The organism is Terrabacter sp. 05T424 (assembly GCF_056396225.1).
In genome coordinates this window covers 906720-1021138 of record NZ_JBFTLB010000001.1, presented here as the reverse complement: position 1 = coordinate 1021138, position 114419 = coordinate 906720, and the positions used below count along the sequence as shown (strand labels likewise).

The following is a 114419-nucleotide window of genomic DNA, read 5'->3' as shown; positions in this document are numbered from 1 at the left end:
CCTCGACGTCGTCGGCGAGGACCGGCTGCTCGACGAGCTCGACCCCGAGGTCGGCCACCTCGAGCGCTCGGATGACCTGCACGGCCTGCTCACGTGTCCAGCCCTGGTTGGCGTCGAGGCGGATGGCCACGCCCGGCCCGACGGCGTCACGCACCGACGCCACCCGCTGGACGTCGGTGCTCGCGTCGGTGCCGACCTTCATCTTGAGCGTGCGGAAGCCTTCGGAGACCCGCTCACGGGCGGTGTCGGCGAGGGCGTCGGCAGCACCGGCAGAGAGGGTGACGTCGGTCGTCAGCACATCGCGTATGCCGTCGGTCCCGGACCCGAGCAGGGCGGCCACGGAGGTGCCCTCCGCCTGGGCGACGAGGTCGTGGAGCGCGGCGTCGACGGCGGCCTTGGCGCCGAAGTTGCGGGCCACGGCACGCTGGACCACGGCGGCGGCGGCGGCCAGGTCGTCGCGGTCGACGAGGCGCCGTCCGGTGACCACGGGCGCGAGCATCTGCTCGATGCAGGCCGTGGCGCCGGCCAACGACTCACCCGTCACCTGCCACACCTGCGGCGCCTCGCCCCAGCCTGTGCGGCCGTCGCTGTCGGTGACCGTCACGATGACCGTGTCGGTGGTCTCGGTGCGACGCAGGGCCGTGACGAACGGCGTGTGGAGCGGCACCGACGAGACGGTGGTGACGACGCGCTCGATCGTGGTCATCGTGCGGGCACCGCGCTGCCGGCCCCGCCCGTGGCACCCGGCCCGGCGGCATACGCCACCGGTGCGGTGACACCGGGCTCGGCGTGCTCGGCCAGCCACACGTCGCGCGCGATCCCGGCGACGAAAGTGGCGGCCTCCGACTCGTCGAGCGCGATCGTGGTGCACACGGCCAGCACGAAGGGCGGCTCACCCGGTGGGCGCACGAGAGCGACGTCGTGCGAGACGCCCGGGATCCAGCCCGACTTGCTCGCCGTCGGCGTGCCCTCGGGCAGGCCCGCAGGGACCTGGTCGACGTGCACCTGCCGGGAGAGCAGCTCCTCCACGGGGCCGAGCACCGTTTCGCCGCCCAGCGCGGGCTCGCGTCGGGCGACGGCTGCCATGAGCAGGCCGAGGTCGGCCGCCGTGACCGTGTTGGTGATGCCGGCCTCGCGGGCGCGGGCGTCCTCGATGCCGCGTGCGACCACCGTTTCCGGGGAGCAACCGGTCAGGCGCAGCACGTCGGCGACCTCGGCGAGCCCGACGACGTCGACGAGCAGGTTGGTCGCGATGTTGCTCGATCTCGTGATGGCGCGGTCGGCCAGCTCGCCCACCGTGCAGGTGCCGCCGATCGCCGCCCAGGTCTCAGAGTCTTGGTCGTCCTCGGCGTCGAGAGCGAACGGCGACCCGTCGAACACCGACGCGAACGTGGCGGTGACGGGCACCGCCTGGGCGAGGTCCAGCTCCCCCCGCACGGCTCGTCGAAAGGCGGCGACGACCAGCGGAAGCTTCATCGTCGACGCGGCGTAGTGGGGCGCGTGCGCATCGTGCGCCCAGCGGCAGCGCCCGTCGGTGCTGCCGAGCCACACCGACACCGAGGCATCCCCTGACGAGGTCACGTGGTCGAGACGGGCATCGATCTCCGAGAAGGGCGTGGGCACCTTCGAAACGGTAGACGATCAGGCAGCGGAGGCCGACACCACGTCCGAGGGGACGGGCAGCGCCACGGTGGGCGCGAGGCCCTCGCTCTCGGCCATGCGGTTGGAGACGTCGATCAGGACCCGCGAGAGCGGCAGGTCGAGGGCACCGCAGATCGAGGCGAGCAGCTCGGAGCTGGCCTCCTTCTCACCGCGCTCGACCTCACTGAGGTAGCCGAGCGACACCGAGGCGGTGGCCGAGACCTCGCGGAGGGTGCGGCCCTGGGCGCGCCGGCGCTCGCGGAGGACGTCACCGAGCTCGCGTCGCAAGAGTGTCGTCATGCCGTCCTCCTTCAGCTCGCTGGTGCGGGGTCGTGCGGTGCCGGTGGGCCGGGCTGTTGACCCGACACGCCTACCGTACCCCGAGGCTCCCCCGGTGGTGCCAGAGTTCCGCGCGTGGCACCGGTCTCCTCGGCTGCGAGGTGGAGCACCGCGGCGACGCTGGCGGCCCGGATCTGGGCCCTGGTCCCGTTCAACTCCAGCGCGCGCGTCACTGTTCCCGACGGACCGGCGACGGCGACGTGGACGGTGCCGGCCGGCTTGCCCTCCGACGGTCCCGGGCCCGCGACACCGGTGGTGGACAGGCCCCACGTGGACCCCAACCGCCGGCGTACGCCCTCGGCCATGGCAACGGCCACCGCGGGGTCGACGGTGCCCACCCGGGCGACGAGCTGCGCCGGGACGTCGAGCAGGGCCGTCTTGACCTCGGCGGCATACGCGACGATGCCGCCGAGCAGCACCGCGGACGCTCCGGGAGTGTCGGCGACGGTGGCCGCCACGAGCCCGGCGGTCAGCGACTCGGCGCACGCCAGCGTCTCGTGGCGCTCGGTCAGTCGCGCGACGAGGCGCGCCCCGGGAGCAGACCCGGGGCTCCCCTCATCGGTGTCCGTGTCCGGGCCTGCGGGTCTGCTGGTGTCGGCGGGCTCCACGTCAGTCGCGGTTCGAGGTCTTCTCGGGTGGAACGGGCCCGACACCGGTGCTCGACGTCGGAGCGTCGTCGGGGCCCCGGGAGCTCTCGTCACTGCCTGCGTGGGTGGTCCAGTGGGCACGCTGTGCAGCACGCGCCTCGCGCTCGGTGGCGCGCGCAGCCCTCCTGAGCCGGGTGCGCTCGCTGGTCTCGCGCAGCCGGGCGGCCTTGAAGACGTAGTCGACGCCACTGAGCACCGTCATGACCAGGGCGGCACCGAGCAGGACGTACGCGATCGTCGTGAGGACCCCGCCCAGCGGCCACACCCAGAGGGGCAGCGTCAGCGAGCCCAGCGACAGGGTCTGGAGCATCGTCTTGAGCTTGCCGCCGCGGCCGGCCGGCATGACACCGTGCCGGATGACGACGAAGCGAAGCACGGTGATGCCGATCTCGCGCACGAGGATGACGACCGTCACCCACCACCAGACGACGCCGAGCAGCGACAGACCGATGAAGGCCGTGCCGGTGAGCGCCTTGTCGGCGATCGGGTCGGCCACCTTGCCGAAGTTCGTGATCTCGCCGCGGCGGCGGGCCAGCTTGCCGTCGACGCCGTCGGTGACCGCCGCCACGGCGAAGACCACCCACGCCCAGAAGCGCCACCACGGCTCGTGACCGCCGTCCTGGAAGAGGAGCACGGCGTAGACGGGGACGAGCAGGAAGCGCAGGACCGTCAGCGCGTTGGGCAGGTTCCAGTCGGTGGGCCGGGGCGCGGGCCCCTCCCCCCGATGGAAGGTCTGCGGGGTCATCGCGGCTCCGCGACGAGGTCGATCCCCTCGGTGGCCACGACGACGGCCTCGACGAGGTCGCCCACCTGCGGGGTCGGGGCGCCCTTGGGGACGTGGACGACGGTCACGCCGTCGACGTCGGGGCCCTGGAAGTCGGCGCGGCCGATCGCCGAGCCGTCCTCGTCGTCGATCTCCTCGACGAGGACGACGACGTGCTCGCCGATGCGCTCCTCGGCCCGCTGCGCGTTGAGCTCCTCGACGAGGCGGGTGAAGCGGTCGAGGCGCTCGGCGACGACCTCGGGTGCGAGGTGCCCGGTGTAGCCCTCGGCCTCGGTGCCGTCCTCGTCGGAGTAGCCGAAGACGCCGACGACGTCGAGGCGTGCCTCGGTGAGGAAGGCCTCGAGCTCGTCGAGGTCTGCCTCGGTCTCGCCCGGGAAGCCGACGATGACGTTGCATCGCACACCCGCGTGCGGGGCGTCGGCGCGCACTCGGGCGAGCAGGTCGAGGAACGCCTCACGCGAGCCGAACCGGCGCATCGAGCGCAGCAGCGGCTCGGACGCGTGCTGGAACGAGATGTCGTAGTAGGGCACGACACCCGGCGTGTCGGCCATCGCCCGGAGCAGGCCGGGCCGGATCTCGGCGGGCTGGAGGTAGGAGACACGGACGCGGTCGATGCCCTCGATGGCGGTCAGCTCGGGAAGGAGCTTCTCGAGCAGGCCGAGGTCGCCGAGGTCCTTGCCGTAGGAGGTCGAGTTCTCGGAGACGAGGAAGAGCTCCTTGACGCCCTGCTCGGCGAGCCAGCGGCCCTCGGCGACGATGTTGGCGGGGCGGCGCGACACGAAGGCGCCGCGGAACATCGGGATGGCGCAGAACGAGCAGCGCCGGTCGCAGCCGGAGGCGATCTTGAGCGGCGCCCAGGGGCGGCCGTCGAGGCGGGCCCGGATGACGCGCGGGCCGGTGGCGGGCACGGGGACGCCGTCGAGCGTGTCGACGCCCGTCTCGATCGCGTCGCCGTCGCCGTGCCCCGGCAGGGCCACGCCGGCCGCACCGGCCTGGCGCTCGACCGGCGTGAGCGGCAGCAGCGTGCGGCGGTCGCCGGGCGTGTGGCTCTCGACGTGTCCGCCGGCGAGGATCGTCTGCAGGTGGCTGCTCATGTCGCGGTAGGAGTCGAAGCCGAGCACGGCGTCGGCCTCGGGCAGCTGGTCTGCGAGCTCCTTGCCGTAGCGCTCGGCGAGGCAGCCGACGGCCACGACCTTCTGGGTGCGCCCGCCGTCGCCCTTGAGGTCGGAGGCCTCGAGGAGGGCGTCGATGGAGTCCTTCTTGGCCTGCTCGACGAAGCCGCACGTGTTGACGACGGCGACGTCGGCCTCGGACGCGTCGTCGACGAGACGCCACCCCTCGGCGAGCAGGCGGCCCGCCAGCTCCTCGGAGTCGACCTCGTTGCGGGTGCACCCGAGGGTGACGAGGGCGACGCTCCTGTCAGCGCTCGGGTGGGGAGGGGTCATGCGTCCACTCTAGATGGACGGGTGTTCAATGGCCGACATGCTCGGAACCACCCAGCCCGGCTCCCCCGAACCCGGCGGGTCCGCCGCGCACTCGCCCGCCGACTCCGCTTCCGGCGCGGCCGAGGCCATCGGCCGGGCCCGTGCGCTGCTCGCCCGTCACCCCCTCGTCGACGGACACAACGACCTGCCGTGGGAGGCGCGCGAGCAGACCCGCTACGACTTCGACGCCCTCGACATCGGGGGCCGGGTCGCCACGACCCAGACCGACCTGCCGCGGCTCGCCGACGGCGGTGTCGGTGGCCAGTTCTGGTCGGTCTTCGTGCCGAGCACCCTCCAGGGCGACTCGGCCGTCACGGCAACCCTCGAGCAGGTCGACGCCGTGCACCGGATGATCGGGACGTATGCCGACCGGCTGGCCCTGGCACGCACGGCGGAGGAGGTCGACCGCGCCACCTCGACCGGCCGCATCGCGTCGCTGCTCGGCGCCGAGGGCGGTCACTCGATCGGCTGCTCGCTCGGCACGCTGCGCCTGCTGCACGTGCTCGGGGTGCGCTACATGACGCTGACGCACAACGACAACACGCCCTGGGCCGACTCGGCGACCGACGCGCCCGTCGTGGGCGGCCTCAGCGAGTTCGGGCGCGAGGTCGTGCGCGAGATGAACCGTCTCGGCATGATGGTCGACCTCAGCCACGTCGCGGCCACCACGATGCGTGCCGGGCTGGAGACGGCGGCCGCGCCGGTCATCTTCAGCCACTCGTCCGCGCTCGCGCTCTGCGACACCCCGCGCAACGTGCCCGACGACGTGCTCGCGGCGCTGCCGGCCAACGGGGGCACCTGCATGGTGACGTTCGTCCCGGAGTTCATCTCCCGCGACACCGCCGCGTGGCGGGTCGAGGCCGCGGCGGCCGCGGCCGAGGTCGGCGTCAATGCCAAGGACTGGGAGGCCTTCGGCCGCTTCACGGCCGGCTGGCAGCAGCAGCACCCCAAGCCCGACGCGACGATCGAGCAGGTCGTCGCCCACGTCGAGCACGTGCGCGAGGTCGCCGGCATCGACCACGTCGGCATCGGCGGCGACTACGACGGCACCGACACCTTCCCGGTCGGGCTCGAGGACGTCAGCGGCTACCCACGGCTCGTCGCCGCGCTGCTCGAACGCTCGTGGTCAGAGGAGGACGTCGCGAAGCTCGTGCGCGGCAACACGCTGCGGGTCATGCGCGACGTCGAGGCCGTGGCCCGCGACCTCCAGGCGACGCGCGGCCCGAGTCTGCGCACGTTCGCGGAGCTCGACGGCACCGCCACAGGCTGAGCGCCGGCCCGCCCCACGGCATACGGCACCGGGTGCCTACTGGCGGAACCGGGCGATGGTGAGGCCGACCAGGCGGGCGACGACGAGCGCGACGTAGAGCATGCCGGTGATCTGCTGGAGCAGCACGAACGCCCGCGCATGCGGCTCGACCGCGTAGATGTCCGACAGGCCCGTCGAGGTCATCGTCGTGATCGAGAGGTAGAGCAGCTCGAACCAGCTCCGGTCGCCGGGCTGCCCTGCTTCGCCGTAGATGGTGAACGAGTGCGGCCAGACGATCTGGACGGCGAGGTAGATGTAGGCGAAGCCCCACGCGACGACGGTGAAGGTCGCACCCGTCGCGTAGAGCTCGTCACGAGTGACCCAGTTGTCGGCGAACATGTACCGCAGCAGGCCATAGCCCGTGTAGATGTAGAAGAGGGCGTGCAGCACCGAGCTCCAGAAGGTCAGCGTCGTGTTGTCGCTCCAGATCGCCTCGGCGATGGTGAGCACGACGACCGGACCGCCGAGGAGGACCGCGACCCACGTCAGCGCCGGCGTCGCGCGGACGGCTCGGACGGCGAGGAAGAGCACGAGCAGGCCGATGAGGCCGAAGACCGCTCGCGCCGTCTCCTGGACGTCTCCCGTGCGGGTCTCGATGAAGGGGTACGCGAGCAGCGCCGCGAGCTGGGCGAAGAGCAACAGGGCGCAGGGCAGGTCCGACACCTGTCGACGGAAGCGGTCCAGCCGCGAGGGCGGTCCGGTCCGACGCGGCGATGACGGCCAGAGCTCCAGCGACGCACTCACGTCTCGGACTCTAGCGGCGGCCCCGTCAAGAACACGTCAAGAGCCGTCAGCAGCGGGTCAACGGCGCCGGGCGGCCCCCTCACCGGCCGTACGAAGGAGGCATGTTCACCACCCTCCTGTTGCTCGTGGTCGGGGTCGCCGTCCTCGCGTACCTCGTGCACGTCCTCCTGCACCCGGACCGCTTCTGATGGGCGACACCGCCAGCGGGCTGATCACCATCGCCGTCCTCGTCGCTGCCCTCGCCGCCGCCCACGCGCCCCTCGGCGCGTGGATGGCTCGCGTCTTCACCGACGAGCGCCACTGGCGCGTCGAGCGGCTCGCCTACCGCCTCTGCCGCGTCGACCCCACCTCAGAGCAACGGTGGACCACGTATGCCGTCGCCGTCCTCGGCTTCTCGGCCGTCGGCATCGTGCTCCTCCTCGCCCTCGTCGTCACGCAGGGCTCGCTGCCACTGGCGCGCGGCGCCTCGATGGGCTGGGACACCGCCCTCAACTCGAGGCCCTCTGCCGCGAGCCCGGTCACCTCGTCTCGCAGCAGGACCTGCTCCGAGCCGTGTGGGGTCCGTCCTACGGCCGGGAGTCGAACTACCTTCGCGTCTACGCCAACCAGCTGCGCCGCAAGCTCGAGCCCGACCCCGCCAACCCCTGCCACCTGATCACCGAACCGGGCCGCGGCTACCGCTTCACCCCTAGAGGGTCAGTAGCGCTCGCGGCCGCCGCGGTCAGTGAGGTTCCAGGCGTCCTCGGACTCCTCGTCGTCCTCGTCGACGGTGCGCGTCATGTCGCCGGGCGTCCACCTCGCGGCGGGCATCGCCTGCGTGCTGTCGCCGCCGTAGTCGTCACCCGACTCGCGTCGCTCCCCGCGCTCGGCGACGAGCGCCGCGGTGCGCTGCGGCGTCACCGAGCCGTCACGGTCGCCGTCGTCCGAGTCGTCGGCCCCGTCCTCGTCGTCGTATGCCGTGCGGGCGCCGCCACCATCGGCGGCCTCGGCGACGACGTCGACGGGCGATGCGGCATACGGCCCCTCGTCGGTCGGCGTCACGTCGGCGACGGGTTGCGGCACCTCGTCACCGCGCAGCAGGGCCAGCGTCTGCGGCAGGTCGTCGGGCCGGACGAGCACGTCACGCGCCTTCGACCCCTCGCTCGGGCCGACGACGCCGCGCGACTCGAGCAGGTCCATGAGGCGACCGGCCTTGGCGAACCCGACGCGCAGCTTGCGCTGGAGCATCGATGTGGAGCCGAACTGGGTTGTGACGACGAGTTCGGTGGCCTGGAGCAGCACGTCGAGGTCGTCGCCGATGTCGTCGTCGATCTGCTTCTTCGGCGCCGCGACCGTGACGTTCTCGACGTAGTTCGGCTTGAGCTGGGTCGTGACGAACTTGACGACCTCGTGGATCTCGGACTCGTTGACCCAGGCCCCCTGCACGCGCATCGGCTTGCTCGCACCCATCGGGAGGAAGAGCGCGTCACCCTGCCCGATGAGCTTCTCGGCGCCGGGCTGGTCGAGCACGACGCGGCTGTCGGCGAGAGAGCTGGTGGCGAACGCCATGCGCGAGGGCACGTTGGCCTTGATGAGGCCGGTGACGACGTCGACCGACGGACGCTGCGTCGCGAGCACGAGGTGGATGCCGGCGGCGCGTGCCAGCTGGGTGATGCGCACGACCGACTCCTCGACGTCGCGCGGGGCGACCATCATGAGGTCGGCGAGCTCGTCGACGACGACGAGCAGGTAGGGGTAGGTCGTGATCTGCCGCTCGGAGCCCGGAAGCGGCTTGACCTTGCCGGCGCGCACCGCCTTGTTGAAGTCGTCGACGTGCTTGAAGCCGAACGCCGCGAGGTCGTCGTACCGCTGGTCCATCTCCTTGACGACCCACGCGAGGGCCTCGGCGGCCTTCTTCGGGTTGGTGATGATCGGCGTGATGAGGTGCGGGATGCCTTCGTAGGCCGTGAGCTCGACGCGCTTCGGGTCCACGAGGATCATCCGCACCTCCTCGGGCGTCGAGCGCATGAGGATCGAGGTGATCATCGAGTTGACGAAGCTCGACTTGCCCGAACCGGTGGCACCGGCGACGAGCAGGTGCGGCATCTTCGCGAGGTTGGCGATGACGTACGCGCCCTCGACGTCCTTGCCGACACCCATGACCATCGGGTGCTCGTTGCCGCGGGCCGTGTGGCTGCGCAGTACGTCGCCCAGCGAGACGTTCTCGCGGTCGAGGTTCGGGATCTCGATGCCGATGGCCGACTTGCCGGGGATGGGGCTGAGGATGCGCACGTCGGCCGAGGCGACGGCATACGCGATGTTCTTGGAGAGGGCGGTGACGCGCTCGACCTTGGTGCCCGAGCCGAGCTCGACCTCGTAGCGCGTGACGGTCGGCCCGCGGGTGAACCCGGTGACGGCGGCGTCGATGTCGAACTGGTCGAAGACGTTGGTCAGCGACTCGACGACCCGGTCGTTGGTCTCGCTGCGGGTCTTGTGCGGCGGGCCCGGAGTCAGCATCGCGTGGTCGGGCAGCTGGTAGGTGATGTCGCCGCCGAGACTCAGCTGCTCGACGCGAGCGGGCAGGTCGGACATGGGCGGTGGGATCAGCTCGGCCTTGGGGCCGACCTTGCTCGTGTCGGGGGCCCCGAGCGTCTTCGGGTCGGTCGCGTCGATGACCTTCTCGCCGGAGGGGCGCGGCGCCAGCACGCCGGGCGCGGTCGGGCGCTTCTCGCCGGGGCGCAGGCGCGTCGTCGGCTCGTCGTCGGCGCCCTTCTGCGCGGCCTGGCGGAAGGCCTCGTCGCCGTCGCGGTCGGACAGGTCGACGGCCTTGCGCCGGGCCCGCTTGACCGCGGCCGCGGGCGCGTCGTCACCGGCGTCGGGCTCGGCGTCGTGGTGGCCCCGGTCGATGACGAGGGCCTTGAGCTGCCGCAGGCGCGTCGGGATCAGGTTGACGGGTGTCGCCGTGATGACGAGCAGGCCGAAGATGCCGAGCAGGACGAGCAGCACGACTGCGCCGTAGGGCGACACGGCGGCCGCGAGGGGGCTCGAGGCGAGGAAGCCGAGGATGCCGCCGGCCGCACGCATGCCGTCGGCGCCGTCGGGCGGGTTGGGGATGCCGTCGGCGAGATGGGCCAGACCGCAGGCGGCGAAGGTCAGCGCGATGGTGCCGACGACGATCCGGTTGGTCGTCGCCTCGTCCTGGGGGGCGCGGAGCATGCGGAGGCCGAGGGCCAGCAGGACGAGCGGGACGGCGTAGGCGACCCTGCCGAAGGTGCCCGCGAAGATCGCGTGGACGACCTGCCCGAACGTGCCGGCGACGCCCCACCACTCACGGGCGGCCACGACGACCGCGAGGGCGAGCAGCGCGAAGCCGATGCCGTCACGGCGGTGCTCGGGCTCGAGGTCGGCGGCGCTGTGACCGACGCGTCGCACCGCTCCCCCGGCCATGTGCGAGACGCCCATCCAGGTGCTGCGCATGGCGCTGAACGGGAAGGGCAGCCCGCCGTCACGGGTCTTGGAGGCGGCCTTCGCCGGCGGCTTGCGCGCAGCGGGCTTGCGCTGCGCGGGCCTGGTCGAGCGCGCAGCGGGAGGGCGTGACGAGGTGCTGCCGGTCACCCCCTTGGCGCGTGTGGCCGCGGCGGTGCTCGAGCGCTGGCTGCTGGACGGACGTGACCCCATGGTCGCACCGTACGTCAAGGCACCTCTGAACTCACGCGTCACACGCGCAACAGGGCACATCGGCGCGAGCGCGCTGGTCGGCGTCGGGCGCCCTGTCCTGACCCTCCGTCTCAGATGCCGACATCCGGGGATCGGAGGGTGGACAGGGCTGCGAGCGCCCGCCTATCTTCGATGCCAGGTCATGAGTGCCAGTGACAAGCCCCGGCTCGCTGGCCAGCAACCCTCCTCCGCGGTGGGGTGCTCCGGGTGACGACCAGGTCGACCCCCGATCAGCTCGAGTGATCCGGGTCGGCAAGCGCGGACCTGCATCCGGTGGGTCCCTCAGCCCCTGGAGCACTCCTATGTCGGTTCTTCCCAGCACCTCACTCTGTGGTGGCACGCCCGCCCCGGTCGTCCGCACCCGCACGCTGCACGTCGTTCCCGAGGCTGCCTCCCTGCCGGCGGTCGTCGGCGCGGGACTGCGCGTGCCGACGCTGCGCGGCGAGACGGCATACGCGAACCTCGACCACGCCGCCTCGACTCCCGCCCTCGAGACCGTCAAGGCAGCCGTCGACCGGGCCCTCGAGACGTACTCCTCGGTGCACCGGGGGGCGGGCTTCGCCTCACGTCTGAGCAGCGCCTGGTACGAGCAGGCCCGCGCCGAGGTGGCCGCCTTCGTCGGCGCGCGTGACGACGACTCCGTCATCTTCACGCGCACGACGACGGACTCCTGGGCACTGCTGAGCAAGGCGCTGCCGAGCCGTACGACGGTCTTCGTCTTCGGCACCGAGCACCACTCGACCCTGCTGCCCTGGGGGCGCTTCCGCACCGTGCGCCTGCCCGTGCCGCAGACGGTCGAGGACGCCCACGCCCTGCTCGAGGAGGCCCTCGACGACCACCCGTCGCGCCACCGCCTCGTCGTGCTCACGGCGGCCTCGAACGTCACCGGCGAGGTGTGGCCCGTAGAGCGCTTCGCGGCGCTTGCCCACGCCCACGGCGCCCGCATCGCCGTCGACGCGGCCCAGCTCTCTGCCCACCGCACCATCGACCTCGCGGGCTGGGACGCCGACTACGTCGCCTTCTCCGGCCACAAGACGTACGCCCCTTACGGCGCAGGCGTGCTCGCCGGACGCTCGGACTGGCTCGACGCCGGCAACCCCTACCTGCTCGGCGGCGGCGCGACGCGCTCGGTCACCGAGGAGGGCACGACGTGGGCCACCGGCCCCGCCCGCCACGAGGGCGGCAGCCCGAACGTGATCGGCGCGATCGCCCTCGCCGCAGCGTGCGCGACGATCAGCCGCCACCGCGAGGCCATCGAGGCGCACGAGACGCAGCTGCTCGAGCGCCTGACCGCCGGCCTCGACGAGGTGCCCGGCGTCGAGGTGCTCTCCATCTTCGGCGAGGGCCACGACCGGGTCGGCGTCGTCGCCTTCACCATCGACGGCTGGGACTCCTCGCTCGTCTCGCAGGTGCTCTCGGTGGAGCACGGCATAGGCGTCCGCGACGGCAAGTTCTGCGCCCACCTGCTCGTCGACGAGCTGCTCGATGACCCGTGGGGCGAGCGGTCGGGCACCGCCGTCCGCGCGAGCATCGGTCTCGGTTCGACGCTCGAGAGCGTCGACCGTCTCGTCTCGGCCGTCGCGGGGCTCGTCGAGCACGGCCCGTCGGCCGACTGGACGCTGACCGACTCGGGCTGGGCCGTCGACGGCACCGACCCGCGCGACGTCGAGGTCGAGCGCCCCTGGTGACCTCGGTCGGCCGGCAACCAGCGTGGATGCCGGGCGCGACCGAGGACCGGCTGATGGTCTGCGGTTCGGTGGGGTGATCACCCCAGCAGACGGCGGACCATTCGAGGGACAGCTGGGCCTACCGCCCCGTCACCGCGCTGACGGCGGCCTCGGTGCGTTCAGGGGCGCTCAGCGCTTCGGCAGGGCGTAGCTGGCCCAGACCGCGGCGTGGTCGGCGCGGTTGATCGCGACCTGTCCCGCGGAGACGACCGTCAGGCCGCGGCTCAGCAGGTGGTCGAGCTGCACGAAGGCCGGGAGGCGGTTGCCAGCAAAGGGCCAGGTGCGCACCCAGCCCTGGCCGTCGGTGCGTTGGGCGTCGTCGAGCCCCTCGGCGAGGTCTCGCAGACCCGGGTGCCCGTAGTCCGCGTTGAAGTCACCGGCCATCACGAGGAGCTCGTCGCCGTCGAGGCGCTCCTTCCAGGTCTGCAGCGCCCTCAGCCCGGCGCGCCACTCGACGGTGTCACCGCGCAGGGGTGCCGTCGGGTGTGCGACCTTGAGGCGCACGGTCCCGTTGGGAGCCGTGACGTCGAGCTCTGGCTGAGCGCTCCGGGTGTCCTCGACCGCAGGATCGGTGCCGGCGTTGCGCACCGAGAGCGGAAAGCGCGAGAGGACCACCGTGCCGGTGAAGGTGCCCGGACGCGCCACCCCCTGGCGCTGGGTGAAGTAGTCGCCCGCCCCCTCGGCGTCGAGCCGCTGCACCAGGGCGGGGGTCGCCTCGACGAGCACGAGCACGTCGACGGCGTGGAAACGCACGGCGTCCATGAGCTGGTTCGCGTTGGCCGAGCCGATCCAGACGTTGGCCGACATCACGGTGAGGTCAGTGTCGGCCTTGGGCGTGGACGTGGCCCGGAACGAGGGAGCTGCGACCACCATCGCGACGGCCAGCGCCACGGCGACCGGGAGCACCATCGCCCACCGGCGCAGTACGAGGGCAGTGATGGTGAGCAGCGCCAGACCGATGAGCACGAAGGGACCGGCGGTCTGCAGCACGACGACGAGGTATGCCGTCGAGTCGAGCCAGCGCAACGCGCCCACCGCAGCCAGGACGAGCAGGACGACGGCGATCGTGACGTCGAGCCATCGCCGTCGGTCCCTTCGCCACCGCTGCCCTGGGTCGGTGGGCGCCAGCGGGTCGGCTGGGTCGCTGCCGCCCGCCGAGCTCGCGCCGTCGACCTGCTGAATCGTCACCTCAGGCCTGCAGCACGACCGGGATGATCATCGGGCGACGACGGATCTTGCCACCGACCCACGAGCCGACAGCTCGGCGGATGACCTGCTGGAGCTGCTGGTCGTCGCGCACGCCGTTGGCCACGGCCTCCTCGATGGCCCGCTCCACCTTCGGGATGACCTGCTGGAAGATCTCCTCGTCCTCGACGAAGCCACGGGCCGTGATCTCGGGACCGCTCGCGATCTTGCCGGTCGCCGCGTCGAGCACCACGATGCAGGTGATGAAGCCCTCGTCGCGCAGGATGCGGCGGTCCTTCAGCAGTGCCTCGTCGGCGCCCCCGACGCTGCTGCCGTCGACGTAGACGTAGCCGCACTCGACGACGCCGGCGACCGAGGCCTGGCCGTCGACGAGGTCGACGACGACGCCGTCCTCGGCGAGCACGACGTTGTCGGGGTGGACGCCCGACTGGATCGCGAGCTGCGCGTTGGCGTACATGTGACGCCACTCGCCGTGGACCGGCAGGACGTTGCGCGGCTTGACGATGTTGTAGCAGTAGAGGAGCTCACCGGCGCTGGCGTGGCCGGAGACGTGCACCTTCGCGTTGCCCTTGTGCACGACGTTGGCGCCGAGTCGCATCAGGCCGTTGATGATGCGGTAGACGGCGTTCTCGTTGCCCGGGATGAGGCTGCTCGCGAGCAGCACCGTGTCGCCGGGGCCCACGTCGATGCGGTGGTCACGGTTGGCCATCCGCGACAGCGCCGCCATCGGCTCACCCTGCGAACCGGTGCAGATGAGGACGAGCTCGTCGTCGCGCAGGCTCTCGATCTTCTTGATGTCGATGAGGATGCCGTCGGGCACCTTGAGGTAGCCGAGCTCGGACGCGATTCCCATGTTGCGCACCATGGAGCGGCCGACCATGGCCACCTTGCGGCCGGCCTTCTCGGCGGCGTCCAGCACCTGCTGCACGCGGTGCACGTGGCTGCTGAAGCAGGCGACGATGATGCGGCGCTCGGCGTGACGGAAGACCTTGTCGATGGCCGGCGCGATCTCGAGCTCGGGCGTCGTGAAGCCGGGCACGTCGGCGTTGGTCGAGTCGGTGAGGAAGAGGTCGACGCCCTCCTCGCCGAGGCGGGCGAAGGCGCGCAGGTCGGTGAGGCGGCCGTCGAGCGGCAGCTGGTCCATCTTGAAGTCGCCGGTGTGCAGCAGCGTGCCAGCCTCGGTGCGCACGAACACGGCCAGGGCGTCGGGGATCGAGTGGTTGACCGCGACGAACTCGAGGTCGAAGACGCCGAGGCGTTCGCGCTGCCCCTCCTTGACCGCCATGGAGTACGGCCGGATGCGGTGTTCCTTGAGCTTGGCCTCGACGAGGGCGAGGGTCAGCGTCGAGCCGATCAGCGGGATGTCGCGCTTGAGCTTGAGCAGGTACGGGACCGCGCCGATGTGGTCCTCGTGACCGTGCGTGAGGACGATCGCCTCGATGTCGCCGAGGCGGTCCTCGATGTAGCTGAAGTCCGGGAGGATGAGGTCGACGCCCGGGTGGTGGTCCTCGGGGAAGAGGACGCCGCAGTCGATGACGAGGAGCTTGCCCTTGGTCTCGACGACGGCCATGTTGCGTCCGACCTCGCCGAGCCCACCGAGTGCGACGACCCGCAGGCCGTTGTCGGGGAGGGCGGGTGGCGTGGTCAGCTCGGGGTGGGGATGGCTCACAGGTGTCCTGTCGTTGGGTGGTGCGCCCAGGCCGGCGTGGGCACCGGGCAGAGGTCAGGCGGCGGTCATCCGACCGCCGAGATGGCGTCACGCACGAGCGCGGTCTGGGGGTCGTCGGCCTCGACGAGCGGCAGCCGGACGACCGGTGAGGCGATGACGCCTTGGAGGGCGAGACCGGCCTTGGCCATGATCGCGCCCTGGGTGACGTTCATGACGGCATTGACGAGGGGCGTGAGCCGCCGGTGCACCGCGCGGGCGTCGTCCCAGCGGCCCTCGACGACGGCATCGGCCATCTCGCGGTATGCGGTGGGCGCCACCTGCGACGTGACGCCGACGAAACCGACGGCCCCGTTGGCGAAGTGGCCGAGGTTCATCGCGTCGTCGCCGGAGTACCAGTCGAGCCCGGTCTCCTGCATCATCTCGCTGGCGAACCAGAGGTCGCCGCGGGCGTCCTTGACCGCCGCGATGCGCTCGTGCTCGGCGATGCGCAGGTAGGTCTCGCGGGCGATGGCGATGCCGGAGCGCCCCGGGATGTCGTAGACCATGACCGGCAGGTCGCTCGCGTCGGCGATCGCCGTGAAGTGCGCGACCAGGCCCGCCTGGGGCGGCTTGTTGTAGTAGGGCGTCACGGCGAGCACCGCGTCGGCGCCGGCCTTCTGCGCCATCCGCACGGACTCCAGGCTCTTGGCGGTGTCGTTGCTCCCGGCCCCGGCGATGATGACGCAGCGGTCGCCCACTGCTTCGACGACCGCCCGGAGCAGCTCGTCCTTCTCGCCCGCCGAGGTCGTCGGCGACTCGCCGGTCGTGCCGGAGACGACGAGGCCGTCGTGCCCGGCGTCGACGAGGTGCGTCGCGAGGCGCTGCGCCGCGTCGAGGTCGAGCGAGCCGTCGGGCCGCATGGGTGTGACGATCGCCGAGAGAACACGTCCGAGGGCGGGTGCGTCAGCCATGCGCCCAAGGTTAGCGCCCGTGCTCGACGCCTACGCGCGCGCCCACGTGCGCGCGTCAGGCGGCATACGCGGGCTGTCGAGGGATGCCCGCGGGCGAGCGCAAAGGCGAGGCACTACTCGCTCGGGGGTCCGAGTAGTGCCTCGCCACCCCCTACATCGACGCTGCGCCGGAGCCGTTACAGCTGCGCCGAACTTTTTTCAGGGGGTGCCGGACCTGCCGGAAGAACGTTCGTAGGTCACCCACGCGAAGCCCGTCCTTGCGTCGCGGGCCGTCTCGACCCAGACCTCGGGGTCGATCTGCGGGAAGGTGACCGAGCCCTCGGGTGACTGGTCGATCTCGGTGACGAGCAGGCGGGCGGCATACGGCATGGCGAGGCGGTAGACCTCTCCCCCGCCGACGACGAAGACCTCGCTCTCGCCGGCGACGCGGTCGAGCGCATCCTCGAGCGAGTGGGCGACCTCGACTCCGTCGTGGCTCCAGTCGGGGCTGCGCGTGACCACGATGCTGCGCCGGCCCGGCAGCACGCCCATCGAGTCAAAGGTGCGCCGTCCCATCACCATCGGGTGGCCCATGGTCGTGCGCTTGAAGAACTTCAGGTCCTCCGAGAGGTGCCACGGCATGGTCAGTCCGTCACCGATCACGCCGTTGCGCCCGACGGCGGCGATCATCGTGACGTTGGGCAGCACGGTGGACATGGCGCCAAGGCTCCCAGACGGCCGCGGGTCAGACGGCGATGGGGGCCTTGATGCCCGGGTCGGCGACGTAGTCGACCAGCTCGAAGTCGTCGAGGTCGAAGTCGTCGATGTTCGTCTTGCCGGGTGTGATGCGCATCGTGGGGAGGGCGTGGGGCGCGCGGCTCAGCTGCAGGCGTGCCTGCTCGAGGTGGTTGAGGTAGAGGTGCGCGTCGCCCAGGGTGTGCACGAACTCGCCGGGCTCGAGGTCGGTCAGCTGCGCGACCATCTGCGTGAGCAGCGCGTAGCTGGCGATGTTGAACGGGACGCCGAGGAAGATGTCGGCGCTGCGCTGGTAGAGCTGGCACGAGAGCCGTCGTCGACCGTCGGCGCCGGGCGGCGAGACGTAGAACTGGAACATCGTGTGGCACGGCGGCAGGGCCATGTCGTCGACGTCGGCGACGTTCCACGCCGAGACGATGAGCCGGCGGCTGTCGGGGTTGGTGCGGATCTGCTCGATGACCTTGGCGATCTGGTCGACGCGGCGGCCGTCGGGGGTAGGCCAGGACCGCCACTGGTAGCCGTAGATCGGGCCGAGGTCGCCCGTGGCAGGGTCGGCCCACTCGTCCCAGATGGAGATGCCGCGCTCCTGGAGCCAACGCACGTTGGTGTCGCCGCGCAGGAACCACAGCAGCTCGCCGATGATCGAGCGCAGGTGCAGCTTCTTCGTCGTCATGGCCGGGAAGCCGTCGGCGAGGTCGAAGCGCATCTGGTGCCCGAAGACGCTGAGCGTGCCGGTGCCCGTCCGGTCGGACTTCTCCTGACCGTGGGTCAGGACGTGGTCGAGGAGGTCGAGGTACTGCCGCACGTCCGGAAGCGTAACCCGCCCCACCGACTCCCCATCGGATCGATGTATCAGCGCGTCGTATGTGACCGGGTGATACATCGAACCCTGTGGCCAGTCAGGCGGTGCGGGCCTGCTCGGGATGCTGAGCCGCCAGCTGGTCGAGGACGGCGCGGGCCGCAGCCCGCCCGGCCCGGTTGGCGCCGATCGTCGAGGCCGATGGACCGTAGCCGACGAGGTGGATGCGGGGGTCGGCGGTCGAGGTCGTGAAGGTGTGTGGGTCGTAGGGCGCCCGGAGCCGTATGCCGCCGTGCGGGCTCCGAAGGTGAAGCGGGGCGAGGTGCCCGACGGTCGGGCGGAACCCGGTCGCCCAGAGGATCACGTCGGCGGGTTCGAACGACCCGTCGGCCCACCGCACCCCGTCGGGCTCGATGCGCTCGAACATCGAGCGACGGTCGTACGCCCCGAGTTCGGCCGCACGCGACTCCTGCGGACGCAGGAGCAGTCCCGTCACGCTGACGACGCTCTGCGGGGCCAGTCCACGCGCCACTCGCTCCTCGACCAGGGCCACGGCCTGGCGCCCGGCCTCTTCGGTGAACGGTCCTGTGCGCCAGACCGGCTCGCGTCGGGTCACCCAGATCGTGCGTGCCACCGGGGCGAGCTCGCCGAGGATCTGCACGGCGGAGGCGCCGCCACCGACGACCACCACCCGGAGGCCGGAGAGCTCCTCGGGTCCGGCGTAGTCGGCAGTGTGCAGCTGGCGCCCACGGAAGGTCTCGATGCCCGGGTAGTACGGGCGGAAAGGGGTCTCCCACGTGCCGGTCGCGTTGACGACCGAGCGTGCCAGCCACCTGCCCAGGCTGCTCTCCACCCGCAGGAGTCCGTCGTCGTCGACTGACTCGACGCCCCGCACGCCGACTGGTCGCTCCACCGGAAGGTCGAAGTGTCGCTCGTAGGCCGCAAAGTAGGCCGGCACCACGACGTTGGCCCGGGCGCTGTCGTCCACCTCGCCCAACGGCATACCGGGTAGGTCTGCGACTCCGTGGACGTCGCGCATGGTGAGGCTGTCCCAGCGGTGCTGCCACGCGCCACCCGGGGCGTCGTTGGCGTCGAGGACCACGAAGGGGCCGACGCCGAGCCTCTGCAGGTGGTACGCCGCCGACAGGCCGGCCTGACCTGCACCGATGACGACGACCTCCACGCGCTCCACGACTGGTTGAACGCGCAACGACCGCGCGCTCTTCCCGTCAGGCGTCGTAGTCGAGCGAGACCTCGTCGGTGACCGGGTGGCTCTGGCAGGCGAGGACGATGCCGGCGGCGACCTCCTCGGGCTCGAGCGCGTAGTTGCGGTCCATCCGGACCTCGCCGGAGACGAGGCGCGCGCGACAGGTGCCACAGACACCGTTGGTGCACGAGAACGGCGCGTCGGGGCGGGCCCGGAGCGTGGCGTCGAGAACCGTCTCCTCGCGGCTCGGCATCGGGATGACCGTCGTGCGACCGTCGAGGTTCACGGTGACCGTCGCCTCGGGCGGCGCGGAGTCGTCGACGACGACCTTGCGGCGGGGCTCGGTGCCGTCGTCGACGTGGAAGATCTCGTGGTGGATGTGGTGCCCGTCGACACCGCGTTCCTTGAGCAGTGCCTCGGCCCCGGTGACGAGGCCGAACGGTCCGCAGAGGTACCACTCGTCGACCGAGTCGACGGGCAGCAGCGACGAGAAGATCGCGGACAGGCGCTCGGGGTCGAGTCGCCCCGAGAAGAGCTCGACGTCCTGCGCCTCGCGCGAGAGCACGTTGACGAGGTGGAAGCGCCCCGGGAAGCGGTTCTTGAGGTCCTCGAGCTCCTCGAGGAACATGATCGTGCTCGTGCGCCGGTTGCCGAAGAGCAGGGTCGCGCGTGACCCGGGCTCCTCCTCGAGCGCGCTGGTCAGCAGCGACAGCACGGGCGTGATGCCCGAGCCCGCCGCTATCGCGACGTGATGGCGTATGCCGTCGGGCCGGGTTGGGCAGGTGAACGAGCCGGCGGGGGTCATGACCTCGACGACGTCGCCGGGCGAGACCCCGCCGTTGAGCCAGGTGGACATGCGCCCCTCAGGCACCTGTGCGGCGGCGACCCGGAGCCGGCGGCCGGCCGGATCGGCGCGACGCGACTGGCAGATCGAGTAGGACTGGCGCACGTCCTCGCCCGCGATCGTCGCGCGCAGCGTCAGGTGCTGGCCCGGCTCGAACACGAACTCGTCGACGAGGTGCTCGGGCACCTCGAAGGTGACCGCGACGGCCTCTTCGGTGAGCCGCTCGACCTTCGCGACGGTGAGCGGGTGGAACCGGGCGCGGTGGCGCACGGCGGCAGTGCCGGCCGGGGCACCCTGGCCGGCGGCGGACTGGGTGGAGACGTCGGTCATCAGATGGCCTTGAACTCGTCGAAGGGCTCGAGGCACGCGTTGCAGCGGCGCAGGGCCTTGCACGCGGTCGAGCCGAAGTGGGCGATCTCGGTCGTGTCGTCGGAGCCGCACCGTGGACAGGCGACGACGTGACGCGAGAGGGTCAACGCCACCGGGCCACGCGTCTCCCCCGCCTCGACCGGCCCGGGCGGTGCGATGCCGAAGCGCTGCAGAGCGGCCTTGCCCTCATCGGTCATCCAGTCGGTGGTCCACGGTGGCGACAGCAGCGTGCGCACGTCGGCGGCATACCCGTGGGTGTCTGCCTCGAAGACGATGCGTGACGCGATCGCCTCCATCGCCGGGCACCCGCTGTAGGTCGGCGTGATGGTGACGACGACCGAGCGTGACGCCTCGTCGATCTCGACCGACCGCAGGATGCCGAGGTCGGCGATGCTGATGACAGGCACCTCTGGATCAGGGATGCGTGAGATCGCCTCTGCGACAGCGGAGTCCACTGCCACGACTGTCACCACGTCGCCCCGGGGTGCGACCGGGCGATGTGCTGCATCTCGGCGAGGAGGTAGCCCATGGGCCGGGAGTGCACACCCGACCGGCCACCGCGCGAACGCCAGGGCGACCCGTCGGGCAGCGTCAGCGTCGCCTCTGACACGACGGCCGTCACGCGCGCGACGACGGGGTCGTGCAGGGCAGAAGGCAGCACGCCAGCGCCGAGCCCGGCCGCCTGCACCGAGGCCTCGTCGTCGTCGAACAGCTCTGCGAGATAGGGCAGCACGCGCTCGAGGGCAGCCTGCATGCGCCGCTTCGACTCGTCGGTGCCGTCGCCGAGCCGGACGACCCACAACGACGCGTGGTCGAGGTGGTAGCGCACCTCCTTGAGGGCCTTGCCAGCCACCCCGGCCACGACGTCGTCGGTGGAGCCGGTGAGGGCCGTGTGCAGCTCGACCTGGTAGGCGGAGAACCACAGCAGGCGCGCCATCTCGTCGGCGAAGTCACCACGCTCCTGCTCGACGAGGTGGACGTTGCGCCACTCGCGCTCGTCGCGCACCATCGCGAAGTCGTCCTCACCGCGGCCGGTGCCGTCGATGGACCCGATGTACGGATAGAGCCCGCGCGCCTGGCCGAGCAGGTCGAGGGCGATGTTGCCGAGCGCCATGTCCTCCTCGATCTGGGGGGCGTTGGTCATCCACTCCCCCAGCCGCTGGGCGTAGACCATCGCGTCGTCGGCCAGACCGAGCAGGTAGGCGGCATAGGGCTGGGGACCCGGCGAGTTCTCGGCAGCGCCTGGCAGCGCGGTGTCGTCAGTCGCGCCGGCCGGGGTGCTCGGCTGGGGTCCCCGCGACGTATCGGAGCGAAGCGGAGAGCTGTGCGGGGTGGTCATAGGTACTCGACATCCTCGGGCACGTCGTAGAACGTCGGGTGCCGGTAGATCTTGTCGGCGGCCGGGTCGAAGAAGGAGTCCTTCTCGGTCGGGCTGCTCGCCGTCACGTCGTCGGCGAGCACGACCCAGATCGAGACGCCCTCCTGCCTGCGGGTGTAGACGTCGCGCGCGTTGCGCAGCGCGAACGTCGCGTCGGGTGCGTGGAGCGAGCCGACGTGGACGTGGGAGAGCCCTCGCTTGCCACGGACGAACACCTCCCAGAGCGGCCAGCTCCTCTCGGACGCCCTCTCGGGTGCTTCGGTCACGCGGCACTCTCCTTCTGCTTGTCTCGGGTCGCCTGCTTGGCGGCATACGCGTTGGCTGCCTCACGCACCCAGGCGCCCTCCTCGTGGGCGCTGCGGCGGTGCGTGATGCGCTCGGCGTTGCAGGGGCCGTCGCCGCGCAGGACCTGCCAGAACTCGTCCCAGTCGATCTCGCCGAAGTCGTAGTGGCCGCGCTCGCCGTTCCAGCGCAGCTCGGGGTCGGGCAGCACGATGCCGAGCTTCTCGGCCTGCGGCACCATCATGTCGACGAACTTCTGGCGCAGGTCGTCGTTGGCGAACCGCTTGATGCCCCAGGCCATCGACTGCTCGGTGTGGCCGCCGCCCTTGGCCGCGTCACCGGTGTCGGGCGGGCCGAACATCGCGAGCGCCGGCCACCACCAACGGTTCGCGGCGTCCTGGGCCATCGCCTGCTGCGCCCCGGTGCCGCGCATGAGGTTCCAGAGGATCTCGAAGCCCTGCCGCTGGTGGAAGCTCTCCTCCTTGCACACGCGGATCATCGCGCGGGCGTAGGGGCCGTAGGAGCAGCGGCAGAGCGGCACCTGGTTCATGATCGCCGCACCGTCGACGAGCCAGCCGATGGCGCCGCAGTCGGCCCAGGTCAGCGTCGGGTAGTTGAAGATCGAGGAGTACTTCTGGCGGCCGTCGTGGAGGCGCTCGAGCAGTTCCTGCCGGTCGATGCCGAGGGTCTCGGCCGCGCTGTAGAGGTAGAGGCCGTGGCCCGCCTCGTCCTGCACCTTCGCGATGAGGATGGCCTTGCGACGCAGGCTGGGCGCGCGGGTGATCCAGTTGCCCTCGGGCTGCATGCCGATGATCTCGGAGTGCGCGTGCTGCGCGATCTGCCGGATGAGGGTCTCGCGGTACTTCTCCGGCATCGCGTCGCGCGGCTCGATGCGCTGGTCGGCCGCGATGAGGGCGTCGAAGTCGTCACCGACGGCATCGGACCCGTCGCGCTGGTCGTCGTGCGCCGCCGCCGCGTCGTACGCGTCGGTCTCGGCCGCGTTCAGCGGCTCGTTCGGGTCGATGACGTCGTTGCCATACATGAGTCCAGTATGCGAGATGGGCGGCGACGCTGCCAAAGCCGGGTGCGCCGTGGGCACGGCTCGGGCCCTCCCGCCCGAACTGAGAGGATGCCGGGGTGGCACACGATCACGAGCACGCCCATCCGCACGAGCACGCGCATGACCACGCACCCGCCCACGACCCCGAGCGGGGCCCCGTCGCCGACGCGAGCGTCCGGGTGGCCCGGGCGTCGGACGCACCGGCCGTGGGCCTCGTGCAGGCCGTCGTCTTCCGTGAGGCGTATGCCGGCGTGCTCGCTCCCGAGATCGTCGCCGCGTTCGAGCCGCGGCCCTTCGCCAACGCCTGGCGGGCGACCCTCGAGGGTGAGCAGTCGGGCGACGGCGTGCTGCTCGTGGCCTGTGCTGGTGAGCAGGTCGTCGGCTTCGCCGCGGTGGGGGCATCGGACGACGCCGATGCCGGTCCCGGCACGGCCGAGCTGCTCGTGCTCGGTGTGCACCCCGACGCCCGCCGCCAGGGCCACGGATCTCGCCTGCTGCACGCCGTCGTCGACACGGCCCGGGCCCGCGGCCGCGACGAGCTCGCAGCCTGGCTGCTGGCGGGCGACGACAGCACTCGCGCCTTTCTCACCGATGCGGGAATGGTGGTTGACGGGGCGCACCGCGAGCGCGTGGTCGGCGAGGACGGCGCGACAGCCCGGGAGCTGAGGCTGAGCGCCTCCGTGGCATCGGAGTGAGCCACCAGGTCGACGACGAGCGACTCGAGGACCTCGAGCCGGGTCAGCGCCGGCTCGTCATCCGCGAGGCGCTGTCGGTCGGCGTCGCGACCGGCGCCTACGGCTTCAGCTTCGGTGCCCTCGCCGTCACCGCCGGGCTCGACGTCTGGCAGGCCGTGGCGCTGTCGCTGCTGATGTTCACGGGCGGCTCGCAGTTCGCCTTCATCGGCATCGTCGCGGGGGGTCTGCAGGCCGCCCCCGCAGCCATCGCGGCGTCGTCCCTGCTCGGCGTGCGCAACGGCCTCTATGCCCTCGAGCTCACCCAGCTGCTCGGGGTCCGGGGCGTGCGGCGCCTCGGCGCGGCCCACCTGACCATCGACGAGTCGACGGCGGTGGCGGTCTCACAGGACGCCGTGCGCGCTTCCCGGCTCGGCTTCTGGCTCACTGGCGCGTCGGTGTTCGTCCTCTGGAACCTCACGACACTCGGCGGCGCGCTGCTCGGCAACCGGCTCGGCGACCCGCGCGCCTACGGCCTGGACGCCGCGGCCTGCGCAGCCTTCACCGCCCTGCTCTGGCCGCGGCTGCGCAGTCGCGACGCGGTGGGCGTCGCCGCGATCGCCGCTGTCGTCGCCGTCGTCCTCTCGCCGAGCCTGCCGGCCGGCGTCCCCGTGCTGGCAGCGGCGTTCGCGGCACTCCTCGTCCTGCGAGCACCCCGCGGCGGATCGCCGGCGGACGGCTCGCAGACGCCGGAGGTCCGCATGTCACGGGACGGCGGTGACGCGTGACGATGTGGGTGGCGGTCCTCGTGGCCGCCGTGATCGCCTTCGGGCTCAAGCTCGCCGGCTACCTCGTGCCGGCGAGCATCCTCGACGACCCCAGGGTCAAGCGGGTCACCGCGGCGCTGCCGATCGCCCTTCTCGCGGCGCTCATCGCGACGCAGACGCTGACGCAGAGGGACGGGTCGCTGACGGTCGACGCGCGCCTCGCCGCGGTCGGGGTCGCCGTCGTGGCCCTGTTGCTGCGAGCGCCGTTCATCGTCGTCGTCGTGCTCGGCGCCGGCACGGCAGCACTCCTTCGCCACCTCGGTTGGGGCTGAGCGGTGGCCGTCGCCGACGACGTCCGTCGCCTGGCCCTGGCGCTCCCGGCGGTCCAGGAGATCCCGAGCGACGGCTTCGACTTCCGGGTCGGCGGGCACGGCTTCGTCTGGTCCTACCCCGAGCGCCGACCCGGGCAGCGCCGCCTCATTCGCACCGACGTCGCGGTTCTCTACGTCGGTGACGAGGCGGAGAAGCAGGCTCTCGTGCTCGGCGAGCCGCACCTCTTCTTCACCACGCCGGCCTACGACGGCTCGCCGCTCGTCATGGTGTGGCTCGAGCGGGTCGACACGGACCGCCTCGAGGAGCTCGTCACCGACGCCTGGCGGATGCGGGCACCCGACGATGTGCGCGCCCGGCTCGATCACCCCGACGGCTGACCTCGGGCCACGCCGACACACCAAGTACGCGAACGGCGGCGTTCGCACGCTGGCCGGTCCCACGACGGGGCGAGTTCATATGTCGCGGCGGACCGGGTGACGTCGGCGGCCGAGGCCGGGGTCGGCGCTCAGGCGTGGGCGTCGCAGACGGGCCGGAGCGGCCTCCCGGGCAGGTCCTCACGGTTGGCGACCCGGCTCGTCGGCTCACCACACACCGAGCAGGCCGCGAGGTCGACGGCCGCGTCGGAGAACGGGACCGTCATGCGCTCGTCGAACACGTAGAGGTGGCCCTCCCACAGCCCACGGTCGCCACGCTGCTCGCCGTAGCGCACGATGCCGCCATCGAGCTGGTAGACCTCGTCGAAGCCGCGTGAGCGCATGAGGCTGGTCAACACCTCGCAGCGGATGCCGCCCGTGCAGTAGGTGACGACAGGACGTCCCTTGAGGTCGTCCCACTGCCCGGAGTCGAGCTCACGGACGAAGTCGGCCGTGTTCCGGACGTCGGGCACGACGGCGCCACGGAAACGCCCCACCTCCGCCTCGACGGCGTTGCGGCCGTCCAGCAGCACCACCTCGTCGCCCCGCTGAGCGACGAGCGCGTCGAGCTCGTCGGGGCTCAGGCGCCTGCCGCCGCCGACGACGCCGTTCTCGTCGACGACGACCTCGTCGGGCACGCCGAACGACACGATTTCGTCGCGCGCCTTGACGACGAGCCGCGGGAAGTCGAGGCTCCGACCTTGCGCGTCGAGCCCGGTCCCGTCACTCCACCGCACGTCGATGTCGTGGAACGGTGCGTACTCCCGGGTCTTGCGGACGTACGTCTTGAGCACCGTCACGTCGCCGCCGACGGTGGCGTTGATCCCGTGACGGGACAGTAGGATCCGCCCACGGAGGCCCAGACCCTCGCAGAGGTCGCGCTGCCACAGGCGCAGCGCCTCAGGGTCGGCGATCGGCCGGAACGCGTAGAACAGGACGACTTTCGGGATGGCCACGCGGTCGCCCCGTCAGGCGAGGCCGATGTAGTGCTCGAGACCGACCGTGAGCCCCGGGTGGTCACCGACGGCGCGCACTGCCGCGACGACCCCCGGCATGAAGCTGCTGCGGTCGAACGAGTCGTGCCGGAGCGTCAGCATCTCGCCCACGTTGCCGAGCAGCACCTCCTGGTGGGCGGTGAGGCCACGCAGCCGAACGGAGTGCACGGGTATGCCGTCGACCGTGGCCCCACGGGCGCCGTCGGGGTCGTGGGTGGTCGCGTCGGGTACGGGCGGGCAGCCGGCCTGGGACCGTGCCTGTCCGACCATCGCCGCCGTGCGGGCTGCGGTGCCGGACGGCGCGTCGACCTTGGCCGGGTGGTGCAGCTCGATGACCTCGACCGACTCGAAGAAGGGGGCGGCCTTGGCGGCGAAGGACATCAGCAGCAGCGCCCCGATCGCGAAGTTGGGCGCGATGAGCACACCCACGCCTGCGCCGGTGCCGGCGGGGGGCGCATCGGCGAGCTGGCGACGCAGCACGTCGAGCCGCCCCTCGTCCCAGCCGGTCGTGCCGACGACGACGTGGATGCCGCGGTCGACGCAGTGGGCCACGTTCGCCGGTGAGGCATCGGGGACGGTGAGCTCGACCGCCACATCCGCTCCGCCGACGTCGCCGAGATCGTCCTTCGAGCCGTAGGCACCGACGAGGCTGAGCCCGTCAGCCGCCTCGACGGCACGCACGGCCTCGGCGCCCATCCGGCCTCTCGCGCCGATGACGGCGACCTTGAGCTGGCGCTGCGGCTGTCGTGTCGTATCGGTCGCGTCGGTCACCGGGCCAGCCTAACGAGCACCCCGTCCCACGCCGGCACCCTGTCCGACGGCATCCGGACTGCTCGGTCACAGGACTCCCCCGGCGTGACGCAGCAGGCGCACACTGGAAGGACGGAGGAAGTGGTCCGCATGCTCGAATCGTCAAGCCACCCATGGATCTCGCCCCGGCTTCGACGCCTGGCCCTCATCCCGCTCGCGGCCATCGGCGTGGTGCTCGGACTCCTCGTCGCGCCGGGTGCACCAGGCACTCCGAGCGCATCGGCCGCAGTGCTGCTCGGGCAGGACATCTCGTGGCCCCAGTGCCCCTCGACGTTCCCGCCGGCCTCGACCCAGTTCGTCGTCATCGGCCTGACCAACGGGCTCCCCTTCACCGAGAACCCCTGTGTCGCAACCCAGGCGGGTTGGGCGCAAGGACTGGCCAAGCCCACGCACGCGTACACGATGGCGGGCTTCCCGACGGCAGCCCAGCTCACCGCGTACGCCTCGAGCGGCCCCTGGTCGGCAAGCACCCGGGCAGGCCGGCTGTCGAACGTCGGCTACGCCGAGGCGACGTATGCCGCCGCGACCATCCGTCGCGTCGCCGGCTGGCAGCCCCGGATGGTGTGGATCGACGTCGAGCCGCGCGACACCGCCCCGCGAAGGCAGCCCTGGCCGTCGAGCACGACCGCCCAGCGGGTCGAGAACCGCTACGTCATCGAGGGCATCATGCGTGGACTGCGTGACTCCGGGCTCTCCTACGGCCTGTACGCCAACACGACCGGCTGGCAGTCGATCACCGGGTCGTGGTGGCTGCCGGGCGTCCCGGTCTGGGCCACGGCCGGCACGCTGGACTACCCCACCGAGGCGCTCGACCGGTGCACCCAGGCGAGCTTCTCGGGGGGTCAGGTGTACCTCGCCCAGTGGTGGGACGCCGTGTCCGACTTCGACCGCACGTGTGGCACCTACGACGTCGCCTCGCTGCCCCTGCCTGCCTCTACCCTCACCGCCTCCACCGGTGACTTCAACGGGGACTGGCGCGGCGACGTGATCGCGCGATGGACGTCCGGAGCCCTGAAGCTCTACGCCGGCGACGGCAGAGGGAGCCACTCGGCCGGCGTCACCATCGGGTCGAACTGGAGCGCCTACAGCGCGCTCGAGACGGTCGGAGACCTCAGCGGCGACGGCAGCCCGGACGTCGTCGTGCGACAGCGCACGAACGGCTACCTGTGGATGTTCCGGGGCACCGGGAAGGGCGCGTTCATCGCTCCCGCGGTCCTGCTCGGCACCGGCTGGAACGTCATGAACGCCATCGTCGGGCCGGGCGACCTCAACGGTGACCAGCGGGTCGACCTGCTGGCCCGCCAGGCCTCCACCGGCGACCTCTTCCTCTACCCCGGCAACGGTCGCGGCGGGCTGGGCGCCAGGGTCCGCCTCGCGACCGGCTGGAACCGCTACGACCTCCTCGTCCCGGTCGGCGACGTCAGCACCGACGGCAGGCCGGACCTCATGGCGCGGGAGCGGTCTACCGGGTTCCTGTGGCTGCTCGTCGGCACCGGAACAGGCGGCTTCGGCGCGCCCGTGCGGGTCGGCGCGGGGTGGAACCAGTTCACCGCCCTCATGTCTCCGGGTGACTTCACCGGTGACCGGGTCGGCGACGTCCTGGCCCGCAACGGCGCCGGCCAGCTGTTCCTCTACCCCCGGACGGCGACGAACGGGTGGTCGCCGCCGCGGCTCGTCAGCACGGGATGGAACATCGCGAACGCGATCTTCTGACGCCGGACGACGGAGCGGCCCGCCACCCCCGCAGGGGTGACGGGCCGCTCTGGATCCGTTGGGACCGGTGAGATCAGACCTCGGCTGGAGCGTCGGCGTCGACGGGCGCGGCGTCGCCGGCCTTGTCGCCTTCACCCTCAGGGAGGACCGCGGCGAGGCTGAGCTTGCCGCGCGGGTCGATCTCCTTGAGCTCGACCTGGATCTTCTGGCCGATCTTGACGACATCGTCGACGTTGTCGATCCGCTTGCCGCCGACCAGCTTGCGCACCTCGGAGATGTGCAGCAGGCCGTCCTTGCCGGGCAGCAGCGAGACGAACGCGCCGAACGTCGTCGTCTTGACGACGGTGCCGAGGAAGCGCTCGCCGACCTCGGGCATCTGCGGGTTCGCGATGGCGTTGACCGCCGCGCGAGCCGCCTCGGCCGACGGGCCGTCGACCGCACCGATGTAGACCGTGCCGTCGTCCTCGATCGAGATGTCGGCGCCCGTGTCGTCCTGGATCTGGTTGATCATCTTGCCCTTCGGGCCGATGACCTCACCGATCTTGTCGACGGGGACCTTCACCGTGATGATGCGCGGGGCGTACGGGCTCATCTCGTCGGGCACGTCGATGGCCTCGGCCATCACGTCGAGGATGTGCAGTCGCGCGTCGCGGGCCTGGGTCAGCGCGCCGGCCAGCACGGTGGCCGGGATGCCGTCGAGCTTCGTGTCGAGCTGGATGGCCGTGACGAACTCCTTGGTGCCGGCGACCTTGAAGTCCATGTCGCCGAAGGCGTCCTCGGCACCGAGGATGTCGGTGAGCGCGGCGTACTGCGTCTCACCGTCGACGGTGTCGGACACGAGGCCCATCGCGATGCCGGCGACCGGGGCGCGCAGCGGCACACCGGCGTTGAGCAGCGAGAGGGTCGAGGCACAGACCGAACCCATTGAGGTGGAGCCGTTGGAGCTGAGCGCCTCGGACACCTGACGGATGGCGTACGGGAACTCCTCGCGCGTCGGCAGGACCGGCATGAGCGCACGCTCGGCCAGGGCGCCGTGACCGATCTCGCGGCGCTTCGGCGAACCGACGCGGCCGGTCTCACCGGTGCTGTAGGGCGGGAAGTTGTAGTTGTGCATGTAGCGACGGCGCGTGACGGGCGACAGGGTGTCGACCATCTGCTCCATCTTCAGCATGTTGAGCGTCGTGACACCCATGATCTGGGTCTCGCCACGCTCGAAGATGGCCGAGCCGTGCACGCGCGGCAGGACCTCGACCTCGGCGCCGAGGGCGCGGATGTCGGCGAGGCCACGGCCGTCGATGCGGACCTTGTCGCGCAGGATGCGCTGGCGGATGAGCTTCTTCTGCACGGAGCGGAAGGCGGCCGAGACCTCCTTCTCACGCCCCTCGAACTGCCCGGCGAGCTGCGCCTTGACGGCGTTCTTGATCTCGTCGAGGCGCTCCTCGCGCTCCTGCTTGCCGGCGATCGTCAGGGCAGTGGTCGTGTCGGCCTCGACGGCGGACTCGACGGCGGCGTAGACGTCGTCCTCGTAGTCGAGGAAGACCGGGAACTCCTGGACCGGCTTGGCGGCCTCGGCCGCGAGCTGGGCCTGGGCGTCGCAGAGCGCCTTGATGAACTTCTTGGAGGCCTCGAGGCCCTCGGCCACGACCTCCTCGGTCGGCGCCTGCTTGCCCTCGTTCTTGACGAGGTCCCAGGTCGACTCGGTGGACTCGGCCTCGACCATCATGATGGCGACGTCGTCACCATTCGAACCCGGCACGACACGACCGGCGACGACCATGTCGAAGACCGAGCGCTCGATGTCGGAGAAGTTCGGGAAGGCGACCCACTGGCCGTCGATGAGCGAGACGCGCACGCCACCGATCGGACCCGAGAACGGGAGGCCGGAGATCTGCGTCGAGGCGCTCGCGGCGTTGATCGCGAGCACGTCGTACTGGTGGTCGGGGTTCAGCGAGAACACCGAGATGATGACCTGGACCTCGTTGCGCAGACCCTTCTTGAAGGTCGGGCGCAGCGGGCGGTCGATCAGGCGGCAGGTGAGGATCGCCTCGGTCGAGGGACGGCCCTCGCGGCGGAAGAAGCTGCCGGGGATCTTGCCGATGGCGTACATGCGCTCTTCGACGTCGACCGTCAGCGGGAAGAAGTCGAACTGGTCCTTCGGCTGCTTGCCGGCGGACGTGGTCGACAGGAGCATCGTGTCGTCGTCGAGGTACGCCGTGACGGCGCCGCCGGCCTGCTTGGCCAGGCGTCCGGTCTCGAAGCGGACCGTGCGGGTGCCGAAGCTGCCGTTGTCGATGACGGCTTCGGCGAAGGTGATGTCTGGACCCTCCATGTGGGCCCTCGCTTTCTTTTTCTCAAGTGCCCGTGCACATCGTCGTTGTGTGCCCGGTTTGTGTGCTGTTCCTTCTTCGGGCCGGTTGGCCCTGGTGCCTCGAGCGACGGTCGCCGCCCGAGGGCACCTACGACGAAAGGCGGTCACCGCGTTGACGCGGGACCGCCTTTCGTCACGAACTCATCGACGCAGGCCGAGTCGCTTGATCAGCGAACGGTAGCGCTCGATGTCGGTCGCCTCGAGGTAGCGCAGCATGCGCTTGCGGCGGCCGACCAGCAGGAGGAGACCACGACGGCTGTGGTGGTCGTGCTTGTGGGCCCGAGCGTGCTCGGTGAGGTCCTTGATGCGCTGCGTCAGCATCGCGATCTGGACTTCGGGAGAGCCGGTGTCGCCCTCGACCGTGGCGTACTCGGTCATGATCTGCTTCTTCACGTCAGCGTCCAAAGGCATGGATGAACCGACTCCTTCTCATCTCGTTGCGCGGTGCTCCAGGGCATGTCCACCTGGGCGCTATCGATCCGCGGCCGGACTACGGCGTCTCCAAGGGTAACAGCGCTCGAGGTGGCCCCCTAATCGACCCGGCGCCCGTGGCGTAACCGTTTCGTGACCGACCCCGCGTGGGTCCCATGGGCCGGCCGGGTACGAACCCAGTGCTCGGGGACAACATCTGAAGGAGTCACGCGACACCATGATCATTCTTGGACTCATCCTGCTGCTCATCGGCATCCTGGTGAAGATCAGCATCCTCACCACGATCGGCATCATCCTGATCGTCGTCGGTGCCGTCCTGTTCCTGCTCGGTGCGACGGGTCGCGCCATCGGTGGCCGAAAGCACTGGTACTGATCGGGCCGCACGAGCCGCGCACACGAGGACGCCCCCGCGAGATTCGCGGGGGCGTCTCTTCTGTTCCGGCATTCGCCGCGGCGTATGCCGTATGCCGTATGCCGTGCCGTATGCCCGGGCGGAAGAGGGGTGCCGGCCCCGCGTCAGCCCACGCGAAGCCGTTGGGCCGCCAGCCCGAGGGCGCGCCGCTCGGAGTCGGTCGACCAGGCGGCGCCGTCGACCATCAGCCACAGCACGTCGGCGCCCCCGGAGACGAGCACCCCGCGCCCCTTGTCGTTGCCAGAGCCGAAGATGCTCATCTGGGTCGCGACGAGTCCCCTGACCCCGCCGAGCGTGCCGGGTCGGCCACCGCCGCAGCGTCGGACGAGGTCGGCGAGCAGCTCGCCGGTCGCGCCCCGCGCCGGATCACCGGGGTCGAACCTCAGCAGGACGTACTCGAGCGCGACGTTGCCCTTCGAGAGGTCGGATTCGGTCGCGAGCCGCGCGGCGGCAATGCCGGAGACCACCGAGCGGGCTCCGGTCCACGAGTAGATCTCACGCTCCTGGGCGAACACCCAGGGGAAGGTGACGCCGTCGCAGGTGGTCGGTGGCGTGGCGGTCGGGTGACAGCCGGGGGCGTCGTGCCTCGTGATGCGCGAGGCTGCCGCGCGCACCTCCGCCGCGCCCGGCCAGATCTCCGCCGGCTGCACCGGCGGGCCTGTCGACAGATCCTTCTCGACGAAGCAGGTCACCTGCTCGGGAACCGCCGTCATCCCCGTGACGAGGGATGCGCCGCCCGTCGGGTCGCTCGGGCCGGGCTGCGGCACAGGGGTTTGCGTCGTGCACCCCCCCAAGCGCCACGGCCAGCAGGATAGACGCGAGGGCACCCCCGCACAGCGGGAGCGCCCTCGTTAGCCGACCGGACGGCATACGCCCTCGTCGCCTTCACCGTGACTCAGAAGTTGATCATGTGGCCCGCGATGCCGTGGACGGCCTCCTTGACGGCCTCGCCGAGGGTCGGGTGCGCGAACACGGTGCGCGAGACCTCGTCGGCGGTGAGGTCCCACGTCTGCGCGAGGTTGAGCACCGGGAGCAGCTCGGTGACGTCGGGGCCGATGAGGGCGGCGCCGAGGATCTCGTTGTGCTCGGCGTCGGCGATGACCTTGACGAAGCCGACGGACTCGCCGAGGCCCATGGCCTTGCCGTTGGCGGAGAACGGGAACGTCGCCGTCTTGACGTCGTGGCCCGCCTCCTTCGCCTGCGCCTCGGACAGCCCCATCGACCCGATCTGCGGCTGGCAGAAGGTGGCCCGCGGGATGAAGCGGAAGTCGACCGCCATCGTCTCGACGCCGGCGATCGTCTCGGCGGCGACGATGCCCATGGCCTCGGCCACGTGGGCGAGCATGAGCTTGGCCGTGACGTCACCGATCGCGTAGACGTTGGGGACGTTGGTGCGGCCGTACTCGTCGATGGCGATGGCGCCGCGCTCGGTGAGCTCGACGCCCGTCGCCTCGAGGCCGAAGCCCTCGGTGCGCGGCGCGAAGCCGATGGCCGACAGCAGGCGGTCGGCCTCGAGGACCTGCTGGTCGCCGCCGGCCGCCGGGCTGACCGTGACCTTGACGCCGGACCCGGTGTCCACGACGGACTCGACCTTGGTGCCGAGCATGACCTTCACGCCGAGCTTCTTGTAGTGCTTGAGCAGCTCCTTGGACACGTCGGCGTCCTCGGTGGGGACCATGCGGTCGAGGAACTCGACGATCGTGACGTCGACGCCGAAGTTCTTCATGACGTAGGCGAACTCGACGCCGATGGCGCCTGAGCCGGCGATGATGATCGAGCCGGGCAGCTCGGGGTCGAGGATCTGCTCCTCGTAGGTGACGACGTTCTTGCTCACCTGCACACCCGGGATCATCCGGGTCACGGAGCCGGTCGCGAGGATGAGGTTGTCGAAGGTGATCGAGCGCTGCTCGCCGGAGTTGAGGGCGACGTCCATCGAGGTGGCAGACGTCAGGGTGCCCCAGCCGTCGATCTCCTCGATCTTGTTCTTCTTCATCAGGAAGTGGACGCCCCGGACGATGCCCTCCGAGACCTTGCGGCTGCGGGCGTGCGTCGGGCCGAAGCTCATCGTGGCGTCGCCCTCGATGCCGTACTTCTGCTTGTCGTGGGTCAGGGTGTGCGCGAGCTCGGCGTTCTTGAGCAGGGCCTTGCTCGGGATGCACCCGACGTTGAGGCAGACGCCGCCCCAGTACTGCTTCTCCACGACGGCGACCTTCTTGCCGAGCTGGGACGCGCGGATCGCCGCGACGTAGCCACCGGGACCGGCACCGAGCACAACGACATCGAAATCAGCCATGGCGCACAGCCTATCCATGCGCGTGGCGGCTTCGAGACGGCGTCCACCGGGTACGTCACGATCAGCAGCCATCTGCGGAAATGGCTGTGTCGCAGGCCACATGGGACGCGCTGGCGAGAGTAAGTTTCCGCGACGCACGGCCGAACTCATCCGGCCCCACCATCGGAGGTCACTCGCGTGAGCACCACTCCGCATCGCCACCCGGCGCCACCGGCGAACAAGGGCCTTCTGGCCCTCGCCGGCGTGCTCCTCGCCATACCCATCGTCGCCCTCATGCTGGTCGGCACCTACGCCAAGGACGAGCCGCGCCTTGCGGGCTTCCCATTCTTCATCTGGTACCAGTTCCTCTGGGTCATCCTCTGCTCCGCACTGACCTACACGGCCTACCGCATCGTGCTCAAGGCCCGCCCGCACGTCCCGATGGCCCCTGAGGGCGACGCGTACGAGGACTCCTACGGCTCGTTGCGTGACGAGCCCCGAGAGGACGGCACCCGATGACCGCCATCGCCCCTGCGGCCACCAACACCGGCGTCAACGGCGTCGCGCTCACCGTCCTGATCTTCTTCTTCGTGGTCGTGGCCGCGGCCGGCTTCTGGGCCGCCCGGTGGCGGCGCCCCCAGAGCATGGAGAGCCTCGAGGAGTGGGGCCTCGGCGGCCGTTCCTTCGGCACCTGGATCACCTGGTTCCTGCTCGGTGGTGACCTCTACACCGCCTACACGTTCGTCGCGGTGCCTGCGGCGATGTGGGCGTTCGGCGCCGTCAACGGCTTCTTCGCCGTGCCCTACACGATCGTGCTCTACCCGATCATCTTCGTGTTCATGTCACGCCTGTGGTCGGTCTCGCACCGTCATGGCTACGTGACGCCAGCCGACTTCGTGCACGGCCGCTCGGGCTCGCGCGGGCTCTCCCTCGCCGTGGCGGTCACGGGCTTCCTCGCCACGATGCCCTACATCGCCCTGCAGCTCGTCGGCATCCAGGCCGTGCTCGAGGTCGCGGGTGTCGGTGGCGGCGGCAACTGGGTGGCCAACGACCTCCCGCTCTTCATCGCCTTCCTCGTGCTCGCGCTCTACACCTACACCTCGGGTCTGCGCGCACCGGCGATCATCGCCTTCGTCAAGGACATCCTCATCTACATCGTCATCATCGTCGCGGTGATCTACCTGCCGTCGAAGGTCGGTGGCTGGGACCACATCTTCGATTCCGCCAAGGACAAGATGACGACGACGAAGAACCCGGCCACGGGCAACCCGAACGTCTTCGTGCCCGGTGAGAAGGCGTACTGGGCCTACGCCACGCTCGCGCTCGGCTCCGCGCTGGCGCTGTTCATGTACCCCCACTCGGTCACGGCCAGCCTCTCGGCCAAGAACCGCAACACGATCCGCAAGAACGCCTCGATCCTGCCCGCGTACTCCTTCCTGCTGGGACTGCTCGCCCTGCTCGGCTGGGTCGCGATCGCCGCGGGCACCAAGCCAGTGGGTCTCGATGGCAAGGTCAACGGCCAGCTCGTCATCCCGCAGCTGTTCGAGGACATGTTCCCGTCGTGGTTCGCCGGTGTGGCCTTCGCGGCCATCGCCATCGGCGCGCTCGTCCCGGCCGCGATCATGTCGATCGCGGCGGCCAACACGTTCACGCGCAACATCTACAAGGCGTGGATCAAGCCGGACGCGACGCCGAAGCAGGAGGCGAAGGTCAGCAAGCTCACCTCGCTCGTCGTCAAGGCGTTCGCGCTGGTCTTCGTGCTCGCCCTCGACAAGAGCAACGCGATCAACTTCCAGCTGCTCGGTGGCATCTGGATCCTCCAGACGTTCCCGTCGCTCGTGTTCTACCTCTACACGCGCTGGTTCCACCGGTGGGCCTTGCTCGGCGGCTGGGCCGTCGGCATGGTCTACGGCACCCTGGCCGCGTACAACGTGACGAACAAGGCGACCGGGGCACCCTTCGCCGGGTCGGTCGCCTCGATCCCCGTCATCGGCCAGCTCGGCTACATCGCCGTGACAGCGTTCGCGCTCAACGTCATCGTGGCAGCGATCCTCACCCTGGTCCTGCGGGCGATGAAGGCGCCCGAGGGTGTCGACGAGACGATCCCGGCCGACTACTTCGCCGACGCGGGTGACCCGCGCGTCCAGAAGCTCGAGACGGGGCCGCACGAGTACACCCCGTCGAACTGACCGATCACGTATGCCGGAGGGCCGGGTCCGCGAGGACCCGGCCCTCCGTCGCGCCCACCACTCCCCCGGTCCCTTGCGAGGGACGGAGTGCTTTCTTGATCGGAGTGGGGCGAGACGGAGTGTTCTCTCGATCGGAGAGGACGGGTCAGGCGTCTCGGGGGCGCTCGGGCGGGACCGCAGCGACCGCCTGGTCGACGTCGAGGCCGGTGACCTGGAGCAGGTCGACGACCGTCGAACGGATCTGCGCCAGCACGGTCTCGGTCGCGAGGCTCGACGTGCGGGGTAGCGCGGCCGTGCCGCGGGCGACCGACAGCATCGCCGAGCGCCCGATCTCGGGCGAGCTGTTCTCGGACAGGGCCCGGCCGACGACATCGGTGGCCGCGGCCAGCTCGAGGATCAGCTCCACGTAGCCGGGCGGGAGCGACTCACCGCGCCCGACCGCGATCGTCACCCGACGCACGAGCACGCGGGTGCTGCGCATCGCCCGGTCGAGCGGATCGACGAGGTCGACCATGCGGCGCACGCCCTCCGCGTGCTGCCGCTTGAACGGCGAGGAGGTGAGCACCGAGAGCCCTTCGTCGGCTGCCGACCCGAGCTCGCGCAGCAGCGACTCGGTGGCGCGGGCCGAGGCGAGCACCTCTGCTGCCGCCGGCACGTCGCCGTCGCGCGCGCTGGCGGCGGCCCGACGTAGCAGCTCAGCGATCTTGCGCACCGCCTCCGCCGCTGCCACCCGGGGCCGTCGCAGTGGCGCCTGTGGCACGACGGTCGCAGCGACGAGCGCGATGCCGCCGCCGATGAGGGCGTCGGTCCAGCGGTTCAGGGCCTGGCCGGGACTCGCGACGAGGGCCGCGATGACGATGCCCTGGACGGCTGACTGCGTGACGATCACCGGGCTCCCGTGGAGCAGTGTGGCGATGGCCATCGACACGAGCACCACGGCCGAGATCTGCCAGGGGCCGCTGCCGGCGACGTGGACGAAGACATCGGCCGTGAAGACGCCGACGGCGACCCCGATCGCGACCTCGAAGACGCGACGGAGCCGCTGGCCGTAGGACATGCCGAGGCAGATCACGGCGACGATCGGAGCGAAGAACGGTGACGGGTGACCGACCACGTCGGTCGCGAACCACCACGCGACACCCGCGGCGACGGCCGACTGCACGAGCAGGAAGGCTCGGGTGCGGAGCCGCTCGAACCGGGTTCGCATACTGAGCCGGCTGCGGTCCCAGGCCCGGTCGAGCACCTGGATGACCGGGGCGTCGCTCCTCAGGTAGTCGTCCACGCTCGCACCCTCTCGTCAGGTCGTCGTCCGCGACCACAGGCGCACCGTCGCCGGCGCGGCCTACAGCCCCAGGGCAAGGATGGCATCGAAGATCTGGCGCACGGCAGGTGCGGCCACCTTCGAACCCGACCCGCCCTGCCCGACGACGACCACGACGGCATACCTCGGCTTCGTCGTGGGGCCGTAGCCCGCGAACCAGGCGGTGGCCTGCTTGCCGAACACCTCGCCGGTGCCCGTCTTGCCTGCGACCGGGTAGCGGGCCTGCGGGAAGCCCGCGAACGCCGTGCCCGCTGAGCCACCGGGTCGGGTCACGTCGGCGAGCGCCGCGCGAACGTACGCGACCACGTCGGGGCGCAACGGCACGGTGCCGACGCGCTTCGGCGCGATCGGCGTGGTCACGCCGTCCTGCGCGCGGTAGGCGGCCGCGACCTGCGGCTGCCACAGCGTGCCGCCGTTGGCGATAACTGCGTAGACACCAGCCATCTGCAGCAGCGTCACCGCCGTGTCACCCTGTCCGATCGAGAAGTTCACCGCGTCGCCGGCGCGGTACTGGTAGCCGGTGGCGCAGTTCTCGGTGGCGAGCGCCTTGAGGTAGTCGGCACGCACGCGATCCGTGCGCGCGACGTCCGGGTAGCCGGTGGCGGCCCGTCGGCAGGTGGCGTCCTTCGTCGCCAGCCAGTACTCCTCCTTCCACGTGCGGTCGGGAACGCGCCCGGCGGCCTCGCCGGGGACGTCGATGCCGGTGCGCCGACCGAGACCGAAGGCCTTGGCCATGGTCACGAACGGGTCGGCGACGGTGGTGGGAGCGGCGAGGCCGCCCTGGGCCAGCCAGGCGGCATACGCGAGGCGGTAGAAGACCGTGTCGCACGAGACGACGAGGGCCCTGTGCAGGTCGATCGGCCCGTAGCCGCGGGACTCGAAGTTGTTGAAGAGCCGCCCCCCGATCGACACGTTGGGCGAGCAGTCGTAGCGTCCGGTGAGCTTCGCGCCAGCGTTGACCGCGGCCGGCACCGAGACGACCTTGAAGGTCGAGGCTGGCGGGAACGTCTCAGCAGTCAGGCGTGACGTCAACGGGCTGCCGTTTGCCGCGCTCGTCAGTCGCGCGAGCTCGGCGCTGCTGATGCCGCCTGTGAAGGCCGACGGGTCGTACGACGGATAGCTCGCGGCGGCGACGACCGCCCCGTTCGTCACGTCGAGCACGACGGCCGCACCGGTGTCGGCCCGGAGCTTGAGCGAGTGCGCACGGGTCACGGCACGTGCGAGCGCCGCCTCGGTGCGCGCCTGGAGGCGCGAGTCCAGATGGGTCACGACGTCGCGACCGGCGACGGGCGGCGTCACGTCGACGGTGTCGGTGACGAGGCCCCGGGGGTCGACCGCCACGACGGTGCGGCCGTTGGTGCCGCGCAGCACCGAGTCGTACTGCGCCTCGAGCCCCGAGCGACCGACGAGGTCCTCGGCGTCGACACGGCCGCCGCTTCCGGAGACCTCGTCGGCGTTGGCGCGCGCGACCCAGCCGAGCAGGTGCGGGGCGAGTGCCCCTGCTGGCCGGGAGTACTCGCGGGCAGGCGCGGTGGTGACGTCGACGCCGGGAAACTTCTCGGGCTGCTCGACCAGGGTGAGGGCGCGCCGCGCGTCGACCCCGGTTGCCAGCGGGACGGGCACGTAGGGAGAGCCGTTGAAGCAGGCGGGCGCCGCGGGTGCGCCCGCGGTGCCGCACAGCATCGTCTTGCCCCACAGCCGGTCGAAGGGCAGTCCGAGCACGGCGGCGACGCGGGCCACGAGGTCACGGCCACCGTCCCTCGCCTCGACGAGCTGGGCCCGCTCCACCGTGACGACCGTGCTGAAGCTGTTGCCGACGAAGGGGACGCCGCGGCTGTCGAGGATGCGGCCCCGCAGGGCGTGCTCGGCGACCGTGCGCGTGTTGACCGTCGTCGCGGTCCTCGCGAGCTCGGGGCCCTGGACGAGCTGGAGCTGACCGAGCCTGCCGAGAAGCAACCCGAACAGGGTGACAAGCAGCACCAGCACCACGCCCGCCACACCGACCCGCCGCCTCACCGGCGCGCGACGGATGCGCCGGACCCTCAGCCGGACGCGACTGCTCATCCGAGCCTCCGACGCACCAGGGCCCGGTCGACCACGAGCAGACCCGGCAGCAGCAGGGCGCCGAGCAGCATGGTCGAGACGAGGCGGGTGGCGTCGACGGCCGGCTCGACGCCGCCCTCGGCGAGCACGGCTGCGCCGACACGACCCGCCAGCACCACGGCGGCCGCACAGAGCAGCGCCGCAGGCGCCCGCAGCCACGAGCGGGACGACGAGCGCCGGAAGAGGCCCGCGACGAGTCCGGCCAGCATGGTGACCATCGGCATCAGGCCGAGCGGGCTGCCCACCGGAGGCACCAGCTCGACGACCCAGCCGGCGAGCAGCCCGGCGAGCGCCCCGTGCACCGGCCCTCGCAGCACCGCCGTGGCCACGACCCCGACCAGCACGAGATCGGGCAGCCACGCCTGCGGGACGCCGAGTCTCGGGAGCAGGGTCGCTGTGAGCAGTGCCGCCCCGACGACGTATGCCGTGCGCAGCACTCCCAGCAGCGTCGGCCTCACCGGCTCGCCCCTGCCGGTCGCGACGGCGAGGTCCTGGTGGCGGAGGACGCCGTCGCAGACCTCGGCGTCGAGCGAGGGCTCGGCACGAGGACGGCGACGACGTCGATCGCGTCGAGGTCGGTCGCCGGGCGCACCGTGGCACCCCGCGTCAGCTGACCGCGGTCGGGGTCGACTGCGGTCACCGTGCCGACGACGATGCCTGCGGCATATGGCGTCTCGTCGACGCTGCCGAGCGTGCGCACGACGTCGCCGACGACGGCCGTGCCCGGAGCGATGGTCGACAGGCCGAGCGACCCGCGCGGGCGGGACTCGGCCTCGCCGGCCACCGGGGACCTGACGGTGCCCAGCGTTCCGGCGGGCCCGACGCGCACGGCGACGACCGAGCCGGCGCTGCCCAGCACCTGCACGTCGCTGGTCCACGGCGCCACCGCGACGACCCGGCCGACGAGGCCATCGGCGGACACGACGGTCGAATCGGCCCGGACGCCGTCACGGGAGCCCACGTCGAGCGTGACGGTGCGACCACCGAGCGGGCTCACATCGCTCGCCACCACTCGGGCGKGCAGCACGGGGCGGCCCGCCGTCGTGGCGGACCCGAGCAGCTCGTCGAGCCGCCCCAGGTCGGCGGCACGTCGCTGCTGGTCGGCGACCAAGGTGCGCAGGCGCACGTTCTCTGCCTCGACGGCGGCGAGCTCGTCGGGCTGGGCCCCGGCGAGTGCACGTTGCACCGGACCCAGGACGAGGCCGCCGGCCCGACGCACGCCGTCGGCGACGGCCCACCCGGCGAGGTCGGACAGCATGAGGACGACGGTCAGGGACGCCAGGACGACGAGGAGGCGGCGGCGGGCGGTCGACGGCATACGGCTAGAGGCGGTGGTCGCCGACGAGCACGCGCTCGAGGCTCGCGAACTCGTCGACGCAGCGTCCGGCGCCTCGCGCGACCGCACGGAGGGGGTCCTCGGCGACGCGCACCGGCACTCCGAGCTCGTGGCGCATGCGCTCGTCGAGTCCTCGCAGCAGGGCGCCGCCGCCCGTGAGCGTGATGCCGCGGTCGAGGATGTCTCCGGCGAGCTCGGGCGGGCAGACGTCGAGCGTCGCCCGGACGAGCTCGATGATCTGCAGCACCGGCCCCTCGATGGCGCGCCGCACCTCGGCGGAGCCGACCTGAACGGTCTTGGGCAGCCCGGTTACGAGGTCGCGACCTCGCAGGCGGGTCGTCAGCTCCTCGCGGAGCGGGAACACCGACCCGACCGCCACCTTGATGTCCTCGGCGCTGCGCTCGCCGAGCAGGAGGGAGTACTCGCTCTTGACGTGGCTCACCAGGGCCTCGTCGATCTCGTCGCCCGCGATGCGCAGCGAGCTGGACGTGACGATGCCTCCGAGGCTGATGACGGCCACGTCGGTGGTGCCGCCGCCGATGTCGACGACCATGCTCGCCGCCGTCTCGTAGACGGGCAGCCCGGCACCGATGGCCGCGGCCATCGGCTCCTCGATCATGTAGACGTGCCGGGCGCCGCAGCGGGTGGCAGCGTCCTCCAGGGCCCGCCGCTCGACGCCCGTGACCTCGCTCGGGACGCACAGCACCATGCGGGGCCGCACGAGCCGCGAGGTGCGCACCTGGTCGATGAACCAGCGCAGCATCCGCTCGGTCTCGTCGGCGTCGGAGACGACACCGTCGCGGAGCGGCCGCACGGCCCGGATGGTGCCCGGTGCCCGGCCGAGCATCTCCTTGGCCCGGCTGCCCGCGGCGACCAGGCGCCCCGTTGCCACCTCGACGGCGACGACCGACGGCTCCTCGACGACGACGCCGCGACCACGCACGTGGATGAGCGTGTTGGCGGTGCCGAGGTCGACCGCGAGGTCGCGACCGAGGGCGGGCCAGGTGCTCATGGCCGGGATTGTGTCGCGGTCTCCGACGTGGCCCGAGGGCATCGGGCGCGTGTCGCGCGATGCGTGACGCGTGTGGCCTCTGTGACGCGTGTTCCCGTCAGAGCTCGGGGAACCAGATGCCGATCTCGCGGGCGGCCGACTCGGCCGAGTCGGAGCCGTGGACGATGTTCTGCTGGACCGTCGTGCCCCAGTCACGGCCGAGGTCGCCGCGGATCGTGCCGGGTGCGGCCTCGGTCGGGTTGGTGGCGCCGGCAAGGCTGCGGAAGCCCTTGATGGAGTCCTGCCCCTCGATGACGACCGCGGTGACGGGGCCCGAGCTCATGAACTCGACGAGCGGCTCGTAGAACGGCTTGCCCTCGTGCTCGGCGTAGTGGGCCGCGAGCTGCTCGCGCGTCGGGGTGAGGATCGAGAGGCCGACGAGGGTGTAGCCCTTCGCCTCGATGCGGCGGAGCACCTCACCGGTGAGGCCGCGCTGGAAACCGTCGGGCTTGACGAGGACGAGGGAGCGTTCGATGGTCACCCGTGCACCCTATCGGCCGGGCTGCTGGCTCCCCGACGGCTCTTCGCCTGCGGCGGCCTCGCGGCGGACCATCTCGGCGTCGATCTGGGCGCCCTTGACGAGACAGGTGATCCAGAGGGCCAGGAAGAAGATCCCGACGACCAACATCATCGGCACGACGAGCGCGCTGAGCAGGGTGAGACCCTGCACGACCCAGCCGAGCGTGAGCCCCCACGGGCGGCGCATCAGGCCGGCCGCCACGACGCACAGGGCACCGAGCCCGAACCCCACGAGCAGGTACGCCGTGCTGCGCCCCCCGCCGTCGTTGGCGGCGCTGACGCCTCGCGCGACGAGGGCGCCGAGAAGGATGCAGATGGACTGCCCACCCAGCACGGTCGCGAGCATGCGGAAGGTGAACTTGCCGGTCTGGCCGTGGAACGGGATGGAACGCATGCGGTGGGCTGCCTCGTGCTGTCGGGGTGGATCGGGCTGCAACCCCAGGGATCGGGGCCCCGGGTCGTGGTCCTGGGTCAGTAGTCCTGGCTGGTGTCCCAGCTGCGGATGATCGCCTGCGCCTCGGAGCTGCTCGCTCCCGTCGCCTCGGCGTACAGGGTCATGGCGTCCTCGCGGCGACCGGCGCGGATGAGCTCGCTGATCCGGGCGCGACCCTCGTCGGTCAGGCGCCCCTCGGTGTACGACGCCGCGGCGTCGCGCACCCCGGGTCCCTGACCCGGCACGAACCAGCTGTCGACCGCCCGCTTGGCGTCGGCGAGCGGCGCACCCGTCGCCTCGCGGTAGATCTTGATCGCATTGATCTTGTGACCCGCGCTGATCTCACGGCTGACCTTGGCGCGTACGCCGTCGGTGAGCCCGACGAGGGGACGGTCGGGGTCCTTGCGGCCCATGACGCGGCCCCAGAGCACGACGAGCACGACCACGATGGCGAGGATCAGGACGATCTTGGCGGGGTTCACGCAGCCAGCCTAGGTGGGGGCGTCGGCTCAGACGTCGGTGAGACCGAGGAGCATGCGCACCTCGCCGGCAGTGATGACGGAGCCGGTGGCGATGACGCCCCCACCCATCCCGTCCACCTCGGCGAGCGTGACCGCCTGCTCGAGGGCGTCGGGCAGGTCACGGACGACGGTCACCCGCGAGTCGCCGAAGAGCTCGACGGCGAGCTCACCCAGCTTCGCCGGCGAGAGCGCGCGCGGGGACGAGCTTCGCGTCACCACGACGTGGTCGAGGACCGGCTCGAGGACCTCGAGCATGCCGGTGGCGTCCTTGTCGGCGACGATCCCGACGAGACCGACGAGCTTGGTGAAGGCGAACGACTCGTCCAACGCCGCCACGAGGGACCGGGCGCCGTGCGGGTTGTGCGCGGCGTCGACCAGGACCGTGGGCGACCTGCGCACGATCTCGAGGCGTCCGGGCGAGGTCATCGCCGCGCAGGCAGCCAGGAGCACCTCGTGCTCGATGCGCTGCTCGCCTCCGCCGATGAACGACTCGACGGCCGCGACGGCCGTCGCCAGGTTGCTCGCCTGGTGCGCACCGTGCAGCGGCAGGAACAGGTCGGGGTACTCCCCCGCCAGACCGCGCAGTGAAACCTGCTGGCCGCCGATCGCGACCTCGCGGGCGAGCACGCCGAAGTCGTTGCCCTCGAAGACGATGCGGGCGCCACCGACCTCCTCGACCCGGTCGAGCAGGACGCGTGCGACGTCCTCGTCCTGCACCGCCGAGACGGTCACGGAGTCCGCCTTGATGATGCCACTCTTCTCCTCGGCGATGGCGACGACGTCGTCACCGAGCAGGTGGGTGTGGTCGAGGTCGACCGGTGTGACGACCGCGACCTGCGCGTCGATGACGTTCGTGGCGTCCCACGAGCCGCCGAGCCCGACCTCGATGATCGCGACGTCCACCGGGGCGTCGGCGAAGGCCGCGTAGGCGACCGCCACGAGCACTTCGAAGAAGTTCATCCGGCGGCCACCCGCCTCGAGCGACCTCGCGTCGACGATCTCGACCAGGGGCGCCACCTCGTCGTAGGCGGCGATGAACTTCTCACGCGGGATCGGCTTGCCCGAGAGGGTGATCCGCTCGCGGATGTCGTGCAGGTGCGGCGAGGTGAAACGCCCGGTCGACAGGCCGCTCTCACGAAGGATGGAGTCGATCATGCGGCTCGTCGAGGTCTTGCCGTTGGTGCCCGTGAGGTGGATCGACGGGTAGTTGCGCTGGGGGGCGCCGGCGAGCTCCATGACCGCGTTGATGCGCTCGAGGGAGGGGCCGATGTCGTTCTCGGGGGCGCGGGCGAGGATCTCCTCCTCGATCTCGCGCATGCGCTTCATCTCCTCGAGGTTGCGAGCGGCTTCGAGGGCCGAGGCGTCCGGGCGCCCGCTCATGCCTGGGCTCCGTCCGGGTCGGCGTGGCCCGCATCGAGGTCGCGCACCATCCAGACGCTCTCGGGCAGTCCCGAGCCGGGGGTCTCGCGGTGGGTCTCGACGAACCCGTGCCGGGCGTAGAAGCGTGCCGCCTGTCGGTTCCCCTCGAGGTAGGACAGCGTGATCCGCCTCTGGTCGTTCTCCTTCGCCCGCTCGACGACGGCCTGGAGCAGCCGGGTGCCGATGCCGTGCCCGTGGAGGCCCGGCAGGACGTAGAGCTTCCACAGGACGAACGCGTCGTCCTGGAGGCCGTAGGTCGCCACGCCGACGACGTGGTCGCCCTGGGAGGCCACGATCGTGCGGCCCTTGCGGATCGAGTCGGTGACGACGTCACTCGTCCACCACTTCGCCAGACCCATCGCGACGTACTCCGGACCTGCGATCGGCTCGTAGGTCGCGAGCCAGGTGCGGTGACCGACCGAGAGCACGCCGGAGAGGTCGTCGCCGACCGCCTCTCGCACGACCACGCGGTCGGCGTCAGCCAGCTCCTCGCGAGCCTGCTCGTGGGTCATGTCCACGTCGGTGCCTTCCAGCTCGTCCTCACGGTTCACGATCATCGCTTCACCACCAGGATCGTCGCAGCATGGTTGTCGCCGACGACCACCTCGGTCGGCGTGCCGGGCAGCCCGTCGGGCAGCGCGTGCTCGGGGCCCGCGGCCGCGAACTGCGCTGCGAGGGTCTCGCCGACGATGAGGTCGCGGTGGGTGACCGTCGCCTCGAAGACCTCCGGCCCGCCCTGGATGGTCAGGCTGATGCGGTCGCTCACGTGCAGACCGGTGTCGCGACGAGCCTGCTGGACGGCGCGCACGAGGTCTCGGGCGAGGCCCTCGGTCGCGAGCTCCGGCGAGACCCGGGTGTCGAGCACGACGAACCCGCCGGAGGGAAGCATGGCGGTGGCACCCGTGTCGGCGGCGTCACCGGCGACGACGGTCTCCAGCGCGTACTCCCCCTCGACCAGCGCGAGGCCCCCGGAGGTGACGACACCGTCGGCGTCGACCGACCAGTCGCCCGTCTTGCTGCCCTTGATCGCGAGCTGCACGTCCTTGCCGAGGCGCGGGCCGGCTGCCCGGGCGTTCACGGTCAGGCGCTGGCTCACGCCGAAGTCGGCCTCGCTGGCCTTCGCCACGTCGACGAGGGTCAGCGCCTTGACGTTGAGCTCGTCCTGGATGATCGCGCGGAACAGCTCCAGCGCCGCTGGGTCGGACGTGACGACGGTGAGCTCCGCCAACGGCAGGCGGGCACGCAGCGCGCGGGCCTTGCGCAGGCTCGACGCGGTCGAGCAGACCTCCCGGGCGCGGTCCATGCCGACGACCAGGGCGTGGTCGGCGGGCAGGTCGGCGGCCTCCGGGTAGTCGGCGAGGTGGACCGAGCGTTCGCCGGTGAGACCGCGCCAGATCTCCTCGGTGACGAGCGGCAGCAGAGGCGCCGTGGCACGCGTGACCGTCTCGAGGGCCGTCCAGAGCGTGTCGAAGGCTGCCAGTGACTCGTCCGACTCGCCGCCCCAGAACCGGTCGCGCGAACGACGGATGTACCAGTTGGTCAGCACGTCGAGGAAGCCGCGCATCGTGTCGCACGCCGCCGCGATCTCGTACGCGTCGAGCTGCTCGCTCATGTCGCCGACGAACTCGCCGAGCTTGGCCATCAGGTAGCGGTCGAGCACGTCGGTCGATGCCGTGGAGTACTTCGCCTCGTAGCCCTCACCGCCCCGCGCGGTGTTGGCGTACAGCGCGAAGAACGACCACGCGTTCCACAGCGGGATCATCACCTGGCGCACGCCGTCGCGGATGCCCTGCTCGGTGACGACCAGGTTGCCACCGCGCAGGATCGGGCTGCTCATGAGGAACCAGCGCATGGCGTCGGCACCGTCACGGTCGAAGACCTCGCGCACGTCGGGGTAGTTGCGCAGCGACTTGCTCATCTTCTGCCCGTCGGAGCCGAGCACGATGCCATGGCTGACGCACGTCTCGAAGGCGGGCCGGTCGAACAGAGCGGTCGCGAGGATGTGCAGGGTGTAGAACCAGCCGCGGGTCTGCCCGATGTACTCGACGATGAAGTCGCCCGGGAAGTGGTGCTCGAACCACTCGGCGTTCTCGAACGGGTAGTGCACCTGGGCGAAGCTCATCGAGCCGGAGTCGAACCACACGTCGAGGACGTCCTCGACCCGGCGCATCATGGACCCGCCCGACGGGTCGTCGGGGTTGGGGCGCGTCAGGGAGTCGATGAACGGCCGGTGCAGGTCGGTGACCTCCACGCCGAAGTCACGTTCGAGCTCCGCGAAGGAGCCGTAGACGTCTATGCGCGGGAACTCCGGGTTGTCGGACTTCCAGACCGGGATCGGGCTGCCCCAGAAGCGGTTTCGCGAGATCGACCAGTCGCGGGCGTTGGCCAGCCACTTGCCGAACTGGCCGTCCCTGATGTGCGAGGGCGTCCACTCGATCTGCTGGTTGAGCTCGAGCATGCGGTCCTTGATCTTCGTGACCTCGACGAACCACGACGACACGGCCATGTAGATGAGCGGCTCGCGGCAGCGCCAGCAGTGTGGGTAGCTGTGGTCGTAGGTCTCGCGTCGCAGCAGCACGGTGCCCGCGGTCACCGAGCCGGTCTCGCCCTCGCCGCGGGTCGTCGCCTTGAGGTGGTCGATGATGTGCGGGTTGGCGTCGAAGACGTGCATGCCCTCGTAGTCGGTGACGGGCCAGGTGAACCGGCCGTCGGGGCCGACAGGCACGACGGGCTCGATGCCGGCCGCGTCGGTGACGATCTTGTCCTCCTCACCGAAGGCGCCGGCGGTGTGCACCAGTCCGGTGCCATCCTCGGTGGTCACGAAGTCGGCCGGGAAGACGAAGTGGGCGCGCTCGTGGCCCTGGTAGTACGAGAAGGGAGGCGTGAACGACCGCCCCACGAGGTCGGAGCCCTTGAGCCGCTCGATGACCCTCGCGTCGAGCGAGGCGGTGTCGACGTCGGGCCCGAACAGGTCCTTCGCGTATGCCGCGAGGCGCGCCTCACCGATGACGTAGCGCTCCGTCGTGCCGGTCGCGTCGGACTCGACGACGACGTAGTCGATCTCGGGGCCGACCATGATGCCGAGGTTCGCCGGCAGGGTCCACGGCGTCGTCGTCCAGACCAGGGCCAGCTCGCCCGTCTCGAGACGCAGGCCGATCGTGACGGCGGGGTCCTGTCGCATCTTGTAGACGTCGTCGTCCATGCGCAGCTCGTGGTTCGAGAGCGGCGTCTGGTCGTTCCAGCAGTAGGGCAGCACCCGGAAGCCCTCGTAGACCAGGCCCTTCTCGTGCAGCTGCTTGAAGGCCCAGATGACCGACTCCATGTAGTCGGGCTCGAGGGTCTTGTAGTCGTGGTCGAAGTCGACCCAGCGTGCTTGGCGGGTGACGTAGTCACGCCATTCCCCGGTGTACTTCAGCACCGAGCTCCGGCAGGCGTCGTTGAACGTGTCGATGCCGAGCTCGACGATGTCCTGCTTCGTCTTGAGGCCGAGCTGGCGCTGCGCCTCGAGCTCGGCCGGCAGGCCGTGGGTGTCCCAGCCGAACCGGCGCTCGACGCGCTTGCCGCGCATCGTCTGGTAGCGCGGGACGATGTCCTTGACGTAGCCGGTGAGCAGGTGGCCGTAGTGCGGCAGGCCGTTGGCGAAGGGCGGGCCGTCGTAGAAGACGAACTCGTTGTCGCCGTCGGTGCCGGCGGCGCGGTTCTCGACCGACGCGATGAACGTGCCGTCCTCGTCCCAGTACTTCAGGACCCGCTCCTCGATCTCGGGGAAGCGCGGGTTGGACGGGACGCCGGCCGGGGTCGCGGGCTGCGCTGCGTCGTCGTTCGTGGTGACCTTGGGGTAGGTCATGCTCGTGGTCTCCTGCGGTCGCGTCGGTCACTCGTAGCCTGCCCGAGGACGACTGCCGGAGGCTGCCGCGGTACCACCCCGCTTGCCGCACGTCGTCCGCCGAAGGCCGGCGGGCCGCACACGACCGCTCTTGTCGAAGGCTGTGACGGGCCCACCCGTCCGGGTCTAGTGGGAGCTCGCGCTCTGTTCTTCCGGAGGCTCGCCGCTGATGACGGCTCGAACGCCTGTGCGCGCCAGTCTAGCCCGAACTCCGGCGCACAGCCGCGCGGGTTAGCGTGGGCGATGGCCATCCGCAGGGCGTGCCCGGTCGTCATCGTGACCCTCGCGCTCTCCGTCGCTGCCTGCACCGACCCGCCGCCGGCGCCCGACACGGCGTCGGGCGGGACCGGGGCGCGGCCCGCCACGCAGGCGCCCGGCCCGACGGCCTCCCCCGCGCCGACGCCCACGCGCACCACCTCAGCGACGCCGACACCGACACCGACACCGACACCGACACCGACACCGACATCGACATCGACATCGACATCGAGCGTCGCCTCCCCTGCCTCGCCCCCGCGCGCGGCGCCGTTCGACGTGCAGCACGTGCTCGGCGGCATACGCGACCTGGCTGCGATCGGCCCCCGCGACGCCGCGAGCGCCGCCGGCGACCGCGCGGCGGCCTACGTGGCGACACGGCTGCGCGCCGCCGGCTACCGGGTCACGCTGCAGCCGTTCACCGTGCCCGCCGGGGTCTCATGGGGCGTACGCGTGCCCGCCGGTAGCACCGTCAACGTCGTCGCGGACCCGCCCGGCTTCGACGCGCGCAAGCCGCACGTCGTCGTGGGGGCCCATCTCGACACGGGCCCCCAGGCTCCGGGGGCCGAGGACAACGCCTCGGGGCTCATGGTGCTCGCGGAGGTCGCGCGGATGGTCCGTGAGCAGCCTGCGGCACTTCCCGTCCGCTTCGTCGCCTTCGGCGCAGAGGAGGCACGAGGCGGGAACGGCACCAGGTATGCGTTCGGCTCGCGGCACTTCGTCGCCACCCTCGACCAGGCCGAGCGACGAGCCGTGCGGGGCATGGTCGCCCTCGACCGCGTCGGGGTGCGCGCCGCGGCCGTGCCCGTCTGCGCGGGCGGACGAGGCGCGTCGACGCTGGCAGTCGCCATCCGGGCCGCTGCGGCCGCGTGGCCGGTGCCGGTGCCAACCAAGCCGTGCACCAACCGCGCCAGCGACCACGTCTCGTTCGAGAGCATCGGCATCCCGGCCGCCCGCCTCGGCAGCGTGCCGTATGCCGCCTACCACTCGGCGGGTGACGTGCCGTCCGTCGTGGACAAGGGAYAGCTCTCCCGGTCGGGTGCGGTCGTGTGGGCGTGGCTCTGGTCGCTCGGCTGACGCCCGGCCGCGAGTGGACGGCAGGACGAGGCGTCAGCGTCGGCCGACGGAACCGGAACCCGTGACCGACTGGGTCACCTTGGGGTCGCCCGCGTAGGTGACCGACCCGCTGCCCGAGATGGTCACGTCGAGGGTGGAGCTCACGGCGAGGTCGGCAGAGCCGCTTCCGGAGAGGGTGACGGTCGCCTCCTTCGAGGCGAGCGAGCCCGCGCTGTAGTCGCCGGAGCCCGAGACCTCGACGTCCTGGTGGTCGGCGGCGCCGTCGACCGTGACCGAGCCCGACCCACTGATCTCGACGCGCAGGTCGGTGGCGCTCAGCCCGGCAGCCGTGATCGTGCCCGAACCGGAGAGCTCGAGCCCCTGGAGGTCTTTCACCGCGACGTCGTAGGTGATCGGCTCGCTCGTCGTGATCGTCGCGCCGTCTTTCGTGCCCAGCGTCAGGGTGCCGTCCGAGACCTCGCTCGTGAGCTGCGGGAGCAGGTTCTCCTGGGCGCTCACCTTCAGCGACTCGGACGAGCCTCGCACGATCCGCACGTCCCCCTGACCGGCCAACCGCACGACGGAGAAGCCGAAGACCTGCCGCGTCTCGCTGCGGACCGCACCCGACCCGACGGTGACCGAGCACCCCGCGCAGGCACCCGCCACCGCCACCGCAACCGCCACGACCAGAACTCGCTGCCGCATCATCGTCTCCGATCAACGCCACCTCCAAGGATGGCACCGCGTCGCCCGCACGGTCGGCGGTTCGGGACACCGTCGCTGACCACGCCGCGGACCTCTCGCAGCCGCTGGAGCGCGTTTGGCAGGATGAGGCCATGACCGAAGTCGAGACGACGGGGGCGTGGCTCAGCCGCGAGGACCTCGACAACGCCCGTGACCGCCTGCCGATCCTCTACGTCCACGCGATCCCGGTGCGGGTCGACGAGCGCGGCGTCGTCACCCACGTCGGGCTGCTGCTGCGCGCAGACAGCGACGGCGGCATCGGTCACGAGGTCGTCGGCGGACGCGTGCTCTACCACGAGCGGGTGCGCGACGCCCTGGTCCGCCACATCGAGAACGACCTCGGTCCCATGGCGCTGCCCCGGGTCCCGATGTCACCCCAGCCGTTCACTGTCGCCGAGTTCTTCCCCACACCGGGCGTCACGCCCTTCCACGACCCGCGCCAGCACGCCGTGTCACTCGCGTTCGTCGTCGCCGTCACGGGCGACTGCCGCCCCCAGCAGGACGCCCTCGACCTGTCCTGGGTGACGCCCGAGGAGGCGGCGTCACTCGCCGCCCTCGGGGAGATGCCGGGGTCGCACGGCGTGCTCGTGCGCCAGGGGCTGGCCCACGTCGGCTTCCCCGTCTAGGCACCCCACGGCGGGGGCCCGGACAACGGCCCTTCAGGCAAAACGGACGGCTTTCGGTGATCCCCTGTTGCGGCGTCTGCGACGTCCGTACCGTCAGAGATGGGTGTCGCCGGGGCCCGAGTCGCCGTATGCCGCGTTGGTCATCCTCCCCTGTCACGCGGCATACGGCCCGGCGTTCTCCGGGCCGGTCACGGGCGCCTCAGTGCTGGTGCTCGAGCAGCTCCTGTCGGCCCGAACCCAGGACGGTGAGCGGCAGCAGCGTCTTGCCCGTGGGACCGATCTCGATCTCGGTGCCCATCTGGGGACACACTCCGCAGTCGAAGCACGGGGTCCAGCGGCAGTCGTCGACCTCGGTCTCGTCGAGGGAGTCCTGCCAGTCCTCCCAGAGCCAGTCCTTGTCGAGGCCCGAGTCGAGGTGGTCCCACGGGAGCACCTCGGCCTCGCCCCGCTCGCGCGTGGTGTACCAGGCGAGGTCGACGTCCCAGGGCATGGCCGCGAACTGCTCTGCGGCATGGCGCATCCAGCGGTCGTAGGAGAAGTGCTCGCTCCAGCCGTCGAAGCGCCCACCGTCGCGCCAGACGGCCTCGATGACCTGACCGACGCGGCGGTCGCCACGCGACAGGAGTCCCTCGACGATGCCGGGCTGGCCGTCGTGGTAGCGGAAGCCGATGGAAGAGCCATAGCGCTTGTCGGACCGGATGGCCTCGCGCAGCTTGAGCAGGCGCGCGTCGGTCTCCTCGACGCCGAGCTGCGAGGCCCACTGGAACGGCGTGTGCGGCTTCGGCACGAAGCCGCCGATCGACACCGTGCAGCGGATGTCGCGGCGACCCGAGACCTGGCGGCCGGTCTCGATGACCTTCTTGGCGAGCTCTGCGATCTGGAGCACGTCCTCGTCGGTCTCGGTCGGCAGCCCGCACATGAAGTAGAGCTTGACCTGCCGCCAGCCGGCCCCGTAGGCCGCAGCGACGGTGTTGATGAGGTCCTCCTCGGACACCATCTTGTTGATCACCTTGCGGATGCGCTCCGAGCCGCCCTCGGGCGCGAAGGTCAGGCCTGACCGGCGTCCGTTGCGGGTCAGCTCGTTCGCGAGGTCGATGTTGAAGGCGTCGACGCGGGTCGACGGCAGCGACAGGCCGGTTTGCGTGCCCTCGTAGCGGTCGGCGAGGCCTTTGGTCATCTCGGCGATCTCGGAGTGGTCGGCCGAGCTCAGCGAGAGCAGGCCCACCTCCTCGAATCCCGTTGCGGCGAGGCCGCGCTCGACCATCTCGCCGACGCCGGTGATCGACCGCTCGCGCACGGGTCGGGTGATCATGCCGGCTTGGCAGAAGCGGCAGCCGCGGGTGCAGCCGCGGAAGATCTCGACCGACATGCGCTCGTGCACCGACTCTGCGAGCGGCACGAGCGGCTGCTTCGGGTAGGGCCAGGCGTCGAGGTCCATGACGGTGTGCTTGGCGACCCGCCACGGCACACCCGGGGCGTCGGACGAGGGGGCCACGCGCTGAATGCGCCCGTCGGGCAGGTAGCTCACGTCGTAGAACGCCGGCACGTAGACGCCGCCGGTGCGGGCGAGGCGCAGCAGCACCTCGCGGCGCCCGCCGGGGCGGCCCTGGGCCTTCCATTCCCCCACGATGTCGGTGACCGTGAGGACGGCCTGCTCGCCGTCGCCGACGATGGCCGCGTCGATGAAGGAGGCGACCGGCTCGGGGTTGAACGCCGCGTGCCCGCCAGCGACGACGATCGGGTCGTCGTCGGTGCGGTCGGCGCTGTGCAGCGGGATGCCGGCGAGGTCGAGCGCCGTGAGCATGTTCGTGTAGCCGAGCTCGGTCGAGAAGCTGAGGCCGAAGAGGTCGAAGTCGCGCACCGAACGGTGGCCGTCGACGGTGAACTGCGGGAGGCCTGCCTCGCGCAGCTGCGCCTCCATGTCGGGCCACACGGCATACGTGCGCTCGGCGAGGGCGTCGTCGCGCTCGTTGAGGACTTCGTACAGGATCATGACGCCCTGGTTGGGCACGCCGACCTCGTACGCGTCGGGGTACATCAGCGCCCAGCGCGTGGTGAGCTCCTCGCCGGCCGGGCCGTGGCCGCCGACGTGCCAGTCCTTGACCGTGGAGTTGAGCTCGCCACCGACGTACTGGATGGGCTTGTTGACCCGCTCCAGCAGGGGCTCGAGGGCGTTGAACAGTGACTCTCCGGGCATTGGACCATGGTAGGTGCGGTCCCGCCCGCACGCGAAAAACGTTCGGCGCGCGTCACGCCTGGACTGACGAGCGAGCCGAGGAGGGAAGGCGTGACGTCAGGCGCGCCGAACTTGGCGAGCGGAGCGAGCCCAAGGGTTCAGTCCGTGTACATCGACTCCAGCTCGGTCCGGTGCTTCTCCGTCACTGCCTTGCGGCGCAGCTTCATGCTCGGGGTGAGGTCGCCCTCCTCGATCGTGAGGTCCTTGTCGAGGATGGTGAACTTCTTGATCGTCTCCCAGCGGTTGAGGCCGTCGTTGAGCTTGTCGACGTAGCCCTGCACGAGCGCTCGCGCCTGCGGCGAGAGGACGACCTCGGCGTACGTCTTGCCCCCGAGGCCCACGGTCGGCGCCCAGGCGGCCACGGCATCGGGATCGAGGGTGACGAGCGCCGTCGCGTAGTTGTGCCCTGCGCCGTGCACGAGGAACTGGCTGACGAAGGGGCACAGACCCTTGAAGCGCGCCTCGATCTCGGCGGGCGCGATGTACTTGCCGCCCGAGGTCTTGAAGACGTCCTTCTTGCGGTCGGTGACGTAGAGGAAGCCGCGCTCGTCGATGCGGCCGATGTCGCCGGTGTGGAACCAGCCGTCCTCGGTGAGCACCTCGGCCGTCGCCTCGGGGTTGTTGTGGTAGCCGCGCATGACGCCCGGACCCTTGACGAGGATCTCGCCGTCCTCGTCGGCGATGCGCACCTCGGTGCCCGGCAGCGGCCACCCGACCGAGCCGTACTGGTATGAGCCGTGCGCCGGCTGGTTGACCGTGGTGCCCGACGAGGTCTCGGTGAGGCCGTAGCCCTCCTGGACGAGCAGCCCCACGGAGCCGAACCAGCGCGAGACCTCGGCGTTGAGGGGCGCGGAGCCGCTGATCATGAAGCGCACCCGGCCGCCGAAACGCTCCTGGACCTTGTGCAGGACGAGCTTCGTCGCGAGGGCGTGGCGGCGCCTGAGACCGGGCGACGGCTGCTCGGAACGCGCCTGCACGTCACGCATCTCGCCGCCGACCTTGAGGGCCCAGTCGATGAGCTTCTTCTTGACGCCCTTCTCCCCCGCGAACATCAGCTCGATGCGACCGTGGGCCTTCTCGAAGATGCGCGGCGGACCGGCCATGAAGGTCGGCTTGATGACGGCCATGTTGTCGACGATCTTGTCGACGCGACCGTCGACCGCGGTCGGGAAGCCGATCTGCAGGCCCGTCGCCACGAGCATCTTGCCGAAGACGTGCGAGAGCGGCAGCCAGAGGAACTGCAGGTCGTCCTTCGTGAGGGTGCCGATGGCGTCGATGACGGCCCCCTCGTAGACGACGCTGTCCTGGACGAGGCGCACGCCCTTGGGGCGGCCGGTGGTGCCGGACGTGTAGATGACGACGGCGAGGTGGTCGGGGCCGAGCTGGTCGATGCGTGAGTCGACGAGGTCGGGGGTCGCGGCGAGCCACTCGCGGCCCCGCTCGGCCAGCTCCCCGGTGGTGATGACCCAGCCGTCGTCGCTCGCGCTGCCGGTCATGGCTATGACCTGACGGACGCCGGGGATCTCGGAGCGCACGTGCTGCAGCTTGGCGACCTGCTCGTCGTTCTCGGCGAAGACGATGCCGCTGCCGGAGTCGCCGAGGATGTAGGCGACGTCCTCGGCGATCGTCGTCGGGTAGACGGTCGTGGTGGCCCCGCCCGCGCAGATGACGGCCAGGTCGGCGAGGATCCACTCGACCCGTGTCGTCGAGGCGATGGCGACGCGGTCCTCGGTCTCGATCCCCAGGCTGATCAGTCCCGCCGCCCACTGCTCGACGACCTCGTGGGTCTGCTTCCACGTAAAGGTGGTCAGCTCGCTCGACCCCTCGGCGAAGAAGAGGTATGCCGGCGCGTCGGGGGTGGCGCGGACGCGGCTGCGGAAGAGCGCGCCAACGCTGGGTGCGCGGTCGTCGAGGACGGTCTGGTCGACGTGGCGGTCGGCGAGTGCCTGGAGGGGCATGTGGACTCCTTTGTCTGCGGTGGCCCGTCATCGGCGTCTGCGGGCATCCGCCATGCCGGGATGATGTCAACAATCCCGGCGGCAGTCACGCATCTGCCGTGCTTCGACACCGCACCGTGACCGGCGGGTAACTTGGCTCGCGCGTCGCGCGGCGCTCAGCCGCGGACCGGCAGTCCAGTGCGACGAGGCGACCCGGCGCCGGCCAGCGACCGCGCCTGCGAGGCGGCCGCCACGTTGCCCACGAGCCCCAGCGCGATCCACGAGGCGATGAGCGACGAGCCGCCGCCGGAGACGAACGGCAGCGGCAGGCCGGTCACGGGCATGACGCCGAGGTTCATCCCGATGTTCTCGAAGGCCTGGACGCCGAACCACACGCCGACGCCGATGGCGACGAGCCGCCCGAAGGCGTCGGCACGCCGCGCCACGAGCACGCATCGCACGACGATGAAGCCGATGAGCAGCACGAGGCCGGCGGCACCGAGGAAACCCAGCTCCTCGCCGGCCACGGAGAAGACGAAGTCGGTCTCCTGGAAGGGGATGAAGCCGCCCTGCGTCTGGCGGCCCTCGAACAGGCCCTGCCCGCCGAGCCCACCCGAGCCGATCGCGATGCGCACCTGCCGCGTCTGGTAGCCGATGCCCTGCGGGTCGAGCGACGGGTCGAGGAAGGCCCGCAGCCGGTTGCGCTGGTAGCCCGAGAGCACCGGCGTGAGAAAGGCCGCGGCGACGGCTGCCGAACCAGCGACGAGCACGCCCAGTGTCCACAGCGCCGGCGCTCCCGCCGCCGCGATGATGACGACCGACATCGCGACGAGCACGAGGGCCGAGCCGAGATCGGGCTGGGCGAGCACGAGCAGGACGGGGATGCCGGCGACCACCCAGGCGAGCGCGACGTCGCGGTGCCTCTGCGGCATACGGCGGTCGGCCCGCTCGGCCAGCAGCATCGCCAGCCCGATCGCGAGCGCCACCTTCATCAGCTCGGAGGGCTGGAGGGTCATCCCGCCGGGCAGCCGGATCCACGAGCGCGACCCGTTGACGGTGGACCCGAGTGGCGAGACGACGGCCACGAGACCGAGGACTGCGAGGCCGTAGACGACCGGCGCGAGCGCCCGGACGGCACGCACGTCGAGCCGCGTGACGACCAGGGCGCCCACCATGCCGACCGCCAGGGCGACCAGCTGCTTGAGCGCGGCCGTGGCGCCGGCCTCGGCGCGCGTGGCCGACCAGATGAGCACGACGCCGACGAGGGAGAGCCCCGCCGCACCGATCAGCAGGCCGAGGTCGACGCGCAGCCAGGAGCGCCGGGCCCGAGGTCCGCCGCCGGCCCCCGCCGCCCCGCCGCCGCCGCGGCCGACCGCTAGGACGGGACGATCGCCGAGAGGATCTCGCGACACCGTTGCACGTCCTGGGCCATCTGCTCGACGAGCGACTCGATCGACTCGAACCGCAGCGTCGGACGCAGGTGGTCGACGAACTCGACCGCGACGCGCTCGCCGTAGAGGTCGAGGTCGGTGCGGTCGAGGACGTACGCCTCCACCCGGCGCTGGTGACCGTCGAACGTCGGGTTGGTGCCGACCGACACCGCGGCGGGCAGCGCCCGGTCGGGGTCGGAGGGGTCGAGCCCGAGGCGGAGCAGCCAGCCGGCGTAGACGCCGTCGGACGGCACGAGGCCCTCGTGGTCCTGCGAGAGGTTGGCTGTGGGATAGCCGAGCTCGCGGCCGCGGTGGTCGCCGTGGACGACGGTGCCGGTGACCCGGTGCGGGCGCCCGAGGATCTGCGCCGCGTGGGCGACGTTGCCGCCGAGGATCTCGGCACGCAGCTGCGTCGAGCTCCAGCGTGCGCCGACGGCCACCCCCTCGCCGATGTCGTCGAGCGCGATGACCTCGAAGCCGTCGACGGCCCCGAGCTCGCGCAGCGTGCCGACGTCGCCGGAGTTGCGCACGCCGAAGCGGGTGTCCTTGCCGACGACGACGGCCGTCGCGCCCAGCGCCTCGACGAAGGTCGACCGCACGAACTGCTCGGGGGTCTGCTGCGCGAACTCCGCGGTGAACTCGATGACGAGCACGGCGCCGATGCCGACCGACTCGAGGGCGTCGAGGCGCTGCTCCAGCGACATGACGGCCGCCGGGGCCCGGTCGGGGTAGAGCACGGCGATGGGGTGCGGCTCGAAGGTGACGGCGACCGGCAGGGCGTCGCGCTCGGCGGCCTCGCGCACCACCCGGGTCAGCACCTCGCGGTGTCCGCGGTGCACCCCGTCGAAGTTGCCGAGGGTGACGACGGTGGGCCCGAGGTCGGTCGGGATGTCGTCGGGTCCGTACCAGCGCTGCACGGCGACCACTGTAGTGGCCGGGTTCTCGGGCTCGCGCACGCTGGTCAGACGGGGGCGCCGGACGAGAGGAAGACCACCTTCGCCCGTGCGGTCGCGCGGGTCTCGTCGAGCACGGCGACGAGGCGGCCGTCAGGATCGATCGCGGCGACGGCCTCGGCTCCGCCCGGGCCGCTCGCGATGCGCTGACCGTGGCTCAGCCGCAGGGCGTCCGCGGCGGACACCTCGTGGACAGGCAGCTGCGCTCGCGCCGCTTCGGCGATCGGGAGCAGCCGTATGCCGGCAGGCCCGTCCGCCTCGACCGTGGCCGCCAGCTCGTCGAGGGAGCGGGCGTGCTCGAGGCCGAACCGGCCGACGCGCGTGCGGCGCAGTGCCGTGAGGTGGCCCCCGACGCCGAGGGCGGACCCGAGGTCGCGGGCCAGCGCCCGCACGTAGGTGCCGGAGGAGACGTCGACCTCGACGTCGACGTCGACGACGTCGATCGGGGGGCCGACCTCGACGGTCGCGGTGGCCGGCCGCACGGCGAGCACGTTGAACCGGCTGACCGTGACGGCCCTCGGCGGGAGCTCGACGGTGTCGCCCTGGCGGACCCTGGTGTAGCTGCGCACGCCCTTGACCTTGATGGCGCTGACGGCGCTGGGCACCTGCTGGATGTCGCCGGTCAGTGCCGCCACGGCGGCCGGGAGCGCCGCCTCGAGCGTCGGCACGTCGTCGACCCCGAGCGCCTCGGTGGCCTCGCCCTCGGCGTCGTCGGTGAGGGTCGACATGCCCAGACGGATCGTCGCGGCATACGACTTGTCACAGCCCACGAGGAAGGTGAGCAGCTTGGTGCCACGGTCGACGCCCAGCACGAGCACGCCGGTCGCCATCGGGTCGAGGGTGCCGGCGTGGCCGACCCGGCGGGTGCCGCAGAGCCGGCGGACGCGCGCGACGACGTCGTGGCTGGTCCACCCGGCGGGCTTGTCGACGACGAGCAGGCCCCCTGCGCCGTCGGTCATCGTGCGTCGATGTCGGCGTCCACCCCGCCAGCCGTGAGGCCACGGACGTCGTCGCCCTCGTCTGCGTCGAGCTCGTCGTCGAGGCGCTCAGCGGGCTTGCGGTAGGGGTCGGCATCGCCGGCGGGCTTGGCGTTCGCGGCAGCGCGGGCGAGCTCGGCGTCGCGGGCGCGCGTCTGCGCGACGAGGTCCTCGAGGTGGGCAGCGCCCTCCGGAAGGGCGTCGGCGATGAACTCGATCGACGGCGTGAGGCGGATGCCGATGCCCTTGCCGACGGCGGACCGGATGCGGCCCTTGTTGGCCTCGAGCACGTCGGCCGTGGCCTTGCGCTCCTCGTCGGTGCCGAAGACGGTGTAGAAGACGGAAGCGTGCTGGAGGTCGCCGGTGACGCGAGCGTCGGTGATGGTGACGAAGCCGAGGCGTTCGTCCTTGAGCCGGAACTCGAGGTACTCGGCGACGATGACCTTGATCCGGTCGGCGATCTTGCGGGCGCGGGCGGGGTCAGCCATGACTACCTCTGCTTTCGTGTGTGGTGCGGTCGGTCCGGTCCAGCCGGGCCGACGTGTGTTCACCCTAGTAGCGGGCCGGCGCCGCCGCGCATTCCCACCCCGCTCGTCACCCGGTCCCCCGCGCACTCCGACCCTCCCACTCGTGTCGTCGCGTCGGGCGAGCACGCCCCGCCCCAACCGGGTACGAGGTGCCCGTGGGCGGCACCGACTCCGACCCCGACGGCCTCCCCGCGCAGGGGGTCGCGGACCTCATCCCGATCGTCCGCCGCGTCGTCGGCGGACGGGTCGGTGGTCATCCTGCGGCCGAGGACCTCGTCCAGGAGACGCTGACGCGCGTCCTCGCGGCATCGGCCACGATCGAGCCGGGCATGCTCGAGCCGTACGCGATCGTGACGGCCCGCAACGTCGTCGCCTCCATGTGGCGTGACGAGGACCGCAAGCGCCGCAACCAGCATCGCGCCGTCGACCTCACCGAGCCCGAGTCGCCCGAAGCGCGGATCGTGCTGGACGAGGAGCAGGGCGCCATGGCCCAGGCCCTGGGGCGTCTCACGGAGCGCGAGCGCCGCACCCTGCTGGCCCACGAGGTGGCCGGCACCGACACCAGGACGCTCGCCCAGGAGGCAGGCAGCACGGCGGGCGCCGTTGCGGCACAGCTGAACCGGACCCGGGCGCGGCTTCGGGTCGAGTACCTCCTGGCAGCTCGCCAGCTCGAGCCGCCCACCGACCGCTGCCGCCCGGTGCTCATCGCGCTGAGCAGCGCGGACCAGCGGCGCCAACGCGAGGTCGGGGCGGCTCAGCACCTGCTCGAGTGCGAGGTGTGCGCCGAGCTCAGCCAGCCGCTGCTCGAGCGTGGGCAGCAGCGCGACGACACCCTCCGCATCCCCATCGCCGCCGATCCCGACATCGTCGCGGCCCGCACCGCCGCACGCCGGCTCGCCTCGAGCCTGTCGTTCGGACCGACCGACCTCACGGTGATCGCGACAGCCGTCTCGGAGGTCTGCCGCAACATCGTCCGGTTCGCCGGCTCGGGCGAGGTCGTCGTCGAGCTGCTCGACACACCCAGGCGGGGCCTGCAGGTCGTGGCCCGCGACGCCGGACCCGGCATCGGTGACGTCGAAGCCGCGATGACCGACGGCTACAGCACGTACGGCGGGTTGGGCCTGGGACTCCCGGGCGTACGCCGGCTGATGGACGAGTTCGCGGTCGTGAGCGAGACAGGACACGGCACCACAGTGACCATGACCAAGTGGGAGAGGAACGACCATGGGTGACCAGACACAGGGACGGGCGGAGCAGGGCCCGCGGACCGAGGAGGTGCACGCCGCAGCACCGGACGCGACGGCATACGACGGCGCGAGCTCGACAGGCAACGGTGAGCACCTGCTCTCTCAGCTCGTCGCGCACCTGCGCGAGCACCGGACGCGCCTGCGCGAGGAGTGGGCCGAGCGGATCCAGGAGGCGCACCTGCTCACGGCGATGACACCCAAGGAGATGGCAGCCGAGACGACCTCCGTCTACGACAACTACGTCGAGGTGCTCGAGACCGGGAGCGTCGAGGCGCTGCAGCACTATGCCCGCGACCTGTCGGAGCGCACATCCCGCGGGGCGTCGAGACGCACGAGGTCGTCGGCATCGTGCTGCTCCTGCGCGACGTGCTGGCGCGTTCCCTCTTCGAGAAGTACCAGCGTGACTTCTCGCTGCTCAACGAGGTGCTCGACGCCTACGAGCCGGCAGCCAACCGGATCGCGAACACGGTCGCCGTCAGCTTCGTCGACGAGCGCGAACGCGTCATCCGCCAGCAGCAGGACGCCATCCGCGAGCTCTCGACACCGGTGCTCCCGGTGCGCGAGCGCCTGCTCATCCTGCCGATCATCGGGGTGCTGGACAGCGAGCGGGCTCGCCAGCTCACCGAGCAGCTGCTCTCGGGCATCCGCAAGCACCGCGCCAAGGTCGTGGTCATCGACATCACCGGCTCGCCGGACGTCGACGAGACCGTGGCCAACCACCTCGTCCAGACGGTCGACGCGTCACGCCTCATGGGTGCGAGCGTCATCATCACAGGACTGTCCCCCAAGATCGCCCAGACCCTCGTGACCATCGGCGTGGACCTGAGCAAGATGAACACCATCGGCGACCTGCAGGGCGGTCTCGAGGAGGCCGAACGGCTCCTCGGCTACACGGTGACCCGGAAGGAGGTCAGCAGCAGCTCGTGAACGGCGGACCAGCGCTGGTGTCGATCATGCGGCAGGGAGTGAACCTGATCGCATCGGTCCACACTGCCCTCGACGACTCCGAGCTGGTGCGTTTCGAGCACGACTTGGTGGAGCAGATCGGCGAGCACCGTTCCCGCGGCGTCATCATCGACGTCGCCGCCCTCGACGTCATCGACTCGTTCGCAGCGCTCACCCTTCGGCGCATCGCCGAGATGGCCCGGCTGCGAGGGGCGCGCACCGTCATCGTGGGCATCCAGCCCGACGTCGCCTTCGCCATGGTGCGCCTCGGCATGCAGCCGGCGCCCGGTGGTGGTCACGTGATCACCGCGCTCGACCTCGAGGAGGGCCTGGAGCTGCTGTCAGCGCCCCCGGCCGCCGGCCTGGCATCACCCGACGAGGGCAGCCGGTGGACGTGAACGGCCCCGCTGAGCGCTCCGTCCTGGGCGACCTGACCCAGAACTACCGCACGACCCTGCTGCGGTTCCTCCCACAGCATGACGAAGGGGCCCGGGCTGCCGCGTACGAGCTGGGCCGACACGCCGTGGCCTTCGAGATCAGCCTGCTCGACGTGTGTCGAGTCCACCACGAGGTCACCTTCGAGGTGCTGCGGGACGCGGCTGCCGACGACGTCCTCGGCCTCGCTGAGGCAGCCACCGAGCTGCTCCTCGAGGTCCTTGCGGCGTACGACATGACCCACCGGGGCGTGCTCGGTCCCTGACGGGCAGGAGCAGCCGGGCGCCGCGGACGCCTTGGACCCGGGTGCATGACGCGAGCAACCGACACGGGTTTCGGTTCCCTGGACACGCTCCCGTGCTCGGCGGCCGCCCGACAGGCCCCGGACACCGGCCGAGTCCCTGCGTGACTCGCGTCATGGCCGGGCCCGGAGTGCCTCTCAGTGGTGACAGATGGCCCACGAGGCCGCCCCTCGCACCGATGAAGGAGTTCTGTTCCATGAACCTCAAGACGAAGCTGTGCGCCGCCGGCGCCACCCTCGCAACGACCGCCGCCCTCGGCCTCGTGCCCGCGGCCGCCGCATCGGCCGCCCCCTCTGCTGCGCCCGCCGCCGCCCCGGCCGCAGCAACGCCGCGCGCGACCGCTGCGCCCATCCCACTGACGTTCCCGGTCGGTACCTTGGGGACCTTCAACGGCCTTCTCACCCCGACCGGCTTCGTCAACCAGAACGGCACGTTGGCGCTTGTCAGCCGCCTGACCGGCACGGTCACTTCTGCCACCGGCGCCGTGACGACGATCGTCACCCAGACGACCACGACCCCCGTGCAGAACGCAGCAGCGACGCCTGGTAGCTGTCAGATCCTGGACCTGGTGCTCGGGCCGCTGGACCTCAACCTGCTCGGCGTGCAGGTACACCTCGACACCGTGCACCTCAACATCACGGCGCAGCGGGGCCCCGGCAACCTGCTCGGCAACCTCCTGTGCGCGGTCGCCGGCCTGCTTGACGGCAACGGCATCAACGGCCTTGCGACGCTCCTGAACCGCCTGCTCGGCCTCTGAGCCCGAGCCCACCGGCCCTCGGCTGGCGGGCCGTCCCCCTCGCCCCGCTGCCGGGACGGCCTCTTCGGGCGGTGCTCTCACCCGGACAGGCGAACGGCGCCGACTCCCACAGGGAGTCGGCGCCGTGCCCGTGCCGGCAGCAGCTGCCGGCAGTCACGATCAGGCGCGAGGCTTCTCGCGCATCTCGTAGGTGGCGATGAGGTCACCGAGCTGCAGGTCGTTGTACGACCCGAGGTTGATACCGCACTCGAACCCGTCGCGGACCTCCGTGACGTCGTCCTTGAAGCGACGCAGACCGGCCACCTCGACGTTCTCGGAGACGACGACACCGTTTCGGGTGATGCGCGCCTTCGAGCCACGCTTGATCTCACCGCTGCGCACGATCGAGCCGGCGATGTTGCCGAACTTGCTCGAACGGAAGATCTCGCGGATCTCCGCCGTGCCGAGCTCGACCTCCTCGAACTCCGGCTTGAGCATGCCCTTGAGCGCCGCCTCGACCTCGTCGATGGCCTGGTAGATCACCGAGTAGTAGCGGATCTCGACGCCCTCGCGCTCGGCGTAGTCGGCGTTCTGGCCCTCGGCCCGCACGTTGTAGCCGATGATGATCGCGTTGGAGGCCATCGCGAGGTTGATGTTGTTCATCGTGATGGCACCGACGCCGCGGTCGATGATGCGCAGGTCGACGTCGTCGCCGACGTCGATCTTGAGCAGCGCGTCCTCGAGCGCCTCGACCGAGCCCGACACGTCACCCTTGAGGATGAGGTTGAGGGTCTCGACCTTGCCCGCCGCGAGGGCCTCGTTGAGGTCCTCGAGCGAGATGCGCTTGCGGGACTTGGCGAGGACGGCCTGACGGTCGGCCGCCTCACGCCGCTCGGCGATCTGGCGGGCCGTGCGGTCGTCCGGCGCCACGACGAACGTGTCGCCGGCGCGCGGCACCGAGCTCAGACCGAGCACCTGGACGGGGCGGGACGGGCCCGCCTCCTCGACGTTCTGGCCGTGCTCGTCGAGCATGGCGCGGACGCGACCGTAGGCCGAGCCTGCGACGATGGAGTCACCGACGTGCAGCGTTCCGGTCTGGACGAGCACCGTGGCCGTGGCACCGCGGCCACGGTCGAGGTTGGCCTCGATCGCGACACCGCGAGCCTCCTTGTCCGGGTTGGCCCGGAGGTCGAGGGCTGCATCCGCCGTGAGGAGGACCGCCTCGAGCAGGCCGTCGATGTTCTGACCCTGACGGGCCGAGACGTCGACGAACATCGTCTCGCCGCCGTACTCCTCGGCGACGAGGTTGTACTCGGTCAGCTGCTGGCGCACCTTGGCCGGGTTGGCACCCTCGACGTCGATCTTGTTGACGGCGACCACGATCGGCACGTCGGCGGCCTGCATGTGGTTGAGCGCCTCGATGGTCTGCGGCATCACACCGTCGTCGGCAGCGACGACGAGGATCGCGATGTCGGTCACCTTGGCACCACGGGCACGCATGGCGGTGAACGCCTCGTGACCCGGGGTGTCGATGAACGTGATCGCGCGGTCGACACCCTCGTGCTCACGGTGGACCTGGTAGGCACCGATGTGCTGGGTGATGCCGCCGGCTTCGCCGGCCACGACGTCCTCGTTGCGGATCGCGTCGAGGAGGCGGGTCTTGCCGTGGTCGACGTGGCCGACGACGGTGACGACCGGCGGACGGGCCTCGAGGTCCTCGTCGTCCTCGCCCTCGATACCGGTCTCGAGGTCGATGTTGAAGGAGTCGAAGAGCTCCTTCTCCTCCTCCTCCGGGGAGACGACCTGGATGTCGTAGCCGAGCTCGGCGCCGAGCACCTTGAAGGTGTCCTCGTCGAGGGACTGCGTCGCCGTGGCCATCTCACCGAGGTGGAAGAGCACGGTGACGAGCGATGCCGGGTTGGCGTTGATCTTGTCGGCGAAATCGGTCAGCGAGGAGCCGCGACGCACGCGGATGGTCGTCTTGCCGTCACCTCGAGGGACGGTGACGCCACCCAGGCTCGGGGCCTGCATCTGCTCGAACTCCTGGCGCTTCGCGCGCTTGGACTTGCGTCCGCGCACCGGACGGCCGCCACCGCGGCCGAAGGCACCAGCCGTCGAGCCACGGCCTCCGCCACCACCGCGGGGACCGCCGCCGAAACCGCCGGGGCGACCGCCGCCACCGGGGGCACCGCCGGGGCCGCCACCGAATCCACCGCGACCGCCACCGGGGGCACCACGGCCCGGGCCACCGGCCGGGCGCTGCCCCGGACGGCCGACAGTGCTGCGCTCGGGCATCATGCCCGGGCTGGGACGGGGACCGCCGGGACGCGGAGCGCCACCGGGTGCACCGGGACGACCGCCGGCAGCGGGGGTGCCGGGCCGCGGCGCACCGCCGGGAGCACCACCGGGACGCGGGGCACCTTGGCGCTGCTGCGGACGCGGCATGCCCTGGCTGGGGCTGAACGGGTTGTTGCCCGGGCGGGGACCGGCGTCACCACCGGGCCGCGGGGCACGGGACTGACCCATGCCCTGGCTGGGGGCGAAGGGGTTGTTGCCCGGACGCGGCTGCCCGGGGCGGGGAGCCGGTCGCGGGGAGGCCGGAACACCGGAGGTCTGCTGACCACCGTCTCGGCTCGACTGGACCCGGCCCGGGGCCGACGCCGCGGGGGCCGCAGGGGCAGCCGGAKCGGCCGGTGCGGGAGCGGCAGGGGTCGGCGCCTTGGGTGCCGGGGCCGAGGCTGCGGGCGCAGCCGGGGTTGCGCTGGGACCAGCAGCCCGGGTGGGGGCCGGAGCCGCCTGACGGGCCGCGGGCGCTGCCGGAGCGGGCGCGGCCGGAGCGGGCGCCGCGGGGGCAGCGGCGGCCGGTGCCGGAGCCGCCGGAGCCGACGGTGCCGGGACGGCCTTCACCGGCGCAGCCGGGGTTGCGCTGGGGCTGGCAGCCTTGGCTGCCGGCTTCTTGTCGCCGCCAGAAGCGCCTTCGCGGGGGAAGGTCTCCATGATCTTGCGGACGACGGGGGGCTCGATGGTCGACGACGCCGACCGGACGAACTCTCCCTGGCTCTTCAAGTGTGCGAGYAGTGTCTTGCTCTCGACTCCGAGCTCCTTGGCGAGCTCGTAGACTCGGACCTTAGCCACATCTCTCCTGTTCCTGGTCCGGCCTGAACAGGAAGTGGCCGAACCGTGGTTTATTGCTGGGGCTTGCTCATCGCTGAGTACTCATCGGGTGCTCATAGCGTTTTCAACCCGCCTTGGTTCGCTGACTGATTACTGACTGATACCTGCTCCGGTGCGCCCTCTCGGACGGTGACCGGGTGTTACGCCTGCTGGATGCCGAGGTGTCGTGCGACCGCGCTCACGTCGACCCCGGCCTGCAGACGCAGGCCACGACCGAACGCCTTGCGGCGCACTGCCAGCTCGAAGCACTCGGGCGTCGGGTGCAGCCATGCACCACGTCCGGGCATCCGGTGCCTCGGGTCGGGACGAAGCGTGACCAGGGGTGTCCCGGTGTCTTCGTCCGTCGCCGCGACCACTCGCAGCAGAGCCGACCAGCTATCCGATCCTCGACATCCCACACAGGTGCGGGACGGCTCAGCACGGAGTCCAGTCCGGTCGGCCACAGAAGAGTCTACCGCGTTCACGCGTGGGTCCGCTCCACGGGGGCGGGCAGGCCGGGCGACACGCCGTCGAACCGGAGGTGTCACCCGGCCTGTCGCCTGCCGGCGCCCGCGTGGCCAGTGGGACCCCTCACTCAGGGGGCGCCTCGACGCCGCCGGACGCAGCGCCCGCCTCGGTGTCGGGTCGGATGTCGATGCGCCAGCCGGTGAGCTTGGCGGCGAGGCGGGCGTTCTGGCCCTCCTTGCCGATGGCGAGGCTCAGCTGGTAGTCGGGCACGACGACGCGGGCCGCACGGGCCGAGGCGTCGACGATCTCGACCGACTGCACCCGCGCCGGCGACAGAGCGGCCGCGACGAACGCCGCAGGGTCCTCGGCGTAGTCGACGATGTCGATCTTCTCGCCGCGCAGCTCGGTCATCACTGCCCGCACCCGTGCCCCCATCGGACCGATGCAGGCGCCCTTGGCGTTGACGCCGGACACCTTGCTGTGGACGGCGATCTTCGTGCGGTGCCCCGCCTCACGCGCCAGTGCCGCGATCTCGACGGTCCCGTCGGCGATCTCGGGCACCTCGAACTTGAAGAGGGTGCGCACCAGGTTGGGGTGCGTGCGGGAGAGCCCCACCTGCGGGCCCTTGGGCCCACGCTTGACGCTGACCACGAAGCACCGGAGCCGCTCGCCGTGGACGTAACGCTCGCCCGGCACCTGCTCGGCCAGCGGGAGGGTGCCCTCGACGGTGCCGAAGTCGACGAGGACGTTCCGGGGGTCCTGGCTCTGCTGGATGATGCCCGAGATGACGTCGCCCTCGCGGCCCTTGAAGTCGCCGAGGATCGCCTCGTCCTCGAGGTCGCGCAGGCGCTGGACGATGACCTGCCGCGCCGTCGAGGCCGCGATGCGGCCGAAGCCCACGGGGGTGTCGTCGAACTCGGGTCCGGGCTCGCCGCGCTGGGGGCGCTCGCCGTCCTCGGTCGGGGGCAGCAGCTCACCCTCCTCGCGGGCCCAGACGATGACGTGGCCGGACTTGCGGTCGAGCTCGACGCGCGCGATGCGCTGGCTGCCGTCGGTGCGGTGGTAGGCGACGAGCAGCGCCTGCTCGATGGCCGGGATGAGGACGTCGAGGCTGATGTCGCGTTCCCTCTCCAGGGCGCGCAGTGCTGCGAGGTCGATGTCCATCAGTGGTCCCCTTCCGGAGCGGCCGCCTCGTCGAGGTCGTCAGTGCCGTCTCGTGTGCCGTCTCGTGTGTCTTCGTGTGTGTCGGCGGCGTCGACCCGCTTGAACTCGACCTGCACGGTGCCTCGCTCGACGCCGTCGAGGTCGAGCGCCAGGTGACGCGCCGGGGTCTTCTTCGTCGCCGGGACCTCGAGCTCGAGCGTGTCGGCACCGACCTCGGTCAGCCGGCCCGTGTCGGTGCCGCCCTGGTGGACGATCTCGACGAGGCGCCCCACCTGTCTGCGCAGCTGGTCCCGCGAGGAGAGCGGCCGGCCGACGCCCGGCGAGGACACCTCGAGGACGTACGGGGACTGGCCCATGACGTCGCTCGCGTCGAGCTCGTCGCTCACGGCGCGGGTGGCCTCGGCGACGGCGTCGAGCGAGAGCGGCGAGACGGGGCTGGTGGTGTCGGCGACGTCGAGGCCGCTGATGTCGGAGTCGACCAGGACGCGCACGATGCGCCGCTTGCCCGCGGGAGACACGGAGACGTCCTCGACGACGAGCCCGAGGGGCGCGAGAACCGGCTCGAGCGTCGCTCTGATCTCCTGGGCCGTGCTCATCGGTCGACGCCTCCTGCTCTTCTCGAATGTCCGGCGCCGCGCCCCGTGGGGCGGTGACGGCACCGCGTAAAACCCCACTCTAGTGGCGCCGGGGCGTCGTCGCCGACCGCCCGGCGCGTGCGAAGATCTCGGCATGGACGGCGACACCCGTGGGCTCGGGTCACGGGTGATGACGGGGCTCGGACACCCTCCCCKCCGCCTGCTCGTGCTCGGCGGCGGCGCGGCCGTGGCCGCGGCCCTCGTCGACCGGGGCCTGCGGCTCGACGTCCCCCGCGCGCCCGCCCCGGCACCGACCCGCCGTCCGGCTCCCGACGAGGCGCTGCTCCTGTCCGCGGTCGCCGACCTGGCACGACTCGTCGCCGACGAGACCACGGTGCTCTCCGGACCGGACGCGAGCGCCACGGTGCATCGCCTGCGGACGGTGACCCGCGACCAGCTGCGGGTCGTGCGTGGCCGGCTCACCAACGCGGGCGTCCCCGCCGCCGTGATCGCCGCGGCGGTCGCCGCCCCGCCCGCTGCCGCGGCGCCCGCAGCCGCCACGGCCACCTCGCCCGCATCGGGCACGCCGGCCCCGACGACCGGCTCGACGGCTCCACCGGCGGATGCCCCGGTGCGCACCCGCGCAGCGCTCGCGGCCCGCTACGACTCGATCGCTTCTGACGACTGGGCCGCCCTGACGACGGCGACCCCCGCGACCCGCGAGCTGCTCGCGGCGGCATACGGCGAACGCCTCGCGAGTGCCGTCGTGCTGGGACGCGAGGTCGCGATGCTCGAGGCCCCGAGCCCGGCGCGGCCCGCGATCGTCACGCGCACGGAGCCGCTCGTCTACGCCTTCGAGGTCGTCGCGGCGCAGAGCCGAGGCGCGCAACGTCGGCAGGCCGAGCAGACGCTGGCCGCGCTCGTGCGGCTCGAGATCTCCGTCTCGGGCACGTCGTCGACGACCCCCGCGGGGTGGTCGCTGCCCTTCCCCGTGACGACGCCCGATGCGGCCGACCGGCTGGCGACCGAGGTGCTCACCTCCGCGGTGGCGTCCGCCACCGAGGTGGCGGGCGGCAGCCCCGGTGCGGCATCCCTGGAGGACGTCGGGCGGTGGAGCGGCGTCGTGCAGGCCCTGGCCGTCGACTGGGACGTGCCCCTGACCGCCTTCCCGGGGGCCTCGACGTGACCTACGACCCCATGTACGACCTCATCCCGGCCCACTTCGCCCACGACGTCAGCGGCTACGAGTCCACCGGCTACCTCTCCGGGGAGGACTGGATCGACGCGCTGCCCGGCCTCATCACCGCCCTGCTCGCGGAGTGGGAGCTCGAACCCATCGGCCGCCCGAGCAACGGCGTCTGTGCCGTAGCGATCCCCGTCCGCCTGCTCGGGGCGGGTCGGGACGTCGTCGGTGTCAGCGGCGAGGGCATCCTCAAGATCACCTGGCCCCACCCGGAGGCCGCCACCGAGCACCTGGCCCTGCAGACGTGGAACGGCCACGGAGCCGTCCGCCTCGTCCGTGCCGACCCGGCGCGCTTTGCCATGCTGCTCGAGCGGCTGCACCCGCGCGATCTCACCAGGGTCGACATCGACGAGGCCTGCGGCGTCCTCGGTGACCTCCTGGCCGTGCTGCGCCGGCCGCCGCACCCGCGCGTCCCCAGCCTGACGGCATACGCCCTGAGGCAGGCCGATGAGCTGCGCGAGGCGCCCGCGGTGCTCCCCCGCCGCTACCTCGACCAGGCCGCGGCCCTCGCCAAGGAGCTCGTCGATCGGCCGGCAGCCGAGGACCGGCTGCTGCACACCGACCTGCACTACACGAACGTCCTCGCGGCCTACCGCTCCCCGTGGCTCGCCATCGACCCGAAGCCGATGGCGGGCGACCCGGCGTACGAGGTCGCGCCCGCGCTGTGGAACCGCGCCGACGAGCTCGGCAGCGGGTCGGAGATCCGATGGTCCCTGCGGCGGCGGCTGCAGATCATCTGCGAGCGCGCCGGGCTCGACGAGGGCCGGGCGCGGGCGTGGACGATCGTGCGCGAGGCCGACAACGCTGTCGACGCCGTCGACGCCGTCGATGCGGCGCAGGGCGCGCCGGGCAACCCGTCGGCCCACGCGTCGGCGCACGACCGCGTCAGCCTCGCCGTCACGATCATCAAAGCGATGAACGACTGACGTCCGCGCCTCGTCCCCGCGTCGAGACGCCGCGGTCAAAACGTCGAGACGCCACGGTCAAAACGTTTCGATTTCGATGTCGAAACTCTGTAACCTAGTCCGGCTCCCCCTTACGACGTCGAAAGGCACTCGCATGCCTCGCCTTGCCATGCCCACCTTCCGCGACCCGCGCTCGGCCACGCCGACGCCGGCTCGCGAGATCGCACGCATCGCCGTGCCGGTGAGCATGGAGTTCGTCCTGATGCTGGTGCTCAACTTCGTCAACCAGATCGTCGTCGGCAGCCTCGGCGCGACGGCCATCGCGGCCGTCGGCTTCTCGAACAGCCTCACGTTCATCCTTGGAGTCACGCTCGGCGCGCTCGGCACGTCCGTCGCGATCCTCGTGGCGCGCGCGGTCGGGGCGCGGCGCGCCGAGGCGCTCGACCACACCGTGACGGCAGCGGTCGTCGTGGCGTTCGGGCTCGGCACCCTCGTCTCGCTCGTCCCGTGGTTCTTCGCCGACCACCTGCTCGCCCTCGTCGGGGCGTCACCGTCGGTCGCGGCGGCCGGCACGGACTACTTCCGGCTCACCGTCCTCGCGACGCTGCCGGTCATGCTGAACGCGATCCTCTCCGGCGTGCTGCGCTCGGCAGGTCGGCCGACGAGTCCGATGATCGCGACGATGATCACCGTCGTGGCKAACTCCGCGATCGCGTACTCCCTCGTGACCGGTCTCGGGCCCTTCCCCCCGCTCGGCGTCGCCGGCGCCGGCTGGGCCACGCTCGTGACGGCCGTCGTCAAGAGCCTGATCCTCGCGTGGATGGTTTTCGGGTCGCGACGCACGGTGCGCTGGAGCCTGCCCGGCACCCGGGCCCAGTGGCGCGCGGTCATCGTGCCGCTCTTCGTGCTCGCGCTCCCCCTCGGCGTCACCGAGCTCTTCTGGACCGTCGGCACGTTCCTCTACAACGTCGTCTTCCAACAGCTCGGCGACGAGGCTCTGGCGGCAGCCCAGATCGTCACGACGCTCGAGGGCATCTTCGTCGTCGGCAGCATCGGGCTGATGGCCGCCACCACCACGCTCGTCGGCCGCTCGGTCGGCAGCGGCGACATCGGCGCCGCCGTCGCCTGGGTGCGGCGCGTCAAGCGGGCCGGAGTCGGGACCGCCGTGGCCTTCGGGGTGCTCTTCGGGCTGTCGGTGCTGCTCCTCGACCCGCTCTTCGGCGAGGCCGGCACCGAGGTCCGCCTCATGGCCGCGGTCGGAATCCTGATGAACGCCGCGTTCCAGGTGGTCAAGGTGCGCAACATGATCGTCGGGGCGGGCGTGCTGCCGAGCGGCAACGACGTGCGAGGCGTGATCCTCGGCGACGTCATCGGGGCCTTCGTCGTGGGCCTGCCTCTGGCAGTGCTGCTCGGTCTGCACACTCCACTCGGCTACGTCGGGATCTTCGCGGCCCGCATCGTCGAGGAGTTCGCCAAGCTCGCGATCTTCAGCTACCGCGCCAAGCGCATCCGCTGGGAGTCGCTCGTCGCGCAGGCTGCCTGACGCGCGGGTGGGGTGCGCTGCCGGCCTCACCTAGCGTGGAGCCATGACGAACCGCCTGGCCGACGCGACGAGCCCCTACCTCCTGCAGCACCGCGACAACCCGGTGCACTGGCAGGAGTGGGGCGCGGCCGCCTTCGCGGAGGCGCGCGAGCGCAACGTCCCGGTGCTGCTCTCGGTCGGCTACGCGGCGTGCCACTGGTGCCACGTCATGGCGCACGAGTCCTTCGAGGACCAGACCGTGGCGAACGCACTCAACAAGCGCTTCGTGTCCGTCAAGGTCGACCGCGAGGAGCGTCCCGACATCGATGCGGCCTACATGTCGGCCGTCACGGCGACCACGGGTCAGGGCGGCTGGCCGATGACGGTCTTCCTGACGCCCGAGGGCGAGCCGTTCTTCTGTGGCACGTACTTTCCCCGCGACCACTTCCTCCGGGTGCTCGCCGCGCTCGACGAGGCGTGGCGCACCCGTGAGGACGAGGTGCGGGCGTCCGGCACGCACATCGCGACGACCCTCGCCGGAGCGCTCGCGCCACCGACGCCGTATGCCGTCGAGCCCGACGCGCTGTCAACGACAGTTGCGCTGCTGGCGCGCCAGTTCGACCACACCTCAGGAGGATTCGGTGGAGCACCGAAGTTCCCTCCGTCCATGGTCCTCGAGTTCCTCGTGCGGCACCACGCGCGCACCGGCGACCCTGACGCGCTCACGATGGCCTCGAGCACGTTCCGGGCGATGGCGCGCAGCGGGATGTACGACCAGCTGGCGGGCGGCTTCGCGCGCTATGCCGTCGACGCCGGCTGGGTCGTCCCCCACTTCGAGAAGATGCTGTACGACAACGCCTTGCTGCTGCGTGCCTACACATCCTGGTGGAAGGTCACTCGGGATCCTTTGGCGGAGAGGGTCGTCCGCGAGACCGCAGAGTTCATCGTGCGAGATCTCGGCACCGCGGCCGGCGGCTTCGCCTCGTCCCTCGACGCCGACGCCGACGGCGTGGAGGGCCTGACCTACGCCTGGACCCCCGTGCAGCTGCGTGAGGTGCTCCATGAGGATGCCCCAGCCGCCGCGGACCTGTTCGTCGTCACTCCGACCGGCACGTTCGAGCACGGGTCGTCGACCCTTCAGCTGCCGGTGGACCCGGTGGACCCGGCGTGGTTCGACGACGTGAGGGACCGGCTGCTGGCCGCCCGCTCGAGGCGCCCGCAGCCGGCGCGCGACGACAAGGTGGTCACGTCGTGGAACGGGCTGGCGATCGCGGCCCTCGCGGGTGCCGGCTCGACGTTCGGCGTGCCCTCGTGGGTCGACGCGGCTCGAACGTGCGCGGGCCACGTGGTCGACGTCCACCTCGTCGAGGGTCGCCTGCGCCGCGCGTCCCGGCTCGGCGAGGTCGGCTCGGCCGATGCGGTGGCGGACGACCACGGGAACCTCGCGGAGGGCCTCCTCGTGCTCCACCAGGTCACGGGAGAGGCGCGCTGGCTCGCGGTCGCGCGCGAGGTGCTCGACGCCGCTGGGGGCTTCGTCGCCGACGACGGCGGGTTCCACGACACCGCCGACAGCGCCGAACCGCTCTACCTGCGTCCACGCAGCGCGGCCGACAACGCCGAGCCGGCAGGCCAGTCGGCGCTCGCGGGCGCCCTCGTCACGCTCGGCGCGGTGACCGGTGACCCACGGGCGCTCGACGCCGGGGCGCGCGCGACAGCAGCCGGGCTGGGGCTCGCCGTCCGCGAGCCGCGCTTCGGCGGATGGAGCCTCGCCGTAGCGGAGTCGCTCGTCGCCGGACCCCTCCAGGTGGCCGTCGTCGGGTCGGGCGACCGCGCCGACGCCCTGGAGCGGGTCGCACGGCAGTCCCCCGGCGCCGGGCTCGTCGTGGTCCGCGGTGCGCCCGACCAGCCCGGGATGCCCCTGCTCGCCGACCGCCCCCTCGTGGACGGCGGCCCGGCGGCCTACGTCTGCCGTGGCATGGTCTGCGACCTGCCCGTCACCGACCCTGCCGCACTCGTGGCGCAGCTGCGGCCGGCGCCCCGCGATGGCTCCGACGATCGTTCTGGCGCAACAGAACCGGCCGACGAACCGCCGGACATCCAGAACTGACGGGCCAAACGCGCGCATTCTGCAACAATCACGGCATGACGGGCTCTGAACGCACTGCGGTCGTCGTCGAAGACGACGACGACATCCGCGAGCTCATCACGCACAGCCTGACGATGCAGGGCTTCGAGGTCGCCGCGGCATCCTCCGGTCAGGCGGGTCTTGACCTCGTGATGGCCAACGACCCCGACCTCGTGACGCTCGACCTCGGGCTGCCCGACCTCGACGGAATCGAGGTCTGCCGGCGGGTCCGCGACGTCAGCCAGGCGTACGTCGTCATGATCAGTGCCCGCACCGACGAGATCGACCGGCTCATGGGCCTCGAGATCGGCGCCGACGACTACCTCACCAAGCCCTTCAGCCCACGCGAGCTGCAGGCCCGGGTCAACGCGATGTTCCGTCGCCCACGCGCCGTGCGCGTCCCCGCAGAGGCGCACATGGCAGGCACCACCGGCAGCGCACCCCCACCCGCGCCGGTCACGGCCGGCCCCGCGGCGGCCGACAGCGAGCCACACGCCGCCCTGCTGAGGCACGGGCGCATCGCGGTCGACGCCGAGGGCCGTGTGGTCACGGTCGACGGCAAGGAGGCCGATCTGACCCGCACCGAGTTCGACCTGCTGACGACGCTGCTGAGCGCGCCCCGTCGGGTGTGGTCGCGCGCCGTCCTGCTCGACGGCCTCTGGGGCCCGGGCTGGTCGGAGGAGCACCTCGTCGAGGTCCACGTCGGCAACCTGCGCCGCAAGCTGACCAAGCTCGGACCCGCGGGCGGGCGGGCTCCGATCCGCACCGTGCGGGGCGTCGGCTACCGCATGGAGGAGCCCGGCGCGTTCTGACGAACGTCAGTACGGCTCGTCGGCGGACGCCGCGGTCGACGTCGAGTCGAGGTGCGCCCTCAGGGCCGTGCCCGCGGCCGGGGCGTCGCGTGCCATCGAGGCACCGAGCTCACGAGCCAGGTCACGGTCGCCACGGCGCACGGCGTCGATGACGCACAGCACTGCGGACTCCAGGCGGACGAGGCCGACGGTGGCGGACGAGACGCGCAGGCTGAGCAGCACGTCCATGGCCGCGATCTCGTCGCGCCGGGCCAGCGCGTCGGATGCCCGGGACAGCCGGCCGTCGAGCAGGCGCAGGTAGGTGCGGGCGATGGAGCGAGCGAGGTCGGTGCTCTCCAGCTCGGCCGCGAGTCTCGTCAGGGCAGCGGGGTCGAGCTCCTGCCTCGCGAGCGCCGGGCAGGGGCGGCCCACGACGACGTCAGCAGCCACGGCTGCCCCCCGGGCCAGACCGACAGCCACGGAGCAGGACGGGCCGGACTCCCACCAGTCGGCCCGCCCCGGTCCCTACGTCTTCCCCCACGGAAGTCCTCGAGGTGGCCCGCCGACCGGAGCGGGTGCCACGAGCACGCGCTCTCGTCGCAGGGTCGACGCCGGCGATGCTCGTCATGGCACTCCTTCCCCGGATCGGCGGGCCCTCGCCCGAAGGTCTCTGAGTCAGCGATCCGCCACCCGTCGGACCTGCTGATGCATCGACTGTGACGAGCCAAACGCAAGTCGCGAGCGCCGTGCCGCGCAGGGTTTCCGCAAGATCGGCGCAAGGCCGCCCCGGTTGGGACGGCCTTGCGCCATTTGTCCGCGCGCCTGCGGTCGGAGAGGGCACGTCACCCGGCTCAGACGGCTCGGGCGGCTATGTCTCCTACGGGTCGAACCGGAGGTGGCTCGGGCGCGTCAGAGTGCCGACGACAGGTAGTCCGGGGCGCTCTGCGCGAAGGCCTCCCTCGTGGCCTCCGAACCGACGAACAGGGCCGTGGCCCAGATGTCGGCCCACAGCAGCGTCGGGCCGGTCACCGTCACGGACCCGGGCCGTCCCACCGGCTCGCCCTTCACCGGGTCGTAGAGGTGGGCGCCGCGGGCTGCCGTGCCGGAGGTCGCCACGGCGCCCCTCGCCAGGGTCACGGTGCTCGCGATGCGCGTGCGGTCGCGGGGGTCCTCGATGCCGACCCGCCACATGATGGCGTCCGGACCCGAGACCGGGAGGTCATCATGCGCGCCGACGAGCAAGTCACCACCGGCATTGATGCAGAAGGAGATTCCCCGAAGCTGCCGCAGCGGGAGGGAGGCGCGGTCGACGCCCCATCCCTTGACCAGCCCGGTGGGGTCGAACGCGAGGTCGCCCTCCCCGGTGGGGAGCAGCGTGGTGAACGCCCCCTTCGTCAGGGCCTCTGCCTCCTGCCCGAGGCGCAGCGACTCCTCGACGAGAGGACTGCACTGCGCGAGCTGCACCTGCTCGCGGCGCAGCCGCATGAGGTCCGAGTCGTCGCGGTAGGTCGAGAAGATGGAGTCCATCTCGCGCAGGATGCCGAAGGCCTCCTCGACGGCGCGCGCGGCGGCGGCTGCGTCGACGTCGGCACCCCGCAGGTGGATGCTCACCGGCATCCCCATGACCTGCTCGACCCAAGCCCGACGCTCCGACACGCCGGCCGCCTGAGGATGCTCCGCCCCGGTCGCCGGTCCGCCCATGACTCGCTCCTTCGCCGCCTGCCTCGAGAGTGCCATCACAGGTGCGCCTGGTCGATGGCCGACTGCAGCGACTGCGTGTAACCGTCCCAGGTGTACGTGGCACCGGAGACGACGTCGATCTTCGCGGACTGCGCATCGACCGTCTCCTGGTTGTAGACGGGGACCGCCTGCGAGTTGATCATCTGGTCGTGGCGGTCGTTCCACGGGACCTGCAGCACGTCGGAGGCGGTGATCTTGCCACCCTGGACGGTGATCTGGACCTGGACGTTGCCGTAGCGGGTCATGACGGCGTCGCCGGAGTACGTCTTCGCCGCGGGCGACGAGCCCGACGAGCCCGATGCAGCGCCCCCGGCCGCTGAGGGCTCCTGGCCGGAGGAGTCGCTGGAGGACGCCGAGGACGAACCCGAGGAGGAGCCGCTGCTCTCGGAGGTCTTGCTCGTGGTGGTGACCTGTCGGCTCTCGGCCGCCACGACGGCGGTCGAGGATCGCGAGGTGCTGTAGCTGAACAGGAGCACGAGCACGGTGAGCGTGCTCATGGCCCAGAGGACGATGCGGCGCATGGTTGGTCTCGTTTCGTGTGTTCGGGTCAGTAGCAGAAGCGCTCGCGGTGGACGGCCTCGCGCGGCACGCCGGCCTCGTGGGCGGCGGTGATGACGGCATCCATCCAGGTCGGGTTGCCGCAGATGTAGACGTCGCTGTCGGCGATGTCGGGGACGATCCGGAGCAGGGCCTCGGCGTCGCCGAGGTGGCCCGCGTCGACGGGGAGCCAGCTGTCGCGGTCGCGCATGCGGTGCCCGACGACGGCCACGACGCGGCCGCCCTTGGACCGCGCGATGTCGAGCAGCTCGTCACCGAGGACGATGTCGGACTGGCTGCCCACGCGGTAGATCACGACGGCCCCGTCCGCTGAGGGCGGCAGCTCCTCGAGGATGGCTCGCAGCGGCGTGATGCCGATGCCGGCCCCGATGAGCACCGCCTTCCCATTGGTGCCGACGCCCGTGTGCAGCCGCCCGTAGGGGCCCTCGACGAGGACGGGCGTGCCGGGTCGGAGGCTCGCGAGGCGCCCGCTGGAGGAGCCGACGCGCTCGGCGGTGATGCGCAGGGAGCGTCCGTCCGGGGCTGCCGAGAGGGAGTACGGGTTGGCGCGCGTCCAGCCCGGCCCGTCGAGGAAGCGCCACTGGAAGAACTGGCCGGCGCGCACGGAGAGGCGGTCGAGGTGGCGGCCGGTCACGACGACCGAGGTCACGGTCGGAGACTCGGCGACGACCTCGGACACCACGAGCCGGTGCCGGCGCGACCGGACGACCGGGAGGACGACGCGGAAGGCGAGCACGGAGACGAGTGCGGCGGCATACAGCCCCCACCAGAAGACCGTGGCGGCGGGTGAGGACTTGAAGTCCGCACCGGTCCACAGCTGGTGTGGGAGGGCCAGACCCGCGCCGAGGTACGCGTACAGGTGGAGCAGGTGCCACGACTCGTAGCGCAGCCGCGCACGCGCCTTCTTCACGGAGGTGACGACGACCATGACGAGGGCGATCATGCCGGCGAGGGCCAGCAGCATCCCGGGCGAGTGGAGCACCTCGTCGACGAACGTGCCGAGGACCCCCATGTCGGTGCCGGCGTTGTAGCCCAGGATCGTCAGCACGATGTGGGCGAGCATGAGGTTGAAGGACGTGAAGCCCACGAGGCGGTGCACGCGGGCGAGCTCATCCTGGCCCCAGGCCTGCTCGACGAACGGGATGCGCGCCATGAGCAGCACCTGCAGCAGCATGAGCACCGAGGCGAGCAGCCCGCTGAGCCGGCCGAGATCGATCAGCGCCTCACCGGCAGAGCCGAAGTCCGTCACCCCTCCCCCGGCGACCCACAGCGCCACCACGAAGAGCGTTGCGCCCCAGGCGAACACGGCCGAGGCGTCGCGCCACCACCGAGGCGTGAGGGGCAGGGCCCGGCGGGGGCTGCGGGCCGCGGAGTGCTCACGGGCCTCGGGGAGGGCGAGGGAGGTCATGAAAGTCAGGTTCGAGCCGCAACCTGTGTGCGTGCTGTGGCCGTCGGATGTCAGGCGTGTGAGTCGCGAGCGGGTCGCCGCAACGGAGGGTCAGGCGGCACCGATCGGGTCGGACGAACCGGGTCAGGCCCACCAGCCGAGGAGGCTGCCGCCGATCTTGACGATGAAGGCACTGACGACGACGACGAAGATGCCGCGCACGAACCCGCTGCCGCGGGCGACCGCGGTGCGGGCACCGACGTAGCCGCCGACGAGGTTGGTGGCGGCGATGACGACGCCGACCTTGAGCACCACGAGGCCCATCGGCGCGAAGATCGTCAGGGCCCCGAGGTTCGTCGCGAGGTTGGCGATCTTGGCCTTCGCGCTGGCCTCGAGAAAGTTGTAGCCGAGCAGCCCGACGAGCGCGAAGACGAGGAAGCTGCCGGTGCCGGGGCCGAGAGCCCCGTCGTAGGCGCCGATGACGAAGCCGGTGACCATGGCCAGGACGGTGTGCTTCGCGCCGTGGAACCGGCGGATCGACTCCTTGCCGAGGTCGGGCTTGAGCAGCGTGTAGGCGCCGACCACGACGAGCAGCACGAGGATGATGGGGTTGAAGGCGGACTTCGGGATGTGGAGGCCGATGAGGGCACCACCCATCGAGCCGACGTACGCGACGGCTGCCATCGGCAGGGCCGTGCGGAGGTCGGGGCGCACCCGGCGGTAGAAGGTCACCGAGCTCGTCGTGGTGCCGAAGACCGAGCCGAACTTGTTCGTCGCCAGCAGCTGCGCCGGGGTCGCACCCGGCAGCCCGACGAGCAGCGCCGGAAGCTGGACCAGGCCGCCGCCGCCGACGACGGCATCGATCCAGCCCGCGACGAAGGAGGCGACGCCGAGGAAGCCCAGGGTCGTGAGGGTGGGGTCGCTCACGCGTCGTCGCCGCCCGCGGCCTCGTGGTTCCAGAGCGCGACGATGCCGGCGACGTCGAGCAGCTCGTCGGCGACGGCGTCGGGTCGTGCGTCCACGGGCATCCGCTGGCCCGCCGGGATGTCGGAGTGCGGCACGAGGATGGCGCGCATCCCGACCTGGTGGGGGCCGTGCACGTCCTCGAAGAGGCGGTCGCCGACGTAGACGGCCCGCTCCGGCGCCACGCCGAGGGCCTCGCACACGGCGCGGAACGCGTCAGGGTGCGGTTTCACGACGTGGATCTCCGACGAGTAGACGTCGGCATCGAGCAGGTCGAGCACGCCGTCACGCTCGAAGACCTCACGGTGATAGGCGCGGGTCCAGATTGTGTTGGACAGCACCCCGACCCGGATCCCCTTTCGCCGCAAAGACTCCCAGAGCGGACGGACCTGCTCGTCGGTGTGGGTGTGCGGTTCCCAGAAGCGCTGGTAGGCCGCCAGCGCGAGGTGGTGCCGGTCGTGCTCCGGGTCGACGCCGGCGTCGTCGAGGATCGCGGCGATCGACGCGCTCTCATGGGTCTCGCGACCGCGGCGCCACGCACGCTCCTCCGCCTCATGGATGCGCACGGCCAGGGAGTCAGCCTCGGCGAGCTCCTCGGCCGGCATGTCGGGGTCCTCGACCGCGAGGCCGTGGACCGTGCGGGCGAAGACGCGCCACTGCTGCGGCAGGTCGACCTCGTGCCACGGCGTCAGGGTGCCGCCCCAGTCGAAGACCACCGCCTCGACGGGCCGTGCGACGGCCGTCACGAGCGCTCGACCTCGGCGGTCACCTCGGCGGTCAGCGCGGCCACGACGTCGTCGACGGCGACCTCGCGGCGCTCGCCCGAGCGGCGGTCCTTGATCTCGACCTTGCCCTCGGCGAGACCACGGCCGATGACGAGGATCGTCGGCACCCCGACGAGCTCGGAGTCCTTGAACTTCACGCCGGGGCTCACGCCCTTGCGGTCGTCCACGAGCACGGACAGCCCCTGCACCTCGAGCTCGCGGGCGATCTCCTCGGCCTTGACGAAGAGGGCCTCGTCCTTGCCCGCTGCGATGATGTGCACGTCGACCGGTGAGAGCTCGCGCGGCCAGATGATGCCGGACTCGTCGTTGTTGCCCTCGACGACGGCGGCGACCGCGCGAGAGACGCCGATGCCGTAGGAGCCCATCACGACCGTGACGAGCTTGCCGTTCTGGTCGAGCACCTTGAGGTCGAGCGCCTCGGCATACTTCGTGCCCAGCTGGAAGACGTGGCCCATCTCGATGCCGCGCGCTCCCTCGAGCACGTGGTCGCAGTTGGGGCACGGGTCGCCGAAGCGCACCTCGGCGGCCTCGATGGTGCCGTCGGCGGTGAAGTCGCGCCCGACGACGAGGTCGATGACGTGCTGCCCGGGCGCGTTCGCGCCGGTGACCCAGCGCGTGCCCTCCGCGACGCGGGGGTCGAGCAGGTAGCGGATGCCGGTGCTGCCGTCGGTGCCGAGCGCGCCCGGGCCGATGTAGCCCTTGACGAGAGCGGGGTTCGCGGCGAAGTCGGCCTCGGTGAAGGCATCGACCTCGGCCGGCTCGACCTGCGCGCCCAGGCGCTTCTCGTCGACGTCGCGGTCACCGGGAACGCCGATGGCCAGGGGCTCGCGGGTGCCGTCCGGGTGGACGAGGGTCACGACGACGTTCTTGAGGGTGTCGCCGGCCTCCCAGGCGCGGTCCTCGCGCGGGAACCGCTCGTTGAGGTGCGCCACGAGCGTGTCGATCGTCGGCGTGTCCGGGGTGTCCTCGGCGTGGGCGGCCGGCACCCCGTCCCACGCGACCGCCTCGGGGGCGGGCACGCGTACGGCCTCGACGTTGGCGGCATACCCGCAGCTCGTGCAGTGGACGTAGGTGTCCTCGCCCACCTCAGCGGTGGCGAGGAACTCCTCGCTCTTGCTGCCGCCCATGGCGCCGGCCATCGCCTGGACGATGACGTAGTGGAAGCCGAGGCGGTCGAAGATCCGGACGTACGCGTCGCGGTGCAGCTGGTAGCTCTTGTCGAGCCCGGCCTCGTCGATGTCGAAGGAGTAGGAGTCCTTCATAACGAACTCGCGGCCGCGCAGCACGCCGGCACGCGGTCGCGCCTCGTCGCGGTACTTCGTCTGGATCTGGTAGATCGACAGCGGCAGGTCCTTGTAGGAGCTGTAGAGGTCCTTGACCGTGAGGGTGAACATCTCCTCGTGGGTGGGGCCGAGCAGGTGGTCGGCCCCCTTGCGGTCCTGCAGGCGGAAGATGTTGTCGCCGTACTCGGTCCAGCGGCCGGTCGACTCGAAGGGCTCCTTGGGCAGCAGGGCCGGGAAGAGCAGCTCCTGGGCGCCGATGGCGTCCATCTCCTCGCGGACGATCCGCTCGACGTTGCGCAGCACCCGCAGGCCGAGGGGCAGCCAAGTGTAGACACCGGGGCTCACCCGGCGGATGTAGCCGGCGCGGACGAGGAGCCGGTGGCTCGGGACCTCTGCGTCCGCCGGGTCCTCGCGAAGCGTGCGCAGGAACAGGGACGACATGTGCAGGGCCACCGGGACTCCTCGGGTGCAGCGTGCGCAGGGCACGCGTGGGTTCGGAACCTGCGCAGGATATCGGCCGCCCGGCAGTCCCCTCTTGGCACGTGTCCTGTCCAGTTCCTGTCCGGTCAGGACAAGAACAGGTCACGGGCTTGACCGGCGGCGCGGCCGCGTGTTCAGTGAGCCTGCCGGAGCCAACGGTGTCAGCATCGTCCGGCGATCGTGACGTCCTTGTGACAACACACCGCGGTGTTCGGCGACGTGAGCACGAACCGTGAGCAAGAATCGGGATTGGGTGCATGCGCCCGTGGACACCACAAAGGAGTGTTGACGACCAGATGAGCGACCCCTCCACCCCTGCTCCCGCCCACGTGCGCGGCAACGTTACCGGCGCCGCTGCCCAGCCGGGCAACGTCATCCTCGAGATGCGCGAGATCACCAAGGAGTTCCCGGGGGTCAAAGCCCTCTCGAACGTGTCGATGGCCGTCCGCCGCGGCGAGGTCCACGCCATCTGCGGCGAGAACGGCGCCGGCAAGTCGACCCTGATGAAGGTGCTGTCGGGGGTGCACCCGGCCGGCACCTACGACGGCGAGATCCACTTCGAGGGCCAGCTCGTCGAGTTCCACAACATCCGCGACAGCGAGCACGCCGGCATCGTCATCATCCACCAGGAGCTCGCGCTCATCCCCGAGATGTCGATCGCCGAGAACATCTTCCTCGGCAACGAGACCGCGAGCGGTGGCGTCATCGACTGGCTCGCCACCCGCGTCAAGGCGCGCGAGCTGCTCGCCCGTGTCGGGCTCCAGGAGGAGCCCGACACGAAGATCCGCGACATCGGCGTCGGCAAGCAGCAGCTCGTCGAGATCGCCAAGGCGCTTTCGAAGGACGTCAAGCTGCTCATCCTCGACGAGCCGACCGCGGCGCTCAACGAGGGCGACTCCCAGCACCTGCTCGACCTGATCGCCGGCCTGCGCTCCAAGGGCGTGACCTGCATCATGATCAGCCACAAGCTCAACGAGATCGAGCAGATCGCCGACTCCATCACGATCATCCGCGACGGCAAGTCGATCGAGACGCTGCGCGTCAAGGAGGAAGGCGTCGACGAGAACCGGATCATCCGGGGCATGGTCGGCCGCGACCTCGAGTCGCGCTTCCCCGACCACACGCCGAAGATCGGCGAGGTCTTCTTCGAGGTGAAGAACTGGACGGTGCGCCACCCGAGCGTGCCCGACCGTCTCGTGGCGAAGCACAGTGACTTCTTCGTGCGCCGCGGCGAGATCGTCGGCTTCGCAGGACTGATGGGCGCCGGCCGCACCGAGCTGATGCGCAGCCTCTTCGGCCGCTCCTACGGCACCTACGTCGAGGGCACCATCGTCAAGGACGGCAAGGAGGTGAGGCTGCGCACGGTCGCCGACGCCATCGACGCCGGCCTCGCCTACGTCACCGAGGACCGCAAGACCCTGGGGCTCAACCTGCTCGACGACATCAAGCGCACCACCGTCTCGGCGCGCCTCTCGCGCATCACCAAGGGCTTCGTCGTCGACGACCGCCAGGAGTACAACTACGCCGAGTCCTACCGGAAGTCCTTGCGCACCAAGGCTCCCAACGTCGACGAGGGCGTCGCCAAGCTCTCCGGCGGCAACCAGCAGAAGGTCGTTCTGGCCAAGTGGCTCTTCACCGAGCCCGACCTGCTCATCCTCGACGAGCCCACGCGAGGCATCGACGTCGGCGCCAAGTTCGAGATCTACGGGATCATCCAGCGCATGGCGTCCGAGGGGAAGGGCGTCATCCTCGTCTCCTCCGAGCTGCCCGAGCTGATCGGGCTGTCCGACCGCATCTACACCATCAGCGAAGGTGCCGTCACAGGCGTGCTCGACCGCGAGCGGGCCGACCAGGAGTCGCTGATGCGGCTCATGACCCGCCGAACGCACGGTGGCGGCGAGCCGTCGCGCGAGAGCGCCTGACCGGCTGCCCCGCCGCGCCCACTCCCCTCCCCATCCACACCCGACAGAGCCAGGAAGCACCAATGGACAAGGTCAAGAAGATCTTCGGTGGCGACACCCGTCAGCTCGGCATGATCTTCGCCCTCGTGGCGCTGATCATCTTCTTCCAGATCTGGACGGGCGGGCTCACGCTGACGCCCGACAACGTCATCAACATCTTCCAGCAGAACTCCTACATCCTCGTCCTCGCGATCGGCATGGTGCTCGTCATCATCGCCGGCCACATCGACCTCTCGGTCGGGTCGGTCGCGGCGTTCGTCGGCATCTCGGTCGCCATCGCGATGCGCGACTGGGGACTCAGCTGGTGGCTGGGCATCCTCTTCGGGCTCGCGCTCGGCGCCCTGGTCGGGGCGTGGCAGGGGCTCTGGACGGCCTACGTCGGCATCCCGGCGTTCATCGTCACCCTGTCGGGCATGCTGCTCTTCCGCGGTGCCAACCAGTACGTCGGCAAGTCGAACTCGGTGCCCGTGTCCGACGACTTCCAGGTCATCGGTGGCGGCTACCTGCCCGAGGTCGGCCCCAACACCGGCTACAACAACCTCACCGTGCTGCTCGGTCTGCTCCTCGCCGTCGGCATCGTCTACGGCGCCCTCCGCAGCCGCCGGGCCCTGGTCAAGCTGGGTGCCGAGGTCGAGGAGGTCTGGGTCATGTGGGTGCGGCTGGCGCTGATCTGCGCTGCCATCATCGCCGCGACGCTGCTCTTCGGCTCGGGTCGCCCCGGCACGTCGTTCCCCATCGCCGGCATGATCCTCGCCGTGCTCGTGCTGGTCTACGGCTTCATCTCCAACCGCACCGTGATCGGCCGCCACATCTATGCCGTCGGTGGCAACCGCCACGCAGCCGAGCTCTCCGGTGTGAAGAGCAAGAAGGTCAACTTCCTCGTCATGATGAACATGTCGATCCTGGCGGCCCTCGCCGGCATGATCTTCGTGGCCCGGTCCACCGCCTCGGGCCCGTCCGACGGAGTCGGCTGGGAGCTCGACGCCATCGCGGCCGTCTTCATCGGTGGCGCGGCCGTGACCGGCGGTGTCGGCACGGTCGTCGGCTCGATCGTCGGAGGCCTCGTCATGGCCGTGCTCAACAACGGCCTGCAGCTCAAGGGAATCGGCGCCGACGCGACCCAGATGATCAAGGGCCTCGTGCTTCTCGTCGCCGTCGCCTTCGACGTCTACAACAAGTCGCAGGGGCGGGTCTCGCTCCTGGGCCTGCTCATGAGGAACTCCCGCGGTCGGGGCGGGGGCGACGACACGTCGCCGCCGCCATCGGCCGCCGTGGAGACCGCTCCCGTCAGCGAGAGCATCCGCCAGTCCGGTTGAGTCGCCCGACTCAGCCGACCCGCAGACACGGTCAGGGCGCCCGCCCGAGACCGAGAAGGATCCGCGTTCGCCCGGACGCGATAAGAGGAAAGAGAGCACATGCGTACCTTCACCAAGGTGCTGGGCGTCACGGCTGTGGCCGCCCTTGTTCTGACCGGTTGCGGTCGGAGCAGCGACACCGGCACGACGCCGGGCGCTTCCAACGGCGGCTCCGCAGCGGCGGGCTTCCCCGCCAACGCGGTCATCGGTATCGCCCTTCCGCAGAAGACGTCTGAGAACTGGGTGCTCGCCGAGCAGCTGTTCAAGGACGGTCTGTCCGCGGCCGGCTTCCAGGGCGACGTCCAGTTCGCCAACGGTGGCGTGTCCGAGCAGCAGAACCAGATCTCGGCCATGGTCACGAAGGGCGCGAAGGTCATCGTCGTCGGCGCCATCGACGGTTCGCAGCTGGGCACCCAGCTCAAGGCCGCCAAGGACGCCGGCGCCGTCGTCATCGCCTACGACCGCCTCGTGAAGAACACGAACGCCGTCGACTACTACGTCGCCTACGACAACTTCAAGGTCGGCGAGCTGCAGGGCCAGGCCCTGCTCGACGGCATGGCCAAGAAGAAGCCGAACGGCCCGTACAACATCGAGCTGTTCGCCGGCTCCCCCGACGACGCGAACGCCCAGGTCTTCTTCGACGGGGCGATGAAGGTGCTCCAGCCGAAGATCACCGACGGCACGCTGAAGGTCGTCTCCGGCCAGACGCAGTTCAACCAGGCCGTCACGCAGGGCTGGAAGGCCGAGAACGCCCAGAAGCGCATGGACACGCTGCTGGCGGCGAACTACACGAGCGCCCCGCTGGACGGCGTGCTGTCGCCCAACGACACGCTGGCCCGCGCGATCCTCACGTCGGTCAAGGCGGCCGGAAAGCCCAACCCGATCGTGACGGGTCAGGACTCCGAGGTCGAGTCGGTCAAGTCGATCATGGCTGGCGTCCAGTACTCCACGATCAACAAGGACACCCGCAAGCTCGTCACCGAGACCATCGCGATGGTGTCGGCCCTCCAGAAGGGCCAGACGCCGACGGTCAACGACACCAAGTCCTACAACAACGGTGTCAAGGTCGTCCCGGCCAACCTCCTCCCGCCGGTCATCGTGACCAAGGAGAACGCGGCCGAGGCGTACGCCAACGACCCGACGCTGGCGCCGCTCACCAAGTGAGCTGACGCCCCCGGGCACGCATCGCACGAAGGCCCGCCCTCTTGGGGCGGGCCTTCGTCGCGTTCCACCTCGTTCGCGTATGCCGTCCGGCCGGCCCACGTGGACGCCCCCGGCGCCGTCGGACCGAAGGCGCGTAGCGTCGCGCCATGGGTGACGTCTACCTCCACGGGCACCACGCGAGCGTGCTCGCATCGCACGGTGCACGCACGGCCGCGGACTCCGCGGCCTACCTGCTCCCCCACCTTCGCGACGGGCTGCACGTGCTCGACGTCGGCTGCGGACCGGGCACGATCACCCTCGACCTCGCCGCTGCCGTCGCTCCCGCGGGGCGGGTGGCCGGCGTCGAGAACGTGACCGGGCCCCTCGACCAGGCCCGGCGCAACGCGGCCCGACGCGGCGACGACCGCACGGTCTTCGCGCAGGGCGACGTGATGTCCCTCCCGTACGCCGCAGGCTCCTTCGACGTCGTCCACGCGCACCAGGTGCTCCAGCACCTCACCGACCCCGTCGGGGCCCTGCGCGAGATGGCTCGGGTGACGCGGCCCGGCGGGATCTTGGCCGTGCGTGACGTCGACTACGCCTCGATGGTGTGGCACCCGGAATCGGAGGGGATGACGCGCTGGCTGGACGTGTACCGGCGGCTGGCCCGGCTCAACCACGCGGAGCCTGATGCCGGTCGCCACCTCGTCGCGTGGGCGCACGCAGCGGGCCTGCACGACCTCGAGCCGTCGGCGTCGTTGTGGACCTACGCGACGCCCGAGCAGTGCGCCTGGTGGGGCAGCGCCTGGGCGCGCCGCGCCCGCGAGTCGACCTTCGCCACCCAGGCGCTCGAGCGAGGCCTGCTCACCGAAGCCGGGCTCAGCGAGGTGAGCCGGGCGTGGAGCGACTGGTCGACACACCCCGACGCGTGGTTCGCGATGACGCACGCCGAGGTCGTCGCACGGGTCTGACGGCGGCGCACTCCAGTGGGCAGCTCACGGCGGCAAGGGAACCCGCTCGTGGCTGCCGCGCCCCGATGCCCATCCGTCAGTGCTCCTCGAAGGTGCGCGCCGCCTCTACCGTGCCGGGAAGAGGTCTCTGCTGTCGACGGAGCACCGTCCACCCGACACCGAGAGCGAGTGCGCCCAGCGCGCCGCCGACTCCACCCGCGGTGACTGCTCGAACCAGCTCGCGGTGCGGCCCCTCGCCGGCACCTACCGTCGCCAGGGAGACGACGACACCGACGGCGAGGCCGACCCCGGGCATGGCCCACGCTCAACGGGCCGAGCTGCAGCCGCAGCACCGGCAGGTGCCCGCCACGGCATCCTCGGCCATAGTGGCTCCATGTCGTCAGCCCCACTGTCCTACACCCTCTTGACCGACGCGGCGCTCGCGCGCTCGGCCTTCGCGGCCCTGGTCGAGCTGGAGCCGGAGATGCTCAGCGTCGTGGCGAGCGTCACCGACGGGCTGGTCGCCGACCCGACCCGCTACGTCGGTCCGCGCTGGTGGGCCGGCAAGGACAGCGATGGCGAGGTCGTGGCTGCGTTCATGCACACGCCGCCGCACCTGCTCCACATCGCGTACGCGACGCCCGAGCAGGCCCGCGGCCTGGCGGAGCACCTTGCCGCCGCCCACGACACGCTCGCCGGCGTCGGCGGGCTCCGCGAGCCCACCGAGTCGTTCGCCGACGAGTGGACGGCACGGACGGGCGCCACGGCGACGGTGTCGATGGAGGTCGGACGGTTCGACCTGCCGGTGCGACCGCGCCTGCCCTTCGAAGTCGCCGGCGGGTTCCGGACCGCGGTCCCCGACGACGCCGACCTCGTCGCCGACTGGCACCAGCAGTTCTACGAGGCGATCGAAGGGCGAGCCGCGAAAGCATCGTCCCTCGACCGGCACATCGCGCTGGGTCGCGTCGGGCTGTGGGTGCACGACCGTCGTCCGGTCTCGATGGCGTACGCGTCCCTCGCCAACGGCGGCGTCACCCGGGTGTCAGGGGTCTGGACCCCTCCGGAACTACGCGGGCACGGCTACGCCAGCGGTGTCGTGGCCGCCCTCAGCGCCGCGCGGCAGGACGCCGGCGAGTCGTGCATGCTCTACACCGACCTCTCCAATCCCACGTCGAACGCCATCTACCAGGCGATGGGCTACCGCAGGGTCGGCGACAACGTCACCATCACGTTCACCGCATGACCCCTCCGGCACGCAGGGCGGCCCGGATCATCGGCCACTGGAGCGGCAGGCGCGCGACGGTGGCCGCGAGGTAGCCCTGCCGTGCCGTGTCCTGCGGGTCGCGGTCGAGTCGGCGCTTGGCCTGACCCGTCATCGTGACGTTGGCCGGGAAGACGGCGACGAGGAGAGCCGCGGACGCAAGCCCGGCCGCGCGACGGGTGCGAGGGACGAAGAGCCCGACGGCACAGGCGATCTCGGCGGCGCCGGACGCATACACGAGGGCACGCCGGGACCGCAGTCGCTTGGGCACGATCGACTCGAACGGCTCCGGTCGCACGAAGTGCATGGTGCCCGAGGTGAGCAAGAGTCCCGCCAGGGCGATGGCGTCCTTGCCGAGAGGCGCATTCGTCGCTGTCGTCATCCCCTCACCCTAGGCGGGGGCACGGGTCACAGGAGAACGGTGGTGAACGCACCCACCTCGTGGAAACCGCACCGGGCGTATGTCGCCCGGGCCGCCACGTTGAAGTCGTTGACGTAGAGCGACACCTCGTCGGCCATCCCCGAGAGCACCTGCTCGACGACGCTGGCCATCGCCGGGACAGACAGCCCCTGACCGCGCAGCCGAGGGTGCAGCCACACGCCCTGGACCTGGGCGCAGCCCAGAGCCAGCGACCCGACGTCGGCCTTGAAGACGACCTCGCCGTCCTCGACCTTGACGAAGGTGTGGCCCGCGCGCACGAGGGCCGCCACGCTCGCCCGATAGCCGCGGTCGGAGCCGAAGTAGGGCGGGTAGCCGATCTCCTCGGTGAACATGTGCGCGGCAGCAGGCAGCACGATGTCGACCTCGTCGATGTGGGCCGGCCGCACGTCGGGGTCGAGCTGCACTCCGAGGGCCGAGGGCCGCTCGCGCGTCGTGAGGAGTGGCTGGTGGGTGCGCACGGCACGCACCGGGCCCCACGTGGGGCCCAGTCGGTCCCAGAGCGCGACGACCTGGGCGCTCGGACCGAAGATCGACGCGCACTGGCGGCGCATCTTCGTGATGCGCGCGGCCACGGCCGCCAGGCCGTCGTCGTCGAGCTCGACGGGCACGACGTTCGCACTGACCCAGACGAGGCCACGCAGCTGGCCGTCATCCCAGTGCCCGAGCAGCGATCCCGGTGACGCCCTCAGTGATCCCTCCGCGATGCGCGCCGCGACGAAGACGTTGGACACACGGTCGCGGGCGCACACGGCGAGCGCAGCGTCCTGGTCGGCCGCCGACAGCGGCCGCACGGGGAGGCGTTGGCGCAGCACCACCCAAGAGTGCCTGCCCGCGGGCCGGGTGTCACCCCGGCGCGCCCCGCTGCCACCTCACGAACCCGTCACGGTCCCCGCGAGAGCCCTCTGTTCGACGACCCCGGATCCCGATCGAGAGAACACTCCGTCACGAGCGGGATCACACCGATCCCCTCCCCATCCGATCGAGAGAACACTCCGTCAGGTCGGGCGCAGGGCCGGTCGATCCAGGTCCGTGTTGTCGAAGACCCAGGTGGCCTGCCCACGCGGGTCGGCCTCGGCCAGGTAGAGGCGCTGACCCCCGACGTAGCGGGCGTTCGACGACGCCTCGGGGTCCGGGTCGTGCCCTGCGCCGAACCGAGCGTTCCCCCGCGGCACCGAGACCTCGTACGGCACGTCGACCCAGCAGCTCGGCGAGCTGGTCGGCGAGCACGGTCTTGCCGGCGCCGTCGAAGCCGTCGACCGCTACCGCCACCCGCTCCCCCGGCCGGAGCGCGAGGATGCGGTCCGCGAGCTCGCGCACCACGGCATACCGAATGGTGCCGGGCGGGCGCACTCAGCTGACGGTGACGCTGGGGGCGCCGGCCGACTCCTCGTCGACGGGCTCGCCCATCTCGTCGGCGAGGCGCATGGCCTCCTCGATGAGGGTCTCGACGATCTGGGCCTCGGGCACCGTCTTGATGACCTCGCCCTTGACGAAGATCTGGCCCTTGCCGTTGCCGGAGGCGACCCCGAGGTCGGCTTCACGGGCCTCACCCGGGCCGTTGACGACGCAGCCCATCACGGCGACACGCAGCGGCACGGTCATGCCCTCGAGGCCGGCGGTCACCTGGTCGGCGAGCGTGTAGACGTCGACCTGGGCGCGGCCGCACGACGGGCACGAGACGATCTCGAGCTTGCGGGGGCGCAGGTTGAGGCTCTGGAGGATCTGGATGCCGACCTTGACCTCCTCGACCGGCGGGGCCGAGAGCGAGACGCGGATCGTGTCGCCGATGCCGCGCGAGAGCAGTGCGCCGAACGCGGTGGCGGACTTGATCGTGCCCTGGAAGGCGGGACCGGCCTCGGTGACGCCCAGGTGCAGGGGCCAGTCACCGCGCTCGGCGAGCAGCTCGTAGGCGCGCACCATGACGACGGGGTCGTTGTGCTTGACCGAGATCTTGAAGTCGTGGAAGTCGTGCTCCTCGAAGAGGCTCGCCTCCCAGACCGCCGACTCGACGAGCGCCTCGGGGGTCGCCTTGCCGTACTTCTCCATGATCCGCTTGTCGAGCGACCCGGCGTTGACGCCGATGCGGATGGAGACGCCGGCGTCCTTCGCGGCGCGGGCGATCTCCTTGACCTGGTCGTCGAACTGGCGGATGTTGCCCGGGTTGACGCGCACCGCCGCGCAGCCGGCGTCGATCGCCGCGTAGACGTACTTCGGCTGGAAGTGGATGTCGGCGATGACCGGGATCTGGCTCTTCCGGGCGATCGCGGGCAGCGCGTCGGCGTCGTCCTGGCTCGGGCAGGCGACGCGCACGATGTCGCAGCCGGAGGCGGTGAGCTCGGCGATCTGCTGGAGCGTCGCGTTGATGTCGGTCGTCGGCGTCGTCGTCATCGACTGCACGGAGACGGGGAAGTCGCTGCCGACGCCCACCTTGCCGACCTGGATCTGGCGGGTCTGGCGACGGGGCGCGAGGACCGGCGGGGGCAGCGGCGGCATACCGAGGGAGACGCTCATGCCGCCATTATGTCGCGCCCGGGCGGGAGGCTCAGTCGCGGGCGGAGCTCAGCCGAACAGCTTGATCGGCTTGACGATGTCGGCGTAGATGAGCAGCACCGACATCGTGATCAGCACGAGGCTCATGGCGTACGCGACGGGCAGGCCCTTGGCGACGTCGACGAAGCCCGGGTCGGGCCGGTTGCGCAGGCGGGCCCAGCCCTTCTTGACCGCCTCCCACAGCGCCCCCGCGACGTGGCCGCCGTCGAGCGGCAGCAGCGGGACCAGGTTGAAGACGAACAGGGCGAGGTTGAGCGAGGCGATGAGCAGGATCAGCTGGGCGATCTTGAGCCAGTTGCCGCCCTCCTCTGCCGGGATGTCGAGCGCGGCCACCTCGCCGCCGATGCGACCGACGCCGACGACGGAGATCGGCCCGTTGGGGTCGCGCTCGTCGGAGCCGAAGGCGGCCTGGACGACTCCGGCCATCTTCTGCGGGATGCGGACGATGATCGAGGCCGTGTCGACGGTGCGGTCCCAGACGAACTTGGGCGCCTGGAGCAGCGGCGTCTTCACCAGCTCCTGGCCGGGCGTGATGCCGGCGAACCCCATGGAGGCGAGCACGAGCTTGCCGTCCTTCGCGACGGCGTTGCCCTGGTCGTCGTAGGTGGCGCGCTGGAGCACCGCGGGGGTGATCGTGACCGGGACCTTCTGGTCGCCGCGCTGGACGACCCACGTCATGGTGCGGCCCTGGCTGTCGCGGATGGCGCCCGAGACCTGCTCCCACGTGGTGACGGCCTTGCCGTCGACCGAGACGACGCGGTCACCCGCCTGCAGGCCGGCCGCCTTGGCCGGGGCGACGGGGTCGCCGGGCTGGCACTTGGGCTGGGGCACCTGCAACGTCGGGGCGGCGGTCGGCACGCACTGCGACAGCAGTCCCACCTTCGGGGCGACCTGAGGCAGCCCGTAGAGGGTGATGACGCCGGTCAGGAGGACCGCGGCGATGAGGAGGTTCATCACCGGACCACCGAGCATGATGACGATCTTCTTGGCCGGGTGGAGCTTGTAGAAGACACGGTCCTCGTCGCCCGCCTGGACCTCCTCCATCGAGTCGGCGCGGGCCTGGTCGACCATCTGGCTGAACCGGCCGGTCGAGAGGGTGCGCAGCTCACCCGGCTTGTCTCCCGGGCGCGGGGGCAGCATGCCGATCATGCGGACGTAGCCGCCGAGCGGGATGGCCTTGATGCCGTACTCGGTCTCGCCGCGCTTGCGCGACCAGACGGTGGGTCCGAAGCCGACCATGTACTGGCTGACCTTGACGCCGAACTTCTTGGCCGGCACCAGGTGGCCGATCTCGTGCAGCGCGATGCTCAGCGCCACGCCGATGACGACGACCAGGACCCCTACGAGAAACAGCACAGTCCCATTGTCACATCCGCTCCCCGAGTTCCCGATTCGATGGTCCGACGACCACCGGCGACCGCCGGAAACATCGAACCGGGGTCGAGCCGCGGTCAGCGGCTGGTGATGGTGCGCTCGGCGGCGCTCCTGGCCCAGGCGTCGGCGGCGAGTACGTCGTCGAGCGTGAGGTCACGCACCTGCGAGGCGGGCTCGGCGGCATACGCGTCCACGACGTCCGCGACGGTGTCGACGATGTCGACGAAGCCGATGCGGCCGTCGTGGAAGGCGTCGACGGCGACCTCGTTGGCGGCGTTGTAGACGGCCGGCCACGTGCCCCCCGCCTGACCGACCCGCCGGGCGAGCGCGACGGCGGGGAACGCCTCGTCGTCGAGCGGCTCGAACTGCCAGCTCTGCGCCTTCGTCCAGTCGCAGGGCACGTCGGCGTCGGCGATCCGCTCGGGCCAGCTCATCCCGAGCGCGATGGGCACGAGCATCCGTGGCGGGCCCGCCTGGGCGATCGTCGAGCCGTCGACGAACTCGACCATCGAGTGGATCATCTGCTGCGGGTGCACGACGACGTCGATGCGCTCGAACGGGATGTCGAAGAGCAGGTGTGCCTCGATGACCTCGAGCCCCTTGTTGACGAGCGTCGCCGAGTTGGTCGTGATGACGCGGCCCATGGCGAAGTTCGGGTGCGCCAGCGCCTGCTCGGGCGTGACGTGGGCGAGCTCGGCGCGCGTGCGCCCCCGGAACGGCCCTCCGCTCGCCGTGACGACGAGCCGCCGCACCTCGTCGGCGCGCCCGCCCCGCAAACACTGCGCGATCGCCGAGTGCTCCGAGTCGACGGGCACGATCTGGCCAGTCGCCGCGAGCGCCTTGACGAGGGGCCCGCCGATGATCAGCGACTCCTTGTTGGCGAGCGCCAGGGTGGTGCCGGCGCGCAGCGCGGCGAGCGTCGGCTCGAGGCCGATGGCGCCGGTGATGCCGTTGACCACGACGTCGGCGTCCTTGGCAGCGAGGGTCGTGCTGGCCTCGGGGCCGACGAGCACCTCGGGGGCGTATGCCGTCACGCCGGCTGCATCGGCCGCGCTCGCGATCGCTCGCGCCACCTCCTGCTGGGTGCCGCTCGCCACGGCGACGACGGGCACGCGCAGGGAGACGGCCTGCTCGGCGACGAGGTCGAGGTTGCTGCCGGCGGAGAGGCCCACCACCTCGAACCGGTCGGGGTTGCGCTCGACGAGGTCGATGGCCTGGGTGCCGATCGAGCCGGTTGAACCGAGCAGGACGATGCGGCGACGGGCGGGTGCCGGGATCTGCGTCACCCCGGCATTCTTCCGTAGTGGCAGGTCAGGTCGTCACTCCCCTCGCCTGCAGCAGCTCGTCGCGGTGGAAGGCGTAGGCGACGGCCCAGGTCATGCGCAGGCGGTACAGGCGGATGTCGTCGCCCCACGAGAAGGGGCTGCTGCCGTAGTGGGCGGTCCAGTGCGCCTCGACCTCGTCGCGCCCGGGACCCGGCTGCATGAGGTCGGCGTAGCCGTGGCTGAAGAGCGCGAGCTCTTCACCATCGACGTGCGCCACGCTGACCGCTGGTCGCGCCGCGAGGTGCTTCGCCTTGGCCGAGGTGCCGGACGTGCCGAAGGTCCAGGTGCCGTGCAGGAAATGGCCGTCGAGGGCGCTGATGCGCGGCTCGCCGGCTGCGGTGACCGTGGCGACCGACAGCACCTTCATGCCGGTGAGCAGCCCGGTGAGCTGCTCGGCCGTCAGCGTGCGGCCGTCGGTGATGATCGCCCGCAGGTGCCCCGTGGACCGGGCCAGCGACGCGTCGAGCAGGCTCTGGAGCGCGACCGTGTCGTCCTTGGTCTCGAGCATGGTCCGACGGTAGCCCCGATCACCGACCGTCAGGGCTGGCCGACTCCCTCGCCGAGGTAGAACACCGCGCCGCCGAGGAAGAACCTCGGGCCGTGGTCGTAGTGCTCGCCGGGGTCCCGCAGCCAGCCGCCGAACGTCTCGGTCAGCCGGTTCCCGTCGCCACATGCCTGGATGGTCGTCACGACGTCGCTGTGTGCGGCGACGTGAGCTCGCGCTCCACGATGCGCTCCGGCGGAACGGCCTCGACCACGAGAGAGACCGTGGCTCCACGTCGACCGCCGTCTTGACGGTGCACGCCGACGCAGGCGGCGTCGAGTGGCTCCAGCGTCGTCGTGAGGGTCAGGGGCTCGAGGTCCACCCAGGAGGCCACGGAGGATGCCCACGCCCGGCAGTCTGCCGGGCAGTCCCCCGCCGTCAGCGGATTCGCGAGATCACGGCCCTCGGGCATGATGGCGAGGTGAAGTCGGCAGCGCCACGCCCGGTCCTCCTCGGCGTGATGGTCGTCGCCCTCGTCGTGCTGGCGTGGCTCGTCGTCCGGGCGGCTCAGGGACCGTCCGACGAGCAGGGACGCACCGGCTCGGCGGCCGCCACCACGGTGGGAGGCAAGGTCGGTGGCGCCGCCGGGCCGGCGACGACCCAGCGCACCGATCCCGTGTCGGGCCTGCCCTGGGTGTCTGAGTCGGCCCTTCCCCGCGAGGCGCGCGACACCCTCACGCTCATCCGGGCCGGGGGCCCCTTTCCCTACCCCCGGAGCGACAACAGGACATTCGACAACCGAGAGCGGTTGCTGCCCAACAAGACCCGCGGCTACTACCGCGAGTTCACTGTCGTGACACCGGGATCCGACGACCGAGGACCCCGACGCCTGATCACCGGTGGCAGCGGCGAGATCTACTGGACCGACGACCACTACGCGTCGTTCCACCGCGTCAGGGAGGGCACGTGACGACATTCCTCGGCCGCCACAGCGAGGCCGACGACCACCTCGACCAGCTGCGCTGGCTCGGCCACGACGTTCGGGTCGTGACCGGCGGGCACGACAAGGCCAGCGTCCTCGAGGCCTTCGCGACAGACCTGGACCTGCCCGACTGGTTCGGTCACAACTGGGACGCGCTCCTCGACGCTCTCCGCGACCTCGAGGGCACCCGTGGCGTGCCGATCGAGCTCGTCTGGGACCGCACCCACGGGCTGCGGCTGGCCGACCGCCCGACCTACGAGGCGGTCGTCGAGATCCTCGAGCAGGTCGACGACGAGCGCGACGACCTCAACGTCACCGTCATCGCGCGCTGACGCCTCCACGCCCCGACCACGTATGCCGCCGCGTCACGCGAGCGAGGCGGCGCGGACCGCCGGCGGCGGGCCCACGGCATACGTCCTCGGGGGTGAGGCCACTAGTTCACGAAGACCCGCTCGTCGATGAGGCGCTCCTTGACCTCCTGGCCGTCGGTGTGGAACCGGCCGTGGGTGAAGTCCTTGTGGAACTCGAGCTCGACGCCGGCGCGGCCGTGCCGGTTCTTCTCGACCGTGACCACGCACCAGTCGCTGAACCGCTGTGCGTTGCCGAGGTCGTAGATGAGGTGGTCGCGCGCGACGATGTCGACCTTCTCGCTGAGGATGAGCACGATGTCGGACTCGTAGGCGAGGGCCGACGAGCCGCGCAGGTCGTGGATGCGCATCCGACGCCCGGCGCCCAGGCTGGCCTTGTCCGCTGCGGCGACGGCCACGACGGGCAGGCCGGCCTGGAGCGCCAGCTCCTTGAGACCTTCGGCCGCGGCGGCCATGGTGTCGCCGTCGCGGGCCTCGCGCACCGGCACCTTCTGGAGGTAGTCCACCAGCACCAGCGGCATCTCGCCCGTCTGCTGGGCGACCTCGTCGACGATGCGGCTGATCTCCGGCAGGGTCGTCGACGCGTTCGACTCGTGGATGTGCAGCCGCTCGCCGAAGTCGGCCAGGGCGAAGAGGGCCGGCAGCGCTCCGGGCAGCGGCGTGAGGACGTCCTCGAGGGTGAGGCCGCCCGACTCGGACTCGAGGGCTCGTCGCACGTCGTGCACTGTGGCGACCTCGCCGGGAATGCGCTCGGCGGCCTCCATCGAGACAAGGCGTTCGAAGAGCGTGGGCGCCTCGTGCTCGTAGGAGAAGAACAGCGCCGTGCGTCCGGCGGCGACGGCGTTGCGCACGAACTGCAGGGCCATGGTCGTCTTGCCGTTGCCCTGGGCCCCCCCGAGGAGCACCAGCTCGCCGGCGCGGAAGCCTCCGGTGAGCGTGTCGTCGAGGGCCGGGAAGCCGGAGGACCACACGGACACACCGGCCGAACCCCCACGCCGCAGCGCCGAGTCGGTGTCGTCGAGCAGGGAGGCGAGCGAGCGAAGCGCCCCGCCTCCCAAGCGCCCCGCTTGAGTCGTCATGGAAGGGATTGCACCACAACGTCCGCGTCGCCCGGGCCGGTTTCGCGCAGTTTGCCCGGCCCCGCGCGGTCGCTGGAGCGGCGGCCTACAAGGCGATGCCGACGTACTTGGTCTCGAGGTACTCGTCGATGCCCTCGAAGCCGCCCTCGCGACCGACTCCGGACGCCTTGACCCCGCCGAACGGGGCCGCCGGGTTGGAGACGATGCCCTGGTTGACGCCGACCATGCCGTACTCGAGCGCCTCGCTCATCGTGATGGCGCGCGAGAGGTCTCGGGTGAAGAGGTAGGCGACGAGGCCGTACTCGGTGTCGTTGGCGAGGCGGATCGCCTCGGCGTCGGTGCGGAATGTCGTGACGGGCGCGACGGGTCCGAAGATCTCCTCGCGCGCCATGTCGGCGTCGGTGGGCACGTCGGCGAGCACGGTGGGCTCGTAGAACCAGCCGGCACCCTTCGGGGCGGAGCCGCCGACGAGCACCTTGGCGCCCTTGGCGACCGCGTCGTCGACGAGCGAGCTGACCTTGTCGCGGGCCTTCTCGTCGACGAGCGGACCGACGTCGACGCCGGCCTTCGTGCCCTTGCCCAGGGTGAGAGCCCCCATCCGACGGGCGAGCTTCGCGCTGAACTCGTCGGCGAGCGACTCGTGGACGTAGAAGCGGTTGGCGGCCGTGCAGGCCTCGCCCATGTTGCGCATCTTGGCCAGCATCGCGCCGTCGACGGCCTTGTCGACGTCAGCGTCCTCGAAGACGAGGAACGGGGCGTTGCCGCCGAGCTCCATCGAGACCCGCAGGATGCCCTGCGACGCCTGCTCCATGAGCGAGCGGCCGACGGGGGTCGAACCGGTGAAGGTCAGCTTGCGCAGGCGCGGGTCGCGGATGAGCGGCTCCATGACGGCGCCCGTGGTCTCGTGGGTCGTCATGACGACGTTGAGCACGCCGTCGGGCAGGCCGCACTCGCGCAGCAGGTCGGCCAGGGCCAGCATCGTCAGAGGCGTCTGGCTGGCCGGCTTGACGACCATCGTGCAGCCGGCGGCGATGGCGGGGCCGATCTTGCGGGTACCCATGGCCAGCGGGAAGTTCCACGGGGTGATCATCAGCGTCGGACCGACGGGCTGCTTCATGGTCATGAGGCGGGTCGCGCCGTTGGGCGCCGTCGACCACCGGCCCGAGATGCGCACGGCCTCCTCGGAGAACCAGCGGAAGAACTCGGCACCGTAGGCCACCTCGCCGCGGCTCTCGGCGAGCGTCTTGCCCATCTCGAGAGTCATGAGCATCGCGAACTCGTCGGCGCGCTCGGTGATCTGCTCGTACGCCGCCCGCAGCAGCTCACCGCGGTCGCGCGGCGGGGTCCTCGCCCAGTCGGACTGCGCCGCCACGGCGGCATCGAGCGCCGCACGACCGTCGGCGACCGTGGCCGCCGCGACGTGCGTCAGCACCTTGCCCGTCGACGGGTCGTCGACCGCGATGGTCTGGCCATCACTGCCGTCGCGCCACTGGCCGCCGATGTAGAGGCCCTTGGGCACGGAGTCGATCACTGACTTCTGCGTCACCGCTGCCATGCCTGGAACCCTAGTCCTCGTTGGTGTTTCGTCATCGGATGGTCACCATCTCCTGCGTCGACGCAGCTGCGTGACCCGGGGGCGCGCTGAGAACCTCCTCGAACCGCGTACCGGTTCGGACCCTCAGCGCTCGTCCATACCCCAGGGCGAGCCGAAGCCCTCGGGCTTGGGTGCCGCGAGCAGGTCGAGGAACGGGACGGCATCGAACGCCTCGGGCCCCAGGACGCCTTCGCCCTTCCACGTGCCCCGGGCGAGCAGCTCGAGCGCGATGACGGGGTTGACGGCCGTCTGCCACACGACGCACTGGGCCCCGTAGTCGCGCATCGTCTGCTCGTTGTCGACGACGTGGTAGAGGTAGGTGCGCCGCGGCTGCCCGTCGGTGCCGGTGCCCGTCACGAAGAGGCCGGCGCACGTCTTGCCGGTCATCCGCGGGCCGATGCCCGCCGGATCGGGCAGGACCGCGGCCACGACGTCGCGCGGGCTCACCTCGACACCCTTGACCCGCACCGGCTCGGTGCGGTCGAGGCCGAGGGTATTGAGAACCTTGAGGATCGTGATGAACTCGTCGCCCAGGCCGTACTTGAAGGTGACCCGCCGGGCGTCGACCCAGCGCGGCATGAGGAGCGCCTCCTCGTGCTCGACGTTGACGCACTCGACCGGGCCGATGCCCTCCGGGAAGTCGAAGACCTCGGGCTCGCTGAACGGTTCGGTGGTGAACCAGCCGCGCCCCCTCTCCCAGACGACGGGAGGGTTGAGGCACTCCTCGATCGTCGTCCACATCGAGAAGCTCGGCGCGAAGACCTCGTTGCCGTCGTCGTCACGGACCACGAGGTTGGCGCCGTCACGCGTGCCGAGCTCGTCGATCTTCGAGAAGAGGTGGTCGGCCGCGTAGCGGGCGAACACGTCGGACAGGCCGGGCTCGACCCCGATCCCCACGAGCGCGAGCCGGCCGTCGGCCTCCCACTCGCCCGCCACGGCGAACTGCTCGTCGCCGAGCTTGACCCCGGTGACGGCATACGGCTGCTCGGGATGGCGCTGCGAGAGGCTCATCGCCATGTCGAGGTAGTCGGCACTGGCGGCCTTGGCACCGTTGAAGATCGACATGTTGAACTTCGGGTCGACCGCGTTGAACACGTGGGTCGCACCGTGTTCGCGCGCCAGCGTGGTGACGGCATCGGCGGACGACGCGTCGACCTGCGCCGCGACGAACCGGCTCTCGCCAGGGTGCCGTTCGACCACCGCCGCGATGGTGCGCTCGGCCCGCGACGCGTCGTAGTCGGCGACCACCCAGAGCTCGAAGAAGTCGCGTTCGGCCGCGATGCGCGCGGCGGCGTCACCGACCCCGCCGGAGCCGATCATGAGGACACGCAAGAGGATTCACTCCAAGGGGGTCAGGCCGTCGCTCCGCGACGTCGACTGCCGATGATCTGGGCAGCGATGACGCAGAGGACCGCGATGACGAACATCGAGAACCCGATGACGTTGGCCTGGGCCGGGATGCCACGGGTGTAGGACACGTAGACGAACTTCGGGAACGTCGTCTCGTTGCCGGAGACGAAGTTGGTGATGATGAAGTCGTCGAAGGACAGCGAGAACGACAGCAGGGCGGCGGCGACGATGCCCGGCAGGGCCAGCGGGAAGGTGATCCGCAGGAACGTCGTACGCGGGTCGGCGTAGAGGTCGGACGCCGCCTCCTCGAGGCGAGGATCGAGACTCTGCAGGCGCGCCTTGACGGTGACGACGACGAAGCTGATGCAGAACATGATGTGCGCGATGACGACCGTCCAGAAGCCGAGGTCCATGCGGAAGGCCTGGATGAAGATCGTCAGCAGGCTGGCGCCCAGCACCACCTCGGGTGTCGCCATCGGCAGGAACACGAGGATGTTCGTCGAGCTGCGCCCCCTGAACGTGTAGCGCACGAGCGCGAACGCGATCAGGGTGCCGAGGACCGTGGCCACGAGGGTGGCGAGGGACCCGATCTTGATGCTCTCGACGAGGGCCGGGCAGACCCCGGGCGCCCCGCACGGGTTGGCCCAGTGCTTGAGGGTCGGGCTGCCCTCCGGGTTCCACGTGATGTTGGACCGGCGGTAGTTGTTGAACGAGAAGACGAACGTGTAGAAGACCGGCAGGAAGAGGTAGACGAGGACGCCCACCGCGATGACCATCGCGAGGTGGTCGCTGACCCAGGTGCGTGCGCGTCTCACAGGACCTCCTCCGTCCCGAAGCGGCGGACGTACCCGAGGACGAGCACGAGGATGAGGATCATCAGGCTGATCGACAGCGCGGCAGCCGTCGGGTAGCCGCCGAGCACCGTGAAGAACTGGCTGTTGATGACGTTGCCAACCATCTTGGTGCTCGTGTCGGAGCCGAGCAGCTCGGCGTTGACGTAGTCGCCGGCGGCGGGGATGAACGTCAGCAGCGTGCCGGCGAGGATGCCGGGGGCCGCCAACGGGATCGTCACCGTGCGCAGGTTGGTGAACCGGTCGGCGTAGAGGTCGCGCCCGGCCTCGAGCAGGCGCGGGTCGGCACGCTCGAGGCTGGTGTAGATCGGCAGCACCATGAAGGGCAGGAAGTTGTAGGTCAGTCCGGCGACGACAGCGACCCACGTCTCGGTGATGTGCCCGCCGGGGAGCAGGTGAAGCGTGCGCAGCGTCGAGGCGACGAAGCCGTCGTCGGCGAGGATCTGGCGCCAGGCGATGGTGCGCAGGATGAACGAGGTGAAGAACGGTGCGACGACGAGGATGAGCATGACGTTGCGCCACCTGCCGGCCTTGAACGCCATCGCGTAGGCGAGCGGGAAGGCGACGACGAAACAGAGCACGGTGGCCGTGCCGGCGTAGAGCAGGGAGCGCAGGAAGTGCACGCCGTAGGTGCGGAGCGCCTCGACGTAGTTGCCCACGTTGGCGTCGCGGTAATAGTAGCCGGGAGCCCCGGGCCACTGCGACTGCAGGCTCGCCGAGCCCAGCTGGATGAGCGGCACGATGAAGAAGAGCGTCAGCCAGAGCAGTCCGGGGATCAGCAGGAGGTACGGCGTCCACCTGCGCCGCTTGGTGCCGACGCGTGGCGGGGTCAGCTGCGGGTTGCCGGCCTCGCGGGCGCTCGCCGCGACGGCGGTCGTCATGCGCCCTCCTCCGCCAATGCTGCCTTGCGGCCGTCCTCGTCGACCGGCACGGCGAAGGCGTGCGTGGGATCCCAGGACAGCCACACGTCGTCACCCGGGCGGACGCTGATCGGATCGACGTCGAGGTTCTGCTCGTAGACGGTCCAGTTGGCGCCGCTCGGGACGGTGACGAGGTACTGCGTGGCGACGCCGCTGAACGAGACGTCGGTGACCGTTGCCCGCACGTCGTTTCCCGTGGCGTCGGGCTGGGAGTCGTGGATCCGGACCTTCTCCGGACGCACGCCGAACATCAGCTCGCCGTCGTGGATCTCCGTGCGCTGCTTGGGGATCCGGACCTTGGTGTCGCTGACCTCGGCCATGATGAAGTCGGCGTCGGTGCCGAGGATCCGCCCGACACCCAGGTTGGACTGGCCGACGAAGTTGGCCACGAAGGCGGTCCGCGGCAGGTCGTAGAGGCGCTCGGGCGGCCCCATCTGCTCGATCCGCCCACCGTTCATGACGGCGACGGTGTCGGCCATGGTCATGGCCTCCTCCTGGTCGTGCGTCACGTGGATGAAGGTGAGTCCGACCTCGCTCTGGATCCGCTTGAGCTCCACCTGCATCTGGCGGCGCAGCTTGAGGTCGAGGGCGCCCAACGGCTCGTCGAGCAGCAGCACCTCGGGCTGGTTGACGACCGCACGCGCGAGCGCCACGCGCTGCTGCTGACCACCGGAGAGCTGCGCCGGCTTGCGGCCGGCCAGGTGCGAGAGCTGGACGAGCTCGAGCGCGTCGTCGGCCAGCTGCATCGCGTCGGCAGCCTTGCGACGCTTGGGCCCGAAGGCGACGTTCTCCCGGACGGTCAGGTGCGGGAAGAGCGCGTAGCTCTGGAAGACCGTGTTGACCGGACGCTCGTGCGGCCGCGTGCCCGTGAGGTCGGTCTCACCGATGAGGACCCTTCCGGCCGTGGGTTGCTCGAGTCCGGCGACCATGCGCAGCGTCGTCGTCTTGCCGCAGCCCGAGGGCCCGAGGAGGGCGAAGAACGAGCCGCGTGGCACGACGAGCGACAGGTCGTCGACAGCCGTGAAGTCGGCGAACTCCTTGGTGACGTTCTCGAGGACGAGGTCGCCGTGCGCCTCGCGTGTGTTCGTAGCCATCAGTTGCCCACCGCCGTGCTCCAGATCTGGGAGTACTTCTGGTCCTCTGCCGCTGTCAGGGCCCGGAAGCTCCGGGTGTTGGCCCTGAGGTACTCCTCCGTGGGAAAGATCATCGGGTCGTCGACGAGTGACGGGTCGACCTTCTTCATCTGCTCCTGGGCACCCTGGACGGGGCAGATGTACGCGACGTAGGCGGCGACCTTGGCGGCCACCAACGGGTCGTAGTAGTAGTCCATCAGCCGCTGCGCGTTGCGTCGATGGCGTGACGTGATCGGGACCATCATGTTGTCGCTCCAGAGCGTGCCCTTGCTGTCGGGCAGCACGAACGTCCAGTTGTCGTCCTTGGTGTTCGCCTGCAGCTGGGCGATGTCACCGCTCCAGACGATGCCGGCGATCGCGTTGCCGCTCGTGAGGTCCTGCAGGTACGAGTTGCCCTTGATCCGGCGGATCTGGCCGTCGGCCAGCTGCTTGGAGACCTCGTCGACGCCCGCCTGGAACTGCTGCTCGGTGAAGGGCTGGGAGATGTCGACGCCCTGTCGCAACATGATGAGGCCGACGGTGTCGCGGAACTCGAGCAGGGCCGTGACCTTGCCCTTGAGGTCGGGGGCCCAGAGGTCGTCGAGCGTCTTCAGCTCTCGACCGACCTTGCCCTTGTGGTAGCCGATGCCGGCGAAGCCGCTCTGCCACGTGAGCGAGTGGCTGCGACCCGGGTCGAACGAGACGTCCTGCAGGATGGGCCGCAGGTTCGAGGCGTTGTGCATCCGGATCAGCTCGAGGGGCTGGACGAAGCCCTGCTGGATCATCCGGTTCGCCATCCAGTCGGTGAAGACGAAGATGTCGCGGTCGATGTCCTGGTTGGCCTGCAGCTGGGGCAGGATCTTCGTCGCGTACGTCTCGTTGTCCTCGATGTCCTCCGAGTAGGTGGCCGCGATGCCGGTCAGCTTCTGGAACGCCTCGAGGGTGGGATAGGTCTTCGTCTTGTCGTCGTAGTCGAGGTAGGCCGTCCAGTTGGCGAACTTGACGACCTTCTCGGTGTCGGAGACGTCCTTGGGAAGCGTCAACGTCGGCGCGGCGGCGGCGGAACCCCCGCTCGGCGGCGGCGGTGGTGCGCACGCGGACAGGCCGAGCGCGGCGAGGCCGGCCGCGCCGCCGCCGAGCAGGCCACGCCGTGAGAGACCGGATGATGTGACCACGGTGGCCAGGGCTCGGATACCGGGATCCGAGGGGGGGCGACGGCTGTTCACGCCTTCTCCTTCACGTGCTGGTGAACGCGCCCGGCCCGAGTGGGCCGGGCAGTCGGACGGCCCTGTGCGTCCGCGTGCCTACTGCGTGCGTGCTGCTTGACTGCTGCTTGCTCATCGAGTCCCGGTCAGGACTCGATGTTGGCCATCACGTGCTTGACGCGGGTGTAGTCCTCCAGTCCGTACATCGACAGGTCCTTGCCGTAGCCGCTGTGCTTGAAGCCTCCGTGGGGCATCTCCGCGACGATCGGGATGTGCGTGTTGATCCACACGCAGCCGAAGTCGAGCTTGCGACTCATCCGCATCGCGCGGCCGAAGTCCTTGGTCCACACGCTCGAGGCGAGGCCGTACTGCACACCGTTGGCCCAGGCGAGCGCCTCGGCCTCGTCCGTGAACTGCTGGACGGTGATGACCGGGCCGAAGATCTCGTTCTGGATCTGCTCGTCGTCCTGGCGCAGGCCGGCGAGCACGGTCGGCTCGAAGAAGAAGCCGTCACCCAGGCCGTCGGCCCGACGGCCCCCGGCTGCCACCCGGGCGTGGTCGGGCAGGCGGTCGATCATGCCCGAGACGTGCGTGACCTGGTTCGGGTTGTTGACGGGACCGAAGAGCGCGTCGGGGTCGTCCGGCATACCGACCTTGGCCTCGTTCTTGGCGTACTCCGCGAGGGCGGCGACGAAGTCGTCGTGGATGCGGGGGCCGGCCAGCACGCGCGTCGCCGCGGTGCAGTCCTGGCCGGCGTTGAAGTAGCCGCCGACGGCGATCCCCTCGACGGCCGCCTCGAGGTCGGCGTCGTCGAAGACCACGACGGGCGCCTTGCCGCCCAGCTCGAGGTGGACCCGCTTGAGGTCGCGCGAGGCGCTCTCGGCGACCTGCATGCCGGCGCGGACCGAGCCGGTGATGGCGACGAGCGCCGGCGTCGGGTGCTCGACGAGCATGCGGCCGGTCTCACGGTCACCGGTGATGACGTTGAAGGTGCCCTCGGGGAGGAACTCGGAGGCGAGCTCGGCGAGCAGCAGGGTCGTCTCGGGGGTGGTGTCGGACGGCTTGAGCACGATGGTGTTGCCCGCGGCCAGTGCCGGGGCGATCTTCCACATCGCCATCATCATCGGGTAGTTCCACGGCGTGACCTGGCCGACGACGCCGATCGGCTCACGGCGCACGAAAGAGGTGTGGCCCTTCATGTACTCGCCGGCGGACTTGCCCTCGAGCACCCGTGCCGCGCCGGCGAAGAAGCGCAGCTGGTCGAGCATCGGAGGGATCTCCTCGCTCGCGGTCAGGGCGTGCGGCTTGCCGGTGTTCTCGCCCTCGAGGCGGACGAAGTCGTCGGCCCTGGCCTCGATGGCGTCGGCGAACTTCAGCAGCGCGGTCTGGCGCTCGCTCGGGGTCGTGTCGCCCCACGTCTCGAACGCGGTGGAGGCCGCGGCATACGCGCGGTCGACGTCGGACTGGGTGCTCACCGGTGAGGTGGCCACGACCTGTGCCGACGACGGGTCGACGATGTCGGTCGTCCTGTCACCCTCGGGGTCGACGTACTGGCCACCGATGAAGTTGCGGAGCTGGCGCGGCTTCGAAGTCATGTCTGGATGCTAGACGCAGACCTTCGCAATCGTGAAGGGTTGCGAAGGCAAATCTTCGGATTCCGTTGCGTGAGCACTTGCCAACCGCGCGTTCCACAGGCCAGTATCGGGACATGACGACCATCCGAGGCGTGGCCAACGCGGCCAACTCCGGGGGCGGACGAGCGAAGAAACCGACGGTCAACCTCGACGACGTGAGCAAGACGATCATCGAGCTGCTCCAGCACGACGGCCGCAAGTCCTACGCATCGATCGCCCAGCAAGTGGGCCTCTCCGAGGCCGCCGTGCGCCAGCGCGTGCAGCGACTCCTCGACGCCGACGTCATGCAGATCGTGGCGGTGACCGACCCCTTGCAGGTCGGCTTCCAGCGACAGGCCATGGTCGGTCTGCGCGTGTCCGGCGACATGACGTCGGTGGCCGACGCACTGACCGAGATGGACGAGGTCTCCTACGTCGTGACGACTGCGGGCAGCTTCGACGTGCTGGCCGAGGTCGTCTGCGAGAACGACACCCACCTGCTCGAGCTGCTCACGACCCGCATCCGCCCGATCCCGGGCGTCACGGCGACCGAGACGTTCGTCTACCTGAAACTCAACAAGCAGCTCTACAACTGGGGTACACGATGAGCATCAACCCGAACGAGGTCTGGGAACCCACCTCCGACACCCGGACTCCCACCGGAGCGCTCCACTCGGACGCCGCGCGCGACCACCTGTGGATGCACTTCACCCGCCACTCGGTGTTCGAGGGGAAGGACGCCGGAGGGCTCGGCCACTCCGTCCCCATCATCACCAAGGGCCAGGGCTGGAAGATCTGGGACGACCGTGGCAACGAGTACATCGACGGGCTCGCCGGTCTCTTCGTCGTGCAGGCCGGTCACGGTCGCGAGGAGCTCGCCGAGGCGGCGGCCAAGCAGGCGAAGGAGCTCGCCTTCTTTCCGCTGTGGAGCTATGCGCATCCCAAGGCCATCGAGCTCGCCGAGCGCCTCGCGGCATACGCCCCGGGTGACCTCAACCGCGTCTTCTTCACGACCGGTGGCGGCGAGGCGGTCGAGACTGCCTGGAAGCTCGCGAAGCAGTACTTCAAGCTGACCGGCAAGCCCACCAAGCACAAGGTCATCTCGCGCGCCGTCGCCTACCACGGCACGCCCCAGGGCGCTCTGTCGATCACCGGCATCCCGGCGGCCAAGGAGATGTTCGAGCCGCTCGTGCCCGGCGCGCACAAGGTGCCCAACACCAACCTGTACCGCGCCCCGGAGCACCTGCGCGACGACGAGAAGGCGTTCGGCCGCTGGGCAGCCGACCGCATCGCCGAGGCCATCGAGTTCGAGGGCCCCGACACCGTCGCCGCCGTCTTCCTCGAGCCGGTGCAGAACTCCGGTGGCTGCTTCCCGCCACCCGCGGGCTACTTCGAGCGGGTCCGCGAGATCTGCGACGAGTACGACGTGCTCCTCGTCTCCGACGAGGTCATCTGCAGCTTCGGCCGCATCGGCTCGATGTTCGCCTGCGACGACTTCGGCTACGTGCCCGACATCATCACCTGCGCCAAGGGCATGACCAGCGGCTACTCCCCCATCGGGGCGATGATCGCGAGCGACCGCCTGTTCGAGCCGTTCAAGCACGGCACGACCTACTTCCCGCACGGCTACACCTTCGGTGGGCACCCCGTGTCGTCCGCGGTCGCGATGGCCAACCTCGACATCTTCGAGCGCGAGGGCCTCAACGACCGCGTCAAGCAGAACGCCCCCGTGTTCAAGGCGACCCTCGACAAGCTGCTCGACCTGCCGCTCGTCGGTGACGTGCGCGGAGCCGGCTACTTCTACGGCATCGAGCTCGTCAAGGACAAGGCCACCCGCGAGACCTTCAACGACGCCGAGTCCGAGCGCCTGCTGCGCGGCTTCCTCTCCAAGGCGCTGTTCGACGCCGGGCTCTACTGCCGCGCCGACGACCGCGGCGACCCCGTCATCCAGCTCGCGCCGCCGCTCATCATGGGCCCGGAGCAGTTCGACGACATCGAGTCGCGCCTGCGTTCGGTGCTCGTCGAGGCTGAGAACCACCTCTGACGGGCCTCTCCTCGCGTACGCCGTGGGGGCGCGGCCACGAAGCCACCCGTTCGCGGGTGGCTTCGTGCGTCACCCGGTTGGTGGGAGAGTGCGCGAGTGGGTCGGAACGCTGGGTGTCGCCGTTCGTTGGGTAGGTATCCGACAGATGCGACGCCGACGCAAGGAGAACGACATGGGATTCCTCGACAAGCTGCTCGGGCGTGAGCCGCTCCAGCAGACACAGCAGCAGCGCACCGCTCCCGCCCCGACCGGGCAGCCCTACCAGGTGCCGGCGCCGCGTGGAGGTGCCTCGAGCGAGGACGAGCGCGCCATCGCCCGCTACAAGTACCTCCTACGCACCGCCGACCCCGAGGACATCGAGCGCGTGCACGCAGAGGCGTTCGGCAAGCTGTCGCCGGAGCAGCGGCAGATGGTGCTGCAGCGCCTCAACGAGGACCTTCCGGAGGGTGAGCGGCCTCGCAGCGACCAGCCCGCAGACCTGGCCCGCAGTGCCACGCGCGCCGAGATGGGCCGGCCGGGCTACCTCCAGGGTGCGTTCGGAGGCGGCCGCGGCATGGGCGGCGGCATGGGGATGGGCGGCATGATCGCCGGCTCGATGCTCGGCACCATCGCCGGAGTCGTCGTCGGTTCGGCCCTCGCCGACATGATGCTCGGCGGTTACGACTCCTCCCCCGAGGCCCAGGAGGCCGGCGACGCCAGCGCCGACTCGGGCGACTCGGGCGACTCGGGCGACTCGGGCGACTCGGGCGACTCGGGCGACTCGGGCGACGCGGGCGACTCGGGCGATGCCGGTGGTGACGCCGGCGACGCGGGCGGGGACGCCGGCGGCTCCGACTTCGGCGACTTCGGTGGCGGCGACTTCGGTGGCGGCGACTTCGGAGGAGACTTCGGCGGCGGTGACTTCGGCGGCTTCTGACCGACCAGTCACCGGATCAGGTGGCGGATCAGTCGGCCCCCGGAGTCGCCCCGACGACCCCTGCCGCAGACTGATCCGCCGCTTGACCTGCCGCGTGCTTCCGCACTGATCCGGCTGCGGATCAGTCCCCGTTCGGTGTCATCAGGGCAACGCCATCCGCAGACTGATCCGCGGCCTGACCCGGTCAGACGCCGGCCAGCCAGTGGAAGAGAGCCGCGATGCCGAGAATCACCGGCACCGAGGCGAAGGTGCTGACGAAGATGGTGTCGCGGGCCAGGTTGACCTCGCGACGGTAGCGGACGGCATACGTGAAGATGTTCTGCGCCGTGGGCAGGGCGGCGGTCACGACGACGGCGAAGAGTGCCTCGCCGCTCAGCCCGAGCGCGAGCCCGACGCCGAGCGCGATGGCGGGCATGACCAGGATCTTGAGTCCGACGATGGTCCAGACGTGCTCGGCGCCACGGCCGGTCGCGGGTCGGGGGCCGCGGCGCAGCGAGATGCCGAACGCGACGAGCATCGAGGGCACGGCCATGGCCCCCAGCAGGTCGATCGGTGCGGCGACGACACGCGGCAGGTGGATGTCGAAGATGGCGATGAGCAGGCCGGCGACCGCGCCGAGCGTGATCGGGTTGCTGAACATCCGGCGGAGGCTGCGCAGCAGCGTCGGCCGTTCGCCGCGCGCGTCGCTGTCGAAGAGCGCCATGTAGACCGGCGTGATGATGAGCAGCTGCATGAGCAGCGTCGGCGCCACCCAGGCGACGTCGCCCAGGACGTACAGCGCGATCGGGATGCCCAGGTTGCCTGCGTTGACGTATGCCGCCGAGAGGCTGCCGATGAGCCGTGACCCGAGCGCCCCTCCCGCCCAACGGAACCGGGCGATGAGCAGGTAGATCCCGACCACCGTCGCAAAGCTGATCAGGGAGGTCACGAGGTTCGCCGAGAGCACGGCGTCGAGCGACGTGCGCTGCATGACGGTGAGCAACAGGGCCGGAGAGGCGACGTGGAAGGCGAGGCGCGAGAGGTTCACCTGCGCCGACTCGTCGAGGATGCGCCGGTGCGCGAGGAACCAGCCGACGGCGACGATGACCGCGATCGTCGCAAAACCCTCGAGGACCCCGACCATGCGACCGATCCTGTCAGCGAGGCCACGACACGCGACGGCCGGGTCCGCCCCTCGATCACCGGCGGCACCGCCCGGGGCAGGATGTGCCCCATGGAGATCGAGACGCTCGAGGAGTTCGACGACCACCTCGGGTCGGACGCGCCACTGCGCGGCCTCCGGCTGCAGGACCTCGACCTCACCGGCTATGCCGAACGGTTGGCGGCGCGCGGCGACCTCACCGGTCTCGTGGTGCTGGGCGGCCACGTGCCGCTGCCAGTGGCCGAGGTGCTGCTCCGCGGCGGCGCGATCCTCTTCCCCGGCGTTGCCGAGGCACCCGTCGACCCGTGGCGCGGCCTCTACCTCCCGTCGGACCTCTACGCGGGCCTCGCTGACGGCTACGCCGCCACCCCCGACGCGAGAGCGTACGCGTGGTTCATCGACGCGAGGCTGCGCACCGATGCGTACTGCACCCTCGTGCGGGCGATCCACGACGACTCCGTGACGGACGACCTCGACGAGTTCGTCGAGGGCAGATCAGTCGTGGGCATCATGGGCGGGCATGCGCTGCAACGTGACTCGTCGTCCTATGCCGGTGCAGCCGGCCTCGGTCACAGCCTCGCCGAGGAGGGCTACCTCGTGGCGACAGGTGGCGGTCCCGGCGCTATGGAGGCGGCCAACCTCGGCGCGCTGTGTCGCAGCCCGGAGGCCGTCGAGGAGGCCGTCGCGCGCATCGCACCCGTGCCCAGCTTCCGACCCGACATCACTGCCTGGGCCGCGGGAGCGCTGGAGGCGCGGGCGGCCGTGGTCGGCGACGAGCCGGCAGCGACCACCGACACGCTCGGTCCGACCGCCCGCTCCCTGGGCATCCCGACGTGGTTCTACGGGCACGAGCCGCCCAACGTGTTCTGCGACGTCATCGCGAAGTACTTCTCCAACGCGATCCGCGAGGAGGGGCTCCTGGCCCGCTCCGACGCCGGCATCGTCGTGCTCGACGGAGCCGCGGGCACGGTGCAGGAGATCTTCCAGGCGGTGACGCCGCTCTTCTACGCGGTCGAAGGTGCAGCCCTGCCGCCGCTCATCCTCGTCGGGCGCGAGCACTGGACCGAGCGGGTGCCGGTCTGGGCGGCCATCACGGCGATGGCCGCCGGCCGACCGATGGAGCAGGCGGTCCACCTCGTCGACACCCTCGACGACGTCCTCCCCCTCCTGCCGGCGCCAGACCCCGTCGGAAACTGAGCACTCGATGCAAAGGACAGTCGAGTGCCCACTTCCCCACACGCCGGACCCCGTCGAAAACTGAGCACTCGATGCACAGGGACAGTCGAGTGCCCACTTCCCCACACGCCGGACCCCGAAGGAACCTGAGCACTCGATGCACAGGGACAGTCGAGTGCCCACTTCCCCACACGCCGGACCCCGTCGGGAACTGAGCACTCGACGGGGTGGCGGTGAGACCGTCAGGTGGGGTCGGGGCTGCGGAGCACGGGGGCGAGTGCGTCGAGCACGGTCGGGTCCTCGATCGTCGCGGGCACCACCGAAGGCTTGCCGTCGGCCATCTCGCGCATCGTCTTGCGCAGGATCTTGCCCGAGCGCGTCTTGGGCAGGGCGGCCACGATGTCGACGCGGTGCAGCGCCGCGACCGGCCCCACCTCCGAGCGGACGCGCGCCACGAGCTCGCGGCGGATGCGCTCGCCGTCGGCCCCGTCGTCGATGCCGGACTTCAGCACGACGAGGGCACGCGGCACCTGGCCCTTGAGGTCGTCGTGCACCCCGATGACGGCGCACTCGGCGACCGCCTCGTGCCCGGCCAGCGCCGCCTCGAGCGAGCCGGTCGAGAGCCGGTGCCCTGCGACGTTGAGCACGTCGTCGGTGCGGCCCATGACGAAGAGGTAGCCGTCCTCGTCGATGTAGCCGCCGTCACCCGTGAGGTAGTAGCCGGGGTGGGCCGACAGGTAGGAGCTGACGTAGCGGTCGTCGTCACCCCACAGCGTCGGCAGGGCGCCGGGCGGCATGGGCAGCTTGATGCAGATGGCGCCCTCGACCCCGGGCTCGACCGGCTGGCCCGCGCCGTCGAGCACCTGCACGTCGTAGCCGGGCACGGCCACCGTGGGCGACCCGGCCTTGATCGGAAGCAGTCCGATTCCCTTGGGGTTGCAGGCGATCGGCCAGCCCGTCTCGGTCTGCCACCAGTTGTCGACGACCGGCTTGTCGAGCGCGGCAGAGGCCCACTCGTAGGTGTCGGGGTCCAGTCGCTCCCCCGCGAGGAAGAGGGCCCGGAAGCGTGAGAGGTCGTGGTCGGCGAGCTTCGAGGCGGTCGAGTCGTCCTTCTTGATCGCCCGGAACGCCGTCGGTGCGGTGAAGAGGCAGACGGCACCGTACTCGGCGATGACGCGCCAGAACGCCCCGGCGTCAGGGGTGCCGACGGGCTTGCCCTCGTAGAGCACGGTCGTCGCCCCGGTGAGCAGGGGTGCGTAGACGATGTACGAGTGGCCGACGACCCAGCCGACGTCGCTCGCGGTGAACATCGTCTCGCCCGGAGCCACGTCGTAGAGGTTGGCCATCGACCAGCGCAGCGCGACGGCATACCCCCCGCTGTCGCGGTAGATGCCCTTCGGCTTCCCGGTCGTGCCGGAGGTGTAGAGGATGTAGAGCGGGTCGGTGGCGGCGACCGTCACGCACTCGGCCGGCTCGGCGTCGGCGTCGACCTCGTCCCAGGTCATCTCCTCCCAGTCCGTGTCGCGCTCGCCGACGGCGGCCGGCGACTGCTCGCGCTGGAGCACGATCACGGACTCGGGCTTGTGCCTGCTGCGGTCGAGCGCGGCGTCGAGCATCGGCTTGTACTCGACGATGCGGGTCGGTTCGACGCCACAGCTCGCGGAGACGACGACCTTGGGCTCGGCGTCCTCGATGCGAGCGGCGAGCTCCTGGGGTGCGAAGCCGCCGAAGACGACCGAGTGCACGGCCCCGAGCCGCGCGCAGGCGAGCATCGCCACGACCGCCTCCGGCACCATCGGCATGTAGATGACGACGCGGTCGCCCTTCTCCACACCGAGCCCGGCCAGGGCACCGGCGAAACGCGCCACGCGACCCAGCAGGTCGGCGTACGTCAGGGTCGCCTTGCTGCCGGTGACCGGCGAGTCGTAGTGCACGGCCGGCTGGTCGCCACGACCCGCGGCGACGTGCCGGTCGAGCGCGTTGAAGCAGACGTTGAGCTCGGCGTCGGGATACCACCGGTAGAACGGCGGGCGCGAGTCGTCGAGGACACGCGTCGGCGGCGTCACCCAGTCGATCGCTCCGGCGGCGTCGCGCCAGAAGCCTTCGGGGTCGGCCAGGCTCGCGTCGTGGACCCTTCGGTATGCCGTCTCAGCGCTGTCGCTCATGCCCTCACTCTGCCGCCGCTCCCTCCACGACACCAGAGCCGTTGCGCCGAGTTGACGACTCGGCGGGACGAGCGGTACGGATCGCGACGCACATCACAGCAGCCACGAGGCAGAGCACCCCGGCGACGTACCACGCGAGGTCGTAGGTGCCGAGCTGGTCGCGCACGAGGCCCGCCCCGAGGGCGGCGACGGCCGCACCTAGTTGGTGCGAGGCGAAGACCCACCCGAAGACGATCGGCGCGTGGTCGCCGAAGGCGCTGCGACACAGGGCGATCGTCGGGGGAACCGTCGCGACCCAGTCGAGTCCGTAGAAGAGGACGAAGGCGAGCATGTTGACGTGCATGTGGTCGCTGAAGAGCGAGGGCAGCAGGAACAGGGAGGCGCCCCGCAGCGTGTAGTAGGCCGCGAGCAGCACGCGGGGGTCGACGCGGTCGGTGAGCCAGCCGGAGAAGATGGTGCCGACGACGTCGAAGATGCCGACGAGGGCGAGCAGCCCGGCCGCCGTCGTGGTCGGCATGCCGTGGTCGTGTGCCGCCGGGATGAAGTGGGTGCCGACGAGACCGTTGGTCGACATGCCGCAGACCGCGAAGCTGCCGACGAGCAGCCAGAAGACCTTGGTGCGCGCTGCGTCCCGCAGGGTGCCGAGGGCGAGGTGCACGGGGTGGCCGGTCGGGCG

The 114419-nt window shown here is 70.9% G+C and carries 109 protein-coding genes, 2 pseudogenes and 1 riboswitch (2 of these 112 cut by a window edge); of the genes and pseudogenes, 36 read left to right on the top strand and 75 right to left on the bottom strand.

Annotation, left to right across the window (positions count from 1 at the left end; genetic code table 11):
* The 6 genes in view from AC1DE0_RS04770 to rimO are tightly spaced (at most 18 nt apart) and all read right to left on the bottom strand, a layout consistent with a single transcriptional unit that may run on beyond the window.
* Positions 1-706, bottom strand: the 5' portion of a protein-coding gene (locus tag AC1DE0_RS04770) for a mandelate racemase/muconate lactonizing enzyme family protein (RefSeq protein WP_478097629.1). 401 nt of this gene lie to the left of the window's left edge; the window shows 706 of its 1107 coding nt (coding positions 1-706); the start codon lies at positions 704-706; the stop codon falls past the left edge of the window.
* Positions 703-1623 carry a serine hydrolase gene (locus AC1DE0_RS04765; RefSeq protein WP_478097627.1) on the bottom strand — a complete coding sequence of 307 codons (921 nt, stop codon included), beginning with the start codon at positions 1621-1623 and terminating at the stop codon, positions 703-705. Before AC1DE0_RS04765 ends, AC1DE0_RS04770 begins: the two co-directional genes overlap by 4 nt.
* Positions 1624-1641: 18 nt before the next feature.
* Complete coding sequence (locus tag AC1DE0_RS04760) at positions 1642-1941, bottom strand: helix-turn-helix domain-containing protein (protein WP_478097624.1); 300 nt, start codon at positions 1939-1941, stop codon at positions 1642-1644.
* A gap of 11 nt (positions 1942-1952) precedes the next feature.
* Positions 1953-2588 carry a CinA family protein gene (locus AC1DE0_RS04755; RefSeq protein ID WP_478097622.1) on the bottom strand — a complete coding sequence of 212 codons (636 nt, stop codon included), beginning with the start codon at positions 2586-2588 and terminating at the stop codon, positions 1953-1955.
* 1 nt (position 2589) lies between these two features.
* Positions 2590-3372, bottom strand: coding sequence for a CDP-diacylglycerol--glycerol-3-phosphate 3-phosphatidyltransferase (pgsA, locus tag AC1DE0_RS04750; protein WP_478097620.1), 783 nt, complete (start codon positions 3370-3372; stop codon positions 2590-2592).
* The gene (gene rimO, locus AC1DE0_RS04745; RefSeq protein ID WP_478097618.1) at positions 3369-4856 is read right to left on the bottom strand and encodes a 30S ribosomal protein S12 methylthiotransferase RimO; all 1488 of its coding nucleotides are present in this window, start codon (positions 4854-4856) and stop codon (positions 3369-3371) included. The genes pgsA and rimO overlap by 4 nt, the downstream gene beginning before the upstream one ends.
* 37 nt (positions 4857-4893) lie before the next feature.
* Here rimO and AC1DE0_RS04740 point away from each other — a divergent pair, with 37 nt between their 5' ends.
* Positions 4894-6165, top strand: a complete 1272-nt coding sequence (locus tag AC1DE0_RS04740; RefSeq protein ID WP_478097616.1) for a dipeptidase — start codon at positions 4894-4896, stop codon at positions 6163-6165.
* A 36-nt stretch (positions 6166-6201) separates the two neighbouring features.
* On the opposite strand, the gene AC1DE0_RS04735 is transcribed toward AC1DE0_RS04740, so the two are convergent.
* Complete coding sequence (locus AC1DE0_RS04735; RefSeq protein ID WP_478097613.1) at positions 6202-6948, bottom strand: ion channel; 747 nt, start codon at positions 6946-6948, stop codon at positions 6202-6204.
* Positions 6949-7049: 101 nt separating this feature from the next.
* On the opposite strand from AC1DE0_RS04735, the gene AC1DE0_RS04730 reads away from it, so the two are divergent.
* The 3 genes and pseudogenes from AC1DE0_RS04730 to AC1DE0_RS04720 form a co-directional block, all read left to right on the top strand.
* Complete coding sequence (locus AC1DE0_RS04730; protein ID WP_478097768.1) at positions 7050-7136, top strand: potassium-transporting ATPase subunit F; 87 nt, start codon at positions 7050-7052, stop codon at positions 7134-7136.
* Positions 7136-7387: pseudogene (locus AC1DE0_RS04725) on the top strand (potassium-transporting ATPase subunit KdpA); the annotation flags it as partial. The gene AC1DE0_RS04730 and the pseudogene AC1DE0_RS04725, both read left to right, overlap by 1 nt.
* Before the next feature lie 53 nt (positions 7388-7440).
* A pseudogene (locus tag AC1DE0_RS04720) lies at positions 7441-7638 on the top strand (winged helix-turn-helix domain-containing protein); the annotation flags it as partial.
* A gap of 6 nt (positions 7639-7644) precedes the next feature.
* On the opposite strand, the gene AC1DE0_RS04715 reads toward AC1DE0_RS04720, so the two are convergent.
* Positions 7645-10605 carry an FtsK/SpoIIIE family DNA translocase gene (locus AC1DE0_RS04715; RefSeq protein ID WP_478097610.1) on the bottom strand — a complete coding sequence of 987 codons (2961 nt, stop codon included), beginning with the start codon at positions 10603-10605 and terminating at the stop codon, positions 7645-7647.
* 177 nt (positions 10606-10782) lie between these two features.
* Positions 10783-10909, top strand: a riboswitch (SAM riboswitch).
* A 37-nt stretch (positions 10910-10946) separates the two neighbouring features.
* Between AC1DE0_RS04715 and AC1DE0_RS04710 the strand changes: the two genes are divergently transcribed.
* Positions 10947-12332 carry an aminotransferase class V-fold PLP-dependent enzyme gene (locus AC1DE0_RS04710; protein WP_478097608.1) on the top strand — a complete coding sequence of 462 codons (1386 nt, stop codon included), beginning with the start codon at positions 10947-10949 and terminating at the stop codon, positions 12330-12332.
* A gap of 168 nt (positions 12333-12500) precedes the next feature.
* Here AC1DE0_RS04710 and AC1DE0_RS04705 read toward each other — a convergent pair whose 3' ends face one another.
* The 11 genes from AC1DE0_RS04705 to paaA form a co-directional block, all read right to left on the bottom strand.
* The gene (locus AC1DE0_RS04705; protein ID WP_478097606.1) at positions 12501-13559 is read right to left on the bottom strand and encodes an endonuclease/exonuclease/phosphatase family protein; all 1059 of its coding nucleotides are present in this window, start codon (positions 13557-13559) and stop codon (positions 12501-12503) included.
* Between the two features lies 1 nt (position 13560).
* Positions 13561-15246 carry a ribonuclease J gene (locus AC1DE0_RS04700; protein WP_478097604.1) on the bottom strand — a complete coding sequence of 562 codons (1686 nt, stop codon included), beginning with the start codon at positions 15244-15246 and terminating at the stop codon, positions 13561-13563.
* A 65-nt stretch (positions 15247-15311) separates the two neighbouring features.
* The gene (gene dapA, locus AC1DE0_RS04695) at positions 15312-16196 is read right to left on the bottom strand and encodes a 4-hydroxy-tetrahydrodipicolinate synthase (RefSeq protein ID WP_478097602.1); all 885 of its coding nucleotides are present in this window, start codon (positions 16194-16196) and stop codon (positions 15312-15314) included.
* Positions 16197-16394: 198 nt separating this feature from the next.
* A complete protein-coding gene (locus AC1DE0_RS04690; protein ID WP_478097600.1) occupies positions 16395-16892 on the bottom strand; it encodes a dihydrofolate reductase in 498 nt (165 codons plus the stop codon).
* Between the two features lie 28 nt (positions 16893-16920).
* Complete coding sequence (locus AC1DE0_RS04685) at positions 16921-17736, bottom strand: thymidylate synthase (RefSeq protein ID WP_478097598.1); 816 nt, start codon at positions 17734-17736, stop codon at positions 16921-16923.
* A 94-nt stretch (positions 17737-17830) separates the two neighbouring features.
* Positions 17831-18922 carry an FAD-dependent oxidoreductase gene (locus AC1DE0_RS04680; RefSeq protein ID WP_478097596.1) on the bottom strand — a complete coding sequence of 364 codons (1092 nt, stop codon included), beginning with the start codon at positions 18920-18922 and terminating at the stop codon, positions 17831-17833.
* Between the two features lie 37 nt (positions 18923-18959).
* Entirely contained in the window at positions 18960-20111 is a 1152-nt protein-coding gene (gene paaE / locus AC1DE0_RS04675) for a 1,2-phenylacetyl-CoA epoxidase subunit PaaE (protein WP_478097593.1), read from the bottom strand.
* Positions 20111-20605 carry a 1,2-phenylacetyl-CoA epoxidase subunit PaaD gene (gene paaD / locus AC1DE0_RS04670; protein WP_478097591.1) on the bottom strand — a complete coding sequence of 165 codons (495 nt, stop codon included), beginning with the start codon at positions 20603-20605 and terminating at the stop codon, positions 20111-20113. Before paaD ends, paaE begins: the two co-directional genes overlap by 1 nt.
* A gap of 11 nt (positions 20606-20616) precedes the next feature.
* Entirely contained in the window at positions 20617-21489 is an 873-nt protein-coding gene (paaC, locus tag AC1DE0_RS04665) for a 1,2-phenylacetyl-CoA epoxidase subunit PaaC (protein WP_478097589.1), read from the bottom strand.
* On the bottom strand, positions 21486-21794 hold the full coding sequence (gene paaB, locus AC1DE0_RS04660; RefSeq protein ID WP_478097587.1) for a 1,2-phenylacetyl-CoA epoxidase subunit PaaB: 309 nt from the start codon (positions 21792-21794) through the stop codon (positions 21486-21488). Before paaB ends, paaC begins: the two co-directional genes overlap by 4 nt.
* Entirely contained in the window at positions 21791-22852 is a 1062-nt protein-coding gene (gene paaA / locus AC1DE0_RS04655; RefSeq protein WP_478097585.1) for a 1,2-phenylacetyl-CoA epoxidase subunit PaaA, read from the bottom strand. The genes paaB and paaA overlap by 4 nt, the downstream gene beginning before the upstream one ends.
* A 95-nt stretch (positions 22853-22947) precedes the next feature.
* On the opposite strand from paaA, the gene AC1DE0_RS04650 reads away from it, so the two are divergent.
* The 4 genes from AC1DE0_RS04650 to AC1DE0_RS04635 are packed head-to-tail and all read left to right on the top strand — an operon-like array spanning position 22948 to position 25018.
* On the top strand, positions 22948-23565 hold the full coding sequence (locus AC1DE0_RS04650; protein ID WP_478097583.1) for an N-acetyltransferase family protein: 618 nt from the start codon (positions 22948-22950) through the stop codon (positions 23563-23565).
* Positions 23562-24329 carry an AzlC family ABC transporter permease gene (locus AC1DE0_RS04645; protein ID WP_478097581.1) on the top strand — a complete coding sequence of 256 codons (768 nt, stop codon included), beginning with the start codon at positions 23562-23564 and terminating at the stop codon, positions 24327-24329. The genes AC1DE0_RS04650 and AC1DE0_RS04645 overlap by 4 nt, the downstream gene beginning before the upstream one ends.
* On the top strand, positions 24326-24640 hold the full coding sequence (locus tag AC1DE0_RS04640; protein WP_478097579.1) for an AzlD domain-containing protein: 315 nt from the start codon (positions 24326-24328) through the stop codon (positions 24638-24640). The genes AC1DE0_RS04645 and AC1DE0_RS04640 overlap by 4 nt, the downstream gene beginning before the upstream one ends.
* Positions 24641-24643: 3 nt before the next feature.
* Positions 24644-25018: an MmcQ/YjbR family DNA-binding protein gene (locus AC1DE0_RS04635; RefSeq protein WP_478097577.1), complete on the top strand. Its 375-nt coding sequence runs from the start codon at positions 24644-24646 to the stop codon at positions 25016-25018.
* Between the two features lie 128 nt (positions 25019-25146).
* Here the strand turns inward: AC1DE0_RS04635 and trhO are convergent, their stop codons facing one another.
* Together trhO and dapB are read right to left on the bottom strand one after the other, a co-directional pair.
* Complete coding sequence (trhO, locus tag AC1DE0_RS04630; RefSeq protein WP_478097575.1) at positions 25147-26010, bottom strand: oxygen-dependent tRNA uridine(34) hydroxylase TrhO; 864 nt, start codon at positions 26008-26010, stop codon at positions 25147-25149.
* Positions 26011-26022: 12 nt separating this feature from the next.
* Positions 26023-26820, bottom strand: a complete 798-nt coding sequence (gene dapB, locus AC1DE0_RS04625; protein ID WP_478097573.1) for a 4-hydroxy-tetrahydrodipicolinate reductase — start codon at positions 26818-26820, stop codon at positions 26023-26025.
* 129 nt (positions 26821-26949) lie between these two features.
* Here dapB and AC1DE0_RS04620 point away from each other — a divergent pair, with 129 nt between their 5' ends.
* Positions 26950-28572, top strand: coding sequence for an FG-GAP repeat domain-containing protein (locus AC1DE0_RS04620; RefSeq protein ID WP_478097571.1), 1623 nt, complete (start codon positions 26950-26952; stop codon positions 28570-28572).
* Between the two features lie 73 nt (positions 28573-28645).
* On the opposite strand, the gene AC1DE0_RS04615 is transcribed toward AC1DE0_RS04620, so the two are convergent.
* On the bottom strand, positions 28646-30901 hold the full coding sequence (locus AC1DE0_RS04615; RefSeq protein WP_478097569.1) for a polyribonucleotide nucleotidyltransferase: 2256 nt from the start codon (positions 30899-30901) through the stop codon (positions 28646-28648).
* A 180-nt stretch (positions 30902-31081) separates the two neighbouring features.
* On the bottom strand, positions 31082-31351 hold the full coding sequence (gene rpsO, locus AC1DE0_RS04610) for a 30S ribosomal protein S15 (protein ID WP_020142650.1): 270 nt from the start codon (positions 31349-31351) through the stop codon (positions 31082-31084).
* A gap of 238 nt (positions 31352-31589) precedes the next feature.
* Between rpsO and AC1DE0_RS04605 the strand changes: the two genes are divergently transcribed.
* Positions 31590-31745, top strand: coding sequence for a DUF6131 family protein (locus AC1DE0_RS04605; RefSeq protein ID WP_478097567.1), 156 nt, complete (start codon positions 31590-31592; stop codon positions 31743-31745).
* A gap of 143 nt (positions 31746-31888) precedes the next feature.
* On the opposite strand, the gene AC1DE0_RS04600 is transcribed toward AC1DE0_RS04605, so the two are convergent.
* Both AC1DE0_RS04600 and lpdA read right to left on the bottom strand, forming a co-directional pair.
* Complete coding sequence (locus tag AC1DE0_RS04600) at positions 31889-32551, bottom strand: hypothetical protein (RefSeq protein ID WP_478097565.1); 663 nt, start codon at positions 32549-32551, stop codon at positions 31889-31891.
* Between the two features lie 128 nt (positions 32552-32679).
* Positions 32680-34077: a dihydrolipoyl dehydrogenase gene (gene lpdA / locus AC1DE0_RS04595; RefSeq protein WP_478097563.1), complete on the bottom strand. Its 1398-nt coding sequence runs from the start codon at positions 34075-34077 to the stop codon at positions 32680-32682.
* A 177-nt stretch (positions 34078-34254) separates the two neighbouring features.
* Here lpdA and AC1DE0_RS04590 point away from each other — a divergent pair, with 177 nt between their 5' ends.
* The gene (locus AC1DE0_RS04590) at positions 34255-34575 is read left to right on the top strand and encodes a DUF3311 domain-containing protein (protein WP_478097562.1); all 321 of its coding nucleotides are present in this window, start codon (positions 34255-34257) and stop codon (positions 34573-34575) included.
* Positions 34572-36245: a monocarboxylate uptake permease MctP gene (mctP, locus tag AC1DE0_RS04585; RefSeq protein WP_478097561.1), complete on the top strand. Its 1674-nt coding sequence runs from the start codon at positions 34572-34574 to the stop codon at positions 36243-36245. The genes AC1DE0_RS04590 and mctP overlap by 4 nt, the downstream gene beginning before the upstream one ends.
* Before the next feature lie 145 nt (positions 36246-36390).
* On the opposite strand, the gene AC1DE0_RS04580 is transcribed toward mctP, so the two are convergent.
* The 11 genes from AC1DE0_RS04580 to ileS all read right to left on the bottom strand — a co-directional run bounded on the left by AC1DE0_RS04580 (position 36391) and on the right by ileS (position 48795).
* Positions 36391-37527 (bottom strand): FUSC family protein, encoded by a 1137-nt coding sequence (locus tag AC1DE0_RS04580; RefSeq protein WP_478097560.1) that lies wholly within the window; start codon positions 37525-37527, stop codon positions 36391-36393.
* A gap of 60 nt (positions 37528-37587) precedes the next feature.
* Positions 37588-39630 carry a penicillin-binding protein 2 gene (gene mrdA / locus AC1DE0_RS04575; RefSeq protein WP_478097559.1) on the bottom strand — a complete coding sequence of 681 codons (2043 nt, stop codon included), beginning with the start codon at positions 39628-39630 and terminating at the stop codon, positions 37588-37590.
* Positions 39627-40127 (bottom strand): rod shape-determining protein MreD, encoded by a 501-nt coding sequence (locus AC1DE0_RS04570; RefSeq protein WP_478097557.1) that lies wholly within the window; start codon positions 40125-40127, stop codon positions 39627-39629. Before AC1DE0_RS04570 ends, mrdA begins: the two co-directional genes overlap by 4 nt.
* Entirely contained in the window at positions 40124-40987 is an 864-nt protein-coding gene (gene mreC, locus AC1DE0_RS04565) for a rod shape-determining protein MreC (RefSeq protein ID WP_478097555.1), read from the bottom strand. Before mreC ends, AC1DE0_RS04570 begins: the two co-directional genes overlap by 4 nt.
* Positions 40988-40991: 4 nt before the next feature.
* Positions 40992-42017, bottom strand: coding sequence for a rod shape-determining protein MreB (mreB, locus tag AC1DE0_RS04560; RefSeq protein WP_478097553.1), 1026 nt, complete (start codon positions 42015-42017; stop codon positions 40992-40994).
* 97 nt (positions 42018-42114) lie between these two features.
* Positions 42115-42537, bottom strand: coding sequence for a nucleoside-diphosphate kinase (gene ndk / locus AC1DE0_RS04555; protein WP_478097551.1), 423 nt, complete (start codon positions 42535-42537; stop codon positions 42115-42117).
* A 9-nt stretch (positions 42538-42546) separates the two neighbouring features.
* A complete protein-coding gene (locus AC1DE0_RS04550; RefSeq protein WP_478097549.1) occupies positions 42547-42969 on the bottom strand; it encodes a DUF4233 domain-containing protein in 423 nt (140 codons plus the stop codon).
* A gap of 77 nt (positions 42970-43046) precedes the next feature.
* The gene (locus tag AC1DE0_RS04545; RefSeq protein WP_478097547.1) at positions 43047-43490 is read right to left on the bottom strand and encodes a hypothetical protein; all 444 of its coding nucleotides are present in this window, start codon (positions 43488-43490) and stop codon (positions 43047-43049) included.
* Positions 43491-43517: 27 nt separating this feature from the next.
* Positions 43518-44909, bottom strand: coding sequence for a bifunctional folylpolyglutamate synthase/dihydrofolate synthase (locus tag AC1DE0_RS04540; RefSeq protein WP_478097545.1), 1392 nt, complete (start codon positions 44907-44909; stop codon positions 43518-43520).
* Complete coding sequence (locus AC1DE0_RS04535; RefSeq protein ID WP_478097543.1) at positions 44906-45505, bottom strand: GNAT family N-acetyltransferase; 600 nt, start codon at positions 45503-45505, stop codon at positions 44906-44908. The genes AC1DE0_RS04540 and AC1DE0_RS04535 overlap by 4 nt, the downstream gene beginning before the upstream one ends.
* A complete protein-coding gene (ileS, locus tag AC1DE0_RS04530; protein ID WP_478097541.1) occupies positions 45502-48795 on the bottom strand; it encodes an isoleucine--tRNA ligase in 3294 nt (1097 codons plus the stop codon). Before ileS ends, AC1DE0_RS04535 begins: the two co-directional genes overlap by 4 nt.
* 282 nt (positions 48796-49077) lie before the next feature.
* Here ileS and AC1DE0_RS04525 point away from each other — a divergent pair, with 282 nt between their 5' ends.
* Complete coding sequence (locus AC1DE0_RS04525; protein WP_478097539.1) at positions 49078-50166, top strand: M28 family metallopeptidase; 1089 nt, start codon at positions 49078-49080, stop codon at positions 50164-50166.
* 33 nt (positions 50167-50199) lie between these two features.
* On the opposite strand, the gene AC1DE0_RS04520 is transcribed toward AC1DE0_RS04525, so the two are convergent.
* The gene (locus AC1DE0_RS04520) at positions 50200-50850 is read right to left on the bottom strand and encodes a head GIN domain-containing protein (protein ID WP_478097537.1); all 651 of its coding nucleotides are present in this window, start codon (positions 50848-50850) and stop codon (positions 50200-50202) included.
* A 131-nt stretch (positions 50851-50981) separates the two neighbouring features.
* Here AC1DE0_RS04520 and AC1DE0_RS04515 point away from each other — a divergent pair, with 131 nt between their 5' ends.
* Positions 50982-51515 (top strand): NUDIX hydrolase family protein, encoded by a 534-nt coding sequence (locus AC1DE0_RS04515; RefSeq protein ID WP_478097535.1) that lies wholly within the window; start codon positions 50982-50984, stop codon positions 51513-51515.
* A 199-nt stretch (positions 51516-51714) separates the two neighbouring features.
* Here AC1DE0_RS04515 and AC1DE0_RS04510 read toward each other — a convergent pair whose 3' ends face one another.
* The 6 genes from AC1DE0_RS04510 to rbfA all read right to left on the bottom strand — a co-directional run bounded on the left by AC1DE0_RS04510 (position 51715) and on the right by rbfA (position 59536).
* Entirely contained in the window at positions 51715-53712 is a 1998-nt protein-coding gene (locus AC1DE0_RS04510; RefSeq protein ID WP_478097533.1) for a TIGR03960 family B12-binding radical SAM protein, read from the bottom strand.
* A 137-nt stretch (positions 53713-53849) separates the two neighbouring features.
* Positions 53850-55709, bottom strand: coding sequence for an AMP-dependent synthetase/ligase (locus tag AC1DE0_RS04505; protein WP_478097531.1), 1860 nt, complete (start codon positions 55707-55709; stop codon positions 53850-53852).
* A gap of 155 nt (positions 55710-55864) precedes the next feature.
* The gene (rodA, locus tag AC1DE0_RS04500; protein ID WP_478097529.1) at positions 55865-57100 is read right to left on the bottom strand and encodes a rod shape-determining protein RodA; all 1236 of its coding nucleotides are present in this window, start codon (positions 57098-57100) and stop codon (positions 55865-55867) included.
* Complete coding sequence (locus AC1DE0_RS04495; RefSeq protein WP_478097527.1) at positions 57064-58035, bottom strand: bifunctional riboflavin kinase/FAD synthetase; 972 nt, start codon at positions 58033-58035, stop codon at positions 57064-57066. The genes rodA and AC1DE0_RS04495 overlap by 37 nt, the downstream gene beginning before the upstream one ends.
* 44 nt (positions 58036-58079) lie before the next feature.
* Positions 58080-59030, bottom strand: a complete 951-nt coding sequence (gene truB / locus AC1DE0_RS04490; RefSeq protein WP_478097525.1) for a tRNA pseudouridine(55) synthase TruB — start codon at positions 59028-59030, stop codon at positions 58080-58082.
* Positions 59027-59536, bottom strand: a complete 510-nt coding sequence (rbfA, locus tag AC1DE0_RS04485; RefSeq protein WP_478097523.1) for a 30S ribosome-binding factor RbfA — start codon at positions 59534-59536, stop codon at positions 59027-59029. Before rbfA ends, truB begins: the two co-directional genes overlap by 4 nt.
* Before the next feature lie 194 nt (positions 59537-59730).
* On the opposite strand from rbfA, the gene AC1DE0_RS04480 reads away from it, so the two are divergent.
* The 5 genes from AC1DE0_RS04480 (at position 59731) to AC1DE0_RS04460 (ending at position 63261) form a co-directional block, all read left to right on the top strand.
* Complete coding sequence (locus AC1DE0_RS04480) at positions 59731-60807, top strand: sigma-70 family RNA polymerase sigma factor (RefSeq protein WP_478097521.1); 1077 nt, start codon at positions 59731-59733, stop codon at positions 60805-60807.
* Between the two features lie 363 nt (positions 60808-61170).
* Positions 61171-61749: an STAS domain-containing protein gene (locus tag AC1DE0_RS04475; RefSeq protein WP_478097519.1), complete on the top strand. Its 579-nt coding sequence runs from the start codon at positions 61171-61173 to the stop codon at positions 61747-61749.
* The gene (locus AC1DE0_RS04470) at positions 61746-62165 is read left to right on the top strand and encodes an STAS domain-containing protein (RefSeq protein ID WP_478097517.1); all 420 of its coding nucleotides are present in this window, start codon (positions 61746-61748) and stop codon (positions 62163-62165) included. Before AC1DE0_RS04475 ends, AC1DE0_RS04470 begins: the two co-directional genes overlap by 4 nt.
* Positions 62162-62467 (top strand): phosphatase RsbU N-terminal domain-containing protein, encoded by a 306-nt coding sequence (locus AC1DE0_RS04465; protein WP_478097515.1) that lies wholly within the window; start codon positions 62162-62164, stop codon positions 62465-62467. The genes AC1DE0_RS04470 and AC1DE0_RS04465 overlap by 4 nt, the downstream gene beginning before the upstream one ends.
* 233 nt (positions 62468-62700) lie before the next feature.
* Positions 62701-63261, top strand: a complete 561-nt coding sequence (locus AC1DE0_RS04460; protein ID WP_478097512.1) for an ABC transporter substrate-binding protein — start codon at positions 62701-62703, stop codon at positions 63259-63261.
* Between the two features lie 159 nt (positions 63262-63420).
* Here the strand turns inward: AC1DE0_RS04460 and infB are convergent, their stop codons facing one another.
* The 4 genes from infB to AC1DE0_RS04440 all read right to left on the bottom strand — a co-directional run bounded on the left by infB (position 63421) and on the right by AC1DE0_RS04440 (position 68621).
* Positions 63421-66375: a translation initiation factor IF-2 gene (gene infB, locus AC1DE0_RS04455; RefSeq protein ID WP_478097510.1), complete on the bottom strand. Its 2955-nt coding sequence runs from the start codon at positions 66373-66375 to the stop codon at positions 63421-63423.
* Between the two features lie 179 nt (positions 66376-66554).
* On the bottom strand, positions 66555-66812 hold the full coding sequence (locus AC1DE0_RS04450) for a YlxR family protein (protein WP_478097508.1): 258 nt from the start codon (positions 66810-66812) through the stop codon (positions 66555-66557).
* A gap of 172 nt (positions 66813-66984) precedes the next feature.
* Positions 66985-68025, bottom strand: coding sequence for a transcription termination factor NusA (gene nusA, locus AC1DE0_RS04445; protein WP_478097506.1), 1041 nt, complete (start codon positions 68023-68025; stop codon positions 66985-66987).
* On the bottom strand, positions 68025-68621 hold the full coding sequence (locus AC1DE0_RS04440; protein ID WP_478097503.1) for a ribosome maturation factor RimP: 597 nt from the start codon (positions 68619-68621) through the stop codon (positions 68025-68027). Before AC1DE0_RS04440 ends, nusA begins: the two co-directional genes overlap by 1 nt.
* Positions 68622-68754: 133 nt before the next feature.
* Between AC1DE0_RS04440 and AC1DE0_RS04435 the strand changes: the two genes are divergently transcribed.
* The 5 genes from AC1DE0_RS04435 to AC1DE0_RS04415 all read left to right on the top strand — a co-directional run bounded on the left by AC1DE0_RS04435 (position 68755) and on the right by AC1DE0_RS04415 (position 75207).
* A complete protein-coding gene (locus tag AC1DE0_RS04435; protein WP_478097501.1) occupies positions 68755-69786 on the top strand; it encodes a hypothetical protein in 1032 nt (343 codons plus the stop codon).
* A complete protein-coding gene (locus AC1DE0_RS04430) occupies positions 69783-70769 on the top strand; it encodes an aminoglycoside phosphotransferase family protein (RefSeq protein ID WP_478097499.1) in 987 nt (328 codons plus the stop codon). Before AC1DE0_RS04435 ends, AC1DE0_RS04430 begins: the two co-directional genes overlap by 4 nt.
* 133 nt (positions 70770-70902) lie before the next feature.
* Positions 70903-72291, top strand: a complete 1389-nt coding sequence (locus tag AC1DE0_RS04425; protein ID WP_478097497.1) for an MATE family efflux transporter — start codon at positions 70903-70905, stop codon at positions 72289-72291.
* A 43-nt stretch (positions 72292-72334) separates the two neighbouring features.
* Positions 72335-74377: a thioredoxin domain-containing protein gene (locus tag AC1DE0_RS04420; protein ID WP_478097495.1), complete on the top strand. Its 2043-nt coding sequence runs from the start codon at positions 72335-72337 to the stop codon at positions 74375-74377.
* Between the two features lie 35 nt (positions 74378-74412).
* Entirely contained in the window at positions 74413-75207 is a 795-nt protein-coding gene (locus AC1DE0_RS04415) for a response regulator transcription factor (protein ID WP_478097493.1), read from the top strand.
* A 6-nt stretch (positions 75208-75213) separates the two neighbouring features.
* On the opposite strand, the gene AC1DE0_RS04410 is transcribed toward AC1DE0_RS04415, so the two are convergent.
* From AC1DE0_RS04410 to AC1DE0_RS04380, 7 genes are all read right to left on the bottom strand, one after another.
* A complete protein-coding gene (locus AC1DE0_RS04410) occupies positions 75214-75636 on the bottom strand; it encodes a hypothetical protein (protein ID WP_478097491.1) in 423 nt (140 codons plus the stop codon).
* Between the two features lie 459 nt (positions 75637-76095).
* On the bottom strand, positions 76096-76887 hold the full coding sequence (locus AC1DE0_RS04405) for an FAD:protein FMN transferase (protein ID WP_478097489.1): 792 nt from the start codon (positions 76885-76887) through the stop codon (positions 76096-76098).
* Between the two features lie 35 nt (positions 76888-76922).
* Entirely contained in the window at positions 76923-77447 is a 525-nt protein-coding gene (locus AC1DE0_RS04400) for an FMN-binding protein (protein WP_478097487.1), read from the bottom strand.
* A gap of 26 nt (positions 77448-77473) precedes the next feature.
* Positions 77474-78892, bottom strand: coding sequence for a ferredoxin reductase family protein (locus tag AC1DE0_RS04395; protein ID WP_478097485.1), 1419 nt, complete (start codon positions 78890-78892; stop codon positions 77474-77476).
* A 123-nt stretch (positions 78893-79015) separates the two neighbouring features.
* A complete protein-coding gene (locus AC1DE0_RS04390; protein WP_478097483.1) occupies positions 79016-79798 on the bottom strand; it encodes a TSUP family transporter in 783 nt (260 codons plus the stop codon).
* Positions 79795-80580 carry an HAD family hydrolase gene (locus AC1DE0_RS04385; RefSeq protein ID WP_478097481.1) on the bottom strand — a complete coding sequence of 262 codons (786 nt, stop codon included), beginning with the start codon at positions 80578-80580 and terminating at the stop codon, positions 79795-79797. The genes AC1DE0_RS04390 and AC1DE0_RS04385 overlap by 4 nt, the downstream gene beginning before the upstream one ends.
* Positions 80577-82355, bottom strand: coding sequence for a proline--tRNA ligase (locus tag AC1DE0_RS04380; protein WP_478097479.1), 1779 nt, complete (start codon positions 82353-82355; stop codon positions 80577-80579). The genes AC1DE0_RS04385 and AC1DE0_RS04380 overlap by 4 nt, the downstream gene beginning before the upstream one ends.
* Positions 82356-82765: 410 nt before the next feature.
* Here AC1DE0_RS04380 and mmsA point away from each other — a divergent pair, with 410 nt between their 5' ends.
* The 4 genes from mmsA (at position 82766) to AC1DE0_RS04360 (ending at position 87812) form a co-directional block, all read left to right on the top strand.
* Positions 82766-84304 (top strand): multiple monosaccharide ABC transporter ATP-binding protein, encoded by a 1539-nt coding sequence (gene mmsA / locus AC1DE0_RS04375; protein ID WP_478097766.1) that lies wholly within the window; start codon positions 82766-82768, stop codon positions 84302-84304.
* Between the two features lie 62 nt (positions 84305-84366).
* Positions 84367-85659 (top strand): multiple monosaccharide ABC transporter permease, encoded by a 1293-nt coding sequence (gene mmsB / locus AC1DE0_RS04370; protein WP_478097477.1) that lies wholly within the window; start codon positions 84367-84369, stop codon positions 85657-85659.
* Between the two features lie 99 nt (positions 85660-85758).
* Positions 85759-86862, top strand: a complete 1104-nt coding sequence (locus AC1DE0_RS04365) for a substrate-binding domain-containing protein (protein WP_478097475.1) — start codon at positions 85759-85761, stop codon at positions 86860-86862.
* 146 nt (positions 86863-87008) lie between these two features.
* The gene (locus tag AC1DE0_RS04360) at positions 87009-87812 is read left to right on the top strand and encodes a methyltransferase domain-containing protein (RefSeq protein ID WP_478097473.1); all 804 of its coding nucleotides are present in this window, start codon (positions 87009-87011) and stop codon (positions 87810-87812) included.
* Positions 87813-87888: 76 nt separating this feature from the next.
* Here AC1DE0_RS04360 and AC1DE0_RS04355 read toward each other — a convergent pair whose 3' ends face one another.
* Positions 87889-88107: a hypothetical protein gene (locus tag AC1DE0_RS04355; RefSeq protein WP_478097471.1), complete on the bottom strand. Its 219-nt coding sequence runs from the start codon at positions 88105-88107 to the stop codon at positions 87889-87891.
* 78 nt (positions 88108-88185) lie between these two features.
* On the opposite strand from AC1DE0_RS04355, the gene AC1DE0_RS04350 reads away from it, so the two are divergent.
* Positions 88186-89034, top strand: coding sequence for a GNAT family N-acetyltransferase (locus tag AC1DE0_RS04350; RefSeq protein ID WP_478097469.1), 849 nt, complete (start codon positions 88186-88188; stop codon positions 89032-89034).
* Here the strand turns inward: AC1DE0_RS04350 and AC1DE0_RS04345 are convergent.
* The 9 genes from AC1DE0_RS04345 to AC1DE0_RS04305 all read right to left on the bottom strand — a co-directional run bounded on the left by AC1DE0_RS04345 (position 89024) and on the right by AC1DE0_RS04305 (position 95621).
* Positions 89024-89434: a DoxX family protein gene (locus AC1DE0_RS04345; protein ID WP_478097467.1), complete on the bottom strand. Its 411-nt coding sequence runs from the start codon at positions 89432-89434 to the stop codon at positions 89024-89026. The two genes, AC1DE0_RS04350 and AC1DE0_RS04345, sit on opposite strands and share 11 nt — an antisense overlap.
* Positions 89435-89460: 26 nt before the next feature.
* Positions 89461-90306: a GNAT family N-acetyltransferase gene (locus tag AC1DE0_RS04340; protein WP_478097465.1), complete on the bottom strand. Its 846-nt coding sequence runs from the start codon at positions 90304-90306 to the stop codon at positions 89461-89463.
* A 183-nt stretch (positions 90307-90489) separates the two neighbouring features.
* Positions 90490-90666: a hypothetical protein gene (locus tag AC1DE0_RS04335; RefSeq protein ID WP_478097463.1), complete on the bottom strand. Its 177-nt coding sequence runs from the start codon at positions 90664-90666 to the stop codon at positions 90490-90492.
* 178 nt (positions 90667-90844) lie between these two features.
* Entirely contained in the window at positions 90845-92005 is a 1161-nt protein-coding gene (gene ispG, locus AC1DE0_RS04330) for a flavodoxin-dependent (E)-4-hydroxy-3-methylbut-2-enyl-diphosphate synthase (RefSeq protein WP_478097461.1), read from the bottom strand.
* A gap of 48 nt (positions 92006-92053) precedes the next feature.
* Positions 92054-93400 (bottom strand): M50 family metallopeptidase, encoded by a 1347-nt coding sequence (locus AC1DE0_RS04325; RefSeq protein ID WP_478097459.1) that lies wholly within the window; start codon positions 93398-93400, stop codon positions 92054-92056.
* Between the two features lie 95 nt (positions 93401-93495).
* The gene (gene dxr, locus AC1DE0_RS04320; RefSeq protein ID WP_478097457.1) at positions 93496-94704 is read right to left on the bottom strand and encodes a 1-deoxy-D-xylulose-5-phosphate reductoisomerase; all 1209 of its coding nucleotides are present in this window, start codon (positions 94702-94704) and stop codon (positions 93496-93498) included.
* A gap of 25 nt (positions 94705-94729) precedes the next feature.
* Positions 94730-95251: a pyridoxamine 5'-phosphate oxidase family protein gene (locus AC1DE0_RS04315; protein ID WP_478097455.1), complete on the bottom strand. Its 522-nt coding sequence runs from the start codon at positions 95249-95251 to the stop codon at positions 94730-94732.
* A gap of 29 nt (positions 95252-95280) precedes the next feature.
* Positions 95281-95433 carry a hypothetical protein gene (locus tag AC1DE0_RS04310; RefSeq protein WP_478097453.1) on the bottom strand — a complete coding sequence of 51 codons (153 nt, stop codon included), beginning with the start codon at positions 95431-95433 and terminating at the stop codon, positions 95281-95283.
* Positions 95430-95621 carry a hypothetical protein gene (locus AC1DE0_RS04305; RefSeq protein ID WP_478097451.1) on the bottom strand — a complete coding sequence of 64 codons (192 nt, stop codon included), beginning with the start codon at positions 95619-95621 and terminating at the stop codon, positions 95430-95432. The genes AC1DE0_RS04310 and AC1DE0_RS04305 overlap by 4 nt, the downstream gene beginning before the upstream one ends.
* Before the next feature lie 87 nt (positions 95622-95708).
* Here AC1DE0_RS04305 and AC1DE0_RS04300 point away from each other — a divergent pair, with 87 nt between their 5' ends.
* Both AC1DE0_RS04300 and AC1DE0_RS04295 read left to right on the top strand, forming a co-directional pair.
* On the top strand, positions 95709-96197 hold the full coding sequence (locus AC1DE0_RS04300) for a guanyl-specific ribonuclease (RefSeq protein WP_478097449.1): 489 nt from the start codon (positions 95709-95711) through the stop codon (positions 96195-96197).
* Positions 96194-96541: a barstar family protein gene (locus tag AC1DE0_RS04295; protein ID WP_478097447.1), complete on the top strand. Its 348-nt coding sequence runs from the start codon at positions 96194-96196 to the stop codon at positions 96539-96541. The genes AC1DE0_RS04300 and AC1DE0_RS04295 overlap by 4 nt, the downstream gene beginning before the upstream one ends.
* A 101-nt stretch (positions 96542-96642) precedes the next feature.
* Here AC1DE0_RS04295 and AC1DE0_RS04290 read toward each other — a convergent pair whose 3' ends face one another.
* From AC1DE0_RS04290 to AC1DE0_RS04255, 8 genes are all read right to left on the bottom strand, one after another.
* On the bottom strand, positions 96643-97656 hold the full coding sequence (locus AC1DE0_RS04290; RefSeq protein ID WP_478097445.1) for a DnaB-like helicase C-terminal domain-containing protein: 1014 nt from the start codon (positions 97654-97656) through the stop codon (positions 96643-96645).
* Between the two features lie 85 nt (positions 97657-97741).
* Positions 97742-99211 carry an NAD-dependent succinate-semialdehyde dehydrogenase gene (locus AC1DE0_RS04285; protein ID WP_478097443.1) on the bottom strand — a complete coding sequence of 490 codons (1470 nt, stop codon included), beginning with the start codon at positions 99209-99211 and terminating at the stop codon, positions 97742-97744.
* 123 nt (positions 99212-99334) lie between these two features.
* Positions 99335-100582, bottom strand: a complete 1248-nt coding sequence (locus AC1DE0_RS04280; protein WP_478097440.1) for a saccharopine dehydrogenase family protein — start codon at positions 100580-100582, stop codon at positions 99335-99337.
* A gap of 20 nt (positions 100583-100602) precedes the next feature.
* Complete coding sequence (locus AC1DE0_RS04275; RefSeq protein ID WP_478097764.1) at positions 100603-101376, bottom strand: ABC transporter permease; 774 nt, start codon at positions 101374-101376, stop codon at positions 100603-100605.
* A gap of 35 nt (positions 101377-101411) precedes the next feature.
* Positions 101412-102332: an ABC transporter permease gene (locus tag AC1DE0_RS04270; protein WP_478097438.1), complete on the bottom strand. Its 921-nt coding sequence runs from the start codon at positions 102330-102332 to the stop codon at positions 101412-101414.
* Positions 102329-103465, bottom strand: a complete 1137-nt coding sequence (locus AC1DE0_RS04265) for an ABC transporter ATP-binding protein (protein WP_478097436.1) — start codon at positions 103463-103465, stop codon at positions 102329-102331. Before AC1DE0_RS04265 ends, AC1DE0_RS04270 begins: the two co-directional genes overlap by 4 nt.
* A complete protein-coding gene (locus tag AC1DE0_RS04260) occupies positions 103465-104658 on the bottom strand; it encodes a polyamine ABC transporter substrate-binding protein (protein ID WP_478097434.1) in 1194 nt (397 codons plus the stop codon). Before AC1DE0_RS04260 ends, AC1DE0_RS04265 begins: the two co-directional genes overlap by 1 nt.
* A gap of 176 nt (positions 104659-104834) precedes the next feature.
* Positions 104835-106283: a gamma-aminobutyraldehyde dehydrogenase gene (locus tag AC1DE0_RS04255; protein ID WP_478097431.1), complete on the bottom strand. Its 1449-nt coding sequence runs from the start codon at positions 106281-106283 to the stop codon at positions 104835-104837.
* A 113-nt stretch (positions 106284-106396) separates the two neighbouring features.
* Between AC1DE0_RS04255 and AC1DE0_RS04250 the strand changes: the two genes are divergently transcribed.
* From AC1DE0_RS04250 to AC1DE0_RS04240, 3 genes are all read left to right on the top strand, one after another.
* Positions 106397-106909 (top strand): Lrp/AsnC family transcriptional regulator, encoded by a 513-nt coding sequence (locus AC1DE0_RS04250; protein WP_442291616.1) that lies wholly within the window; start codon positions 106397-106399, stop codon positions 106907-106909.
* Positions 106906-108345, top strand: coding sequence for an aspartate aminotransferase family protein (locus AC1DE0_RS04245; protein WP_478097429.1), 1440 nt, complete (start codon positions 106906-106908; stop codon positions 108343-108345). Before AC1DE0_RS04250 ends, AC1DE0_RS04245 begins: the two co-directional genes overlap by 4 nt.
* A gap of 172 nt (positions 108346-108517) precedes the next feature.
* Entirely contained in the window at positions 108518-109261 is a 744-nt protein-coding gene (locus AC1DE0_RS04240) for a hypothetical protein (RefSeq protein WP_478097427.1), read from the top strand.
* Between the two features lie 184 nt (positions 109262-109445).
* Here AC1DE0_RS04240 and AC1DE0_RS04235 read toward each other — a convergent pair whose 3' ends face one another.
* Complete coding sequence (locus tag AC1DE0_RS04235; protein WP_478097425.1) at positions 109446-110384, bottom strand: AEC family transporter; 939 nt, start codon at positions 110382-110384, stop codon at positions 109446-109448.
* A gap of 90 nt (positions 110385-110474) precedes the next feature.
* Between AC1DE0_RS04235 and AC1DE0_RS04230 the strand changes: the two genes are divergently transcribed.
* Positions 110475-111599, top strand: a complete 1125-nt coding sequence (locus AC1DE0_RS04230; RefSeq protein WP_478097423.1) for an LOG family protein — start codon at positions 110475-110477, stop codon at positions 111597-111599.
* Positions 111600-111820: 221 nt separating this feature from the next.
* Here the strand turns inward: AC1DE0_RS04230 and AC1DE0_RS04225 are convergent, their stop codons facing one another.
* On the bottom strand, positions 111821-113743 hold the full coding sequence (locus AC1DE0_RS04225; protein ID WP_478097421.1) for a propionyl-CoA synthetase: 1923 nt from the start codon (positions 113741-113743) through the stop codon (positions 111821-111823).
* A 4-nt stretch (positions 113744-113747) separates the two neighbouring features.
* Positions 113748-114419, bottom strand: partial view of an MFS transporter gene (locus AC1DE0_RS04220; RefSeq protein ID WP_478097419.1) — the 3' portion only. 666 nt of this gene lie beyond the right edge of the window; only the last 672 of its 1338 coding nucleotides appear in the window; its start codon lies beyond the right edge, outside the window — the gene reads right to left on this strand; it ends in the stop codon at positions 113748-113750.

Coding starts and splice junctions, on each gene's coding strand:
- AC1DE0_RS04760 (WP_478097624.1), bottom strand. CDS start 1,941: ATGACGACACTCTTGCGACGCGAGCTCGGTGACGTCCTCCGCGAGCGC.
- pgsA (WP_478097620.1), bottom strand. CDS start 3,372: ATGACCCCGCAGACCTTCCATCGGGGGGAGGGGCCCGCGCCCCGGCCC.
- rimO (WP_478097618.1), bottom strand. CDS start 4,856: ATGACCCCTCCCCACCCGAGCGCTGACAGGAGCGTCGCCCTCGTCACC.
- AC1DE0_RS04740 (WP_478097616.1), top strand. CDS start 4,894: ATGCTCGGAACCACCCAGCCCGGCTCCCCCGAACCCGGCGGGTCCGCC.
- AC1DE0_RS04730 (WP_478097768.1), top strand. CDS start 7,050: ATGTTCACCACCCTCCTGTTGCTCGTGGTCGGGGTCGCCGTCCTCGCG.
- AC1DE0_RS04715 (WP_478097610.1), bottom strand. CDS start 10,605: ATGGGGTCACGTCCGTCCAGCAGCCAGCGCTCGAGCACCGCCGCGGCC.
- AC1DE0_RS04710 (WP_478097608.1), top strand. CDS start 10,947: ATGTCGGTTCTTCCCAGCACCTCACTCTGTGGTGGCACGCCCGCCCCG.
- dapA (WP_478097602.1), bottom strand. CDS start 16,196: ATGGCTGACGCACCCGCCCTCGGACGTGTTCTCTCGGCGATCGTCACA.
- AC1DE0_RS04690 (WP_478097600.1), bottom strand. CDS start 16,892: ATGTCCACCGTGCTGCCCAACGTCACGATGATCGCCGCCGTCGGGCGC.
- paaE (WP_478097593.1), bottom strand. CDS start 20,111: ATGACCGACGTCTCCACCCAGTCCGCCGCCGGCCAGGGTGCCCCGGCC.
- paaC (WP_478097589.1), bottom strand. CDS start 21,489: ATGACCACCCCGCACAGCTCTCCGCTTCGCTCCGATACGTCGCGGGGA.
- paaA (WP_478097585.1), bottom strand. CDS start 22,852: ATGTATGGCAACGACGTCATCGACCCGAACGAGCCGCTGAACGCGGCC.
- AC1DE0_RS04620 (WP_478097571.1), top strand. CDS start 26,950: ATGCTCGAATCGTCAAGCCACCCATGGATCTCGCCCCGGCTTCGACGC.
- AC1DE0_RS04615 (WP_478097569.1), bottom strand. CDS start 30,901: ATGGAGGGTCCAGACATCACCTTCGCCGAAGCCGTCATCGACAACGGC.
- rpsO (WP_020142650.1), bottom strand. CDS start 31,351: ATGCCTTTGGACGCTGACGTGAAGAAGCAGATCATGACCGAGTACGCC.
- AC1DE0_RS04605 (WP_478097567.1), top strand. CDS start 31,590: ATGATCATTCTTGGACTCATCCTGCTGCTCATCGGCATCCTGGTGAAG.
- lpdA (WP_478097563.1), bottom strand. CDS start 34,077: ATGGCTGATTTCGATGTCGTTGTGCTCGGTGCCGGTCCCGGTGGCTAC.
- mctP (WP_478097561.1), top strand. CDS start 34,572: ATGACCGCCATCGCCCCTGCGGCCACCAACACCGGCGTCAACGGCGTC.
- mrdA (WP_478097559.1), bottom strand. CDS start 39,630: ATGAGCAGTCGCGTCCGGCTGAGGGTCCGGCGCATCCGTCGCGCGCCG.
- mreB (WP_478097553.1), bottom strand. CDS start 42,017: ATGAGCACCTGGCCCGCCCTCGGTCGCGACCTCGCGGTCGACCTCGGC.
- AC1DE0_RS04550 (WP_478097549.1), bottom strand. CDS start 42,969: ATGCGTTCCATCCCGTTCCACGGCCAGACCGGCAAGTTCACCTTCCGC.
- AC1DE0_RS04540 (WP_478097545.1), bottom strand. CDS start 44,909: ATGAGCGGGCGCCCGGACGCCTCGGCCCTCGAAGCCGCTCGCAACCTC.
- AC1DE0_RS04535 (WP_478097543.1), bottom strand. CDS start 45,505: ATGATCGTGAACCGTGAGGACGAGCTGGAAGGCACCGACGTGGACATG.
- ileS (WP_478097541.1), bottom strand. CDS start 48,795: ATGACCTACCCCAAGGTCACCACGAACGACGACGCAGCGCAGCCCGCG.
- AC1DE0_RS04520 (WP_478097537.1), bottom strand. CDS start 50,850: ATGCGGCAGCGAGTTCTGGTCGTGGCGGTTGCGGTGGCGGTGGCGGGT.
- AC1DE0_RS04515 (WP_478097535.1), top strand. CDS start 50,982: ATGACCGAAGTCGAGACGACGGGGGCGTGGCTCAGCCGCGAGGACCTC.
- AC1DE0_RS04510 (WP_478097533.1), bottom strand. CDS start 53,712: ATGCCCGGAGAGTCACTGTTCAACGCCCTCGAGCCCCTGCTGGAGCGG.
- AC1DE0_RS04505 (WP_478097531.1), bottom strand. CDS start 55,709: ATGCCCCTCCAGGCACTCGCCGACCGCCACGTCGACCAGACCGTCCTC.
- truB (WP_478097525.1), bottom strand. CDS start 59,030: ATGACCGACGGCGCAGGGGGCCTGCTCGTCGTCGACAAGCCCGCCGGG.
- rbfA (WP_478097523.1), bottom strand. CDS start 59,536: ATGGCTGACCCCGCCCGCGCCCGCAAGATCGCCGACCGGATCAAGGTC.
- AC1DE0_RS04460 (WP_478097512.1), top strand. CDS start 62,701: ATGAACCTCAAGACGAAGCTGTGCGCCGCCGGCGCCACCCTCGCAACG.
- nusA (WP_478097506.1), bottom strand. CDS start 68,025: ATGGACATCGACCTCGCAGCACTGCGCGCCCTGGAGAGGGAACGCGAC.
- AC1DE0_RS04440 (WP_478097503.1), bottom strand. CDS start 68,621: ATGAGCACGGCCCAGGAGATCAGAGCGACGCTCGAGCCGGTTCTCGCG.
- AC1DE0_RS04420 (WP_478097495.1), top strand. CDS start 72,335: ATGACGAACCGCCTGGCCGACGCGACGAGCCCCTACCTCCTGCAGCAC.
- AC1DE0_RS04415 (WP_478097493.1), top strand. CDS start 74,413: ATGACGGGCTCTGAACGCACTGCGGTCGTCGTCGAAGACGACGACGAC.
- AC1DE0_RS04405 (WP_478097489.1), bottom strand. CDS start 76,887: ATGGGCGGACCGGCGACCGGGGCGGAGCATCCTCAGGCGGCCGGCGTG.
- AC1DE0_RS04400 (WP_478097487.1), bottom strand. CDS start 77,447: ATGCGCCGCATCGTCCTCTGGGCCATGAGCACGCTCACCGTGCTCGTG.
- AC1DE0_RS04395 (WP_478097485.1), bottom strand. CDS start 78,892: ATGACCTCCCTCGCCCTCCCCGAGGCCCGTGAGCACTCCGCGGCCCGC.
- mmsA (WP_478097766.1), top strand. CDS start 82,766: ATGCGCGAGATCACCAAGGAGTTCCCGGGGGTCAAAGCCCTCTCGAAC.
- mmsB (WP_478097477.1), top strand. CDS start 84,367: ATGGACAAGGTCAAGAAGATCTTCGGTGGCGACACCCGTCAGCTCGGC.
- AC1DE0_RS04365 (WP_478097475.1), top strand. CDS start 85,759: ATGCGTACCTTCACCAAGGTGCTGGGCGTCACGGCTGTGGCCGCCCTT.
- AC1DE0_RS04360 (WP_478097473.1), top strand. CDS start 87,009: ATGGGTGACGTCTACCTCCACGGGCACCACGCGAGCGTGCTCGCATCG.
- AC1DE0_RS04355 (WP_478097471.1), bottom strand. CDS start 88,107: ATGCCCGGGGTCGGCCTCGCCGTCGGTGTCGTCGTCTCCCTGGCGACG.
- AC1DE0_RS04350 (WP_478097469.1), top strand. CDS start 88,186: ATGTCGTCAGCCCCACTGTCCTACACCCTCTTGACCGACGCGGCGCTC.
- AC1DE0_RS04345 (WP_478097467.1), bottom strand. CDS start 89,434: ATGACGACAGCGACGAATGCGCCTCTCGGCAAGGACGCCATCGCCCTG.
- ispG (WP_478097461.1), bottom strand. CDS start 92,005: ATGAGCGTCTCCCTCGGTATGCCGCCGCTGCCCCCGCCGGTCCTCGCG.
- AC1DE0_RS04315 (WP_478097455.1), bottom strand. CDS start 95,251: ATGCTCGAGACCAAGGACGACACGGTCGCGCTCCAGAGCCTGCTCGAC.
- AC1DE0_RS04290 (WP_478097445.1), bottom strand. CDS start 97,656: ATGACGACTCAAGCGGGGCGCTTGGGAGGCGGGGCGCTTCGCTCGCTC.
- AC1DE0_RS04285 (WP_478097443.1), bottom strand. CDS start 99,211: ATGGCAGCGGTGACGCAGAAGTCAGTGATCGACTCCGTGCCCAAGGGC.
- AC1DE0_RS04275 (WP_478097764.1), bottom strand. CDS start 101,376: ATGGTCATCGCGGTGGGCGTCCTCGTCTACCTCTTCCTGCCGGTCTTC.
- AC1DE0_RS04270 (WP_478097438.1), bottom strand. CDS start 102,332: ATGACGACCGCCGTCGCGGCGAGCGCCCGCGAGGCCGGCAACCCGCAG.
- AC1DE0_RS04265 (WP_478097436.1), bottom strand. CDS start 103,465: ATGGCTACGAACACACGCGAGGCGCACGGCGACCTCGTCCTCGAGAAC.
- AC1DE0_RS04255 (WP_478097431.1), bottom strand. CDS start 106,283: ATGACTTCGAAGCCGCGCCAGCTCCGCAACTTCATCGGTGGCCAGTAC.
- AC1DE0_RS04250 (WP_442291616.1), top strand. CDS start 106,397: ATGACGACCATCCGAGGCGTGGCCAACGCGGCCAACTCCGGGGGCGGA.
- AC1DE0_RS04245 (WP_478097429.1), top strand. CDS start 106,906: ATGAGCATCAACCCGAACGAGGTCTGGGAACCCACCTCCGACACCCGG.
- AC1DE0_RS04240 (WP_478097427.1), top strand. CDS start 108,518: ATGGGATTCCTCGACAAGCTGCTCGGGCGTGAGCCGCTCCAGCAGACA.
- AC1DE0_RS04235 (WP_478097425.1), bottom strand. CDS start 110,384: ATGGTCGGGGTCCTCGAGGGTTTTGCGACGATCGCGGTCATCGTCGCC.
- AC1DE0_RS04230 (WP_478097423.1), top strand. CDS start 110,475: ATGGAGATCGAGACGCTCGAGGAGTTCGACGACCACCTCGGGTCGGAC.
- AC1DE0_RS04225 (WP_478097421.1), bottom strand. CDS start 113,743: ATGAGCGACAGCGCTGAGACGGCATACCGAAGGGTCCACGACGCGAGC.